Source organism: Pseudooceanicola atlanticus, from assembly GCF_000768315.1.
Classification (GTDB): Bacteria; Pseudomonadota; Alphaproteobacteria; order Rhodobacterales; family Rhodobacteraceae; genus Pseudooceanicola; species Pseudooceanicola atlanticus.
Map to the genome: position 1 here is coordinate 1 of NZ_AQQX01000013.1, position 101,422 is coordinate 101,422.

Below are 101,422 nucleotides of genomic sequence, written 5' to 3' on the forward strand. Positions count from 1 at the left end.
GCAGACTCTACATTAAGGTGAGGGATTTCGCGGGGGGCAGGTCAGCAGCCATCTACACCACTTAGCAGCAAGGTCGGCTCTGGGCTGCAACTGCCTGAACTGATCGGTTACTGGGGGCGTCTTGGCGCTGGAGCTCCGCACGTCACAGAAAGTTGCTCCGATATCCGGACGTATGGAAAGGAGTGGTGCTTTGTTTGAAGGCTGGGTGGTCGCACGGGCAGAAATCGGGCCGGATGTGCCTTGTAGGTGCTGTACCAAGGGCATCGCTCAGCGCTGAGCTCCCTTCGCCTCTTCGTTCGCCGCTCGGCCACTTTCGACCGCGGTTCGCGGAGATGGAGAGCTAAGGGATCGACTGCCAGCCCCTGATCGAACAGGCCAAAGGCCCTATCGAGAAACGCAACGGATACCCAGAAATGCGTTTCGCGCCAATGCGCGGACAACCATCCGGCGCTCGGCCGCTCTGGCCGGCTGTCACCGTCTGAAGCCCGGGGCATAAATCCCGTCGATCCAGAGCGCACCGTCCCGCTGGACGGTCGGAACAGGCGTTAACTGCTGGCCGATGCAGGGCCCGACCTCGCAAATCCCGTTTTCGATCCGGAACAGTGCGCCATGTGCGGCGCACATGATACGGCTGCGGTCACCGTTGAGGAATTCGTCCTTCTTCCAGGCCATGCGCGCCCGGTCGTAATGCGGGCAAAGATTGCGCCAGGCGTGAATGCTGTCGCCCTTTCGGATGACGAACATCGTGTCCCGGCCTTCGTTCAGGGGGTCGAAGCCGACAGACCGGCCTTCGGGCAGGTCGGCAATCCTGCACAAGGGCTCTGTCACCTCGCGCGCGTCGAACCGGCGCATGGATGCGGTCACTCCGGCTTGGCTCCCTTGCCTGGCGGCGGACCGCCGGGGGCCCATTTCTCGACATTCTCGAACAGGAACATCTGGGCCTGTTCCGGCCCCATCGGGCCTTCGCGATGGATCCAGTCACCGTCATGAAGATCCATGTCGGCATCGTATTCCACATGCGTGCCGAGCGGCGAATTGAAGTACCAGAACCAGTTCGATCCGAACTTGTGGCGCCCCGGTCCCCAGAAGCTTTCATAGCCCTTCTTGACCATCCGCGACCCGGCCAGCATTAGCTCGGTCGGGCCCTGCATATGGAAAGCCAGGTGTTCCAGCCCCTGCATGTAGGGAGGTGTCTGGATCATGAAGAGGACGTGGTGATCGTGGTTGGCCTGCGGGCGAAGGAACGGTCCGGTATTGGTGAACTTGTCGGTGATCACGAAGTTCAGCCGGTCGATGTAGAAATTGGCCATCTTGTCCATGTCCGGGACGAAATAGACGATATGGCTCAGCGTGCGGGGCCTGGCCTCGGCGTATTCGTTCGCGCCAATTTCGTTCATCTCGCGACCGGGTTCGGCACCGGGTGAATTGATCATCTCGGCCGGGAGGGACAATGCACGGCGGCGCGTCAGCTGGAAGGCAATCTCGAAATCGCAATCGTCCTTGGTCAGAAGAACGCCGTCCTCTGTCCTGGTCACGCTACGGTCTTTCGACAGTTCGGCCTCGATCGCATCGAGCGTCGCCTGATCCTTCACGCCCCAGACGGTCCGACGCAGCATGCTTGCCGTTGGCAGAGGCGGCGGGAGGCTTTCGTCATCGCGCGCCCGCAGGGTGATCGCGGTGCCGTCCAGCGCCTCGAACGTATCACCTCCGATGTCGGTCAGCCCGTAATCGGCCAGGAAATCCCGGCTTGCTTCCAGGTTGTCGACGCCGAAGATCAATTCGTCGGGTCCGATTATTTGCATGGGTGTGCCCTCCTCCTGGCCCCGCCCGAGCGGGGATCCGGATGGAGCATAGGCAGCGGCCACGTATTCCAAAAATGGGAAGTCTGGATGCTTTGCATTCACATGGTGAATGCGCCAGACTGCCATGCAGCCCCTGTTGGCATCCGGGGGCGCCATTGGGAGGGGAAAGGATGCGGTTCAAACAACTTGATCTGAATTTGCTGGTCGCGCTGGACAACCTGCTGGCCCTGCAATCGGTCAGCGCTGCCGCAGAGCGCATGAACATGAGCCAGTCGGCGATGAGCAACGCGCTGACCCGGCTGCGGACCTATTTCGACGATCAGCTTTTGGTACAGGTCGGCCGCCGGATGGAGCTGACGCCGCGCGCCGTGTCGATGCAGGCGCCGGTGCGGGACATCCTTGTCAGGATCGAGGCGACGATCGACACGGCGCCCGAGTTCGATCCGCTGGGCGCGGATCGCGAGTTCAGCATCCTGTTGTCGGATTATTCGCTGACTGTCCTGATGCCACGCGTCTTTGCGCTGGCGCATGAAATCGGAGCAAATGTCCGGTTCCGACTGGTGCCGCAAACGGCGCATCCCTACCAGCTGCTGGAAAAGGGGGAGGCGGACATCCTGATCGCGCCGGAATCTTACGTGTCTGAGGATCATCCCTACGAACGGCTGTATATCGACGAATATGTCTGCGTCGTCTGGTCGGAAAGCCCTCTGGCCGGACAGCCAATCACTCGCGACGCCTTTGCCAAGGCAGGCCACGCGATCATGGTGCCGCCGAATTCGGCCGGGTCGCTCGAGGCCGAGATGCTGGCGCGTCTGGGGTTCGAGAGGCGGGTCGAGGTGCGGTCCTTTTCCTTTTCGACGCTGCCGTTCCTTGTCGTCGGCACGAACCGGATCGCGACAGTGCACCGGCAGGTCGCGGACATGGCGGCACAGCATCTACCGCTGGATATTCAGCCCTTGCCCTTCCCGGCAGACCCGCTGGTTCAGACGATGCAATGGCACAGCTACCGGGATGCAGACCCGGGCATCAGTTGGCTGCGGGAGCTGATCCTCGAGGCGGCCAAAGGGCTGAAACCTATTGATCCAGAGAATATACCGGATCGGTAAGTTCCATTTCTCAAATACCATAGGGCCTCGTAGGTTTTCCGAACCATCGGGAGGGGAGGCCTGCAATGGATTTGAAGTCTGTACTCGTCATCGGCGGCGGAATCGGCGGGTTGACCGCCGCGATCGCACTGCGCCGCAAGGGCTATCCAGTCGAGATCGTCGAGAAGGACCCGGAATGGTCGGTCTACGGCGTCGGCATCATCCAGCAGTTCAACGTCATCCGTGCCATGGCCTCGCTGGAACTGATCGATGCCTACCTGGAAAAGGCATTCGGCTTTGACCGGACCGTCCTGCATGGAGGTCCGGGTGGCCAGCAAGTGGCCGACTTCAATACCCCGCGCCTCGCCGGCGACGCTTATCCCTCGAACGCCGGGATCCGGCGCACCGATCTGCAGCAGGTTCTGGCGGATCGCGCAAAACAGCTGGGCGTCACCCTGCGGCTTGGAACGACAGTGATCGGCCTTGAGGATGACGGGACAGGGGTCGACGTCACCCTGTCCGACGGCACCACGGCCCGGCATGACATCGTGATCGGGGCTGACGGTGTGTTTTCCCGCACCCGCGGCCAGATCCTGCCCGAAGCGCCGCAGCCGCGTTATACGGGGCAATGGGTCTGGCGGTACAACCTTGTCCAGCCACCCGAGATGGAGGGGATCCAGATCTTCGCAGGTCCGGTCAATGCCGGTTTCGTGCCGCTGGGCCAGGACCTGATGTACATGTTCCTGCTGAGCCAGGAAGACGAGGGATTCAAGCTGGCCCAGGATGGTGCGGCAAAGGCGATGCGGAACCGGATTGGTTCGCTCGCACCGCCGCAGGTCAAGGCCATCGCGGACCAGATCACCGACGATGCCGCCGTCATCGCCCGGCCACTTGAGGTGATCTTTCTCGACGGCGCCTGGCATCGCGGCCGTGTCGTCCTGATCGGCGATGCCATCCACGCGTCCACCCCACATCTTGCGCAGGGGGCCGGCATGGCAATCGAGGATGCGATCGTCCTGGCCGAAGAGCTATCCCGTCATACAACCCCCGAGGCCGCCTTTACCGCCTACCGCACCCGTCGGTTCGACCGTGCGAAGTTCATTGCCGACAACTCTGTCCTCATAGGGGACAGCCAGATGGGCAAGGCCGACCCCGTCGATGTCGGAGAGCTTAATCGCAAGACAATGGGGCTGATGGCGCAGCCCATCTGACCCGACCACAAAGCAGGAGACGCCCCGCCCATGGCGATGTTCGATTACTTCCCCAACTATGTCTGGAACCTGTCCGTGTCGATCGCCATGGCGAGCGGCGCCGAGCTGGGCGAGATCATGGACATGTGCCAGCCGCTGCTGGAAAAGGCTCAGAAGGGCGAGGATGCCGGCACGGGCGACTTCATGAAGGCCTGGCTGGCCGTCGCCGACAAGCTGGTGGACCTGGCCGCGGAGGATGCGGAACAGCAGCGGCTACTGTCCGCCGGACCCAAGCTGCAGCGCGCCGCTTTGTACTACCTGACCGCGGAACGGATGCAGGGCCATGGTCATCCGGGCCGCGATGCGACCTATCAGAAGGGCCTCGATGCCTTCGCGCGCGGCACCCGCTATTCAAAGGACAATGTCGCGCGGTTCGAAGTTCCCTACGGCGACAAGACGATTCCGGTTCTCTACACCCGCGCCGAAGGTGTAGACGGCCCCGCGCCCGCGGTGGTCTACCTGAACGGTCTCGATAGCTGCAAGGAGCTTCTTTATTGGTCGCGTCTGCCGCAGGAGCTGGCCAAGCGGGGGATCTCGACCCTTTGCGTGGATCAGCCGGGCACCGGGGAAAGCCTGCGTAAGCAAGGGATGCCGGCCACCTGGAAATCCGAGGACTGGGGCACGCCGGTTTTCGACTGGCTGGCCGCCCGCGACGATGTCGATGGCGAAAGGATCGGGATCACCGGGATTTCTCTGGGTGGGTTCTATGCGCCCCGCGTCTGTGCCTTTGAACCGCGCTTTGCCTCCGGTGCCGTCTGGGGCGCCAACCACAACTGGGCCGAGGTTCAGCAGCGCCGTCTCAAGCGCGAGGGGGAAAACCCCGTGCCGCATTACTGGAACCACGTCCAGTGGGTTTTTGGCGCGACGGACATGGACGATTTCTTCGAGAAATCCGCTGGCATGCACCTCAACGGGGTGATGGATAAGATCAAGGTGCCGTTCCTCGTCACCCACGGCGCGAATGACCGGCAGATCAGTGTCGATTACGCCCATCAGAGCTATGACCAGCTGACCAACGCGCCCCGGCGTGAACTGAAGATCTTTACCGAGCGCGAAGGCGGGGTCGAACATGTGGGCGCGGACAACATGTCCTTCGGTCGGTCCTACATCGCCGACTGGTTTGCTGAAACGCTTGGCGGGCGGCTGGCCTGATGCCCAAGGGGAGTACAGAGCCCGCGCGGCGCTGGTTCCTGGGACCGTACCAAGACTGAACCCGACGGAGGAGACGAATGAAACTTGCCACCCTGGCTGATGGATCACCTGACGGGCGCCTGCACGTCGTCTCGCGCGATCATGTACGTTGCGCGCCTGCGAAGGCCGCCGCGACCATGCAGGCCCTGTTGGATGACTGGGAGGCGCTGGCCCCCGCCCTCGCCGTCGAATACGAGGCCGTCAATGCCGGCGCTGGTGCGAGTTTCGATCCCGCACAAGCCCTGGCCCCGCTGCCGCGCGCGTGGCAGTGGCTGGACGGGTCGGCCTATGACAGCCATGGCGCGTTGATGGAAAAGGTCTTTGGCATCGACCCGCTGCCGACCTGGCCACCGCTGATCTACCAGGGACTCTCGGACCGGTTCCACGCGCCGATGGCGGATGTCCCGTTCCCCTCGGAAGAGGATTTCATCGACTTCGAAGGCGAGTTCGGGATCATCACCGACCGGGTGCCCATGGGAACGGGGGCCGAGGCCGCACGTGACCACATTCGCCTGCTGGTGCAGATCAACGACTGGTCGCTGCGCAAGCTTGCACCACGCGAGATGAAGACGGGCTTCGGCTGGTTGCAATGCAAGCCCGCCTGTTCCGCCGCGCCGGTCGCGGTGACGCCGGACGAGTTGGGCGAGGCATGGCGGGACGCGCGGATCGACCTTCCGCTGCAGGTCGATTGGAACGGCGACCGTTTCGGTGCGGCCAATGGCTACCAGATGTCGGCTGGTTTCGATCAGCTGATCGCCCATGCCGCCTATTCGCGAGACCTGGTTGCGGGCACGATCATCGGCTCCGGTACGGTGTCGAACGACACCTATCGCGCGGTCGGTTCGTCCTGCATTGCCGAGCGGCGCGGCATTGAGATCCTCGATCATGGCGAACCCCGTACCGGCTTCATGGCGTTCGGCGATACCGTCCGGATGGAAGCAAGGGCCGCCGACGGGACACCCCTTTTCGGTGCGATCGACCAGAAGGTGGTGAAGGGCTGAAAGTCTCCGCGGCAGACGGGAGTATTGACCCGATGAAGCCCAAACATTGCCCGCATTCATTCGACCCAAGACGCGGCGGCCGGTAGCCTGCCGCCCAACAAATGCCGAAGGGAGGAGACCCTCGTGAGCAGACGTATCATCGACCTGTCCGTCGTCCTGACAGACCGGGTGGCCAGCGATCCGCCGGGCCTCGGCCCCCGCCTGACCTATGTCGGTCATGACGTGGGCGCGCAGGATTTCGAGAAGATCTTTGGCATGCCCGTCGACAAGCAGCTGGAGCAGAAGGGCGCGGCCATCGAGAAGGCCGAGATCACGACCCATAACGGCACCCACATGGACGCGCCCTGGCAATACCACCCGACCATGAATGGCGGCGAACGCGCGATGACAATCGACGAAGTGCCGTTGGAATGGTGCATGGGGCCGGGGGTGAAACTGGATTTCCGCGATGTCCCGGACGGGCACGTCGTGACCCCCGGTGAGGTCGAGGCAGAGCTGGCCCGGATCGGCCATGACCTGGCCCCCGGCGATATCGTCCTTGTGAATACCCGGGCCGGGTCGCGCTATGGAGAGGACGATTACGTCGCCTCGGGCTGTGGTATGGGACGCGAGGCGACGCTGTGGCTGACAGACCGCGGCATGCGCGTCTGCGGCACCGATGCCTGGAGCTGGGATCCCCCGCTGGCCAGCCAGATGGAGAGAATCCGGGAAACCGGCAACTGGTCGCTCTTCTGGGAGGGCCACAAGGCCGGAGCCGAAACGATCTATTGTCACATGGAAAAGCTGGCGAACCTCGAGACGCTGCCTTCGACGGGGTTCGAAGTGATCTGCTTTCCGGTGAAGGTCGAAAAGGGGTCGGCCGGATGGTGCCGCCCGGTGGCCATCGTGAATGAACGATAGTCTGCACAAGGCACCTTCCGGTGCCGCTACGCCCCGCCGCCGCGACTCGGCAGAGGTGGCCAGCGCGTGGCTGTCCGCCCTGGCCGTTGCAGGAATGCTCTGCGGTGCCATGGTCATCGTTGTGGACGTTTTGCTGCGATGGCTTGCGGGCAGCGCGGTCGTCGCCCTGAACGAAGTGATGGCGCAGGTCTTTGCCATGGCCGTGGCGCTGACCCTGCCGGCCGGCGCGGTTCGGCGCGTGAACCTGAAGGTCGACTTGCTTGCCGGGCAATTCGGGCCGGGCCTGTCGCGTGTCCTGGCTGTGGCGGGATCGGGGCTGCTGGCGCTCTTCTTCGGGCTGCTTGCCTGGAAGACCTGGGGTCTGGCAATCAAGTACCATGCGCAGGGGCGGGAAACCCTGCTGCTGCAATGGCCGCTGGCCCCGACCTATTTCGTGATCGCCATCGCGGCGGCCGCGGCATCGTTGGCGCAGGTCCGGAACGTCGTGCAAGACATTGCCGCGGGACCACCAGAGAACGTCACGCCACGGACCACGTTCGCGGGATGGCTGATCGCCGGGGCCTTCACGGCCGTCCTGACCACGACCATGGTTTGGGCGACGATGGATTTCGCGGGCTTGGCGTCATTGGCGCAAACCCAACCCGGCGCGTTCGTCCTGATGGCGTTCGGCTTCCTGTGGCTCGGTGTGTTCCTGCAGATCCCGCTGGCGCCGGTTTCGGGGTTGATCGGGCTGGGTGGCACGGCGCTCTTCATCGGATGGAGGTCCTCGGGCAACGTGCTGGCCACCGACGCGGGCGAGTTCCTGACCAACGCCCAAGTCGCGACGCTGCCGCTGTTCCTGATGATGGGCAGCTTTGCGGTCGCGGCTGGCATTTCGGACGACATCTACCGGCTGGCGCATGCACTGCTGGGGCGGGTGCGCGGCGGGCTGGCCTATGCCACGGTTGCGGGTTGTGCGGGGTTCGGCTCGGTCAGCGGGTCGTCCATCGCCACCGCCGCGACCTTTGGCCGGATAGCCCTGCCGCAGATGAAGGCTCGCGGTTATGCGCCCTCCTTCGCCAGCGGGACCGTCGCGGCAGGGGGCACCTTGGGAGCGCTGGTTCCACCGTCCGGCGCAATCATCCTCTTCGCCCTGCTCACCGAACAATCCATTGCCACGCTCTTCGTTGCGGCCATGGTGCCCGCCCTTTTGGCGCTGCTGCTCTATTTCGTCGTGATCTGGGTGGTCGTCCGGCGCAGCGACGTCCAGGACGCAGAGGCTGCATCCACGCCCCTTGGCCCGGCCCTGATCGGCGCCTTGCCGGTGGCCCTGTTGTTCGGCGCGGTCATCGGTGACCTCTACGGAGGTGTCTTTACCGCAACCGAAAGCGCGGCGGTCGGCGCGGTCGGGGCCTTTGTGCTTGCCGCGATGCGAGGCCGGTTGAACCGCCGAAGCTTCCTGTCTGTGATGTCGGAAACGACGCAGACCACGGCCCTGATCTATGGGCTGATCTTCGGCGCGCTGATCTTTTCCTTCTTCGTGAACATGGGGCAGGCACCGGACATGGTGGCCCGCTGGATCGCTGGGTTCGACGCGCGACCGGTTGTCATCCTGGCGTCGCTGGTCGTGTTCTACCTGCTGCTTGGATCGGTGATGGACAGTTTCGCGGTCATGGTGATCACCGTGCCTGTCGTCACCCCGATCGTCACCGGGTTGGGCTATGACATCTATTATTGGGGGGTGCTGATGCTCGTGGTGGTCGAGATCGGCCTGATCACGCCGCCTTTCGGGATCAACCTGTTCGTCTTGAAAAGCCTTCAGCCCGATGTCGGGCTGGGGCAGGTCATGCGGGGCGTGCTGCCCTTCGTGGCTGCAGACATCGTCAAGATCATCCTGCTGATCGGGTTTCCCGCTATAGCGCTGTGGCTGCCATCCACAACGCAATAGAGTTCGCGGACCTCAGGGCACGTGCAATTCCCTGAGGCTGAGCGACATCACCTCGGCATCCTTCAGGTAATCCTTGGTGATCAGCTTTTCCAAAAGCCTGGTGTTGTCGAAGATCTTGTCTCGCAGCCAGGCGACCGGTTTGGGCGCATTGTGGAACTGGTCACCCAGCTTGCGGGCAAATTCCACATGGTGGGTCACGTAGGCAACGCGTTCATCCTCGTATCGGGCGAAGGCCTGCGCAATGGCAGCCCGGTCCGACAGATCACGCCCGCCAAGTGCGCGGGCCAGGAAATACCCGTCTTCGATCGCCATACCCATACCGTAGGCGGCATAGGGAGAAACCGGATGCACCGCGTCGCCCAGACCGGCCATGCGCCCCTTGGTCCAATGGTCAAGCGAGGGGCGGTTGTAGATCTCCCAACGGAAGACTTGCGTGTCGAAATTCGTATGACCCGGGAAACGCGGCAATGGATCCGCGAAATGACTCAGCCGTTCGCGAAGGTGCGCTTCGGCATCGGCGGGCGGCACCGCATCGGGGCCGGATTTCTCGACGATCCACCATTCCCAGCCGGGCTTGCCATTGTGAAGCATCGGAAAATAGCTGGCCTGAACGTCACGGGCGTGAGTGATCGCCCCGGTGCTGCGGTCAAGACCGCCGAAATCCCCGCACCAGGCCAGCCAGACGCGCAATCCGACATGAAACAGCTGGGGATCGCCAAAGGCCTGTTCGGTGACCCTGGAGCGGATACCGTCGGCGGCGACGAGGATGTCTGCCTCGACCGGCGCTGCACCATCGAAATTCACCCGGACACCATCATCGGTTTCATCGTATCCAGTGACAGAGTGGTTGGGGACGATCACGCCGTCAGGCAGCAGGTCAAGCATCTTGGCAAAGGCTGTCGAGCGCAGCACGCCGTAATGCCAGCCCGGAATGCCGAGCGCCTCTTCAACGGATGCATTGAAGGGAAGGCGCGCGCGCGTATGGCCGCGGTTGTTGCGGAATTCCACGATGGTCTTGCTGCCGAAACTGGGGCCGACGTCGATGCCGTAGGACCGCATTACCGCCAGGACGGGGGTCGACAACAGCACGGCGCCGCCAAGTGGTTTCGGCTCGGGCGCGCGTTCATAGATGCGCACGTCGTATCCCTGCCGGATCATGGCCAGAGCTGCCGAGACGCCCCCGGGACCCGCGCCGGAAATCGCGACGCGCCGTCCTTTTCTCCAGGTCGCTTCGCTCATCAGGATGCGTCCTCGGATGCCTTGTCGAGTTCGGCCTTGAACATCTCGATCAACTCCGCGCCGCCTGGCACGGCATGCGAGAACCCGGCCAGCAGACCCGGCCAATGCCGCGCGGTCAACGTGTCGATCTGTTCGGGGGTCGCTTCGGTCAGGGTGTGGCCCTCTTGTGAGGTGACCATGGCCTTGGCTCCGGCTTCCCATTCGTCAATGAACTGGCCGAAGGCGCGTGTCCCCTCGCAGCCCGATTCCGCCTGGATCGCGGCTTGAGCGTCGTCCGACAGGCTGTTCCAGCGGTCCTTCGACATGAAGACCATGCCCATGGCGCCCCCAAGCGGGGCAACGAAATGATCGGTCGTAACCTCGTTCAGGCGAAAGCCCGGAAACGCGGTGAAGTTGAGGATCGTGCCGTCGGCAGCGCCGCGCTGAAGCGCTTCGTATTGTTCGGTTATGTTGAAAGACAGCGGCGCGCCGCCATGTTCGCCGACAATCGCGGCGGCGGCGGGGCTGGAGGTGATGATCTTGCGGCCCGCAATGTCATTCATGTCTGTCAGGTCGCCGCCGTTGACGTGCAGAGATGCCTGCGGGAATTCCACCAGCAGCAACGGCACGACGTCCGAGAAATCCTTGTCGAAGGCGCCGGCCTTGTACATGGCGCAAAGCGCGACAGAACCCTGTTCGGCGCTGTCGACCATGAAGGGCAAGGTGGCCACGAGGGTCGAGGGGAAGCGCCCGGGGTTGAACACGGTCATGCCCCAGCCGATCTGGGTGACGTCGTCGGCCACGCGATCATAGAAATTGGCATGATTGGCCAGCATCGGCCCGTGGCGGATGTCGATTTCGACGGCTCCGTTCGCCGCGGCATTGATCCGTTCGGCCCAGGGGACAAGGAAGCCCTGGTTGATCGGATGCTGCTCCGGGTTGGTTGTTGCAAAGATCAGAGTTTCAGCTTGCGGCATGGTCGGCAGACCGGCAAGCGCCGCGACCACAGCCACGACGGACGAGCGTAATTTCATTGTATCCTCCCTGGGTCTGGCAGCGTGACCGATGCCAGGTGACCCAAAGGCTATGAAACGCATAGGGCTGCGAAAAATTGAATGTCACCATGCAATGTATTTACGGGATGGATGCACCAAAACCCGATCGCAGCGTGTCAGATCAGATCCGAATACCACTGCTGTCGTCGAATTCGCCGCAAAATCAACACGCCTTGAGGCCAAAAAGCCATTCAATTACGGACAATTCTCCGCCCCCTTATCGATTGGCTTCGGGGGCTGACAATTCTGCCCAGTTTCAGCCCCAGAACCCAAAGAATTGGACCGTTTCGGGCATTTTGACGTAAGCAAGGTTGTCCCTGCGTCAAAGGTACGGCGCCGTAGGGAGGATTAGACAGACATTTCAGGCAGCGCCGCCCAGCCTTCTATACGGCGCGCGAATAGAAATTTCCGGAGGGCCGCGAATGACTTTCTTAGCTTTCTGTTTCCCCACCTTCATTTTGATTTCTGGGGTCGCAACAACGAAGCGAACCTCCAAGGCTGGCGGAAACACCCGGTATTTACGCAGCGGGGCGACGACTCAGTCTTTGACAGCGGCGGCCGGCACGATTTTGTCCAGCTGGGGAAGGCGACGACCGCATGGTCCTCGACGGGCTAACGGACAGGGCGCGGGCTCAAACCATATGACGGGGGACGCGGCCAAGACACATTCGAAATCCGCTTGTCCCTGGATGAGTGGCTGGCAATCCAGACCTCGCTGCGCGCCGACCTGAAAGCACTGTCACAACAGATCGATGCGGGGCGCGACCGAAGATGGTTCGAGTTCGACTCCCTGAACGTAAAGGTTCGCGAGTTCGAAGCCCTCCGCCTGGTTGTCGATGGCAAGGAAATCTCGTGGGAGGACTCTCCTGTCTCCGCAGTCAATGACAGGATCCGAGTGAGCGAAGACCGTGTCGCAAGGGGATCAGTTCTCGACAATGACGATCTCGGCGATCCGCTGGATGCAGTCACACTGATCTCTGGCCCATCACGCGGCGATCTGAAACTGCGGGACGACGGAACCTTCCGCTTCAAGGCGGCCGGTTCCTTCGACGAATTGGCCCTCGGCGAGGTCGCCAAAGAGGTCTTCAAGTACCGCGTGACCGATATCGACGGCGATAGCGACACGGCCAGGGGCAAAATCCGTATCGTCGGCAAGAACGACGCTCCTGTGATGGCCGCCGGTGAAATGTCGGCGATCGTCGACGAAGGCGGTCAACCGCTGGACCTGACGGCCCTTGGCAGCGATGTGGACAGCGACGACGACGGCGCCACGTTGATCTACACGATCACAGGCGCACCGGTCGAAGGTCAGGCCTGGCTGGACGGATCGAACCTGTATTTCGAGACCGAAGGCGATATGCAGGACCTTGCCCCGGGCGAAACGCGCGACGTTTTCGTGGAGGTCACGGCGACCGACCAGCATGGCGCAAGCGCGACCAGTACGATCACCGTCACAATCGAAGGGTCCGACCAAGCTCCGGTCGCGTCCAACAACCGCTTCACAGTCGCAGAGGACGAGGTCGGTACCTTTGACGTTCTTTCCAACGATACGATCATTGATTTCGGCGACACCTTCGAACTCGTCCGTGCTTGCGGTGCCCAGAATGGTAAGGTCGCCGTGGATATCGGTACAGTCCGGCGGGCGTTCGCGCCGGACTGTCTTGGGGGCGACACCAACCAGCCTGCAGGCCCGGCGCTGCGGGATGTCATGATCCCGGAGCGCCGCTTCTCGCCGCTTGGTTCGCCAGTGGGCTCGAACCAGTGGCGCCTTCATGGCTCACTGTCGTCAGTTCTTTCCCAGCAGGTCTTTCAGCACCACGTTGTACAGCATCGTGCCTGCCAGCGGCCGTTTGAGCTTGGCATTCTCATCCTCAGGCGCCTTCAGCCTGGACCCCTCGGACACTTCAATACCTCCATACTTGGCCCTCAATTTGTAGAACGTGGCGGTGCTCAGCCCGCGCCTGCGGTACACCTCAGCCGTCGGAAGCCCGGCCTCCTGTTCCTTGATCATCCTGATTATCTGCGCCTCGGTGAAACGGCTCTTTCGCATGTGTCTGCTCCTTCAGAGTTGGCGCAAACTCAACATCACGGTGACGGATTTCGCGGGGGGAAGGTCAACAGGTCCGTACTGGCAAGTTGGCGGCCAAAGCGGAGGCCGCGCATTGCGGTATGGTGTTACTGTCCATCGGAGAGGTTACACCCATTCAATGTTGTCACTTCAACCTTCTGAAGGTGGTGGCGAAGGAGCCGGGTTTACCTGCGCATTATCAATTCTTTAAGGCGCAAATCTTTGGAAACTTGTGCAGATTGAGGCCTTCGAGCGAAGAGTGCGAGAATTGGGCTCAACGCTCTCGACATAACCCGGGCATTTCAGCTCCGGATGGCGGCAAGGATCCGGTTTACCGCGTCCTTGAGACCGCGTTGCGGTGACTTCCCGTTGAACACGATATCGTGGATTTCTTCGCCCAACGTTCGCTCGATCAGGTTGAACTGCGGCACGGGCGGGCGGGCCCAGGTGACCAATTCGTTCTTGCGCGCCATTCGGTCCACCATGCTGACGATCGGCGATGATGCCAGGGCTTCGGGGTCGGCGCAGACGGAAAAACGCGGGGCAACGGGGAAGCCGTTCTTCACGTGTTCTTTCATGGCTTCTGGCGACACCATCCACGCGATGGCGTTGATGATCTGCTTCTGGCGAACCGGGTCGACATAGGAGGGGATCGTCAGGAGGAAGCCGCCGATTGGCGCCGAGACGCGTCGCATCCGGCGTGATGGCGGCGGCAGATAGGCGACGCGACGGGCCACGCGCGAGCTAAGTTCGTGTTCGAACCGCGCGGCTCGCATCGTCCAGCAATAGGCCAGGGCTGTCTGGCCGGACATGAAATGATGGATCCGCCGTTCCCAGTCCATTGTGGCAATATCGGGCGGCGACACCTCGGCCAGCTGCTTCATGTATTCGATCACCTCCAGCGCGTCCTCGGTGTCGATCTGGAGCTTCAACTCTTCGAACGTGTCGAAGCTCCAGCTCTCCTGATTGCGCAGCGGCATGTCGATGACAGTGGTGCGGCAGGCGGCGAGGAAGAACATGAACGAATTGGCGATCGGCATGCCGCGCTGTCCGTTCCAGGCGATGCCGTAGAATTCGTTTGCCGGATCGTGGAATTCCCGGGCGGCAGCGATTGTTTCGTCGAAGGTCTTGGGGAACGCGATCTCCCGTTGCTCGAACAGGTCCTTGCGGGCGGCGAGGATCTCGATCGTGCAATAGAGCGGGATGCCGTATTGCTTGCCCTTCCAGTTTCCGGTGCCCCAGACGGAGGGGTGGAAATCCAGCGGGTTGATCGCCGCATCCGACAAAAGGTGGTCGAGCGGGGCCAGCTCTCCGCGCTCGGCGAATTCGCCGAGCCAGGGCATGTTCATCGCCACCACGTCATAGCGGGGTGACATTTCCGAGAACGTCCGGCGGGCGTTGGCGTAGAGATCGGGCAGACGCTGGAGGTCGAAGCTGCTCCGCTTGCCGAAGTCATTGCGGAAGTCCGACCACATGTTCCGCATCGCGATGAAATAGTTGTCATCGTTCAGCAGGAACTTGATGTCGCTGAGGTTCAGGCCCGAAATGTCCTCGCCCCGCACCGGAGAAATGATCTGCGAAGCAAAATAGCTGCCGCCGAAATAATACTCGCTGGTCTCGGACCCTTTGCGCAGGCCGAAGGTCTTGGCCATGTGGCCTTTGACGTGGCTGGCGTAGCTCATGAAGGAGTTCAGCAGCGTGTCCGACGGTTCAAGGAAGTGTGTCTTCAGGCCGTTGCCACGTGGGACCTGCCGGATCAGACCGTCCTCGATCATCTTCTGGATCATGCGGTTGCCGGTGCTGTAGGGCACGTCGGCCAGGCTGATAAGGCCCGACTTGTCGATCGGGCTGACACGTAGGTGGGCATCCACCAGTTCCAGCGTGATGTTCAGATAGACGTCCGGTTTCGCGCCCGGCATCTGCACGTCAAAGGGGGCACGGAGCCGACGAAGGAAGTCGACGATCCGGGATAATTCGTGGCTTGTCAGTTCCGCGTCCTGAGGCTGCATCGCATCATGATGCTGCCCGGCGTCACCTACCTTGTCGACAATTTTTCCTGCCATTTCACCAATGCGAAGAAATCTTCGTCCTGCATACCTGCATTCGATGCGCTTCTGTAGAGTTCGAGAATCAGCCCCGTGGTCATCAACGGCACATTGTTGCGCCTGGCCGCCTCACTGATCAGGGTGAAATCCTTGATCATCTGCGACACCGTGAAGGCCGGCGTGTAGTCGCCGGATACCACAGTGTCCTGCTTGTACTTCAATAGCGGCGATGCGACGGCGCTTTCGCAGATCACCTCCATCATGTCGGACCGGCTCAGACCGCCGCTCGCGCCGATCGACAGGGCTTCGGACAGGATTGCCGAGGAGGCGCCGACCAGTGTGTTGAGCACGAGCTTCATGTAGCGCGCTTCCTCACCTTCGCCCAGGTAAAACTGGCGCGCGGAAAGCTTCTCGATGTAGGGCAGGGCTTCGTCCCAACCGGAGCGGTCACCCGAGGCCAGAACCGTCAGCGCGGCTTTCTCTGCAAGGTCCGTACTGCCCGACAAGGGCGCACGCACATACCGGATGCCGGCCCGGTTCAGCCTTTGCGCGACCAGTTCGGAGCATTCCGGTGAAACGGTGCTCATTTCGACAAGAACGGATCCGGTGGGCATCGTGTCAGCCAGGCCGGGCGCCTGCGGGTCGGATTGCCTGAGGACGACGTCGACCAGTGCCTGGTCGTTCGGCAGTGTCGCAAAGACAACCGATGCCGCGGAAAAATCGAAAAGAGAGTCGGCGGCCTGCGCGCCGAGCGAGGTCAACCTGTCCCGGCTGGCGGAATCGGGCTCTGAAATCATGACGGGAATATCGGCCTGCAAAAGGTTCCGGGCCATCGGCCCCCCCATTTTTCCAGTGCCGATCCAGCCGACATTGGGCTCTTCGGGCGATACTTTGTGTGTCTGGCTCATCCGAGAAATCTCCGCCTGCGTTTAAAGGACAGCTTAGGGTGCCGATCTGGAGGAAGCTGGGCGAATTTTTCCGAAGTGGAGATTTTTGATCTGCGGCATCCGGATCGGTTTGTTACGAATCGTCCCAACCAGAGTGGTGATCCCGGGGCCGTGCCAAGGCCCGCCTGTCGAAGATCACCTGTTTTGGAAGGGAGGATATTGTTTTGAAAGCTGTTCGTTTTCACGGGGCCAAGGACATTCGCGTCGAGCAGGTCGAGGAGCCGTCGGACACCCTGGCGCCCGACGATGTGTTGATCGAGCCGATCATCACGGGGATATGCGGCACTGACCTGCACGAGTATATCGCTGGTCCGATCGTCACGCCCGCCGAGCCGCATGTCTATACCGGGGCGACCAACCCGCAGATCCTGGGCCACGAGTTTTCCGCGAAGGTGCTGAAGGTCGGCGATGCGGTATCGGATGTGGCGGCGGGCGATCGCATCTCGGTCCAGCCGCTGGTTGCGCCGCGCAACGACTATTACGGCAAGCGGGGCCTTTATCATCTGTCGCCGCAATTGGGCTGCATCGGGCTCAGCTGGGCCTGGGGCGGCATGGGCGAGAAGGCAGTCGTCAAGGACTACAATGCCCAGCCCGTGCCGGACGGGATCACGGATGAACAGGCCGCGATGATCGAGCCGGCCGCGGTGGCGCTTTATGGCGTGGATCGCGGTGGTGTCGAGGCCGGATCGACCGTACTGGTCTCCGGCGCAGGACCGATCGGAGCGCTGACGGTTCTATCGGCGCATGCCGCGGGGGCCAGCACCGTGATCGTGTCAGAGCCCAATCCGAACCGTCGTCGCATCATTCAGGACATTGAGCCCTATGCCACGGTGGTCGATCCCAAAGCCGACGACCTGGCGCAGGTGATCGGCGATCTGACGGAAGAGGGCGTCGGCGTCGACGTCGCGCTGGAATGCGTCGGGCTGGAGGCGTCCTTGAATGCCTGCGCCGAAGCCGTGCGCCGTCAAGGCAAGGTGGTACAGGTCGGCCTGCACATGAAGCCCGCCGCGATCGACGCAATGCTGTGGGCGCTCAAGGACATTACCGTCGAAGCGACCTGGTGCTACCCGACCCAGATCTGGCCGCGCATCGCCCGCATGGTCGCCGCCGGGAACTTCCCGATCGAAAAGGTTATCACCGCCCGCATCGCGGCCGAAGACGTCGTCGACAAGGGGTTCGAGGCGCTTCTCGACCCGGCCGGCGAGCATCTGAAAATCATGGTCACCACCTGACCGAACCAAGATACGAAAGCGAAAGCTTATGGCTGAAAAGAATATTGCGCTGATCGTCGGGGCCACGGGCCTGTCTGGCAGCTACACGGCGCGGGAACTCAAGTCGCATGGATGGACGGTGGTGACCGTCTCGCGGTCCGACGTGGACCTGGAATGGTCCGATCGTCACATCGCGGCCGACCTGACCGACGCGGAATCGAGCGCGGAGGCGCTGAAGGCCGCGCAGGATGTCACCCACGTCTTCTACTGCACCTGGTCCCGCCAGGCGAACGAGGAAGAGAACGTCCGGGTGAACGGCCTGATGGCCCGCAACCTGTTCGAGGGCATCGCAGGCGCGCCTGTCAAACATGCCGCGTTGGTGACGGGGCTGAAGCATTACCTCGGGTCCTTCGACGATTATGCAAAGGTCACGCCCTACACGCCCTTCCTTGAAAGCAGCCCGCGCCTGCCGGGGCCGAATTTCTACTACGCGCAGGAAGACGTCCTGTTCGAGATGGCCGAGAAATACGGGTTCAACTGGTCGGTGCACCGCCCGCACACGATGATCGGCTTCACTGTCGGCAATTACATGAACATGGCGGTGACGCTGGCCGTCTATGCCTCGATCTGCAAGCATACCGGGCAGAAGTTCCTCTACCCCGGCTCGCCCGAGCAGTACAACGCCGTCACTGACGTGACCGACGCACGGCTGCTGGCCAAGCAGTTCCACTGGGCCGCGACCACGCCCGAAGCCGCCAACATGCCGTTCAACACGGCAAACGGCGATGTCTTCCGCTGGACCTGGCTGTGGCAGCAGATCGCGGATTATTTCGGCGTCGAGGTCGCGGAGTATCCCGGCCACCCAACCCCGCTCGAAGAGCAGATGAAGGATGCCGATGGCGTCTGGAAGGAAATCGTCGTCCAGCACGGGTTGCAGGACATCCCGGTGACCAAGCTGGCGTCGTGGTGGCACAGCGACGCCGATCTGGGGCGCGAACTGGAATGCTTCACCGACATGACGAACAGCCGGAAGCTGGGCTTCACGGCCTACCAGTCGACTCGCGACAGCTTCACCGACGTGTTCGACGAATTGCGCGCACGCAAGATCATTCCGGCCTGAGGAGGACCAGATGCATTACGTGATCCATTGCCTCGACCACGACGGCGCCGTCGACAAGCGACTGGCGAATTACGACGACCACAAGGCGTACCTGGCGTCGGCCCCGGTCAAGACCGTCATTTCGGGCCCGCTTCTGGCGGATGACGAGGAAACGATGATCGGCAGCTGTTTCGTGCTGGAAGCCGATAGCATGGCCGAGGTCGAGGACTTCAACCGCAACGATCCCTTTGCCAAGGTCGGGCTGTGGAAGACCGTTTCGATCCGGCCGTTCTCCAAGCGCGTGGACAACCGCTGATGTCGGGGCCGGTCAAAATCGCCCTCGTGGGGCTGGGCTGGTGGGGGCAGAAGATGCTCTCTGTCCTGGAGGCGGCACCGGAGGACATCAAGGTTGTCCGCGCGGTGGAACCGAACGCGGATGGCGTGCGCGACCTGTGCGACGCCAAGGGGGTCACCCTGTCGACGGAGTATGCCGACGCGCTGAAGGATCCGGAGGTCGAGGCGGTCGTGCTGGCGACGCCGCATTCGATGCACACCGCCCAGATCGCCGCGGCGGTGAAAGCGGGAAAGCATATCTTCTGCGAAAAGCCGCTGGCGCTGACCGCCGAGGAGGCCGCACGTTCCGTCGCACTCTGCGCTGATGCCGGGCTGGTGCTGGGCATGGGTCATGAACGCCGGTTCGAACCGCCGGTCGCGGACATGCTGGCCAAGGCCGACAGCGGCGCACTGGGCCGCATCCACCAGATTGAGGCCAACTTCAGCCATGACAAGTTCGTCACCATCGACCGCGACAACTGGCGCGTGAAGGCGACGGAGGCCCCGGCTGGCGGCATGACCGCGACCGGCATTCACCTTCTCGACCTGTCGGTCCGTCTGCTGGGGCGCGCGGAAAGCGTGCTCTGCATCTGTGAACAATTGTCGTCCGACCTCCCGCAGGGCGACACGGTCGCTGCCTACGTGAAATTCGCGGGCGGCGGCACGTCTTACGTCTCGGCCTCGCTGGCCAACCCGTTCATGTCCCGCTTCACGGTCTACGGATCGAAGGGATGGATCGATATCCGCGACAAGGCGCATGTCGAGGCGCCGGACGGTTGGGTTGTCACCAGCGCGATGGCCGGCGGCCCGATCGAAACGCTCGAAATCGGCAAGGCCGAGCCGGTCAAGGACAACCTTGTCGCATTTGCCCGCGCCGTGCGCGGAGCAGAGGCCTATCCGATCACCGGCGATCACCTGGTGAACAATATCGCGCTGCTCGAAGCGGTCTTCAAATCGTCGCGCAGTGGCCAGATCGAAACGGTGGCCCAGCCCGCCCTGGAAAAAGTGGAAGCCTGACATGAAAGCCCTGATCTTCGATGAACCGAACAAGCCTGTCGTCACGCAGGTCCAGACGCCCGGGATCACCGACAACGAAGTCCTGATCCAATCGCGGCGCGTGGGCATCTGCCATTCGGATTACGAGCTGCTGGCGGGCCAGTACATCATACCGATCTCCTATCCGGTCACACCGGGCCATGAATGGGTGGGCGAGGTCGTCGAGGTCGGCAAGAACGTCAAGGGCCTCAAACGCGGCGACCGGGTGGTCGGCGAATGCGTCATCAACACGCCCGAACGGATCCATCACTTCGGGTTTTCGATGGATGGCGCGGATCGCGAGTTTTTTGCCGCCCGGCCTGAATGGCTGCACAAGCTGCCCGATGCCGTGGACGACACCAAGGGCGCACTGATCGAACCCTTTACCTGTGGCTATTACGCCGTGCTGCGGAACGGCGGCGTCTGCGCCGCTGACACGGTCGTCGTGTCAGGTGGCGGGACCATCGGTCTGGTGTCGGCGGCGGCTGCGATCGGCATGGGCGCGCGGGTCATCGTGGTCGATCCGGTGCCGCTGCGCCGCGATATCGCGATGCAGCTGGGTGCGGATGCGACGGTCGATCCCATGGACGGCGACCCGGTCGAGGCGATCAAGGAAATGACCAAGGGCGGTGCCGACCTGGTCGTGGAATGCGCGGGGCATGCCTCTTCGCTGGCCAATGTCTTCGAATACGCCCGGGAAGAGGGGGACGTTTCCATGGTCGGCATCAATATCGGCCAGAAGATAAACGTCGACCTGGGCAAGATCCAGATCAAGAACCTCAACGTGAAGGGCTGTATCGGATCGCCCGGCGTCTGGCCGGCGGCGATCCGGTTCCTGGAACGCACGGGGCTCGATCTGTCGCCGATCCAGACCCACAGCTACGGCATCGACGAGGCCCTGACCGCGCTCGACCTCGGCAAGTCGCCGGACAAGGCCGTCAAGGTCACCCTGGAAATCAGCTGAGTTCATTGGGCAAGGGGAGGAGACGACGATGGCCGATACAACACCGCAAAGCCTCGGGCGGCCAACTGGCATCGGCTCGATTCCCCTGGCCAAGGGGTTTGCGACCATCGTCGTTTCGACCCTGGCCCTGATCCTGCTTTGCGCCATCTTCGCGCCTTCCGCGGTCACCGCCGGGTCGTTGATGGGCAGCCTTCCCTTCGCAGCGGTTCTGGGGATCGTCGGGCTGGGCCAGATGCTGGTCGTTCAGCAGGGCGGCTTCGACCTGTCGGTGCCGGGTTCGGTGTCGCTGGCAGTCGTCATCGCGACCCACATGCCAAACGGAAACGACGCGATGCTGGTGCAGGCCATCTTGGTCGCGGTCGGCTTTGCCCTGGCGGCCGGTATCCTGAACGGCATCATGATCGCCTATTTCCGCCTGAACGCGATCGTGGCGACAATTGGCATGAATGCGTTGCTATATTCTGCCGTCTTCGCCATCTCGGGTGGCGTGCCGCGGATCACGACAAAGCTGCTGGCGTCGATTGCGGGCGGACAGACCATGGGCATTCCGCATTCGGTCTTCATCGCTGCCGGCATTCTTGCCATCGTATCCTTCGCGCTGAAGAAGACCGTCGCCGGGCGTCGCTTCGAGGCGATCGGCGCCAACCGTGTCGCCGCGCGTGCCGCCGGACTTGGCGTCAAGCGCTATCAGGCCATGGCCTACGTCATGGCGCAGCTTCTGTACTGCACCGCGGGGGTGTTGATTGCCGGCATCACGCGCGAGCCGACCGCATTCCAGGGCAATTCCCTGCTCCTGCCTTCGGTCGCTGTGGTGGTGCTTGCCGGTACGTCCTTGCTGGGAGGACGCGGCTTTCCGATCTCGGTCGTGATCGCGGCCTTCTTTCTAAACCAGCTCAGCCAGTTCGCCCTGTCGATCGGCGTGCCGTATTCGGCCCAGACCATCGTGCAGGCGCTCGCGCTCGTCTTCGGGATCGGGGTCTATTCGATCGACTGGACGAGCCGTTTCACAACCAAGACGAAAAGTCCAAAGGAGGAGGAAACCCATGAGACTTTCGATGCTTAAAGGGGGCGGTGCCATCGCGGCGCTTGGCCTGGGGATGGTTCTGTCGGCAGGCGCCGCAACCGCGCAGGACACACCGTCCTGGTGTGGCCCGAACGAAGCGACGCTTGCGCTGCTCGACGGGTTTGGTGGCAACAGCTGGCGACTTGTGACCACGGCCTCGGGCAAGCAGGAGGCCGAGAAGTGCCCCTCGATCACCGAGTATTTCTACGCCGACGGCCAGGGGGATACCCAGAAGGCGATTTCCGACATCAACTCCATGGCCGCGCGCGGCGTGGACGCGATGGTTGTCTTCGGTGACGCCGGCCCGGCCGTGCTTCCCGCGCTGACCAATGCCTTCCGTTCCGGCGCGGTGGTCGTGCCCTATCGGGTGAACGTCGGTGGGGAGGCAGGCCGGAACTACACCCGCTTCATCGGTGCGGATTTCGTCTATGATGGCGAAAGCTGGGGCACCTGGATCAAGGAGAACTTCCCCGACGGTGCCAACATCCTGTTCCTGTCCGGCCCTGCCGGCAACAGCCAGGGCCTGGACGAGCTGAAGGGGATGAAGAACATCCTCGACGACAGCTATACCTTCCTGAACCCCGACCCCTTTGCCGTCACCAACTGGGACCCGTCCCTGACGCAGCAAGTTCTGTCCGCGGCCATCGCGCAGCATGACGACATCGACGTGATCGTGTCGGACTTCGGTCCGTCCCTCGTGGGGGCCCTGCCGGTCTTCAAGAACTTCGACCGGTCGATCCCGGCGCTTGCCACTTCTGACGGCAACTCGCTCGGCTGCTTCTGGCACGAGAACCAGGCCGACAACCCGGACTTCAAGCTGTTCACCGTGGCGACGGGCAATGACAACGTGCGCCTCGCAGTGCAGTGGGCCATCGCCGAGGCGACGGGTGGCACCCCGCCCGAGGCCGAGATCTTCGAAGCACCGAACTTCGAGGACTCGACGGATGGCGACCCGAGCGAGGTGCAGTGCCGCGATGATCTGCCGGGGGCAATCTACCTGTCCTCGCAATTGTCCGGTGATGAACAGGCGAAAGCCGTCGGCCAGTAATGGCCCTGTCCCTGGGCGGATGTGCCGCCCGGGGTGCCGCACCCGAACCCCTGATCTGCGGAAAACGAACGGATGATACCTTTGGCTGACATTGTACCCGACCAGACTGCCCGGGATATGCGTGAACCTGACGCCGGGACGCCTTTGGTTCGCTTGTCCAACGTGTCCAAATCCTTTGGAGCTGTCCGGGCATTGATCGACGTCAGCGTCGACATTCATGCCGGCGAAGTCCACGCGATCCTTGGGGAAAACGGGGCGGGAAAATCCACCCTGATGAATATCCTGACCGGCGTGCTGCAACCCAGCACCGGCACGATCGAGGTCGGTGAGCGCAACGTCATGCCGCTCACCCCCGAAACGTCGTCTGCTCTTGGTATCGCGATATCGTATCAACACCCTGCCATCCTTCCGGACATGTCCGTGCTGGAAAACCTGCAGGTGGCCTTGCCGTCCAGGATTTTCGAAGCGGAGCGGGACGATCATGTGGGGCGCCGATTGCTGGATGATGTCGGCCTGCACGTGCCACTGAATGCGCGCGTCGATGCCCTGACCATCGCGCAGAAGCACCTGTTGGAACTGGCCAAGGCACTTGCGGTGAACCCCAAGGTGCTGATCCTGGATGAGCCGACGGCAGCTCTGGACCAGGACGCGACAGACATGCTGTTCGACCGCGTGCGCCAACTGAAGGCTGGAGGCACTGCGGTCATCTACATCACCCATCGTCTCGCCGAACTGCGTCAGATCGCAGATCGCGTTACCGTTCTGCGTGACGGTCGCCATCGGGGCAGCGCGCTTGCCAGCGAAATCAGCAACAGCGAGCTTCTCGACCTGATCGTGGGGCGCACGCTGGCATCGGCTTTTCCGCCGAAATGCCCCCAGAGCGATCCCCAGATAAATTTCGAAGTGCGTGGCCTGAGTGGCCGCAAGTTCACCGACGTGTCATTCAACGTCGGGCGCGGCCAGATCATCGGCGTCGCCGGGGTTGAAGGGAACGGTCAATCCGACCTGATGCGCGCCCTCGTGGGGCTGCAGAGCTATTCCGGCGACATCAAGCTTGCCGACCGCACGCTGAAACCGGGAGAGCTCAAGGATATGGCGGCATTCATGCCGTCCGACCGACACGAAGAAGGGCTGGCCGCGGATCTGACCATCCGCGAGAACGCGACTTTCGCGTCGCTCGACAAATACGCCTCCGGTGGGGTGCTGAGCCGTCGGCGGGAGCATGAAAAGGTGCAGGACGTCTTTTCTTCGCTTGCCGTGAAGGCGTCCGGGCTGGAGGCCAAGGTGTCGTCGCTTTCGGGCGGCAACCAGCAGAAAATCGTGATGTCGCGGGCGCTGTTGTCCGAACCGGGTTATATCATCGCGGACGAACCGACCCAGGGTGTCGATGTGGGCGCGCGTTTCGAAATCTACCGTATCCTGCGCGAGGTTTCGGATGCGGGAACGCCGGTGATCGTCAATTCCTCGGACGCGGCCGAACTGGAAGGGCTCTGCGATATCGTCATCGTCATGTCGCGGGGGCGCGTGGTCGAAACCCTGCGCGGCGACGAGATCACGGAGGCGCGTATCGTCGGCGCTGCGGTCGAGGCCGATACCCATGCGCATCACGCAGATGAGGCGCGGCGTTCGGAAGGTGGCTTCGCAGCAAAGTTCCGTCATTTCGCCCAGACAGACAATGCCACCATCATTCCGCTCGCCATCGTGGCCGTGGCATTGGCGCTCTTCGTCAGCGGTCAGAATGAAAACTACCTTTCGGCCTTCAACCTGTCGAACATCCTGATCCTCGCCACGGCGCTCGGTTTCATCGCGCTCGGTCAAACCATCGCGCTCTTGATGGGGGGGATCGACCTGTCCGTCGGACCACTGGCCGGGTTCTGCGTGGTCATCGGCTCCTTCTTCATCAATGACGGCAACGCGGCGGCGACGATGGGCCTGGGCTTTGCACTGATGTTCGGGGCTGCGATGGTCGTCGGGCTGATCAACGGGATACTCATACGCTTCGCCAACTTCACCCCGATCGCCGCGACGCTTGCCATGTTCATAGGTCTTCAGGGTATGAGCTTTGTCCTGCGGGACGGGCCGGGCGGCTATATCTCCTTCGACGTGATCGACACGCTGACCTGGCGCTTCGGCGCGGTCCCGGTCGCCTTCATCGTCATGGTGGCGCTGGCCATCGCCATGGAGATCGGCCTGCGCCGCGCGCGCCCTGGCTGGCAGCTGCGCGCCGTCGGATCGAACGAGGAATCCGCGCGTCGGATCGGGGTGCGGACGGACCTGACATTCGTACTGGGTTACGTCGGGGTGTCGGTCCTGACCGCCCTGGGGGCGGTCATGCTGATGGCACAGATCGGTGTCGGCGATCCGGCGCAGGGGGTGAACTACACGCTTGGCAGTATCACCGCGGTCGTACTGGGCGGGACCAGCCTGTTGGGCGGGCGCGGCACCTTCATCGGTTCGGTTCTGGGGGCAATCCTGCTGACCGAAGTGCTGAACGCGGTGTCGTTCCTGGGCCTGTCGCAAAGCTACCAATATGGGTTTCAGGGCCTGCTGATCCTGGCGGCCGCGCTCATCTACACCACGGCTCGACGGCGACGCGAAGAATAACGGCGGAGCCACCGACTGCAATGCGACGACCGCCTCCGGAACGGAGGCGCAGGGAGGGATCATGCCCGCACCATTCATCTACTCCGCCAGCCCGGGCCGCGTCGTGTTCGGCCCCGGAAAACTGGCCAGCGTCGGCACAGAGATCGAAGCGCTCGGATGCCGCCGGGCCCTGGTTCTGTCGACCGAGTTTCAAAGGCCTGACGCGGACGCGCTCGCGGCGTCACTTGGCGGCATGGCTGCCGGCACCTTCACCGAGGCGGCGATGCATACGCCGGTCAGCGTGACCGAAAAGGCGATGACGGTCTATAAGGAGAGCGGCGCCGACTGCGTCGTTGCGCTTGGCGGCGGATCCACCATCGGGCTGGGTAAGGCCATTTCCTGGCGCAACAATGCGCCCCAGATCGTCGTGGCCACCACCTATGCCGGGTCCGAGGTGACAGATATCCTCGGCCAGACGGAAAACGGTCGCAAGACCACGGTGCGGGACCCGAAGATCCGGCCCGAGACCGTGATTTACGATCCCGATCTGACCCTCGGCCTTCCGGTCGCGATGAGCGTATCGAGCGGGCTCAACGCCATGGCCCATGCCGTCGAGGGGCTCTATGCGCCAGACGCCAACCCGGTTACGTCGCTGATGGCGGTCGAAGGGCTGCGTGCGCTGAAATCGGCCCTGCCCAGGATCGTCGCCGCGCCGGAAGACCGCGATGCCCGGGCCGAGGCGCTCTATGGTTCCTGGCTCTGCGGTATTGTCCTTGGGTCGGTTGCCATGTCGCTTCACCACAAGCTTTGCCACACGCTCGGTGGCGGCTTTGACATGCCGCATGCCGAAACCCACGCGATCCTCATTCCGCACACGGCCGCCTACAATGCCACCGCTGCCGCGGACCGGCTGTCGCGTGCCGCAGAGCTGTTCGGTGGTGACCTCGGCGGTGGCCTCTGGGACTTCGCCAGTTCGATCGGTGCGCCTCTGGCGCTCGCCGATCTCGGCCTGAAGGACAGCGATCTCGCCAAGGCCGCCGACATGGCGGTCGAGAACCCGTACCAGAACCCGCGCGAGGTCACTCGCGACGGCATACTTGACCTGCTGACCCGCGCCCACACCGGGCAGCGGCCTGTGACGAGCTGAAGGGAAAGGCCGACATGAACACACATCCCGAGATCGCTTATTTCACCGAGGATGCCTCGGTCGAAACCGTAAACGCGCGGATTGCCGACAGCGCCGACCCGCGCCTCCGCCAGGTGATGGAAAGCCTGGTCCGCCATCTGCATGCCTTCGTTAAGGACGTGGAGTTGACCCAGGAGGAATGGGGCGTCGCCATCGATTTCCTGACCCGCACTGGCCAGATCTGCGACGAGAACCGGCAGGAGTTCATCCTGCTATCCGACGTGCTGGGCGTGTCGATGCTGGTGGACGCGATCAACAATCGCCGCCCCACCGGCGCCACGGAAAACACCGTGCTGGGCCCGTTCCACGTCGACGGCGTGCCGGAATACGAGATGGGCGCGAACATCACCAAGCAGGGCGGACGCGAGACCTGCCGCTTCGAGGGCAGGGTCACCGATCTGGATGGCAACCCGGTCGAGGGTGCCCGCATCGACGTATGGAGCGACAGCGAAGACGGCTATTACGACGTGCAACAGCCGGACATCCAGCCGCGCCATAACAACCGGGGTGTCTTTACCACCGGACCGGACGGGCGCTACTGGTTCGACGGGATCAAGCCGGTGTCCTACCCGATCCCCGATGACGGGCCGGTCGGCCAGATGCTGGGGCATCTTGGACGCCACCCCTACCGCCCCGCGCACATGCATTTCATCGTCGGCGCCGAGGGATACGACCCGATCACCACGCATACTTTCGTCGCCGGGGATGACTACCTGACCTCCGACGCGGTCTTCGGTGTGAAAGGATCGCTGATCGCCGAGTTCGAACCTGTCACGGGCGGCGACACCAAATGGCGGTCACCCTATGATTTCGTTCTCCACAGGGTCGGTCAGGGGCAGGCGCGATGACCAGATCCGACACGTCGCCCCGCATCGCCTTTATCGGGACCGGAGCGCAGGGCGCCTCCATCGCCGCCGATTTCACCCTCGCCGGCCTCGATGTGACGTTCATTGATCAGTGGCCCGCCCATGTGGACGCGATGCGGGAACAGGGCATCACCGTGAACCTGCCCACCCGGCAGCTACATACGCCGGTCAAAGCGCTGCACCTCTGCGAGATCGCCGAGATCAAGGAACCGTTCGACGTCGTCTTCATGGTCGTCAAAGCCTATGACACGAGGTGGGCCGCCGAGATGATCAAGCCGGTCCTCGCCGAAGACGGCTTTGTCGTCGGCCTTCAGAACGGCATGACACATGAAGATATTGCCGACATCGTCGGTCCGCATCGTACCATCGGGGCGGTCATCGAAATCGCCTCGAACATGTGGGAGCCGGGGATCACCACCCGCCAGAACGACACCGACGAAAGCTGGTTCGCCATGGGCGCGCTGGACCCCGCACAGCAGCCACGGGTGCACGCCGTTGCGGATCTTCTGCGGAACTCGGGTACGGTCGAGGTAGTGGATGACATCCGGTCAGCCAAGTGGATGAAGCTTGTCGTCAATGCCGCCGAGCTCATTCCCTCGGCCATCATCGACACGGCCTTGAACGACGCCGCCCGGGACCCGCAGTTCCTGGAGGTCATGCGCAAGGCCGGCTACGAGGCGATGGAGGCGGCACTTGCCGATGGCGCCACGATCATGCCGATCATCGGGATGCCCCCGGTGATGAGCAACCACCCGGAACGCTACGTGGACCAGATCTTCGACAAGGTCCTGTCCACCTTTTCGCGTGAAGACACGCTCACGACATCTTTGCAGGACTGGCGCAAGGGGCGGCGGGCCGAGATCGACGAGGTCAACGGGCTGGTCGTGGATATTCTGGCCGCGCATGGCAGAGACGCACCCGTGAACCGGCTGGTCGTCGACATGGCGAAACAGATCGAAAAGGGAACGCGTTCGGCCGCACCCGAAAATGGCGCGGAACTGATTGCATCCTGCCAGGCGCCGTGACCGGTAGAAGCGACGCATGCGCCACCGGCTTGCGGACTTGTGCACAAGCGGGGTCCTTCTGCGGCAAAGGCATCTTTTGCGCCGTTGCATCGACGGTGACTAACAGAACACACCGGGTGCACAGTATGTCATGTATCAGGGGGCGGCGCATGATTGCCGGACTTCCCGGCGGTATCACCGCCACGACCGCGCTGCGGTAAGGGACGACCGACAATCTGTGTGGTTGGACTGAAGGGAACGGTCCTTTTACCGTACATGCCTGACTCCATCAGTTTTGAAACGGTCGCTAACTTTCGGTCGTCAACCTGTTGCCAGCACGAACACCTGCGCGTAGCCGCTTGCGTCGGATGTGTAGACGACCTGCTTCCCGTCTGGCGAAAAGCGCGGATGGGGATGCGTATGTTGCGGCGCGTGCACTTTGACCGGCCCGTTATTGTACGGGAAGGGATGCGCCCAATGCGCCCCTTGCGACGTCGCTTTAGGCTCCGTCAGGAAGCGCGGGGCGTCCGCGCCGGACAGATCCAGCACATGCAGGCCCCGGTCCGGAAAGTTGGTGTCGCAGACCAATTTGCTGCCGGTCGCGTCGGGCGCGCCATGCCAGACCGGGAAATCGGTGATCGGGGTCACGGCCCCGGTATCGGGGTCGATCTCTCCCATGCCGTTCGGCCAGTCCACGAACAGTACCGTGCGGTGACCGGGACGCCAGACCTCGTGGGTGATCCACTGCAGGTCGTGCTCCCGCTCGAAGATGCGGCGGTTGTTGCCGGCGCGATCCGTGATCCAGACCCGGTCGGTCATCGGTCCGGCATAGAGGATCAGGTCCTCGTCATCTGGGCAGAACTGGGGATGGCCGATTGTCGGGGCCTCCAGGAAGACCTCCGCGCTTTGTGCTTCGGTGTCGATCATCCAGAACTGGCTGACCTTGCCCGCCTTGACCGGAACGGCCCAGTAGCGGCCACTGGCAGACAGGGCGGTGGTGCCCATGGCGGCCCCGACCATGCCGGCCTCGCGCATCTCGGTGCTGTCGAAATGGGCCAGCGTTTCGACCGTGCCATCGCGGGTGGATACGCGTTTGCCTTCCTGTCCGGCCACATAGTAGATCCAGCGCCCGTCCTTCGAGGGGATCACGGACCATTCGGCCAGCGCCGGTTCCTCGGTCAGCTGGACAAGCTCCGCGCCCGGTTCCCGCTCGACATAGATCTGCGGCTTGCCGGTCCGGTGCGAGATCAGCACGAGAAAGGACATCGCCGCATCCCAGGCATCCACGAAGAAGAACGGCTGGTGGTGGATCGACGGATGGTCGGTCACCTGCCGGATCTGGACGCCATTGGATTGGTGCACGATGCGGCTCTCGGATTTCAGGGCAAGGTCGGTCATGATTACTCCGCCGGGTTGGGAAGGCGTTCAGGGCTGCGTCGCGACAGGATCGCGACGCCGATGGTGATGGCCCAGCCTGCGATCAGCGCGACCAGCCAGAGGGTGGAGCCCGATGGCGCGATGACCGCGACAAGCCCCGTCGCGCCGATCACGCAGCGCATCGGCCAGCCAAGCGGGCGACCGGCCCAGCCGCCGAAGGCCACGGCCCAGAGCGCGGTGGATGCCAGCAGCGACAGGGCGCTGAAGCCGATTTGCGCGGCACTGCCCTGGGCCAGCACGCCGGGGTCGAAGACGAAGGCGAAAGGCACGAAGAAAGCCACCAGCGAAAGCCCGAAGGCCGACAGGCTGGTCTTCACGGTCGAGGCCTGCCCGACCGCCGCCGCCGCGAAGGAGGCCAGCGCCACGGGCGGGGTCACCATCGAGAGCACGCAGTAGTAGAAGATGAAGAAATGCGCCGCCAACGGTGCGATCCCGAGGTCCTGGATCGCCGGAACGAACAGGACGGCGCCGATGATGTAGGCGGCCACGGTCGGCAGGCCCATGCCCATCACGATGCACCCCACCATGGCCAGCATCAGCGACAGGTAGACCGACCCCTCGGACAGCGACAGCAGCGAGCTGGCGAACTTGAGCGCGAGGTTCGATTGCACGGCGACCGCGATGATCAGGCCGATGGCCGCGATCGGAACGGCAACTTCGGCGGCCTGTTTCGGCGCGTCGCGCAGCGCCTCGGCCACTTGTTTCGGTCCGATCCGGGTCGCGCGGCGCAGGAAGGGCACGACAAGGCAGGCGGCAGCGGCGATCACGGCCGAGTAGGAGGCAGAGAACCCGTTCACCAACAGCCCGATCAGAAGGATCGGCGGAATGATCAGGTGCAGCCGCGGGCCGATCGCGTCGGTTTCGGACACCTCCTCCGCAGTCAGGGCGCGCACGCCTTCCCGACGGGCCGATAGGTCGACCACCAGGATCAGGGCCAGGTAGAAGGCAACCGCCGGGATCAGGCCGGCAAGGGCGATCTGCGCGTAGGGCATGCCCAGCAGTTCTGCCATCACGAAGGCTGCGACCCCCATGATCGGCGGCATCAGCTGGCCCCCGGTCGAGGCGATGGCCTCGATCCCCGCGGCGCGGTGAGCGGACAGACCGGTGCGCTTCATCAACGGGATGGTGAACACCCCGGTCGAGACGACATTGGCCACCGCAGAACCCGAGATCGAGCCCATCAGCGACGACCCGATGATCGCCGCCTTGGCGGTGCCGCCGGTCGCGCGGCCCGCGGCACGGATCGCGAGGTCGATGAACAGCTGGCCACCGCCGACGGCCGAATAGAAGGCACCGAAGAGGATGAAGTAGAAGACGAAGCTGACCGAGGTCGAGGTCGTGATCCCCAGCACACCCGCGGTGGTCATGGTGGTGATCTCGGTCGCCGCTTCGACGTCGAAGCCCCGGAAGTTCAGCCAGCCGGGCAGGACGTTCCCCCAGAAAGCATAGGCGATGAAGGCCAGCAGAACCCAGACGAGGATCATGCCGACCGCGCGACGCGACCCTTCGAGCAGCAGGAAGACGAGAAGCGCGCCGAAGAAGATGTCGGTGGCGAAGATGGGCGAGACGTTTTCCATCCGCGTGGTCAGGCGCTCGAACCCGGTGATGTAGTAGCCCAGGACCGCGATGGCCCCGAGGATCAGCAATGTGTCGATCGCGACGCGAAGGGCGCGGGGCAGGGCCTCTGCCTCCAGCGGCTTGTAAAGAAACAGCAGCACCAGCATCGCCGAAAGATGGACGGGGCGTTCGAACAGGGGCTGCTGCGGTTCAAAGAGCAGCCAGACCTGGAACGCGATAAGGACGATACCGATCGCAAAGGCGATGGCCCGGACGGGGCTCTCGGTCAGCAAGGCGCGCATGTTCTCCTCCATTCAGCACATCGCGTGGATCGGGACTTTCGGGAAAGGCACGGCCGGTCGGCCCGGCCGTGCAGAAGGCCTTACATCAGGCCGGCTTCGCGGTAATAGCGCAGCGCACCGGGGTGCAGTTCGATCCCGACATTTTCAGGCAGCATGGCCGCCTTCGGGTCGAACCGGGCCCAGGCCCCATGCGAGGATTTGAGCTGCTCCGCGTTTTCGATGATCGCCTTGGTGATCTGGTAGGCGGTGTCTTCATCCAGCGAGGCATTCGCGATCAGCACGGTGCCGAGGTTCGCGCCAGTCGTCGCAGTGGACTGACCCTTGTACCAGTCCGGACCATAGCTGCCGGGCGTCAGGCCGTTCTTTTCAAGAACGTCCATGGCCGGCTGCGGCACGTCGAGGAACACGACATCGGCGGTCAGGGCGACCTCGGTGATCGTCGGGTGCCCCTTGATCATCGTGTCGATGTAGATGTCGGCATTGCCGTTGCGCATCTGGTCCGGGATCTGGCCGGTGCCGACCTGGATGATGTCGCCGCCATTCGCCTTGATCTCTTCAGCCGAGGTGCCGAGCCCCTCGAAGATCATGTTGGCGACCGGCACGGCAGAGGACCCGACAGGCTTCATCAGCACGCGGACCGGTTGGCCCGAGGACATGATCTCGGCCAGGTCGGTGGTGCCCATCTTGTCGGTAAAGGCCTTGCGGGCCATCGCGCCGACATAGACGCTGTTCAGGCCGCCGACGAGGGCGCGAATGTCGGGGGCGCTCATGCCCTCGTAGACACCTTCGTTGCCTTCGCTGGCCCAGACAGCAGAGGCCTTGTTGGACAGGGCGATCTCTGCCTTGCCACCCTGGACGACCATCGGGTTTGCGATGCCGCCCCCACGGGCGATCACCTCGACCGAATTCTCGCCGAGGATCGGCTCGATGATCTGCTCGAGCGTCGCGGCGAAGACGTACCAGGACGACCCTTCGCGCATCGCGCCGATGCGAACATCCTGCGCGGCGACCGATGTGGTCAGGACGGCGGTTGTGACGACAGCCGTCGCGACGTGGCGCAGGCCTTTGAAATTATAGTTGAACATGGTTTCCTCCCTTGTTGCAGAATGCCCCCGGAACGGGACCGGGGGCAAACGGGTCGTGCGTTATTCGGCGGCCATTGCCAGATCGACACGGCCGATACCGGCTGCGTCGAAGGACGCTTCGATTTCACGTTCGGCCGCTTCACCGAGGTCCTTGAGGGGTTCGCGGATCGTGGCGTGATCCAGCAGGCCGCGATGACGCAGGCCGATCTTCAGGGCAACGGTGCCCTCCATGTGAGACCCGCGATGGTACACCGTCTGGGTCACGGGCAGAAGCTGTTCGTGGATCTTGCGGGCCCGCGGATAGTCCTGCGCCTTGCCGGCGGCGATCAGGTCGATCAGCAGTTCCGGCGCGATGTTGCCATAGCCGACCAGAAGGCCATCCACGTCGAACATCGTCGGAAGCAGCCATTCGTCGTGGCAGGACAGGACCTGCAGGTCGGGCTGCGCTTTCTTCAATGCAGGGATCTCGGTATACCAGCGCTTCATGTTGCGCACGCCGTTCTTGGTGGCGACACAGCCGGGCTGCGCGGCGATCTCAAGCTGGGTGTCCAGGTCGTAGGTCGCCTTGGTCGCGTCGGGATACTGGAACAGGATGGTCTGCAGGCCGCCCTCTTCGTAGATCGCCTTGTAACGATCCTGCGGGGCACCTTTCTGGAACCCGAAGCGCAGCCAGCCATGGTTCGGGTAGACCAGCGCGCCGGTGGCCCCTGCATCGAGCGACCGCTTGGATTCTTCCGCGGCCACCTTGGTGCCTTCTCCGGTGATGCCCGCGATGATCGGGATATCGACCGCATCCTTGTAGGCGCGGATCAGTTCGAGCCGTTCATCGGTCGTCAGGAAGGTGCCTTCGCCCGCATGGCCGAGGATGACGAGCGATTTCACCTCGTCGAAGCTGGCCAGCCATTTGGCGATGCGCACGTTCGCTTCCATGTCGAGCGAACCGTCACGATTAAAGGCGGTGACGGGGGCCGGGTTCAGGCCACGTAGGTCCATGGGTTGCATGTCGGAATCTCCTCCAGATGCGGTTTTTGTCCGTTCGACCCGCCTTGATTACCACGAATGGGAACGTTTGCGGGAACGTTCCCAAAAATGCATTGCCAGTGGGAGGTGTCAAGTGGTAGTTTTCGATCAAGCAAGTGCAGGCACCGGAGCGCGCAATATGTCGGACGAGGAAATTCCAGCGAGATCAAGGGCTCGGGTCACGCTCCACGACGTGGCACGCGAAGCCGGGGTTTCGAAGTCGACCGTCTCGCGGATGCTGGACGAAAGGCTGCCGAACAGCGACTCGCCAAGGGCCAGGCATGTGCGGGACGTGGCACGACGACTCGGCTATGTGCGCGATGTCTCGGCCGCCAGCCTGCGCCGTGGCTCTACCGGAACGATCGGCGTGATCGTCCCGCGTCTGACCGACACGGTGATGGCGATGTTCTACGAAGCCGTCAGTGCCGCCGCCGCGCAACAAGGTCGTTTTGCCATTGTTGCCACCACCGACGACAACCCCGATGCCAGCCGCAAGGCGGCGGACGCCCTGATCCGGCGCGGGGTCGACGGGCTGATCCTGACCACGGCCCGCGAAGGCGACGATCTTGCCGATGAACTGCGCGAACGCGGCGTGCCGTTTGTCTTTGCCCTGCGTCACAACGGCAAGACCTCGGCGTCCGTAGGAGATGACCAGCTGGGTGGTTATCTCGCGACACGGCACCTGATCGACCTCGGTCACAAACGCATCGGTATCATCGCCGGACCCGACTATGCGACGAGCTCTCTCGGTCGTCTGGCCGGCTACAGGCAGGCGCTTGAAGAGGCCGGGATAGCGGGTGCGCCTGAGCTTATCGTGCCCTCGACCTTCAGTATCGAGTCGGGCGAAACCGCAGCGCGGTCGCTTCTTGCCCTTGCGGAGCCGCCGACCGCCATCTTCGCGATAAACGACAATACCGCGATCGGCAGCATGTCCGCGATAGCGCAGGCCGGGCTGTCCGTTCCCAGGGACATCTCTCTTGTCGGGTACAACGATATTCCGATTGTCAGTCGTCTGCCGGTTCCGATGACCTCGGTTCGCATGCCATTCGCACGCGTGGCAGAGGTTGCCCTGCAGCTCCTGTTCGATACCGAGAACGCTCCGGGCATCATCAAGATCACGCCCAGCCTAATCCCGCGCAAGTCGACCGCAGCACTTGGGTAGGCCGGGGCGCAAGGCAACCGGCGCAGGGTGAGAACAGCTCTATCTCGGGTGCGATACGCAATCGCTGATCCTGCGCTTGGATATTGCCCCGTCGCGCAATGCGGCGCAGTCTGGGGTCGATCGCCCATGAAGGAGCTTTCACACCATGCAGGATACGAACTCTGACGACAGGGTCTATGCCTTCGGATACAGCCCGGCTGCCGTCGGTTTGATGGAAAGTCGCAGCGCCGAGGTGAACGCGGCTTTCCTGTTGCCGAAGCTGGCCGACGACATGTCCGTCCTGGATATCGGCTGCGGGCCGGGTTCGATCACAACCGGTTTGGCTGACAAGGTTCGCTCGGGCAGGGCAGTCGGCCTGGACATCGAGGCCGGTCAGATCCAAATCGCCCGCGAACGTGCACGGAGCGCGGGCTTGCGGAACTGTGAATTCGATGTCGGCAGCGTATTGGACCTGCCATATCCCGATTCCTCGTTCGATGTGGTTTTCGGTCATACGATCCTGATGCAATTCGCCGACCCGGACCCGGTCTTCAACGAGGTGAAACGCGTCCTGCGGCCAGGCGGGATCATCGCCTTTCGTGAACTCGACTTCGCGGCCAGCTTGTTCGGCCCGGCCGGAAGCGCGATCGAAGCGGTCTGGTCGACCTTGCGACGGTCGATCCTGGACAATGACGGTTTTCCCGACATCGGACGTCACCTTCCTCGTCTGGTCTCGGAGGCGGGGTTCCAGGTCGAATGGGCAAGGCCGGAATACGTCAATGCGTCCACCCCGGAAGCGCGAAAGGCGATGTACGGGGCGATGGCGGCGTTGTGGCAGCAGGCTGGGTTTGTAGGCGATGCCGTTGAGGCGGGGTGGCTGACCCAGGATGAACGCGCGCAAGTGCTGAGCAGGCTCGACGTCGAGGCGGGCGACATGCGGGTTCTCTCTTCGACCACCTATGTTGAGGTTCTGGCCAGATATTCCGCAGATTGAGAACCGGTCGTGATCCGTGTGTCCGTTACATTGACAACCGTTCGGATGTCATTTGATCGGGTTGCGGAGGTTGGCTCGCGGATGTTGTTCGAAAACTCTATTTCACTAGAGGTCAGGAAGATTACACCAAGCCTGATCCCTCGGAAATCCACTGCAGTTCTGGTATGAAATGGTGCGCGCGCAAATTGGATTTTCGGTACAGGTTGTTTGTTCAGAATTGGCTGCTCAAACTATGGACATGCAGGTCATTTGGGCTGAGGTGCAATAACTTCTCAGATTGGGGCGGTTTCGAAAATCCTGCACTGAACAATAGGTCTCTTTGCCATTCCGGGCGTATCTGGCAACTGATCCGCTGATCACTGAACGGTACCACGTCTTCGGCGCTTCTCAGATCATCCAATGCACGCCACATTCTTGAATACTCGCGACCAATTGGATCCATTTTTGAGAGCGAGGCCGACAGTATGACTCTGTTTCGGAGCGAGCATTCGCCGGTTATCGCACAATAACGGCCGGCCACAGGGGCCGACCGTCGGATTTTTTCGGCGCCGGGGCGCGCAACGCATGGCTGCGGATCAGCCGCCGTGCTTCTCGATCAGGCCCTTGGCCTGTTCGATCAGGGCCTGGCCGTCGATCCCCTTGCTCTCCATGTCGGCGATCCAGCGCTCGGTGACCGGCTTGGCCTTGTCCTTGAACCGGCCAACTTCTTCTGCCGACAATTCGATGATGTTATTGCCGTTGCCGACCGCAATCTCGCGGGCGGGCGCATCGGCATCCCACATCACCTGAGACGCGAATTCGGCCAGTTTCATGCCTGATTCCGCGTCGATCACCGCCTTCAGGTCATCCGGCAGGCTCTCGTACTTGGCCTTGTTCATCACCATGATGATCGTCGCCGTGTAGATCGCCTCGTCACCCGAGAACTCGGTATGATTGCTGACCAGTTCCGACGCGCGAATGGCCGGGGTAACCTCCCACGGGATCACCGTGCCGTTGACCACGCCCTTGGACAGCGCTTCGGGGATGGCGGGCAGGGGCATGCCCACGGGCACCGCGCCCAGTTCCTTCAGCATGTCGTTGATGACGCGGGTCGGGCCGCGCATCTTGACGCCCGCCAGGTCATCGACCGAATTGACCGGCTTGTCGGTATGGATCACGCCCGGGCCGTGCACCCAGGCTCCCAGCACCTTGACGTCGCTGTATTCGCCGTCCTGCAGGTCGGTCTCCACCAGGTCCTGGAATGCCTTGGACGTGGCAACCGGGTTGGTCATCATGAAGGGCAGTTCGAACACTTCGGTCTTGGGATAGCGGCCCGGCGTATAGCCCACCACAGTCATGATGATGTCGGCGACACCGTCGATGGCCTGGTCGATCAGCTCAGGCGGCTTGCCACCCAGCGACATCGCGTCGAAATGGTCGATCTTGATGCGCCCATCCGAGGCCGCTTTGACCCGTTCGCCCCAGGGCTTCAGGATCTTGGCCGGAACGGTCGCCACCGGCGGCAGGAACTGGTGCAGCGTCAGCGTCACCTCCTGCGCGCTGGCCACGCCCGGCACACCGGCCATCAAGGCCGCAACGGCCACGCTCTTGAGAAATCCGCGACGGATCATGACATCTCCTCCCTTTGTCATTTGTCGGAATCAGTTGAGGGTCATCGGCAGGCTCAGCGGCCCGCGAAAACCAAAGCCCCGGAACACGACCTTTTCGGGGTCGGGTAGGGACATGTTGGGGAACCGGTCGAACAACATGGGCAGCAGGATCTGCGCCAGCATCCGGCGGGCGATATGCGTGCCCTGGCAGAAATGCGGGCCATTGCCGAAGGCCTGGTGCTGCGCCTTGGGCCGGAAGATGTCGTAATCCTCAGCCTCGCCATAGACCTCCTCGTCCCGGCAGGCTGACGCTTGCGACGTCATCACGACCTCGCCCTTTGCGATCGGATGGCCGCGGAGCTCGCAATCCTCCATCACGAGGCGCGAGCTGGCCTGGATCGGGGCGACCCATCGGACCCCTTCCTCGAATGCCTTGTCCCACATCGCGTCCGCAACGCAGGCCTCAAGTTGATCGGGATTGGTGAACAGACCGTAGAGGATCGTCAGGAAGGCATCGCGCGGTTCGTTGATACCGCCACCGATCGCGATCTTGATGTTGGAATAGATCTGGCTCTGTGGGATCGGGTCCTCCGCGTTCACCATGGCCGACAGGGCCGAGACGTCGGGCTCTGCCTTCACCCGTTCGACACAACGGTCGAACAGCGCATCCATTTCGACATTCGCGGCGTCCGACCGCTCGTAAAGCTCCGGCACGTTGCCGAAATTGCCCGCCCCGTCGATCAGGATCTGGGACCAGCGGGTCATCTCCTCGTCCGTCGCTTCGGGAATGCCCAGGAGATGCGTCAGGCACCGCGCGGCGTAGGGCGCGGCCAGATCCGTGAACAGGTCGACGGTCTCACCGCGGGGCAGGCGTCCGATGTAATCCTCGGCCACCTGGTTGTAGATGTCCTGCCAGCATCCCTTGATGTTGCGCGGCGAAAAGGCCGGCGCCATGGCATTGCGCTCCCTCAGGTGGGCCTCGCCATCCTTGCGCATCAGCGTATGGGCCTGGAAGGCCCGTGCCATCGGCGTGCGCGGATCGTCAGAGCTGAACAGCTCCCAGTTCTCCTTGACGTATTTGGTATCCGCCGCCTTGGTCAGAAGGATCCTGTTGATGCTTGGCACGCGCAGGACCGGCGCTTCGGCCCGCAGGCGCTTGAAGATCGGGTAGGGGTCATCCGTCAGCTGCGCGATGGTGATGGCGTCATCGACGGGCACGTCGGAACGTGTCAGCGTGGTCATCCTGCTCTCCTCCCAGAAGCAAAAGTCGGATGATCGTAGACAGAGGCTTGATATCGGGCAATTCAATCGCACTAATAGTCACTATCGAAATTCTCTATGAAGTTGCTGATGAAGACCGCGCGGACAAACCTGGATATCGCTGCCATGCGGACCCTGCGGGCGGTCTACGCAAATGCGAGCTTCTCCCGCGCGGCCGAGAAACTGGGCGTTGCGCAGCCGACGGTCAGTTACAACATCGCCCGATTGCGCGAGGTCTTTCAGGATCCGCTTTTCGTCCGGCAAGGCGGGCAGATGGTGCCCACCGATCGCTGCATCGAAATCGTCGAGGAAATCACCGACCTGACCGACAGGCTGGACGCCCTTGTCGCGCCGCGCCGTTTCGATCCGGCCGTCGCCGCCACCCGCGTCATCATCAGCTGCAATTATTACGAACGGATCGTGATCATGCCCAGGCTGATCAGGATGCTGCGGCGCGACGCGCCGGCCATGCGGCTCCACGTCATTCAATCCGCAGTGGAGGGCGGGCAACAGCTCAGCAGGGGGGAAAGCGATATCCTGATCGGCCCGATCGAGGTCGATACCGAAAGCCATTTTCGCAGAACCCTGCTACACGAAAGCTATACATGCGTGATGGACCCGGAAAACCCGCTGGCTGCCAGTCCGATGACTCTTGAGGCCTATGTCGAGGCTCCGCAGATCATCGTGAATTACGGCGGCACCTTCCGATCCCGCTTCCTTGTCGTGCTTGAAGCCATGGGGCTCAGCCCGAATACCGCGATGGAAATTCCCAGCCCCTCGGATATCCCGGACCTCTTGCGCGGCACCGACCTGATCGCGACCGTCCCCTCCCGCATCGCCCGACACTTCGGCGCGACGGTCGCCAGCTGCCCTTGTCCCGTAGATGCCTGGATCGACATCAACATGTACTGGACCACGCGCACGCATCGCTCTGCCGCGCATAGCTGGATAAGGGATCGTGTTGCCCAGGTTGCAGGTGAGGTTGGTTAATAAAGTCAGCCCTCGCTCGGCTTCGGTTTGCCGGTTTTGCACGCTCTGCGGCTGTTTGCCATCTCAGGCTTGTATGGCTGGATGGTCACTTGATGTCAGTCACTTATGGCCTGCCGATGCAAGCTTCGCCAGCGGCAAAAGTTCCTGCAGCCAGTAGCGCTGCTTTTCGGATATTCGCTTGGCGCTCTCGGTCTGCTGAATAGGCTGGACCAGATCAATTTCCGTGCTGTGCGCCCTATGCAATGGCAAGGCGATGTGCCTCGTGGTTGCGCCCGGTTGCCAGCAGCCCGATATAGCCGAGCGCCCGGATTCGCCGGGTGCCCGCATCGGATGTCGTGGTGACCCGACAGATAATCTGACCGTCAGACATTTCGGTTTCGGACGTCCAGCCCTTTTCCTGCTGCAGCACGGGGCATGCATATGGACCATGCTGGCTGCTGCCGCCCCGACCGGACCTGTGGTTGCAATCATCATTCCGAGACCGCCCGCGATTTCGTTCTGCTGCGGTGCCGGTCCCGTCGTCACAGCATTCATGCCGAGCAGATGACGGCGAAGCGCCTCTTTCTCGACCTGGGACCAACCAGTCTTGTCATTGGCCTCGAAGATCGCAACGATCTATGCGATTGCGCCGAAAGTGTCGTCTCCGGCCAAGGTGGGCGGGGCGGTCCTCATCTGACCCGCATGACCGGCATGATCGTGCGTCATCTGGGCCCGCACCTGCGGCGCGTGGGCGGTTGCGGCTACCGTCGGCGGAAAAGGTGAAAACACCCTATTGACCCTCCAGCGACTGGAGGCCCTAGATCGGCGATCCATACTCCTCGAGGAAGGAAGGATCCGTCATGCCAGATGATCACAAACACCATCACCAGACCCAGGACATCATCCGCGACCCTGTCTGCGGCATGATTGTTGACCCGAACGCGGGCAAGCCGACGACAGATTATCAGGGGCATACCTATCATTTCTGCTCGGACGGCTGCCGCAAGAAGTTCGACGGCGATCCCGAAGCCTATCGCACCTCCGAGGATCCGGTCTGCGGCATGACGGTCGAGCGCGCGACGGCGGCTTATAAGAGCAAGCATGCGGGCGAGAGGTTCTACTTCTGCTCCTCTGGCTGCCAGACCAAGTTCGAAGGTGACCCCGAGACATACCTCGGCGACCGCCCGGAGCCAGAGCCGATGCCCGAGGGCACGATGTATACCTGCCCGATGGATCCGGAGATCGTGCAGGATCACCCCGGTGATTGCCCGATCTGCGGCATGGCGCTGGAACCGATGACCCCGTCGCTAGATAGCGGCCCGCACCCGGAATATGTCGATTTCAAGCGGCGGCTCTGGATCACGGCACCGATGGCGGCGGGCGTCTTCCTGCTGGAGATGGGATCGCATGTCGGCATCCCATTCGCGGAATGGCTGGGCCATTCAGCCTTTGTCTGGCTCCAGTTCCTGCTGGCAACGGGGGTGGTCTGGTTCACCCGGATGTTCTTCAAACGTGCGTGGTCTTCGGTGAAGAACAAGAGCCCCAACATGTGGACGCTGATCGGGCTGGGCACGGCGGCCGCCTATCTGTTTTCCATCATCTCGATGCTGGCGCCGGGCGTGTTGCCCGCGCAGATGCAGGACGGCATGGGCATGACGCCGGTCTATTTCGAGGCGACGGCAGTGATCCTGGTGCTGGTGCTGATCGGGCAGGTGATGGAACTGGCCGCCCGTGAACGCACCGGCGATGCGATCCGCGCGCTGATGAACCTTGCCCCCAAGACCGCGCGGCGAGTGTCCGGTGATACCGAAGAGGACGTGCCGCTGGATGAGTTGAAGACCGGCGATATCCTTCGCGTCCGTCCGGGCGAGTCCGTGCCGGTGGACGGCGTGGTGACCGAGGGCCGGTCCTCCGTCGATGAAAGCATGATCACCGGGGAGCCTGTGCCCGTCGAGAAGGTCGAGGGCGAGCAGGTTACCGGCGGCACGCTGAACAAGTCGGGGTCCTTCCTGATGCAGGCGGAAAGCGTTGGCGACGACACGACGCTGAACCGGATCGTGCAGATGGTCGCCTCGGCCCAACGATCGCGGGCCCCGATCCAGGCGGTCGCGGACAAGGTGGCTGGGTACTTCGTGCCCGCCGTGGTGGCCTGTGCGCTGCTGGCCTTCGTGGCATGGTGGGCGCTTGGCCCGTCGCCCGCGCTGTCCTATGCCTTCGTCGCGGCCGTATCGGTGCTGATCATCGCCTGTCCCTGTGCGCTTGGCCTGGCGACGCCGATGTCGATCATGGTCGCCTCGGGGCGCGGGGCCAATGCGGGGGTGCTGATCCGCGATGCGGAGGCGCTGGAACGGTTTGCCAAGGTCGATGCGCTGATCGTCGACAAGACCGGCACGCTGACCGAGGGCAAGCCGACGCTGACGGATGTGGAGCCCAGGGACATCGAGGAGGCGGAGCTGATGACCCTCGTCGCGGCGCTGGAACGCGGGTCCGAACATCCGCTGGCCGAGGCGCTGGTCGCCGGTGCGGAAGACCGTGGCGCCACCCGCAAGGACAGCAGCGACTTCGACGCGGTGACCGGCAAGGGCGTCACCGGCATGGTGGACGGGCGCAAGGTGGCGCTTGGCAATGCGGCACTCATGGCCGATCTGTCGGTTGAGACCGGGGACTTGGCCAACCGTGCCAAGGCGCTTCAGGCCGAGGGCAAGACCGCGATGTTCGTCGCCGTCGAGGGCAAGGCCGCAGGGCTTGTCGCCGTCGCGGACCGGATCAAGGAAACCACACCGGAGGCGATCCGCGCCCTGCACGGGCTGGGCTTGCGCATCGTCATGGCCACCGGCGACGCCGAGGCCACGGCACAGGCCGTCGCGAAGGAGCTGGGCATCGACGAGGTCCATGCCGAGGTCAGCCCCGAGGACAAGAACGCGCTGGTGAAGAAGCTGAAGGGCGAGGGCCTGTCGGTCGCGATGGCGGGCGACGGTGTGAACGATGCCCCCGCGCTGGCCGAGGCCGATGTGGGGATCGCCATGGGCACGGGCGCGGATGTCGCGGTGGAAAGCGCCGGCATCACACTGGTCAAGGGCGACTTGACCGGCATCGTCCGCGCCCGCCGCCTGGCCGAAGCAACGATGCGGAACATTCGCCAGAACTTGTTCTTCGCCTTCGTCTACAACAGCGCAGGCGTGCCGATCGCGGCGGGGATACTCTATCCCTTCCTCGGTGTGCTGCTGTCACCGATCTTTGCCGCGGCCGCGATGAGCCTGTCTTCCGTGTCCGTCATCGGCAACGCGCTGCGGCTGCGGGCAAAGAAGCTTTAGGACCGGGAGGAGGCCGTTCAGTCGGCCTCCTTCGCCTCCAAATCTGCGATCAGGGTCTTCATCTCGTCGATCTCCCGCACCTGGGCCTCGATGATCCCGTCAGCGAGGTCACGCACCCTGGGATCGTCGATATTGGCGCGGCGCGACGTCATGATTGCGATGGAATGGTGCGGGATCATCGCCCGCATATAGCTGACATCGTCTACGGTCGTCTGCGACCGGACCAGCCAGAGCGACGTCGCGAAGACCGCGGCGGCGCCAACGAAAATGCCGATATTGACGGCGCGATTGCGATACATAGACAGCATGAACGCCAGCATGACGATGGCCATGACCGCGCCCATCAGAAGCGCCATGTAGACGCGCGTTTCAGAAAAAGTCGCGTGGTCGATGGCGTAGGTATTGAGATACATGAGCCCGAACATCACCACAGTTGAGGTGGCGATCATGGCGGCAAATCGTCCATAAGACATTTCGAATCCCCCTTTGTGTGACAGCAGGTCAACGGCGCCGCCCGGCTTTGGGTTTCATGGGCGCTTGATGTGCAGGCTCTTGACCCTCCAGTCGGTGGAACCTTTATGTAAGGCGGCAAAGGAGTCGCCTCATGAACATTGGACGCGCCGCAGAGAAGACCGGGTTGTCGGTCAAGACGATCCGCTATTACGAGGAAATCGGCCTGGTCGACGCAGATCGGGCAGAGAACGGCTACCGTGATTTCGGCGACCGGCAGATTACGCAACTCAGGATGCTGGCCCAGGCCCGGCACCTTGGGTTCGGGCTGGAGGAATGCCGCGAATTGCTGGACCTGAACGCCGACCCGGATCGGGCCAGCCGGGACGTGCAGGCGCTGGCCGTTCGCAACCTGAACGCGGTGCGGTCGAAGATCCGGCAATTGCAGGACCTGGAGGACGAGCTTGAGAGGCTGATCCAGGAGTGCCACGGCGACGATGCGCCGGATTGCGCGATCCTCGACGGGCTCAGCGGGTCGATTGACCATCTGGCGGGCCGCAAGGCATAATCGTTTCCAAGGTCGAAGGTCTCGTGCGGCATATTCTTGTCATCATAGCGCTCACCCTTGCTGCCTGGGTCATTCTGCCCGGCACAGCGCAGGCGCACGACATGCCACACGGTGCAAATGCTGTGGCCCAGGATGCCTGCCCGGATTGCCCGATGATGGACCATGCGAATGACTCGGTGTCGGCGCATGATTGCCATGAGGGGACCAGTTGCGCGCCGGCCGTTCATGCAATTGCCACTGGCCACTGCATCGCGCTGCGAGCCGAGATTGCGGTCCGGTCCATGCGCCCCGATGTGGGCGCCCGACTGCGATCGACCCTTATCGCCGAAGATTTGCCACCACCCAGAGCCTGATTGCTTCTCGAACCAAGCGCTGTGGTCACAGCCGCAGCGGGGATGCATGCACGGTGACACCCGTGCCTTTCAGGACGATCAAGATGAACAAGACCCTAATTGTCGGCGCTGCAGCCATCGCCATGGCCGGTGCGGCATTCTATTTCACGCGAGATGACACTCCGGCCGAAATCGCGCCGCCAGCCGAAGGCGAACCGCTCGTCTCGATCACGGTGCCCGAGACACTGTCCGCCGATGCCATGATGGGGCAGCGGGCGTTCGAGGCGACCTGCGCCGCCTGCCACGGGGCCAATGCGACCGGCAAGATGGGTTTCGGTCCGCCGCTGGTGCACAAGATTTACGAACCCGGCCATCACGCCGACATGTCTTTCGTGATGGCGGTGCAGAACGGTGTCCGGGCCCATCACTGGCCGTTCGGGGACATGCCCGCGCAAACGGGCCTGACACAGGCGGATGTCGGCAACGTCATCGCCTATGTTCGTGAACTGCAACGCGCCAACGGGATCGAGTGACATGACCAATCGCATGACACGACGTGCCTTCTGCGGGTCAATGGCGGGGACGGTCGGGCTGGCCACCCTGCCGGTGCGGGCCGCCGGACCGCAGACGTTGACCGCCCGCGTCGCCACCGCCCAGATCGCGCCCCCGCAATATGCTGCGACCGAGGTCTGGACCTATGACGGCGCGGTGCCGGGCCCTGTCCTGCGCGTGCCGCAGGGCGGACGGGTGAGCCGCCGCCTGGTGAACGAGTTGCCGGTCCCGACCTCGATCCACTGGCACGGCATCCGCATCGACAACGCGATGGACGGCGTGGCCGGGCTGACGCAGGAGGCCGTGCCACCGGGCGGAACCTTCGACTATGACTTCGCCGTGCCAGACGCCGGGACATACTGGTATCATGCGCATTCAAACTCGTTCGAGCAGGTGGCGCGCGGGCTTTCCGGCGCGCTGATCGTCGAAGAGGCCGATGCGCCGGAGGTCGACCGGGACGAGGTTCTGGTCCTCGACGACTGGCTGCTGAACCCCGAGGACGCGCAGTTCATGACCCCCTTCGGTCATCCGATGAGCCTCAGCCATGGCGGCCGCACGGGCAACCTGCTGGGGACCAACGGGACCTACGACCTCGCCAGCGGGGTGAAAGCCAATGAACGCCTCCGCCTGCGCCTGATAAACGCGTCCAACGCGCGGATCTTCGTGCTTCGACTGGCGGGCCTCGAAGGCTGGACTGTCGCGCTGGATGGTATGCCATTACCCGAGCCACAGCCGGTTGAGGCCGAGCTGATCCTCGCCCCTGCACAGCGTATCGACCTGATCGTAGATGTAACGGCGGAGGAGGGGGAGACCGCGGCTCTCCTCAGATTCGACGACGACGACCAGTGGCAGCCGCAGGCGCGGTTCCCGGTCGCGGGTCAGGCATCCGCGACCCGGCGCGACACGCCTGCCGCCCTTCCGCCGAACCCGCGTATGGAAGTGCCGGGGATCGACAGCGCCCGGCGGCTCGACATGGTCATGGAGGGCGGGGCCATGGGCAGGATGTCCGGCGCCATGATGAACGGCCGCAACATGGGTTTTCGCGAGATGGCGGGGCAGGGCCAGTTCTGGGCTCTGTCCGGGCAGGTCGGCATGACCGACACGCCTTTCGCCAGCCTCGACCGGGGCGAGACCGTCCGCTTGAGACTGACCAACGATACCGCGTTTCCCCATGCCATGCACCTCCACGGGATGCATTTCCGGCAGGTGGCCGGGGACGGAACCCTTGGCCCGATGCGCGACACGATCCTCAGCTATCCCGACGAGCTGCTTGAAATCGCCTTCGTCGCAGACAATCCCGGCAAATGGCTGTTCCATTGCCATATGCTGGGCCATGCCGCGTCGGGCATGACCACCTGGATCAATGTAAGCTAATCCCCTCAACAGGAAGGAACTAAAATGAAGAAATACATCGCCATCGCGCTAATCGCCACCGGCACCGCGGCCTTCGCCCACAGCGGCGTCAAGGATCCGGATGTCATGAACCGCATGATGGGCATGTCGGAACTGGCCAAGCAGATGAAGGTCATCGGCAGCATGCACATGGGGCAGGCGTCTTTCGATGCGGCGGCGGTCAATGCCGCGCTCGAGAAGATCGCAGAGGAAGCGTCCTATATTCCCTCGCTTTTCGAAACAAAGGCCCTCGATCCCAAATCCGAAGCCTTGCCGGTGATCTGGGACGACTTCGAGGCCTTCACGGCCCGCGCCGAAGCGCTCCAGTCAACTGCCGCAGGCTTGGCCGGTAGTGTCGAAAGCTCTGGCGACCTGATGCAGGTCATGCACGAGATCGGACAGTCGTGCAGTGCCTGCCATTCCGATTTCCGGTCCAAATGAGACTGCTGGCTGTTCTTCTGGTCTGCGCGGGGACGACCGCGCAGGCCGACCACCGTTTCGAAGGCCGGGACCTCGAGGCCGGCGCCGCACTTTACGCCGAAACCTGCGCCTCCTGTCACGGCGCGCAGCTGGAAGGACAGCCGGACTGGAGAACGCCCGGTCCCGACGGGGTTCTGCCTGCGCCACCCCATGACGTGACCGGACACACCTGGCACCACGACACGCCTCTGTTGCTGGAGTACACGCTGAAAGGCGGCCAGGCCGCGCTGGAGGCCCGGGGCGTGACCGGGTTCAAGAGCGGTATGCCCGGATTCGAGGAGATACTGACGGAGGATCAGGTACTCGACATCCTTGCCTTCATCCGGTCGACCTGGCCGGAACAGGCGCAGGAGGTTCAGAACCAGCGGACGCATGCCGCCGATTGAGAGCGTGCCGACCCCGGGGGCGCTGTGATCCCGGCTCAACTGGTCAGCAGCTTCTTCCGGGCGGCGTAATCCTCCGCGTCGATCTCGCCGCGAGCCAGACGCATGTCGAGTTCTGCCAGCGCCCCGGACGCCTTGCCGTTCGGGGCCTGTCCGTCCATGCGGCGGACGAACCAGACGATCCCGGCCACGATTAGGCCAAGAACGATGAGCCAGAGAACCGGTCCGAACATCATGCCGGGACCGTAGCCATAGCCCCAGTTCATCATGTGATCATAGCCCTCCGGATCGGCGAATGCCGGTTGCGCGAGCAGGACAAGTGGAAGTGCGAGACGTTTCATGTCACCCTCCGAGCTTGAGATTTTACGCCTTCATCGTCGGACAGATCGCCGCGAATTTCCTTGATCCACCGCAACCACACGAAGTCGTGACATAGGAAGGGGCGCCCCAGTTTCCCGGAACGCCCCGCCGCATGTCTGGCCGGAGGAGTTACTCGGCCATGATTTCGGTCACGGTCAGCTTGCCCTTCACACGGTCGGCTGTGAAAGCGACTTCCTGACCTTCTTCAAGGCCTTCCAGCATTGCGGGATCGACGACCTCGAAGACCATCGTCATCGCCTCCATCTCGAGGTTGGCCAGCGGGCCGTGGTCGATGGTCAGGCGGTTCCATTGGGTGTCGATCTTGGTGATCTTGCCCATGCTCATCTCCATGTCGCCGTGATCGCCGGAATGGGTGCCTTCGGCGATGGCGGTGGTGGCGAAGAGAGCGAAGGCAAGGGTCATCAGGGTTTTCATTGCGCGTGTCCTTTCAAGACTTGAGGGGATGCGCCCGGACAGGCCGGACGCCGGGGGAATTCACCCGCGACGCACATGATCGCGGGGAGAGATGATGGTTTCGGGGCTGGTATTGCGGGCCTCTTCGGGAAGCTCGCCGGTCCATTCCCAGGCTTCGGTGCCCGGCGGGTTTTCATACCAGCCGGGGTCTGAATAATCGCCCGGCGCGATGCCCTCGCGCACCTTCACGACGCTGAACATCCCGCCCATCTCCAGCGGGCCGTAGGGACCCCAGCCGGTCATCATCGGGATCGTGTTGTCGGGCAGCTCCATATACATCTCGCCCATGTCAGCCATGCCGGCAGTGCCCATGGGCATGTAGCCCTGCGTCTCACGACGGATCATGCCGGTTAGCTTGCGCTTGTCGGCCCCGATGAAGGTAGGCAGGTCATGGCCCATGGCGTTCATCGTGTGGTGCGACTTGTGGCAGTGGATCGCCCAGTCGCCTTCGTGGACGGCATCGAACTCATAGGCGCGCATGGCCCCGACGGGAATGTCGATGCTGACCTCGGGCCAGCGGGCGCTCTCGGGCACCCAGCCGCCGTCGGTGCAGGTGACCTCGAAATCATAGCCGTGCATGTGGATCGGGTGGTTGGTCATCGTCAGGTTGCCGCAACGCACCCGGACACGATCCCCCTTGTTCACGACAAGCGGGTCGATGTCCGGGAAGATCCGGCTGTTCCAGGTCCACATGTTGAAATCGGTCATCTCGGCAACGCGCGGGATGTAGGTGCCCGGGTCGATATCGTAGGCCGCCAGCAGGAAGGCGAAGTCCCGGTCCACCGGCATGAAGGCCGGATCGCGCGGATGCACGATGAAGAGGCCCATCATCCCCATGGCCATCTGCACCATCTCGTCCGCATGGGGGTGATACATGAACGTCCCAGACTTGGTCAGGTCGAACTCGTAGACGAAGGTCTTGCCCGGCGGGATCGCGGGGTGCGACAGGCCCCCGACACCGTCCATGCCCGAGGGCAGGATCAGCCCGTGCCAGTGGACCGAAGTGTGCTCGGGCAGGCGATTGGTAACGTAGATCCGCACCCGCTCGCCCTCGACCGCCTCGATGGTCGGGCCGGTGGACTGGCCGTTATAGCCCCAAAGTCGCGCCATCATGCCGTTGGCCATGATCCGCTCGACCGGCTCGGCAACGAGGTGGAACTCCTTCACATTGCCGTTCATGCGCCAAGGCAGCGACCAGCCGTTCAGCGTGACGACCGGGTTGTAGTCCGGGCCGTTGGACGGGCGCGGCGGGACCTGCGTGTTCGGGCTGTCATAGCTCGCCGCTTCGGGAAGGTCCCGGAACCGGGTCTGCGCCTGTGCGGCCGAGGCCATGGCGAGGCCGGCCCCTGCGGTCAGAAGTTGTCTGCGGTTCATTCTGCACCTCCTGTCGCGCCACCCCAGATGGCGGCAGTCATGGCTGCTTCGGCGTGCCAGTAGTCGGCCTTTGCCTCGGCGTAGCTGAGTTCGGCTTCAAGGCCCTCGCGGGCGTCGGTGATCAGTTCGAAGGTCGAAGTGAGCATGCCGTTGTAGGACTTCAGCGCCTCCTCATCGATCGTGCGGCGCAGCGGCAGCACCTCGTCGCGCCAGTGCCGGGCGATATTGTATTTCCCGGTGACGGCGGCATGGGCCGACCGCGCCTCGGACCGGGCATTGACCGCCGCCTGCGCCAGTTCGTTCGCCGCGCGAATGTAGGCCAGTTCCCCCCGGCGGCTGGTCAGCTTTCCGGTGTCGTAAAGCGGGATCTCGAAGCTCGCTTCCAGCACGCGCGAGGTTTCCGTCTCCCGCCCCGTAGGCGTGTCAGACCGCTCGACCTCGGCCCCTGCGGTGATCTCGATATCCGAGAGCATCCGCGTCTGGCCTTCCAACCGGTATTCCTGGGCAATGGCCTCCAGCTCCAGCCGCCCGATGGCGAGGTCGGTGCGGTGCTCGAGCGCCAGCTTTTCGACATCCGACCGGCCCGGCCGACGACCGGGCAGTCCCGGCAGACGATCCGGAACATAGAAGTCGATATCCGCGCCCCAGAGCCCCATGAGCCGGGTCAGCTTCTCCTTCGCCAGTTGCGCTTCCAGCCGGGCATCGGCCCGTTCGGCGGCGAGATCGGCGGTGAACACATGCTCCCGCGCCTGATCGGCCCGGTTCATCGCCCCGGTGCGACCGAGTTCGGCGGCCAGTTCCGATGCCGCATCCGCCGTGCCCTGCGCCCGCCCGATCAGCGCGGCGGCCTCGAAGGCTGAAACCGCGTCGATCCAAGCCTGACGCGTCTCTGTCGCCAGCGCGATCGTCGCCCCAAGGGCGGCAAACTGCGCCTGCTGGAACTTTGTCTGCGCGATGGCACGGCGGGGTTTCACGGTTGCTGCGTCGAGGATCGCGCCCGTCACCACCGCTTCCAGCGAGCGGGCCAGCCCGACCTCGCCGATACCCGAGATCGTCACGCCGAAGGACGGAACCGGACCCATGGCCACTTCCCACAGGTCCGCTGCCGAGAGCCCCAGATCGGCATAGGCCGCTTGAAGGCCACGATTATTCATCAGCGCCACCTGCACAGCCGTGTCGGGGCCGATGGATTTGCGGTGGACCAGAGCGCGGGTCCGCGCCCCGTTCGCGGCCACCTCGGCGGCCGACTGCGCCCAGACGCCCGACGCGCCGGTGGCCTGTTTCGTCCCGCTCGACACCAGCGAAAAGCCCGCGCCAGGGGCCGAGGCCTGACCGACCAGCCCTGCATCCGCACAGGCCGCCAGGGAGAGAGGAAGAAGCGCGACACCCATCTTGAAGGTCCTCCTCATGACGACCCTCCCGGCGCCTGCGCGTCGTTCAATTGGCGCCAGTCGCCGGGCGCCTGAATTGGGCGTGAAGTATGGGAAACGGATGGCCCGGACCGGGCTGTGCGCGCGGTTGACGGATCGGCGGCCCGGGTGAGCGGGGCGGTCAAGGGGGGCTCGAACGGCTGTGAACAGCCCGCGAGCGCCAGCGGCACGGCGGCCGCCAAGAAAATCTTCATGATTGGTCTCCGGAAGGGATCGGCAGAACAGGCGCCGGATGGCACCCTACGACAGCTCGATCACGCTTTCGGAGGTCGTCGCAGCCCACTTGGCCGCGCCAGGTCGGTCAAGTCCTCGGATGACCCATTGTTCAAAGTGCCGGACGCAGCCAGCGCGATGCCGATCGAGACCGGCACGCCTGGCATTTCGAAAACGCAGGCGTGGTCGCAGCAGGCCGCAGCGACTTGCGCCTCTGCCTCTCCTCCCGACTGGGTCATCTTATGGTCCGAATGATGATGCATCAGGCTCATGTGATCCGCCCCATGATCCTGCGCCACATCTGAATGGTGATTTGTTCTGTGCTGTCCGGAAACCTGCAGACGTTGCGGGCAGGACATCGCATCGGACATGGCTATGGCCGTGACCGGGGCAGTCACGATCATAAGCCCGGTAATCACCAGAAAGAATGCGAACAAGTATCTCATCATCGTGAATGCATGATTGTGCGAAGCAGATGATCTGGCAAGTGACAAACGCGTCAGTCCCGCCCATGCCCGTGCGCGACACCCGCCGCTGGCTTTTAGCCGAGGTCAAAGTGCCCCAGAGCTGCAGCGACCATTCCGATCAAGTGGGGGCCCCACGCCTGCCCCGTGATCCACGGATCAGGCGTCGGTAGCAGCGCGCCGACCGACGAGGGCAAGAACCATCTTTTCAAGAGCATCCACCGACGCGGCGGCGGTGATTTCGCCACGGCGGAGGTTCTGCCGCAGGGCGATCCCGTCGAAGGCCAGCATCAGCGAATGCGTCATCGCCTCACGTTCGGCCGCCGCCAGATCGGGCAGGGCGCGGCCGATCATGTGGTGGATGCGCGACATGGTCCAGATCAGCAGTTCCGGATTGTAGTCGTCGCCGGGTTTGGCGGTGGCCAGGGCCTGCACGAGCGTGAGGGTCTGACCGGACCGGTCCGCCGCGATCCCGTGCAGCAGGCCATGGATCAGCGCGTGAAGGCTGTCTTCCGGAGTTTTCTGGGCGGATACGGTGGCCTCGAGTTCCGCGATCCTGGTCCGCAGCCACGGGTCGAAGACCGCAAATGCGATCTCGAATTTCGAATCGAAATAGACATAGACGTTGGATTGCGAGGTGCCTGCCGCCCGCGCGATGCTGCTGATCGTCGTCGCGATATAGCCCTTCTCCATGAAGAGCCGTTCGGCGGCTCCCATGATAGCGACCCGGACTTGCTCACTTTTTTGGCGTGCCATCGACGATCCTCCCGAAAGGTTTTTTACCGAATGACATTCGCTATTGACAGAAGCAAGCCCTTTGTCCCTGATTAAAGAACGTCATTCGTTAATACGCCGTTAGAGCGCGCCACCAACCGGGAGATGACCGTGCCAGGACCAAGACTTTCGAACCGCCTTTGCCGGCCCGCCATGCGTCACGTCGCAGGAGGTAAGGCATGAAAATCGAAGGAGATTTCGAGGTCGAAGCGCCGCGTGGCGAGGTCTGGGAAAAAATTCGCGACCCGCAGGTCATGGGCGCCAGCATCCCGGGCTGCGACACGGTGGAGCAGGTCGACGAGACCTCTTACCGGGCGCAGGTGGCGGTGAAGGTCGGACCTATCAAGGCCCGCTTCAACCTGCTGGTCGAGGTTCTCGAGGAACAGCCCGAACACACGATTCTGTCCCGCACCTCGGGCGAGGAGGGGACGCGGGCCAGCGTCGTGAACTCCGACAATGTCGTGCGACTGTCCGATACCGATAGTGGCGGCACCCGCGTGGATTACGTGGCCAACGTGTCGGTCACGGGGCGGCTGGGCAAGTTCGGCCTGGGGATCTTCCGCAAGAAGGCCGACCAGCTGGCCGGGCAATTCGTCGTCAATTTCCGCGAAAAGCTGGGGGTGACGGCATGACCGAGGTGCTGAGCCCCGAAACCGTCGAAGACGCCGTCGCCCTGCTGGCCGAGCATGAAGAGGCGATGCCGCTTTCGGGCGGTGCGACGCTGATCGCGATGCGCAACGCGTCGCTGGTCGAACCCACCCATCTGGTCAGCCTGGACCGCATTGCGGCGCTGCGCGGGATCACACGAACCGAAGAGGGGGGCTTTCGCATCGGAGCCATGACGCGGCATTGCGAAACGGCCGCCTGCGCCGATCTGACCGGCAGCTTCTACGTGTTGCGCCGTGCGGCGGGCATGATCGCCAACCGCGTGGTACGCAACATGGGCACCATGGGGGGATCGGTCGCCAATGCCGATCCCGCCGCCGATTACCTGCCGGCGCTGGCGTGCTGCGACGCAGTGCTGGACATCGCCGGACCGGAAGGGCGGCGCCAACTGTCGATCCTCGATTACGTCGAGGATTGGTACGAAACCGCGCTCGAAGAGGGCGAGATCATCACCGCGATCACATTGCCGGCCCCGGTCGAGGCGTCGTCGACCTACCGCAAGATCGCGCGTGTGTCGGGCGATTATGCCACCGCCTCCTGTGCGATGTCGCTGGATGCGGACGGGCAGGGGCTGCGGGTGGCGATCGGAGCCTGCGGGCCCGGCCCCCTGCGGGACCGTGACGGCGAAGCGGCGCTGCGCGGCAAGCTTGATGACCCGGCGGCCGTTGCCGAATTCGCGGGCCGCCTGGTGGCCCTGGCGGACCCGGTCGACGACGTGAGGGGCAGCGCCGAATACCGCCTGCGCCTGATCCCGCGGCTCGTCACTTCGGTCCTGTCCGAACTCACCCAGCAGAAGGAGATGGCATGATGGCGAAGAAGGTGCTGCACAGCCTCACCCTGAACGGCGAACAGGTCGACGTGGCCACGCCCTCGGGTGCGACGCTTCTGGAAACCCTGCGCGAGGACCTGCGCGTGCTCAGCTCGAAACGGGGATGCAACCAGGGGGTCTGCGGGGCCTGCACGTTGCTTGTCGACGGCAAGCCGGTCCGTGCCTGCCTGACCCTGACCGCGCGTTGCGAAGGTCACGAAATCCAGACGGTCGACGGCATGGGCGAAGATCACGTGATGGCCACGCTGCAACGCCACATGGTCGAAAGCGGGGGCGTTCAATGCGGCTTCTGCACCGGGGGTGTCCTGATATCGGCACGTGAACTGCTGGCCGAAGACCCGATGCCTAGCCGCGAGGCCGTCAAGACGGCGCTGTCGGGCAATGTCTGCCGCTGCACCGGCTATCGCACCATCGTAGACGCCGTCGTTGGCGCGGCCGAGGAGTTGGCGCAATGAGCCTCGATCAAGCAGACCCGATCTTCGTCGGCGGCACCGTCGGCAAATCCGTGGCCAAACCCGACAACCTGGAAAAGGTCCAGGGGCGCGCGGAATATATCGCGGATCTCTACCGTCCCGGCATGCTGCATGGCGCGATCCTGGCCAGCCCGCACGCTCATGCCCGGATCAACGGCTATGACCTGACCGATGCGCTCGACGCGCCCGGCGTCGTGGCGATCATCACCGGTGACGACGTGGGCGATGGCCGCATGGGCGCCTTCATCAAGGACGAACACGCGATCGCCAAGGGCAAGGTCCTGTATGTCGGCGAACCCGTCGCCGCTGTCGCCGCCCGCACCGAGGAAGAGGCCCGCCAGGCCTGCCGACTGATCCGCGTGGAATACGAAGAGCTTCCCGCCGTGCTGTCGCCCGAGGCCGGGCTGGAGCCGGACGCGCCGATCCTCCACGAGAAGCTGTCCGAGTATATCAAGGTCTTCGACGCCGGATCCGAAGGCAACCTATGCAGCCGCACCGAGCTGAGCGAAGGTGATGTCGACGCCGCCTGGGCCGACTGCGATGTCATCGTCGAGGATGAATTCACCACGCAACCGCAAGCGCATGTGTCGATGGAGCCCTGCGGTGCGCTGGCCGAGGTGGACGCCACCGGTCGGGTCACCTTGTGGTCCGCCAACCAGTCGGTGTTCCGCGTGCAGGCAAATGTCTGCGAAAGCCTCGGCCTGCCGATGTCCAAGCTGCGCAGTCTGACCCCCCGCGTCGGCGCAGGGTTCGGCAACAAGATGGAACCGCATATCCAGCCGATCACCGTCGCGCTGGCGATGAAGGCCAAGCGGCCGGTCAAGCTGATCCTGTCGCGCGAGGAAGATTTCGAGATGGTGCGCGCACGCCATCCCTACCGCGTCCGAATGAAGACCGGCGCAAAGGCCGATGGCACGCTGGTGGCCCGCGATTGCGAAGTGCTGGTGGATTGCGGCGCCTTTGCCGACGACAGCCCCGGCGTGCTGGGCTACAGCCTGCTGATGTGCGGCGGCCCCTACCGTATTCCCAACCTCCGGGCCTCGGGGCGGCTGGTCTATACCAACAAGCTGCGGTTCGGTGCCTTCCGGGGCTTCGGCAACCCGCAGGTCCTGTTCGCCGGCGAACAGCAGATCGACCAGATCGGCGACAAGCTGGGCCTCGACCCGTTCGAGATCCGGCGCAGGAACATGCTGCAGGAAGGCGACCAGTGGTTCGTCGGCCCGCGCATCGGCTCCAACGGTCTGGCCCGCTGCATGGACGCCGTGGAAGAGGCCGCCAAAGGGCCGCGCGCCGATGGCTCGCCGCGCAATTTCGGCCTGTCGGTGACCGCGCATATCTCGGGCCTGCTGGGCACCGGAGCCATCGTGCGGATGCTTGAGGACGGGACGATCTCGCTCAATACCGGGGCGACGGATATCGGGCAGGGGTCTGACACCGTGCTGGCGCAGATCTGCGCCGAAGAACTCAAGCTGCCCTTTGATCAGGTCGTCGTGGCCAGCCCCGATACCGATGGGTCGCCCTATAACTGGGGCACCACCGCATCCCGCGTCACCTACACCACCGGCCGCGCCGTCAAGGCGGCCGCGGGCAAGGTTGTCGAACAGGCGATGGACCATGCGGCCGAGATGCTGGATTGCGATGTCGAGGACCTCGAACTGCGCGAAGGCGGTCGGATCGGACAACGCGGGTCAAACACGGACGTGACCTTTGCCGAGATTTCGGGCCGCGCCCATTGGGCCGTCGGTGGCCCCCTGGTCGGCAGTGAGACGCTCGTCTTCGACGAACCGACCCACGATCCCAAGCGGGCGATTGCCCTGGGCCTGCCGTTCCCGCGGATCGGCGTGTTCAGCTTTGCCGCGCTCGGCGTGGATATCGATATCGACGACACCAGCGGTCAGGTCACGGTGCACGAGGCCTGGTCGGCGGCCGATGTCGGCCGCGCGATCAACCCGCGCCTTGTCGACGTGCAGCTGCATGGCGGTTTCGTCCAGGGCCTGGGCTATGCGCTTTACGAGGAAATGGTCTGGGACGGCGCGCGCCTCGCGAACCCGTCACTGATGGATTACAAGGTGCCGACCGCGCGCGACGTTCCCGACGCAATCCACACCTTCATCATCGAAGACCCGGACCCGACCGGGCCGTTCGGCGCCAAGGGCGCCGGCGAAATCGGCCTGAACACCGTTCCGGGCGCGATTGCCAACGCCGTGGCCAAGGCCACAAGCGCCCGGCACACAGACCTGCCCCTCACCGGGGAACGCGTGCTTGACGGCATGCTCGGCCCCGACCCCTCGCAGGACTGATCCCCAACCAAGAAGAGATCGCAAAGATCGATAAAGCCCCCAACAGGAGAGAAGAAGATGAAAGGACCAACAAGGCTGGTGAACGCCGCGCTCGGCGCGGTCATGGCCACGATGACAGCGGGTGCCGCTTTTGCGCAGGACCCGATCACGATCGGGTATTCCATCGCGCGGACCGGCATCTATGCCGCCGCCGCGCCGTCGCAGGAAAACCCTTACAAGCTGTGGCAGAAGCAGGTGAACGCAGAAGGCGGACTTGAGCTGCCCGACGGCGAACGGCGCCCGGTGGAATTCGTCAGCTACGACGACCAGTCCAACCCAGCCAACACCGTGCGGATCTACGAAAAGCTGATCACGCAGGACGACGTCGATCTGCTTGCCGCCCCCTGGGGCACGCCGATGCACCTCGCGCTTGCCCCGGTGCTGCAGCGCTACAAGATGCCGATGGTGGGCAACACCGCGGCCTCCGTCCAGCTGCGCAACGTGGCACCCGGCTACATCTGGTTCCCCACCTCGGCCATCCCCGATGCCATGGGGGCCGAACTGGCCAAGATGATGCAGGCCGAAGGTGTCGAAACCGCCGCCCTGCTGGCCAACGAACTGCCCTATTCGCAGGAATTCCGCAGCTTCCTGATCCCCGCGCTCGAAGAGGTCGGGATCGAGGTGACGGTCGACGAAAGCTATCCGCCGGACGTCAAGGACATGACCTCGATGCTGGTCGAGGTGCGAGAGGCCGCGCCTGATGCCGTCGTCGCGATGACCTATCCCGCCGATTCCTTCCTGTTCGCCGGTCAGGCGCGGGAACTGGGGATCGAGGCGCCCTTCGTGATGTCGCTGATCGGGCCGACCATCGACGCCTACCGCAAGGCCAACGGGGCCGGGGCCAATGGCATCGTGTCGTCGGCGCACTGGTCGTCCGAGGCAGACGCCTGGCCCAAGGGGCAGGCCTTCTTCGACGCCTATGTCGCTGAATTCGGGGAAGAACCCGACGCGCTCGACTCCGCCCTCGCCTACATGTCGATGGAAATCCTTCAGCAGGCCGTCGCCGAAGCCGGGCTCGACCCCGAGGTGCTGCGTGGGGCCATCGCGGAGGGAACCTTCGACACGATCAACGGCGAGGTGCGCTTTGACGGCGTGCAGAACGTGGTGACGCCCACGGGCTTCGTCCAGATTCAGGACGGCAAGATCGAACTGGTCTGGCCCGAGGCGGTGAAGACCGCCGATTTCGCCCCCAAGCAGGGCTGGTGAAACCCGCGGGACCCCGCCCTCAAGGGACGGGGTCCCCGACCGCCCAGTCAGACCCGCGCGGGCCCGGTCCCGCGCCATACCCCCCAAGGGTTCAGCCAGGGGAAAAGGACCGTCGTGGATACGTTACTGTCAGGACAAATGCTGTTCGCCGCGCTCGTTTCGGGATCGCTCTACGCGCTTGTCGCGCTCGGGCTGAACCTGGTCTACGGGACGCTTCGACTGCTCAATATCGCTCATGGCGATCTGGTGATGATCGGGGCCTACACGGCCTTCTGGATGATCTCCCTTTTCGCCGTCCCGCCCATCATTTCGCTGGTCGTCGCGGCCGCGCTCTGCGCTCTTCTGGGCTGGGCGGTCTATGTGGGCCTCTTCCGCCGCATGCTGGCCAAGCCCGAGCTGGCCAAGCGGGTCGAGGCGAATTCGCTGATCCTCTTCTACGGCATCTCGGTCATCTTGCAGAACCTCGCCGCGCTGGCCTTCACGTCGACCTCCAGGGGGTATCAGTACCTTGATACCGTCATCACCTGGCAGGGCGTCAGCATGACCGGCAATCGCCTGCTGACCCTCGGCATCGCCGCCGCGATCTGCTTCGGCACGATCCTGTTCCTTCGGTTCCACCTGTTCGGCTGGGGCCTGCGCGCGGTGATCCAGCGGCGCGAGGCGGCGCAGGTCGTCGGCGTGAATCTCAACCGGGTGCAGCTGCTGACAATCTGCGGTGGCTTCGCGGTGGCGGGCGTCGCCGGCGTACTGGTCAGCATGACCGAGCAGATCACGCCCTTCATGGGCTTTCCCTTCACCATCGTGGCCTTCGTCGTGATCATCATCGGCGGGCTCGGCAATATCGGGGCCGGTGTGCTGGCCGGCTTCTGCCTGGGTCTCGTCGAAACCTACGGCATTGCGCTGACCTCGCCCGGCTACCGGTCGATCCTGATCTACGGGCTCTTTGTCGGCGTCCTTCTGATACGGCCCGAGGGCATCTTCACCAAGGCGGTGCGGTCATGAAGAACATCGGTCTGATCCTCGGGGTCGCGCTGGCCGTCGTCGCGGCCGCGGTCCCCGCCTTCGGCACCCCCTACATGATGGGTGTGGTCTTCCAGGTCGCAATGTGGATCGCCCTGGCACAAAGCTGGTCGATGCTGTCGGCAACCACCGGCTACCTGTCGCTGGGTCATGCGGTCTTCTACGGTGTCGGCGCCTATGTCTGCGTCCTGCTGACCGGCACGATCCCGTTCGAATGGGCGTTGCTGGCCGGGGCCGTGGCGGCCGCCGTCTTTGCGGCGATCGTCGGGCTGCCGGTCTTGCGGGTGCGCGGGCCCTATTTCGTCATCCTGACCTATGGGTTGTCCGAACTGGTCCGCCACGTGGTGATGCGCATAGAATCCGCGCTTGGCAGCTTCGGGCGGATGATCTTCGACGTACCCCGGACCGAGGTCCTGATGTGGTGGATGGTCGGGCTGGCCGTTCTGGCGACGCTGGGCGCCTATGCGATCCGGCATTCGCGGTTCGGCGCCGGGCTGGCCGCGATCCGTGAGGACGAGGTCGCCGCCGAAACCGTCGGTGTGCCCGTGACGCGGCTGAAGCTCTTCGCCTTCATCGCCTCTGCCATCATTCCCGGCGCGGTCGGTGGCCTGGCCCTGCTGCGCACCAGCTATTTCGAACCGGCGCAGGCCTTCGACCCGGTGATATCCTTCACCATCGTGACCATGGCCCTGGTCGGCGGTACCGAAACGGTGCGCGGCCCGATCCTTGGCGCGCTAGGCTTCGCGCTGCTGTCGGAACTGCTGTGGTCCAGCCTGCCGCAGCTTTACATGATCGTTCTGGGCCTGACGCTCATCATATTCATCCTGTTCGTGCCGCGGGGCCTGTCCGGCCTGTTCGGACGCCTGGGGAGGGCCGGCTGATGGCGTTTCTCGATATCAAGGGCGTCAGCAAGCGCTTTGGTGGCCTGATGGCCCTGTCCGACGTCGACATGCAGGTCGAAAAGGGCGAGATCTTCGGCCTCATGGGCGCCAACGGTGCCGGCAAGACGACGCTTTTCAGCGTGATCGCCGGGCATGTGGCGCCAACCACGGGCGAGGTCGTCTTTGACGGACAACGCCTGACGGGGCTGTCGCCAAGCCGGGTCTGTCGTCTTGGCCTATGCCGGACCTTCCAGATCGTGCGTCCCTTCGCGGGGCTCAGCGTTGCAGAAAACCTGCGTGTCGCGGCGCTTTACGGCAGCGGCCGCAAACTGACCTCGACCGAGGTGGCGGCCGTCGTGGACGATGCGCTCGAAGCCGTCGACCTGACCGACCGGCGGGATCTGGATGGCGGGCAGTTGACCCTGTCGGGCCAGAAGCGGCTGGAGATCGCTCGGGCGCTCGCCACCGGGGCACGGCTTGTGATGCTGGACGAGGTGATGGCGGGCCTCAACCCGACCGAAATCAGCGCAATGCTCACCACGCTGGAACGCCTTCGGACAGAACGCGGCCTGACCTTCGTGATCGTGGAACATGTGATCGGCGCGCTCATGACGCTGTCGGATCGCATCCTCGTTCTCGATCACGGAGAGCGGATCGCGTTCGGCACGCCCGAGGAAATCGGCAATCACGACCGCGTTGCAGAGGTGTATTTCGGATGACCACCCCATTGCTTTCCGTCTCCGGCCTGCGCGCCTCCTACGGTCCGGTCCAGGTGCTGTTCGACGTGGATTTCCAGGTTGCCAAGGGCAGCGTCACGACCCTGATCGGCGCGAATGGTGCAGGCAAGACGACGATCATGAAATCCCTTGCCGGGCTGGTCGCGCCCACGGATGGCGAGATCCGGTTCGAAGGGCGCGATATCACCCAGGTGCCCAGCCATGACCGGGTGAATTCCGGGCTGTGCCTGATCCCCGAAGGCCGCCTTGTCTTTCCCGGCATGAGCGTGGAACAGAACCTGCGCCTTGGTGCCATCGCCCCCGCTGCGCGCGCGGGCCACAACCAGATGCTGGCCGAAGTCTTCGATCGGTTTCCCCGCCTCAGGGAACGGCGCAGCCAACTGGCCGGGCTGATGTCCGGCGGGGAACAGCAGATGCTGGCGCTCGGGCGGGGCCTGATGGCGCGGCCACACCTGATCCTGATGGACGAACCCACGCTCGGCCTGGCACCCGTCATGGTCAAGCAGGTCTTCGAAACCATCGTGGAACTGCGCGACGCGGGCTTCACGATCCTGCTGGCCGAACAGAATGCCAAGGTCGCGCTGGAACTCGCCGACCGCGCCTATCTGCTGGAAAACGGTCGCGTCGCGCTCTCCGGTCCGGGGGCAGAGCTTCTGGCCTCGCCCGACGTACGCCGCGCCTATCTCGGGATGTGATCGCCATGCCGACCAATGCCCCCCACAAGGAGCCACCCATGCGTTTCATCGCCCTCTTCTTCGACGACGTGCAGCCCTCGCAGATCGATGCCGATCTGACCCGCGCGCATTTCGACTATCTCGCCACCTGCGGCGACAGGATCACCGATGCCGGTGGGCTGCGCGAAGGGCCCGATGCCCCGTTCTGTGGATCGGTCTGGGTGATCGAGGCCGACACCCTGGCCGAGGCGCAGGCGCTCGCCGATGGCGACCCTTACTGCAAGGCGGGCCTCAGGCCCGATTACCGCGTGTTGCAATGGAACCGGGCGCCGCTGCCCAAGACCGACTGACCCGACGAGGAAAGGACCAAGCCATGACCACACCCGACGGCACCGAGGTGAAGATCTTCACCCCCGAAACCACCCAGGAAGCCAAGCAGGGGATGCCGCAATTCTTCGGCGTCTCGGAACGCAGCACGGGGGCCAAGCACCTGTCGCTGAACGTCACCGCCTTTGGCCCCGGCGGCCAGGCCAAGCCGCATCGCCACAAGGACTACGAAACCGCGATCTACACCATGGATGGCAATATCATCCTCTACTATGGCGCCGAACTGGAAACCGAAGCCCTGATGGACCCGGGCAGTTTCTGCTTCATCCCGGCCGAGGTGCCGCATGTGGCGTTCAACCTGTCCGAAACGGAACCGGCAACCGCCCTGACCGCACGCAACGACCCGCGCGAACAGGAAAACGTCGTGCTCATGCCCGAGCTCGACACCGACGCGCTGGCGGACCGGATCGCCAAGCGCCGGGCGGAGGGCTGAACGATGAAGGTCATCATTGCCGGCGGCGGCATCGGCGGCCTGACGGCCGCACTCTACCTGCACAAACACGGCGTGCCCTGCCAGGTGTTCGAGAAAGTGCCGAAGATCCAGCACCTGGGCGTCGGCATCACCATGCTGCCCCACGCGATCAGCGCGATGAACGAACTGGGCCTGATGGAGCCGCTGGACGCTCTGGGCGTGCGGACTGACCGGATGATCTTCCGCACAAGGGGCGGGCAGGAGGTCTGGAACGCGCCGCGCGGCCTTGCGGCGGGCTATGACGTGCCCCAGATCACGGCGCATCGTGCCGATATCCACCAGGTCCTCCTTGATGCTGTGGCCGAGCGGTTGCCCGATGGGACGCTGACCCTCGATGCCGCCTTCGATGCGGTCGAGGAGACCGGCGACGGCGTCCGCGTCACCCTGCGCCGGGCCGATGGCAGCACCTTCACCGCCGAGGGCGACGTGCTGATCGGCGCAGATGGCATCCACTCGGCCGTCCGCCGGCACCTCAACCCCGACGAAGGGGCCCCGCGCTGGTCCGGCCTGATGCTGTGGCGCGGGTCGCTCGACTGGCCAAAGGTCCTGGACGGGCACACGATCATCAATTCGGGTGGCATCGACCGCAAGTTCATCTTCTACCCGATCGGTCCGGGCAAGACGCCCGAGACGCAGTTGATGAACTGGGCCTGTGTCGTGCGCCAGGCCGAACCCGGCGCACCGACGCCCGGCCGCGAAAGCTGGAACAGCGAAGCCAAGGCCGAAGCGCTGCACCCGATCCTGAAGGATTTCACCGTCCCGGAAACCGATATCCGGGCCATGGTCGATGCGACGCCGGTCTTCTGGGATTTCCCGATGTGCGACCGTGATCCGCTGGACAGCTGGACCAGGGGGCGGATCACCCTTCTGGGCGACGCGGCGCACCCGATGTACCCGTTCGGGGCCAACGGCTCCGCGCAGGCCATCCTGGACGCCCGCGCGCTTGGCCGGCTCTGTGGCGCCGGGGGTGATCCTGCGGAGGTCCTCAAAGCCTACGAGGCTGAACGCCTCGGCCCGGTGAACGAAGTCGTTGCGGGCAATCGCACCGGCGGGCCCGAGCGCGTGATCGACGAGGTGGAAACCCGCATCGCCGATCTGCCCGGCCAGCGCTTCGACGATCTGGAACAGATCCTGCCGTTTGAGGCGCGCGACGCGATCGTCAACGGCTACACGAAGATGGCTGGCTTCGCGACCGAGCAGGTCAGCTGACGGGCGCGATCGATTGGGGAGGGGTGCAAACCCTTCCCTGACAGCCTCAAACAACCTTGAAAAACGCACCCCGCGCGAGCGCCGGTTTTTTGACGCAGAGGGGTGCTCGAACAGGCCGTTGTTGGGGCTGTAAACGACGCTTTGCCTCGCATGGACGGTATTTGCGTCCAAGACCGTGCACAATGAGGCCGGGATATCAATTGGCTTGGTATCGAGTTCCGTCTAATCTGCCGGCAAACGGCGCCGGGGCGCCGCTTGCCGCGCCTTCAGATCGACGGCAACTGGTCGATGAACTTGTCCATTGTCAGGGGATAGTCCCGCACGCGGATCCCGGTGGCGTTGTACATCGCGTTGGCCACGGCGGGGGCTGCGCCGCAAAGCCCCAATTCCCCCACGCCCTTGGCCTTGAGCGGTGTCGCAACCCCGTCGAGCGTGTCCAGGAAGATCACTTGCTGGTCCGGGATATCGGCATGGACGGCCACTTCGTAGCTGGCCATGTCGTGATTGGCAAAGAACCCGCGACCGCGGTCAAGCGCCATATCTTCAGACAGCGCCGCGCCGACACCCATGACCATGCCACCGATCACCTGGCTGCGCGCAGTGACCGGGTTCAGGATCCGGCCCGCGTCACAGACCGCCAGCATGCGGCGGACCCGCGTTTCGCCGGTATAGGCATGCACGCCGACCTCCACGAAATGGGCGCCAAAGGTTCCCATGGCATAGCCATCCTGGAAATCGCCCCATTCGATTGCGTCCTCGGCCGAAACCTCCTCGTTGATGTCCGACAGCGACATGCGGGTCTCACCGCTCACGACATTGCCATCGGCGAAGGTCGGATCCTGCAGGCCGAGATTGCCGGCGATCTTCTCGCGCAGGGCCATGCAGGCGGCATAGACCCCCGAGGTGGAGCTGGGTGCACCGAACTGACCGCCGGACCCCGAGGAAACGGGATAGGCGCTGTGGGCCATCCGCATTTCCACATCGTCCAGCGACATCCCCATCGTCTCGGCCGCCGTCTGCGCAATGATCGTGTAGGAACCGGTGCCGATATCGGTCATGTCCGTTTCGATGATCAGCTTTCCGCCATCAAGGATGGCACGGGCGCCGGATGGCAACACGAGCGCACCGCGATAGGCCCCGGCAACACCATGACCGATCAGCCAGTCGCCATCGCGGCGGCCCCCGGCGGAGGTGTTGCGTTCGGCCCACCCGAAAGCTTCGGCGCCGCGTTCAAGGCATTCGACGAAATGCCGGTCGCTGAAGGGGATGTCCGGGTCGGACGGGTTCACCTGCGTATCGTTGATAATCCGGAACCGGACCGGATCCATCTCGAGCGCTTCGGCCATCTCGTCCATTGCAATCTCCAGCGCCATCAGGCCGGAGGCTTCACCGGGCGCGCGCATGTCCGCGGTTTCCGGCAGCGGCATGTCGAGCACATGGTTCTTCACCCGGCGGGTTTCCCCGGCGTAGAAAATGGGCGTCTGGGCGGTCGCGTTCTCTCCGCGCCCCCCGGGCAGGCAATAGGCGGCAGCTTCGTGCCAGATGCCTTTCAATGTCCCGTCGGGATTGGCCGCCAGCCGGATACGCTGGACCGTGGCCGATCTGTGCGTGGTGTTGTTCATCACCATCGGCCGCGGCAGGGCCAGCTTGACCGGAACACCGGCCGCGCGGGACCCGAGCGCGGCCAGCACCGCATCGGCCCGCAGCCACAGCTTGGCCCCGAACCCGCCGCCGACATAGGGGCTTTCGACCCGGATACGCTCGGGCTCGATCCCGAAGGTCGTGGCGATGGACTGGTGGTTCCAGTTGATCATCTGGTTCGAGGTCCACACCGTCATGTCGCCCCCGTCCGACCAGTCGACGGTCGAGGCATGGGGCTCCATCATCGTGTGGCTCTCGCCCGGGGTGTGATACATCTGGTCCGTCACCACCGCGGCGTCGCGAAAGGCCGCGTCGACATCGCCGAACAACGTGTCGGGCTCGCCTGATCCCTCGACCCGGCGGAACGCCGCATCCAGGTCCAGGTCGGCGGCCTCGCCCTCTTCGTAGGTGACGTCGATCCGGGCCGCCGCGGCGCGGGCCTGTTCAAAGGTTTCGGCCACGACGACGGCGATGGCCTGGTGGTAGTGCTGCACCTCGTTGCCGCCGAACAGGCGGGCCACGTTGTTCATCCCCTTCTCAAGGGGGTCGATGTCCAGCGTGGTCACGACCGCGCGGACGCCCGGGGCGTTGCGGGCCGCCTCTGCGTCCATAGCGGTGATCCGCCCATGCCCGATCGCCGCCCCGAGAGGGTAGCCGTAAAGCGCATCGGGCGCCGCGTCATTGCGTTCATAGGCGTAGGGCGCGGTCCCTGTGACCTTCAGCGGGCCGTCGACCCGCTGGGTGGGCTTGCCGATGATTTTCGCGTCGTCGAAGAGGTTGGTCTCGACCGGTGAATTGAATTTCATCTCAGGCCTCCTTCAGCATGGCGGCGAGGGTCCGCTCGGCGAGGGTCAGTTTGAAGGCGTTCTCCTCCGTCGGCGTGGCACCGTCCAACAGGACGGACATCACGGCGGCGGCGCCGTTGGGCAATTGCGCGTCGGCGTCAGCCCGGCGCCAGGGCTTCGGGGCGACGCCCCCCAGGGCGACACGTCCGGTGCCGTCGGCCTGGCGGACCAACGCGACGGAGACGAGTGCGAAGGCATAGGACGCGCGGTCGCGCACCTTGTGATAGGCCTGCGTGCCCCCAACGGGTGCAGGCAGGCGAACATGGGTTATCAGCTCTCCGGGCATCAATGCGGTTTCCCGCTCGGGCGTGTCACCCGGCAGGAGGTGCAGATCCTCCACGGCGATCTCCCGGGTCATGCCGGAAGGCGTGACGGTTTCCACGATGGCGTCCAGCACCCGCATGGCAACGGCCATGTCCGAGGGATGGGTCGCGATACAGGACGAAGACGTGCCGATCACACCCAATTGGCGCGAAAATGCCCCTTCGGTCAGGGCGCCGCACCCCGATCCGGGGCTGCGTTTGTTGCAGGGCATGTTGGTATCGAAGAAATACGGGCAACGGGTACGCTGCAGCAGGTTGCCGCCCGTCGTTGCCTTGTTGCGCAACTGACCCGTGGCCCCCGCGGCGATGGCCCGGGTCAGGACCGGGTAGTCGCGGCGGATGCGGGGATGGGCCGACAGCGCGGTGTTGGTCACCAGGGTGCCGATCCGCAATCCACCGTCTTCCGTCTCCGTGACCTCGTCCAGCCCCAGGCCGTTCACGTCGATCACGTGGGCCGGTGCCTCGATCTCGTGTTTCATCAGGTCCAGCAGGTTCGTGCCGCCTGCCAGGAATTTCGCGCCCTCGACCTCTGCGGCCCGTGCCACGGCCTCGGACGGATTAGCGGGTTTTTCGTAGGAAAAGGCTCTCATGCGTTTTCCTCCGCGACTTGGGTGATGGCTGACAGGATGTTGGCGTAGGCGCCGCAGCGACAGATATTGCCAGACATGCGTTCGCGAATTTCAGCGTCGGTCATGGCAATCTCTGCGGTCAGATCGCCGGTGACGTGGCTGGGAATGCCCGCGCGGATTTCTTCGATCACTTTGCGGGCCGATTGGATCTGACCCGGGGTGCAATAGCCGCACTGAAACCCGTCCTGTTCGACAAAGGCCGCCTGCATCGGGTCCATGTTGTCGGGCTGGCCGATCCCTTCGATCGTTTCGATCTCGTCACCATCATGCATGACGGCGAGGCTGAGACAGGCGTTGATGCGCTCCCCGTTGACGGTACAGGTGCACGCGCCGCACTGCCCGTGATCGCAGCCCTTCTTCGTCCCGGTCAGCTTCAGGTGTTCGCGCAGCGCGTCAAGAAGGCTCACCCGGTTGTCGACGGTGATCTCCCGCGGCGTGCCATTCACGACAAGAGTGACAGTGCTGGTCTGCGGGCCGACGGGTTGCGGGGCTTCGGCGGTCTGGGCCGAAGCGTCTCTGGTCATGCTGTGGGTCAAGGCTGCCGCGGCGGTGCCCGCCAGCAGGGTACGGCGGCGTAGGGTGAATCCGATGGGTGGGCTCATGGCTGATCCTTCCTGTTTACGGACGTCCTGTCCGGCACGCGTCGGAACCCCGAGCGCTCAAAAAGGAAACGCGACCGTTTCGAAAAAGGTCCTCAGTTCATGTTCTGAATGGCCGAACACAGTGATGAGTGATTTTCATGGGCAGTGAAAAACCTGAGGACAATTGGGGCCTTGAGGGGCAAGACCCGCACTTGGTTTAACCCGGAGCGAAAACTCATATCGATCAGGCCTTACCTTTTTGACGGCGAACAGCGTCGTGAGATCCTGCAGGCATGCCATTCGCAAAAGGAATTCAACCAGCTCTGCAAAACAGCGCTTCGCGAGAACTTTGCGCGACGTTGCGATGGAACTCCTCAATTGACTGGGGCAGTGTGCACCCGACTTGAAACCGCGAGGGGTCAAAGGGCAAAGGCATCAGTCAATGTCACAGGCTGGGGCTTAGCATCGCGACATAGATTTTGGAGGAGTCAAAATGGCCACCACTGGCAAGCAATTGTTCACGACACTGGATGCAGACGGAACGCTGACCGTTGCGATCGAAGACGTGAGCTTTCCCGATCCGACCGGCAACCAGGTCCTGGTGAAAATGGAGGCGGCGCCGATCAACCCGTCGGACCTCGCCATCCTGGCCGGTGCGGCGGATCTTGAAAACGCAACGTACACGCAGGGCAAATTCGTCGCGACCATGCCCGAGCCGTTCAATACCGGTTCCAAGGCGCGTCACGGTCTGAAACTCCCGGCCGGGAATGAAGGCGCAGGCACGGTCGTTGCCGCGGGTGACGGCGACGCTGCCAAGGCCCTCGTGGGGCAGCGCGTGGCCTGTGTGCCGGGCAATGCCTATAGCCAGTACTGCGTCGTCGATGCCAGGTCCTGCCTGCCCTTGGGCGATCACACCGCCGAAGAGGGCGCGAGCGCCTTCGTCAACCCGATGACCGCGCTTGGTTTCGTCGAGAATGCCAAGATGGATGGGCAGAACGCGATCCTGCATACGGTCGGGGCCTCGAACCTGGGCCAGATGCTGACGCGTATCTGCCAGGAGGACGGCCTCGCTCTGGTCAATATCGTGCGCAAGGCGGATCAGGCGGACCTGCTGAAGAAGATGGGCTCCACCCATGTGGTGAACTCTTCGGACGACGATTTCATGGGTCAGCTCCGCACTGCGATCGAGGATACCGGAGCGTTTTACGGGTTCGATCCGATCGGCGGCGGCAAGACCGTCGACACGGTCTTCAAGGCGATGGAGCAGGTGGCGGTCAAGCAGATGACCGAGTATTCGCGCTATGGCTCCAACCAGCAGAAACGGATGTTCATCTACGGGCGCCTGGACACGGGCGCGACCATGCTGTCGCCCAGCTATGGCTTTGGCTGGACGCTGTCGGGTTGGCTGCTCTTCCCGTTCCTGCAGGCGGCGGGGCAGGAAACCGTTGGGCGCATGCGCAAGCGCGTGCTTGAAAACCTCACGACGACCTTCGCCAGCCATTACAAGCAGCGCGTCAACCTCGAAGAGATGCTCACCAAGGAAGCCGTGACCGATTACCGGGCGATGAAGACGGGCGAGAAATACCTCGTCACGCCCTGGTCGTAAGCCATCGATTGGCCGGCCCGGGAGCAATTCCGGGCCTGTCGCTCCGATCGTCAGCGCAGCTGTTACTGCGCCGCGCCGTGTCTGGCCGATACCATTTGCTCGGGGGGGCGCGATTTCGGCTTTGCCCCGCCTTGTTGAAGTGGGTCGGGCGTTCGACAAACCATTTTTGCCCCTATGCGCATGACGGTTTGCGGTACTGAGGCGAAGGTGCCAATGGGCCAAACTGCGTCTCTTCACACTGCAAATTTTGTTCAGACAGAGGGCTTCTCGCACCTTCCGCCGGACGCCTTGTGGTCCCCGATGTGGTCCGCCTTCAACTGCGGCACGTAGAGAAGGCAGGCGTGGGTATCGCGCCGGTTGCAAGGACCTGACGATGAGTTCCCACCCCAAGGAGCGGACCAATCTGTCTGCCTACGCGCTCTTCGCCGGTGTGCTGTCGGCGGCGGGGCTGCCGATCTACATGCATGCGCCCAAGTTCTTCTTCGACCAGTACGGGGTCGGGCTCGGCGCGCTTGGGTCGGTGCTGTTTGGCCTGCGTTTACTTGACGTGGTGCAGGACCCGGCTCTTGGTTGGTTCTCCGGTAGGGTCAAAAGGCGCGCGACGCTGGTAGCGGTCGTCGGGTCGACGATGGCTGCGGCCATGCTGGGTGTCTTTGCGCTGGCTCCGCCAGTGCCGCCTCTCGTTTGGTTCGCGTTTTCACTGGGGGTGCTCTCCACCGCGTTCAGTTTCCTGTCGATTACGTTCTACGCACAAGGCATTGCAAAGGTCGAACGCTCGCCTGATGTCAGTCATGTTCGGCTGGCAACCTGGAGAGAAGCGGGCGCTCTGATTGGAATCTGCGTAGCAGCGGTCGCACCTACATTGCTGGCTTTGCTGACGCCGAAGCCCTTTGCTCTTTTCTCGGTGCTGTTCGTGGTGGCTTTGGGTTTCGCCATCCTATCGATGCGCAGAGAATGGCAGGTGGTGAGCACGGATGCCCGACCCGCAATCGCCGTCCTATTGCGGGATAGCGGTACGCGACGTCTATTGCTGATCGCCTTCGTGAATTCCGCGCCGGTGGCCGTCACGTCAACGCTCTTTCTGTTCTTCGTGCAGTATAGGCTCGATGCACCCGGACTGGAAGGTCCGCTGCTGCTGCTCTTTTTCGTTGCTGCGGCAATCAGTGCACCGCTCTGGGGAAAAGCAGGGCGGTTCTACGGTCTGCGCCGGACATTGCTGTCAGGTATGATCCTGGCTGTCGTGACCTTCGGCTTTGCAATATCGCTTGGGTCTGGCGACGTGTTGGCATTTGCGGTGATCTGTGTCGCTTCTGGTGCCGCGCTCGGGGCAGATATGACGTTGTTACCTGCCGCCTTTTCAGTGCATGTGGCGTCGGGCAAAAATAATGCTGGACAGGCGTTTGGTCTATGGAATTTCGTGTCCAAAGCCAACTTGGCCTTGGCAGCCGTTATCGTACTGCCTGTGCTCGACTATGCTGGCCTATCCGCGGATCAACCGGTCGGTCCCGGCGGGCTCAGGACATTGACGCTTCTTTATGCGGTCCTGCCATGCGTCATGAAACTCATCGCCATCAAGTTGCTGATGACGTCGTCTGTGCTCGAGAAGATAGATGCCTCTGCGAGGGAAGCACTCCCAACCTGACCCATATTTTTTGGTCAGAAAAACAGGAGTAATGGTGGCAAAGAGGTCGTTACACCGCAGGGGCAGCATTGCTGTTTGCAGCCACAGCCAGCAAACATTGGTATCAGAGCCTTACGTTGTTCCCGGTAGCTGCCAGTAATACCGCAGTGTGCAACTGGGATTGGCCGATACGTTAAGGTCAGGCCGGTGTCGCCGGAAGGACGGTCTTCAGCCTGGCCGGGTCGATCGGCTTCATGCAGGTTTCCGCGTCTGGGTAACGGCGGTTTATCTCCGGGCCATCGACATGGCCGGAATGGAAGATCAGCCGGACACCCTTGTCCATCAGCATGTCGGCCAGCGGAAAAACGTGTCCGTCGCGAAGATTGACGTCCAGAACCGCGATATCGGGCATCGTGTCATTCAACGCGGCCTTGGCGGATTTCATGTCGGCGAAAGGCCCGATGACGTCATAGCCCAGATCCTCCAGCATGAATTGCAGATCCATCGCGACAATCGCCTCGTCTTCACATAGCAGGACCGTCCGATTAGGTGCTTTTGCCTCCGGCGCTCGGGACATATTCCAAGGTCATCCTTCGATTGTTGGCGCCGGTCGATACATCCAGACGCCCGTTAAGCTGCATCGCCGAAAGCTGAACCAGAGTTGACCCAAAGCCGGCTTTTTCTTCTTTTTGAACAACGTCTTCAGACAGAATTTCGTTCCAGCTTAAAATAACGCGGCCGGTGTCGTCTTCTTCCCAGCTCACGATGAGTTGACCTTCGCGGGCGCCGAGAACCCCGTATTTCGCCGCGTTCGTCGCCCATTCGTGCAGAAGCAGCGACAGCGCGGTCAACTCGCCCACTTCGATCCGGATCTCGGGGCCCGTGATGCTGATTTCGGCCTGGTCGTCGTAGGGCTCCAAGGATGCGGCCACCACGTCGGCCAGCTTGAGGCCCTCGCGGGACGGGGCGCGCTGCGTCATGTCATGCGACCGCGCCAGCGCACTAATCCTCAGCTGCATCGCATCGACCACGTCGTCGACAGTTTCGGCCGACCGGCCGACGATCCGCAACATGCCCGAGATGATGGCGAACATGTTCTTCACGCGATGGTTCATCTCGCGCAGCATCATTTCGCGGACGTCGCGGTCTTCCTGTTCGCGGGTCACGTCGAAGGCGACGCCGAGGATGCGGGTGGCCTTGCGACTGTGCATGCGTTGGCCGACGATCTGCATGACGCGCGACCTGGCATGGTCCGATGCCGTGCGGAAGGTCACGTCGATATGGTCGCCATCGTCCTTGGCGGCATCAAAGGCGTCCTTCACGTGGTCCCGGTCTTCCTCGTGTACGCCAGCGTAGAATGCGTCCGCGTCCAGATGCTCGTCGTCGAGGCCCAGGAAGGACACGCCCGTCGCGTCGATGCGCAGGGTGTCCGCGTAGGGGTCGAAATCCCAGACCGACAGGTTGGACACGTCGAGGGCCAGGCGCAGCCGTTCGCTTTCCTGCTCTAGCGCGTCTTCCAGCCGGACGGCATCGGTAAGTTCCGAAAAGACCAGCGTCGCCCCGTCCAGCTGTCCGTCGCGGGACCGGTAGGGCGTCACCACCAGCGACCAGGTCCGTTCCTCGGTGCGGTCCCAGACCCGCAGGTGCCGGACCTCGCCGTCGCGCATCACCTCGCGGGTGGCGTCCAGCATCTCTGTATCCTGGCGCAGGGCGCTGGTGACCTCGGTCAGGGGGCGGCCACGGTCGGAGTTGCGGAAGGGATAGATGCTCTGGATCGCGTCGGTGTAGTTGCGGATCGCCATGTTGGCATCGACGACCACAAGGGGCAGGGCGGTCGAGGCAAAGAAGTTGGACAGGTCGGAATTGGCCACCGAAAGCTCGTCGACCTTGCTCTTGAGTTCGTCGTTGACGGTCGAAAGCTCCTCGTTCGTCGACTGGAGCTCTTCGTTCATCGACATCATTTCTTCGTTGGAGCTTTTCAGCTCCTCGTTCGCGGTCTCCAGTTCCTCCACCGTGGTGTGCAGGCGGACACGCGTGGAGCGCAACTCGTCCTCAAGGCTCTGCACATGGCTGTCCATCGGCAGGACGCTGTCGAAATCCTCGTCATCGCTGGGTTGGAACCGGTCGCGTTCGCGGAAGACCAGAAGGAAGGTCCCGTCCGTCAGCGGTTCGCCGATCAGGTCGAAGGCCTGGCTGCCGAATTCGGACTGGGCCGTCAGGTCACGCGAAATGGTACGCTTCTTGTTCTTGCTGACCTGCCGCACGATCGCCGAGATCGCCTCGCGCACACCGGGCCGTGCGATGGAGGGGGCAAAACGGTTCGTGTCGCCACCCGCACTGTAATCCAGGTACTTGCCCAGCCGTCCGGTGGATTTCAGGATTTCGCCCGCCGCCGTCACCCGAAGGGTCGCGGGCGCATAGGCGGCCAGGATCCGGTCCGTCGCGCCACCATCGTCCCATTCCAGACGCTTCGAGGGTTCCTCGTCATATTTCGGGCGCCGCTTGTTGTTGCTGGCCGAAGGCTCCTGATGGCGGAGGTGCACGGGGTATTCGGGGCGGCCGTTATTGCGCCGGAACACGCGGGCGGACTGGTCGATGGCCTGGAAGGCATGGTCGTAGCGGCCAACCGTTTCGGACGGTCCCAGGAACAGCACCCCGCCCGGCTTGATCGCGTAGTGAAAGATCGGCATCGCCGCCTTCTGCAACTGGTCGCCGAAATAGATCAGCAGGTTGCGGCATGACAGCAGGTCGATATTCGAGAACGGCGGGTCGCGGACGATGCTGTGCACCGAGAACCGGATCATGTCGCGGATCTTGGCCGAGACCTGGAAATGGCCGTCGCGCGCGATCGTGTAGGCCTCGCGCATGTCTTCGGGAATGTCGGCCAGCGCGGCCTGGGCATAGGTCCCTTCGCGCGCGATCCGCAGCATCTGTTCGTCGATGTCGGTGGCGAAGATCTGGATGTTCACCGACCGTTTCTGCCGACGACATTCATCGGCAAACAGCATCGCGATGGAATAGGCTTCCTCGCCGCTGGAACAGCCGGGCACCCAGATGCGGATGTCGTCTTCGTTGCCGGAATTCTGGACCATCGGGCGGATCGCGGTGTCGCGCAGCACCTCGAAATGCTCGGCATCGCGGAAGAACCGGGTGACGTTGATCAGCAGGTCCCGGAACAGCAATTCGCATTCCCGCGGGTCCGACCGGATGTGCGTGAGGTATTGCTCGGCATTTTCCAGGTCGAGGACCTGAACCCGCCGCTGCACCCGCCGGATCAGCGTGGATTGCTTGTAGCCCGCGAAATCATGACCGACGAAATTCCGCACCACGGCGCAGATATCGTTGAGGTTCTTCTCGATCGTGTTAGCCAGCTGGGTGTCGGTCTGGTCGAGAACGGAATGCGCGTAATAGGCCCGGATCGCCTCCACGATCTCGGACGGGCGGCGCACGAAATCCACCAGGCCGGTATTCTGCGCCGAGGTCGGCATGCCGTCATATTTCGCGGATTTCGGCTCCTGCACGATGCAAAGCCCGCCATGTTCCTTGATGGCGCGCAGCCCCACGCTGCCATCGGCGCCGGTGCCCGACAGGATCACGCAGGCCGCGAACCGTCCCTGGTCGATGGCAAGGCTTTCGAAGAAATCGTCGATGGGGCGCCGCAGGCCACGGGGCTGGGCGAACTCCGTCAGGTCCAGCACGCCCTCGCTGACCGACAGGCCGACGCCGGGCGGGATGATATAGACGTTGCCCGCGCGGATCTTCTCGCCCCCCGAGGCCTGTCGGACGGACAGGTCGGTGTGACGGGACAGAAGCTCGGCCAGCAGGCTTTCGTGGTTCGGGTCGAGGTGCTGGATCACCACGTAGGCCAGGTTGGCATCGGGCGGGGCCCCCGCCAGCATCTCCCGGATCGCCTCCAGCCCGCCGGCCGACGCGCCGATCCCAACGATGCAGAGCCGTTCCGACTCCTCGCCAATCTGCTCGCTCTCGTCCCTCTCTTCGTCGCGCATGTCCCTGTCCGGTGGCTCCCTAACCGATTAGCTGTCCGAAAAGGACAACCGGGCCATCATGGCCACGGAATCCGCCAGCAGCTTGGCCGAGCCCATCATGGCCAGACCATATTCGCGGCCGATCTGTTCCACGTCACTCAGCGCATGCCGCAGTTGTTCGTCGTTCGATGTGATCTTCGCCCGTTGCAGGGCAGAGGTCATGTCGAATTGCGAGGCAAGGATGTATTTCACCTCGTCCTCGCTATTGCGAAGCCGCGACATGAAAACGTAGTTGTGAAAGACCGTCCCGTCCTTGCGGTAGTTGAGGATCGGAAAACGCCCGTTATCCTGTCCGACGCCGTGCACGAACTGGTGCAGGGGCCGGCGCATGTCCTCGGTCGTGCGCTCGCCTTGCAGGAAACGGCAATTGTGGTGAAGGACATCCTCTTCGGAATAGCCTGTAAGATCGCAAAAGGCGTCGTTGACCAGAACGAGCGGCGCATCTTCCGAGGTGTCCGATAGAGCGAGGGCGATCCCGGACCCGCGCAAGTAGGTTGTCAGCCGCTCAGGCAACTTCAAGTTCGTGTCCCTTTGCTCAGCCGCAGGTCCCTGAAAAGTCTAAGTATGGACTTGTCGGGCGCCTTGGCAAGCCAGAGCGGTATTACCAGAATACCTTTTCCGCCGAGAATTGATCAAAGGTGGCGGACGTTTTTATGTGGTGACATCAGGGTGGAGTCAAAGATCGCACCATGTCGCCACGCCAATCCGTCCTAAGTGGTCGGCGCAACACCGAATGTCGAGATCATGGTCAGGATTTCCGCGATCTGGTCTTCGAATTCCGCAGGCGCGGTGCGGTCGCCCGAAAGATACTTCTGAAGGTGATAGCGGAAGGGCGCATCCAGCATCATGTACGCTGTTCGGGGCGCTATATCCGTCTGCCCGGTCCGGTTCAGGAACTCCGCCACGAGGTCGACGAGAGCCGCTTCGATCTCTGCCACGACCGCGTGGAATGCTGGATCGAACATGGCCTGCGCACGGATGTCGTACCACAAACGGTGGGTTTCCGCGTCGCGGCGGATCGACAGTGACAGCCCTTTCACGAACCGATCGGCAAGCTGGTCCGTCGCCACATCTGCAGACAGGATCGACTGCATTTCAGCCATGAACCCCGATTTGTAGCGCAGCACGCAATAGGTGATCAGGTCGGCCTTATCCTCGAAGTAGTAATGCAACGTGCCGACGGCAACGCCCGACAGCTCGGCGATGTCGCGCAGGCTGGTGCGGGCGTAGCCAAGCTGCTTGAGCGCCGCGATGGCATTGTCGGCCAACTCGTCCTTCTTGCGGGCGCGCTTCGCGGACTTGGCGTCGGCCTTCTCTGCAAGCCGCGTGATCTTGTCGAGTTTGGTCACCTTCTGGCCTTCCCCCCGCTGCACTGGCGGACATACCCGGCGGACCCATACCTTAGGGGCAAAAGGGCCATTCCCCCGCCCGCAAGCGGGCAGGGGGACCGGGTCAGCTTGTGCCGAATGGCTGTTTCCGACCTCCCCTTGGCACCCTGGAGCCGCCGACCCGTGGCCTGCCGAACTACCACGATGGGATCAGTGTCGGACGTCCGGGCCCGTGCGCCCTTGCCAACGGCAAGGGCAGACAGGTCCCGATCCAGCGGGGGACGGTCCGTAACCTGGTCCTTAGCGACCCGGGTCATATCACGCATCTTCCAGCAACACGTCGCCATAGGTGTCGCGCAGCTTGTTCTTCAGAACCTTGCCGGTCGCGCCCAGTGGCAGGTCATCGACAAAGATCACGCGATCCGGGACCTGCCAGCTGGCGACCTTGCCGTCGTAGGAGGCCTTCACTTCGTCCTCTGTCGGCGATGCCCCTTCGGCGGCAACGGCCAGGATCACCGGCCGTTCATCCCATTTCGGATGCCGCGCGGCGATCGCAGCGGCATTGGCGATCTTGGGATGGGCGATGGCGATATTCTCAAGCTCCACGGTCGAGATCCATTCGCCGCCCGATTTGATGATGTCCTTGGACCGGTCGCGGATGACCATGTAGCCGTCGGCATCCAGCGTCGCGACGTCGCCAGTGTCGAACCAGCCATCGTCGGTCAGGGCGCTTCCGTCCTGGCCGAAATAGCTGTCGACGATCCAGTGGCCACGGATCTGCAATTCGCCCTGCGTCTCGCCGTCCCGCGGCAATTCCTGGCCCGCATCGTCCACGATCCGCAGGTCCACGCCCCAGGGTGGACGGCCCTGGCTTTCGCGCAGCTTTGCCTGTTCGGCCGCGTCCAGCCCGGAATGTTTTTCCAGAAGCTGGTTCAGCGTACCAAGCGGCGAGGTCTCCGTCATGCCCCAGGCGTGGATCAGTTCAACGCCGTATTCATCGCGGAATTCGCGGATCATCGAGGGCGGCAAGGCAGAGCCGCCGACAACCGTGCGCTTCATCGAGGTCGGCTTGATGCCCGTGGCCTTCAGCCCGGCCAGCAGCCCCATCCAGATGGTGGGCACGCCCAGCGACAGGGTCACCTGTTCGGCGTCGATCAGGCGGGCCAGGCTTTCCCCGTCCAGTTTCGGCCCCGGCATCACCAGCTTGGCCCCGACCGCCGCCGCGATATAGGGCACGCCCCAGGCATTGACGTGGAACATCGGCACGACGGGCATCACCGCGTCGCGCGCAGCCACGTTCAGCCCGTCGGGCTGGTTGCCACCGATAGAATGCAGGACCAGTGAACGGTGCGAATACTGCACGCCTTTCGGGTTCCCGGTGGTCCCTGAGGTGTAGCACAGCGCTGCCGGCGCATTTTCGTCCAGGTCCGGCCAATCTGCGTCGGGGGCAGCCTGACCCAGCAATTCGTCATAGAAAAGCAGGCCCTCGACCATGGCGGCGGCCTCTTCGTCGCGCGGGCCCATCAGCACGTAATGCTTCACGGTCTTCAGGTGCTCGCCCAGTTTCGCAGCTACCGGCAGGAATGTCCGGTCGAGGAACAGCACCTCGTCCGCGGCATGGTTGAGGATGTAGACCATCTGTTCGGGCGTCAGGCGCGGGTTGATCGTGTGGGTCACACGGCCGCCGCTGCCGATCCCGAAATAGAGTTCCAGGTGACGGCGATTGTTCCAGGCGATGGTGGCACAGCGCGCCCCCGCAGAGACGCCCAGACCGTCCAGCGCCGACTTGATGCGCCGGGCATTGGCGCCGACCTCGCCCCAGGTCGACCGGCCGACCGATCCGTCGGTCTCGACCGAGACGATCTCGGTCCCGGCATGGTATTTCTCTGCATGGGCAATCAGCGACCCTGTCGTCAGGGCTTGCCACATCATCGTTCCGGACATCCTGTCCTCCTTCATTCTGCTGCGATTGCAGCGGGTTTGACGCCGCGGATCATGTCCGCCGCACGTTCCGCAATCATGATTGTCGGGGCGTTGGTGTTGCCGCCGATCAGGGTCGGCATGACCGAGGCATCGACGACGCGCAGCCCCTCCATCCCGTGGACCCTGAGTTGGGGATCGACCACGGCCATGTCATCGACGCCCATCTTGCAGGAGCCGACCGGGTGATAGATCGTGTCGGCCCGGGCGCGGATATGGCGTTCCCAGTCCTGATCGCTCATCCCGTCGGTCACGCCGAACAATTCCTTATGGCGATAGGGCGCCATGGCCGGAGCCTTGATGATCTCGCGGGTCATCTTGGCCCCCTTGATCGTCGTGTCCAGGTCGCGCGGGTCCGACAGGAATTGCGGGTCGATGCCCGGCGCCGCCAGCGGGTCGCCGCTTTGCAGGAAAACCTTGCCCCGGCTGTAGGGGCGCAAGGCGCAGACATGACAGGAAAAGCCATAGCCCAGATGTAGCTTGCGCGCGTGATCGTCCACGACGGAGATCACGAAATGCAGCTGGATATCCGGCCGGTCCAGCGACGGATCGGTTTTCAGGAACCCGGCGCCTTCGGCAAATGGCGTCGCGATCATCGACTTGCCGTCGTTGCGCCATTTCAGGATGTGCTTTGTCAAACCGATCGTACCCGCCAGCCCGATCCCGAAATTGTCGGTGTCCTTCGACTTGTAGCCGAGGATGAAATCCAGGTGATCCTGAAGGTTCTTGCCGACGCCGGGTAGGTCATGCACGACGTCGATCCCGTGGCGCTGGACCTCTTCGGCGGCCCCGATCCCCGACAATTGCAGCAGCTGCGGGGAATTGAACGCGCCGCCGCACAGGATGACCTCGCGTGTGGCAGTCACGCGGGCGTCCTTGCGACCCTTTCGATACGTCACGCCGGTCGCGCGCTTGCCTTCGGTCAGGATCTTCGTGGCATGGGCGCGGGTGATGATCGTCAGGTTTTTCCGGCTCTCCCGGATCGGATGAAGGTAGGCCGCCGCGGCAGAGCATCTTTCGCCGTTTCGCGCCGTGTCGTGAAATTGCGTGACCTGGAAGAGTCCGACGCCTTCGTTGTCGCCGGTGTTGAAATCTGCCGTCTCGCGGTGCTGGCATTCCGTCGCGGCCTGAACGAAGGCGCGGCTCATCGGGCGCGGGGCCTTCTGATCCGAGACGTGAAGCGGCCCGCTGTCGCCGTGGAAATCGCCTGCACCGGTTTCGTTATTCTCGGCTTTCAGGAAATAGGGCAGGCATTCGTCCCAGGACCAGCCGTCGCAGCCCATATCGGCCCAGCCGTCGTAATCCGACTTGTGCCCGCGGATATAAAGCATCGCGTTGATCGCGCTCGATCCACCCAGCCCCTTGCCGCGCGGCTGATAGCCCTGACGTCCGTTCAGGCCGGGTTGCGGCACCGTGTTGTAAGCCCAGTTCGAGATCTTGCCATGCCCCGGCAGCATGGCCACGACGGCAGCGGGGGCGCGGATCAGGATATGGTTCCCGTCGCCGCCCGCCTCGAGCAGGCAGACCGAAACAGATGGGTCTTCGGACAGGCGTGACGCGAGGGTCGACCCCGCCGACCCGCCGCCCACGATCACGTAATCGAATGACGTCCTGGAATTCATTTTGCCCTCCCAATGCGGGGTCTCCCGTCCCCGCAACAAATTTGAACAAAATTTTTGAACACTTGTCCAGAAAATCCATCCGAATGGTCGGGGCGCGCATCTGGGCGATTGCTCGGGAGCCGGGCGCGACACCGATGGATTATCTATTTAGGAAGCGGATGGAAAAGGCCTGCCAGATGCTTCAGGCGCGGTCTCGGCAGAGCAGCCCGGCCCTGGTCTCGTCGATCGCCTATAATTGCGGGTTCAACGACGTGTCCTATTTCAACCGGCAATTCCGCAGGATGTTCGGCTGTGCCCCCGGTCAGTTCACCGCCGACCCGGTCACTTCTGATCCGAAAGCCTGACGATCAGCGCATCGATCTCGTCCAGCAGGGTCTCGAGCCGGTCCTTGCCGACAAGCGCCTCGATCTCTTCGTAGATCTTGGCGCTTTCCGGTGCGGCCTCGGCCAGGAAGGCGCCGCCGGCGGGGGAGAGGTTGATCAGCGTCCGGCGCCCGTCGCTCTGGTCCTTGCGCACCTCGATCAGCCCGCGTGCCTCCAGCGTCTTGAGGATGCGCGACAGTGACGGGGCAAGGATCGCCGCGCCCTTTGCCAGGTCCGACGCGTCCATCGCCTCAGCCTCGTCCAGCACCCGCAGGACCCGCCATTGCTGCTCTGTTATGTCCAGCCGGTGAAGCAGGGGCCGAAACCTGTCCATCACGGTTTCCCGCGCCCGCAATAGAGCAATCGGCAAGGTCCGGCGCGTCTGGGCAAGGGCTGCGGCCGACGCCGCTCGGGGCTTTGTCATGGATCGAATACCTCTCGGCTGGGGCCGGTTTATTTCACAGGTTAAGCATTGACAACCGATTAGATCATTAACATGTTAAGCGAAGGGAGTGAGAATCATGCCGCATCTGTCTATTGAGTATTCTCAAGGGGTTGGTGGCGATGTCCGCGTGGAACAGCTGTGCCGCGCCGTGCATGCCGCAATGATCGAGGCCGGGATCTTTCCTGTCGCCGGCATCCGGGTCCGGGCGCATCGGGCGGATGTCAGCATCGTCGCCGACGGCCTTCCGCAGAACGATTTCGTCGCCATGACCCTTGCGGTCGGCACCGGGCGCTCGACCAAGGCGTTGCAGGATGCGGGCGGGCTGATTTTCAGAGCCGCGCAGGGGGTGCTGTCGGACCGCCTTGCCGAACCGCATTTCGCCCTGTCGCTGGAGATCCGGCAGATCGACCCCGACCTCAGCTGGAAGGACACACCCATCCACGCCCGGCTAGCAAAGAAGGATTGAGACATGAGTGTTCTCGAAGACAATATCGCGAAGGCCCGCGACTACATGGCGGGGTTCCGTGACGGCGGAGTGATGAACCATATCGACGGCCAGTCCGTCCCCGCCGCCTCAGGCGCGACATTCGAAACTGTGTCGCCGGTTGATCTGTCGGTGCTGGCCAGCGTAGCCCGTGGCGGGGAAGCGGATATCGACCGCGCCGTCGCATCGGCCAAGGCGGCCTTTCCCGCCTGGTCCCGTACCCCCGGGGCAGAGCGCCGCAATATCCTCATCAAGGTGGCCGAAGCGATCGAGGCCCGGGCCGAGGAAATCGCCTTCACCGAATGCATGGATACCGGTCAGGCCCTGCGCTTCATGTCCAAGGCCGCGATCCGCGGCGCCGCCAACTTCCGTTTCTTCGCCGACCAGGCACCGCATGCGGAAAACGGCGAGGTCACCCGCACGCCCACGCAGATGAACACGACCTCGCGCCGCCCGATTGGGCCGGTCGGTGTCATCACCCCGTGGAATACGCCTTTCATGCTGTCCACGTGGAAAATCGCCCCGGCGCTCGCCTCGGGCTGCACCGTGGTGCACAAACCGGCCGAATTCAGCCCCATGACCGCCAAGCTGCTGGTGGAAATCGCCGAAAGCGCGGGCCTGCCGAAGGGGGTGCTGAACGTCGTCAACGGCTTTGGCGAGGATGCGGGCAAGCGTCTGACCGAACATCCCGACATCCGGGCCATCGCCTTTGTCGGCGAAAGCCGCACCGGGTCGATGATCATGGCGCAGGGCGCGGCCACGCTGAAACGCGTGCATTTCGAACTGGGGGGCAAGAACCCGGTCATCATCTTCGACGATGCCGATATCGACCGCGCCGTCGATGCCGCGACCTTCATGATCTATTCGCTGAATGGCGAACGCTGCACCTCGTCGTCCCGCCTGCTGGTGCAGGACACGATCTATGACGAGGTCACAAGCCGCGTGGCCGAGGTCGCAGGCCGGATCAAGGTCGGCCATCCGCTGGACCCCGACGCCGTCGTCGGGCCGCTGATCCACCCAGAACACGAAGCCAAGGTGCTGTCCTATTTCGACAAGGCGCGCGAGGAGGGCGCGACCATTGCCGCAGGCGGACAGAAGTTGGGCGAGGCGGGGTGCTATGTCGCGCCCACGCTCTTCACCGGCGCCAGCAACGACATGGCCATCGCGCAGGAGGAAATCTTCGGCCCGGTCCTGACCGCCATCCCGTTCAAGGACGAGGACGAGGCGCTCAAGCTCGCCAACGACGTGCAGTACGGGCTCGCGGCCTATCTGTGGACCAACGACCTGAACCGCGCCATGCGCATGACGGACGACCTTCAGGCCGGGATGATGTGGGTGAACTCGGAAAACATCCGCCACCTGCCCACGCCCTTCGGCGGCGTGAAGGCCAGCGGGATCGGCCGCGACGGCGGCGACTGGTCCTTCGATTTCTACATGGAGACGGTCAACGTCAGCTTCCCGCGCGCCTTGCACAAGATCCCGAAACTCGGCGGCTGACCCCGCCCCCGCACCGCCACGTCTCAGAGGGAGGAGAGACATCATGCCCATTCCAGCCCCGAACCTGTACCCACCATTCAACATCATCCGCCTCAGCCACGTGGATTTCGGCGTGACCGACCTGGCCGCGTCCAAGGCATTTTACGTCGACACGCTCGGCCTGCAGATCACCGACGAGGACGACACCACCGTGTATCTGCGCGCGATGGAGGAACGGGGCCATCACTGCATGGTGCTGCACAAATCCGACGCGGCCCATGTGAAGGCCCTGTCCTACAAGGTCTATGACGAGGGCGAGCTGGACAAGGCGCATGAGTGGTTCAGCGCCCGGGGCCACCCCGTGGCCTGGGTCGACCGCCCCTATCAGGGACGGACGCTGGCCACGCAGGATCACCTCGGCATGCCGATGGAGTTCTATTTCAAGATGGACCGGCTGGAGCCGATCCACCAGAAATATGCGCTCTACAAGGGGGTGAAACCTCTGCGGATCGACCATTTCAACTGTTTCGTCCCGGACGTGGACGAAGCGGTGGCGTTCTACAACGAGATCGGGTTCCGCGTCACCGAATATACCGAGGACAGCGAAAGCCAGCGGCTCTGGGCGGCGTGGACACATCGCAAGGGCGGGGTGCATGACATCGCCTTCACCAATGGCCTTGGGCCGCGCCTGCACCACACTGCGTTCTGGGTGCCGACGCCGCTCAACATCATCGACCTGCTCGACCTGATGGCGACCACCGGCTACGTGGCGAATATCGAACGCGGGCCGGGGCGGCACGGGATTTCGAACGCCTTCTTCCTCTACATCCTCGACCCCGACGGCCACCGGATCGAGATCTACTGTTCCGATTACCAGACCGTCGACCCGGATCTCGAAGCGATCCGCTGGGACCTGAAGGACCCGCAGCGCCAGACGCTCTGGGGCTCGCCCGCGCCGCGGTCTTGGTTCGAACACGGCTCGACCTTCGAGGGGCTGGCCCCCGTGGCCTCGACCCTCGGTGCATCACCGATCATAGCGCCCTGACCTGACAGAGAGTTTCCCATGACCCGTATTGCCGCTTTCCACGTCAACGGCGCCGACCGCTACGGCGTTGTCACCGATCAGGGGATCATCGACCTGACCCCGGAATTCGGGGACCGCTTCAAGGGCCTGAAAGAGGTGGTGGAGGCCGGTGCGCTGCCCGATCTCGCCGCCGCCGCCCAGGGCCGCGACCCGACCTGGCGCGAAGAGGACGTGACCTTCCTCATCCCGATCGCCAATCCGGAAAAGCTGATCTGCATCGGGGTGAATTTTCCCGACCGAAATGCCGAATACAAGGACGGCACCAAGGATGCGAAATCCTACCCGTCCATGTTCATCCGCTTTCCCCGGTCCTTCGTCGGCCACGGAGAGGCGCTGGTCCGCCCGCCGGAATCCGAACAGCTGGATTACGAGGGCGAAGTGACCATCGTCATCGGCAAGGGTGGGCGCCGGATCGCAAGGGAAGACGCCTATGACCACATCGCCGCGATCACGCTCTGCAACGAAGGCACGATCCGCGACTGGGTGCGCCACGCAAAGTTCAACGTGACCCAGGGCAAGAACTGGGACCGGTCCGGCGCAATCGGCCCCTGGATCGTGCCCTTCGACCGGCCGGAACAGCTGGACGATATCCGCATGGAAACCCGCGTGAACGGCGAGGTCCGGCAACAGGACCGGACAGGCCGGATGATGTACGATTTCCGATATATCGTGAACTACGTCTCGACCTTCACCACGCTCGTCCCCGGCGACGTGATCGTCTGCGGCACACCCACCGGTGCCGGGGCCCGGTTCGATCCGCCGATCTGGCTGAAACCCGGCGACGTGATCGAGGTGGAGGCCGAAGGCATCGGCATCCTGCGCAACACGGTGAGGGACGAATGATGACCCCGGACCAGATCAACCAGGCCGCCGCCGACCTTCTGCAGGCCGAGGCAACGCGGCATCAGATCGGCATCCTGTCGGGACGCCACCCGGATATGACCCTGGACGACGCCTATGCGATCCAGTCGGCCCAGATAGCGCAGAAGCTGTCTGCCGGGCGGCAGATCATCGGCTGGAAGATCGGCCTGACCTCCAAGGTCATGCAAGACGCGCTCGGCATCGACACGCCCGACAGCGGCGTTCTCTATGACGACATGATGTTCGAAACCGGGGGCAGGGTGCCTGCGGGACGGTTCATCCAGCCCCGGATCGAGGCCGAGATCGCCTTCGTCATGAAGGCCCCGATTGATGGCGACGTCACCCGTGACCAGGTGCTTGCCGCGACCGAGGCCGTCGTGCCCTCGCTCGAAATCCTCGATACGCGGGTGCAGCGGGTCGATCCGGCCACGGGGCAGCCACGCAAGATCTTCGACACCGTCGCCGACAATGCCGCCAATGCCGGCATCGTGCTGGGCCGCGAACGTCACGCGCCGGGCCAACATGACCTGCGCTGGACAGGTGCCATCCTGCGCAAGAACCATGAAGTCGTCGCGACCGGCCTGGGGGCCGCGGTCCTGGACGATCCGGTGATGGGCATCGTCTGGCTGGCCCGCCGTATGGGCCAGTACGGACAGCGGATCGAGGCGGGGCAGGTCATCCTCTCCGGCAGCTTCATCGCGCCGCTGGAATGTCCGTCGGGCACCGTGATCGACGCCGATTTCGGCCCCTTCGGCTCCGTTTCCATATCGTTTGACTGAGGGTCTCGCCATGCCCGCCGGATGCAGTAGCACTCGGCGGGTCATCGACGGAGACCACCGGCCCGACCGTCTGCGCGACGTGCTGGCGCAGTTGCATAAGGCTCACGGGCGACCAGAGCCACCTCGCGCCGCCAACAGCCCAGCCGGCCCCGTCCCGCGGCGCAACAGGAACACGATGACGGCCACCGCCAGGGATGCGAGCCCCATTGACGTCGGCATTGGCAGCATCGGAAGCGGGATCAGGGCCTGTGCGCCGGCCAGCAGGATCACGACGCGCCAGCCCGACCGCAACGACCCGCCCAGGTAACCGACGACGGCACTGCTCACCAGCCACAGCCCGGCCAGCGTCCGCAGGGCCACCAGCGCGATATCGCCCCAATCGCCCTGCATCGTCAGGGCCGGGTCGGCGACGAACAGGAACGGCATCACGAAGGCCGCCCAGCCATAGCGCATCGACCGCAGCGCGACGGCCATCGGTTTGGTCTGCCCGATGATCGCGGCGGTGAAGGCGGCCATCGCCACCGGCGGCGTCAGCATGGACAGCAACCCGAAATATTGCACGAAAAGGTGGGCCGAGATCTCGTTCGCCCCCATCTGCACCAAAGAGGGCGCAAGAAGCGCCGCCAGCAGGATATAGACGCTGACCGTCGGCATCCCCATGCCCAACACGATCGCCAGCACCGCCGCGATCACCAGCAGGATGAACGTCTGGCCCCCGGCCAGCCCGACCAGGTGCAGCGTCAGCGAAAAGCTCAGCGCGGTGACGTTCAACACGCCCACCACCAGGCCCGCGGCCGCTCCGATCAGGATGATCTCGACCGACGCGCGGCCCGTGGCTTGCAACAGCGCGGGGATGTCCCGAAGGGTGACGTGAAACTCTCCATAGCGATGCAGCAGCCCTACCAGCAGCACCGATGCGCAGGCATAAAGCGCGGCATCCTCGGGCCGCAGCGAAAACAGGAACAGCCCTCCCAGCAAGACTGCGAAGGGGATCAGGAATGGCCAGCCCCCGGCCAGGGTGCGGCGCATGTCGGGGGTGTCGTCTTCGCTGAGAGCGCGGATGCCGTCACGGGCGGCCTGCAGGTCGACCTGGATGAAGACCACGATGTAGTAGAACAGCGCCGGCAGCAGCGCGGCCATGACAACCGTCGCGTAGGATACCTGCAAAAGTTCGGCCATCAGGAAGGCCGCGGCCCCCATCACCGGTGGCATCAGCTGCCCGCCGGTCGAGACCACAGCCTCGACCGCGGAGGCGGATCGCGCATCATAGCCACTGCGCCGCATCAGCGGAATCGTCACGACGCCGGTCGAGGCGACATTGGCCACCGCACTTCCGGAGATCGATCCGAACAGCGCCGAGGCCACGATCGACATCTTGGCCGCGCCTCCGCGAAACCGGCCGAGCCCGGACATCGCCGCATCGGTGAAGAACTGCCCGCCTCCGGATCGGGTCAGCAAGGTGCCGAACATCACGAAGATCAAGACCGTCGTGGCCGACACCGCAAGCGGGATGCCGAACATGCCGTTGGAATCCATCGACAGGTAGATCGCCAGGCTATCGATCGGGTTCTTCCGCGCCTGGAGGACAGAAGGCAGCAGGTGACCGAACAGCGCATAGGCCAGCGCGATCAGCAGGATTGAGGTGATGCCCCATCCGATCATCCGACGCAGCGCCTCGAGCGTCAGCAGAACAAGGAGGATCCCTGCAATGACGGCGTCCGTCGGCTGAAGGTAGATCGTCTCGGAGATCCGGGGATAGGCCAGCGCCACGTATCCCGCCGTGGCCAGCGACAGCGCGACAGCCGCCCGGTCGGGCAGGGCGATGCTGGTCCCCTCGTCCCGTTTGCCACCGGCCGGGTTGCGCAGCAGAAAGGCCAGCGCAAGGCTCAGCCCGAAAACAAGCGCCAGCATCTGCTCCGTGTAGACAAGAAGGCCCAGGCGACCATGCAGGTCAAGCAGCCAGCCAAGCACGACAAGAGGAAGCGCGGTGCTGAGAATGTTCGTGGCGATCTTCATGGTCACGTTGCCTCCTGCGGGTCCCCGGTGCGGTCAGCCCGCCACCGGGGAGGCCGGTTTCATTCCATCAGGCCGATCTCGCGATAGAACCGAACCGCGCCGTCATGGTAGGCGACGCCAAGGTCCGGGGCCATCTGGGATCGGTCGAAGGACCGCATCGCGGCGCTTTCAGCAGCCAGCTGATCCGCATTTTCGTAGAGGATCCTGGTGATCTGGTAGATGCTTTCCTCGCTCGCATTGGCGCCTGCGATCAGGGTGAACGGATCGGAATAGATGCCGGTCGGTCCGGTGATGCCGGGGAAATTCGCAGCCGGTTCCAGCACTGACAGGCGGCTGCCCGGTGCCTTGTCCTCAAGTGCCGCGCGGCTTTCGTCGGTGTCGGCCAGGGGCAGCCAGCGGATGCCGTCGCCGCCCAGGCTATTGGCGGCTTCCAGCGTCTTGCCCGAGGTGACGGAGAAAACGGCAGCATCGACCCGGCCGTTGATCAGCTCGTCCACGCCGCGCGGCCCGTTGGGCACAGGCACAAGCGTCACGTCATCCTGGGTCAACCCGGCGGTGGCCAGGATCGCCGTGAACATGGCATCAAGGTTCTTCTGCTGCGGAAACTTGCCGGGCATCCGCGCGCCCTTCAGGTCCGCCAGTGTCTGGATCGGGCTATCCGCAGGGACGAAGATACCGACATTGAGGTTGAAGAAGGACCCGATCAGGCGGGCTCCGTCCAATTGCCGGCCCTCGAATTCGCCGAGGCCGCGATTGGCGGCCACAAGGCTGGTCGAGGCACCGACCGACAGATCGAACTGTCCGCCGCTGACCATCGGCAGGGTGATCCCTGGCCCGCCCTGGGGGATCACCTGGATATTGGGCCCGCCATTGTCGACGACGACTTTCGCGATAGTCGCCGCCGTCGCATAGGCCGCCGAACCCTGTGGTGTGGTGCCAAGCGCCAGCGGCTGTGCGGCGGCCATGGTGGCCAGACCGAGGCAGCCGAGCATGGCGCCGATGAGGGTATCTCGCATCTTCATGTCTATCTCCTTGTTCGTCGGTTGCTTGTCGTCTTCTTGTGTTCCGCCGTGGGGGACGTGCGGGTCAGACGTAGATCGTCGTGCTGTCCCGCGCGATCATCAGCGGGCCGCGATAGGCCCTGGCGATATCCGCGGCGACGTCGTCACGCAGCGCCGGCGACATGATGTCGATCGGCAGGTGCTTTGCGGCCAGCCGCCGGACGATCGGGTTGGTGCTGTCCCAATGCCCGATATGGGTGGCGACCAGCATGCGCACCTCGGCTTCGGCGGCGATCTCGCCCAGCTGCGTCGGGCTGGTATGGGAATAGGTGCCGATCCCGTTCTTGGCGCGGAAGGCGATTGCAGCCTCGGGAAACGTCGCCTCGTGGATCAGTAGGTCGGCGCCCCGGGCAAAGTCGGGCATCCTGGCCACGGGGGCCGTGTCACCACTGAAGACGACACAGCGATCCTCGCTCTCGATCTTCAGCGCATAGCATTCGCAGATCTCCTCGGGGATGTGATCCACCTTCAGCGCGGTGATCTTCACCCGCTCGTCCTCCAGCACCAGCCCTTCCGAGTAGACCTGGACCTGCGGACGCAGTACGCCGATGTTGCGCTGCCGCTGGGGATAGGCCGCCCGGGCGCGGATATCCGTGTCGAAGACGCCGCCCTCGAACATCGGCGCGATCATCTCGACGGTGCCTTTCGGCCCGTAGATCGCCGGGGCCTCGTCGCGGTCCGACATCCAAGACCCCAACAGGAAGACCGGCAGGTCCGCCGTGTGGTCAAAATGGAGGTGGGTCAGGATCAGCGCCTCGACCGACAGCGGGTCGATGAAATTGCCGATCATGGTCCGCGTCGCTCCGGTGCCGATATCGAACAGGTAGGCGCGACCGCCTTCTTCGATCAGGACAGAGCTGTGGCCGCGATCGGGATCGATAAGCGCCGCGCCTGTTCCCAAGAGTGTCACCTTCATGTCGGTCTCCATCGTCAAATCTGTGCATTTGCACATTGTTTGATTGTATTTTAGGATTGACGAACGCTCACCTGTCAAGGTTTAAGTTTGAAATAATATGGAGTTCGGCCAACGTGCAGATCAGTGAGGAAATTTCGGGCATCGACCCTGGTGAGCCAATCCGACTGTCGGATTACCCGATGTTCTACTTCGCCGCGATCCAGGCGCAGAACTTCCGCAACATGGCAGGGGCGCTGGACGTGATCGGGGTGTCACCGACCGAATGGCGTGTGCTTAACCTGCTCGAGGAACGCCCTGGCCGTACCGTGAACGACGTCGCCGACCTAGCTGTGATCGAACGCTCCAAGGCCAGCCGCGCTATCGCCAGCCTGACCGAAAAAGACTGCATCAAACGTCTGGAAACAAAGAAGGATCGTCGCAAGGCAGAGCTGCGCCTGACCGACAAGGGACAGGACCTTGCCCGCCGCGCCCGGGAGATCGCATTGCAGGTCTATGCCCGAAACCTCAAGGGCCTCAGTCAGGAAGATTTCGACACGCTGATGCGCTGCCTTCGCACCATTCGGGAAAACACGCTCGTGACCGAGCAATATGTCGACATAGAGCTCTGAAAGCCGCCCGACCCGGGCCGCTCAACCGTCGATATCGCAGCATTCAGCGTCTTGGCCGCCTGGCCAGGCGACCGTCACTTTTGCTTTGAATATAAAATAAATTCCGAATCATGAAATCCCGTCTCGTGATCCGGTTCTCGCGCGTGACCGCCCAAAAGCCTATCGGTGACCGACCCACCCGCGATCGTCGGTAAAGGCCCGCGCGTCTGAAATCCGAATGCTCCGATAGCCCTCCGGCAGGCGGTCCAGCGGTGCCAGCGGAGCATTGGACGCCGCAAACAGCACGTTCACCCGGCCGGTCTGGATTTCGGCGGCGTCCACGACCTCCACGTGCTCGAACACTTGGCGCAGGATCGCGTTCACCCCGCGTGCCAACGGGCCGTCGGGCCGGTCCAGCAAGTTGACGTAGACCGGGCCGTCGACGATGTCGCGCAGGCGTTCGAAGGTCTCCATCGTCACCAGATGCGCGGGGACGGAGCCGGACGAAAACGCATCCATCACCGCCGCGTCGAAGCGGCGCTGGGTCTCGTTCAGGTAGACCCGTCCATCCGCATGGGCGATGCCCAACCGCCGCCCCGATGCGCGACCCGTGACGTCATACCCCGTCCGGTCAATCATCGCACCCGCCTGCGGCAGATGCGCCTGCACGACCTCGGTGACCAGCGGATCGATCTCGACCGCCACGGCCTGCGCCCCGGGGCGGGAGGCCAGCAACTTGGTGGGCAGCGAATAGCCGCCCCCGCCCACGAACAGGACCGAGGCCTCAGGCCCCAGGTCGCGATCCATCCGCGACCACAGCCATTCGGTATAGCTCAGCGCCAGCTCCACATTGTTGTCATCGGCCTCTCCCACGCGCTTGCGTTCCGCGGCCTGCAACGTGCCATCCGACACCAGCCGCACCTGCGCGCCCCTGTCATCCACATGCAGGCAAGACAGGCCGGATTCGAATTGACAGGTCGGCGCGCCCGCAATGCCCGCGAAGGCGACGAACCCGGCGGCGGCCACCGTCACGCCGGGCTGCGCCGATGCCCCGCCCCGCAGGAAGGGCAGACACAGCAGGGCCAGCGCCCCGCAGGCGGCAAAGGTCGCCGTTGCCCCGATCAGCGGCAAGGCCACGAACCCCGCCAGGATCGCCCCGAAGATCGCCCCGACCGATCCCGCCGCCATGACGATGCCCAGCGACGACCCCTCGCGGCCCGGCCGTGCCTCGATCGCCAGCTTGGCCAGCAACGGCGAGGGCAGGGTGACACAGACCGAGGCCGGAAAGAACACGACCAGCACCGTCACGATCATGCCGCCTGTCCCCCGCGCGCCCGAGGCATGGAAGGCCCCCAGCAGGGTCGGCGACACAGCCATCAGCACGGCTGTCGCCACAAGCGCCGCCCGAACGTTCCTGACCGCAACCGGCCGGGGCCGTTCCGCGACGAAACCGCCGATTGCACTGCCCAGGGAAAACCCGCCAAGCACGGTCGCGATCACGCTGGTCCAGGTTAGCAGGGAGGTTCCGAAATAGGGCGCCAGAACGCGCCCCGCCGCGATCTCGTAGGTCAGCCCGACACCGGACAGCACGAGGATCAGCAGGATTGTGATTGAAAAGCGGATGAGAGGCTCCTGTTCTTTTGGTGGGGCCACCATGCAGGTGAATTTGTTCGGGTCTGTCCATGCCCGTCGTGACATAGCTGGTTCATAAAGGAAATCACCGCTCGTCGCCCTAAGTCTCGGAATGTTGTACGGCGATCCCGGATACGACTGGCCTGATACGTCGGTAATTTATCTCATCCGTTCGGCACGAACTCCCGCAGTCGCCGCAGTGCAAGGTCCGCGCAGCCTGACGGGAGGATACAAATTTGTGACTTAAGAATGTAGCAATCTCTTGCCCCTAATTTGCGGATTTCAAGCTATGGCGGAGATATCAATGTGGTCTAGGCGGCGTACGGTTTCGAAGGGGTCGAAATCAGTCAACAAAGCGGACGCAATCGTCCAGATCGTGGAGCGCACGCAGGCCGTGATCCATTTCACACCGGAAGGCATCATTCTGGATGCCAACGATGTGTTTTTGAACGCCCTCGGCTACACTGCGGACGAGGTGATCGGCCAGCATCACAGCATGTTTGTTCAGAAAACCTATCGCAAAACCAAAGCGTACCAGGACTTCTGGACAAGGCTTCGCGCAGGGGAGTTTTTCACGGATGAATTTCCCAGGATAACCCGCAACGACAAGGTCATCTGGATTTCAGCGACTTATGCGCCGGTCTTCGACGCTGAAGGCAATGTTTGTCAGGTTACCAAGATTGCCACGGACACTACCGAACAAAGATCCGCGATCAGCGCGATCTCCAAAGGGCTGGAGGCGCTCAGCAACGGCGATCTGACACACCGCGTCAAACTGCCCTCAGGCGACCGGATGTCAGAGATCGCAAACAGTTTCAATTCCGCAGTGGAGAACATGGCCGGGCTGATCTTGCAGGTCAAAAATGTGGCCAGCACGATTGATGGCATGTCTCCAAAAATCTCTGGGAATGCCAACGAGTTGTCCCGACGTACGGAAACGCAGGCGGCTACGCTTGAACAAACCGCCGCCGCGGTGGAAGAACTTAGTCAGAATGCGCGTTCGGCTGCGGATTACGCGGCACAGGTTGGTCGCGAGGCGCATGAGACGAAATCGGCAGCCGGCAACAGCAGCAAGGTCGTCGATGATGTCACTGCCGCCATGCAAAGGATCAAGGCTTCATCTGACGCGATTTCGCAGATCATCTCGGTAATTGATGATATTGCGTTTCAGACCAATCTTTTGGCTCTGAATGCTGGGGTCGAGGCCGCACGCGCAGGAGATGCCGGTAGAGGTTTTGCAGTGGTCGCGTCCGAGGTTCGGCAACTTGCCCAGCGGTCCGCAGATTCCGCTCAACAGATCAAGTCCCTGATCAGTCAGAGCAGCGAACACGTGCGTGATGGTGCGACGCTTGTCGGTAAGGCCAGCAGCGAACTCGGCGAAATTTTTGTGAGCGTCGACCGGATCAACGAACGTATCCGCGAGGTCGTGAATGGTCTTCAAGAACAGACCTCGACTTTGGGCGAAATCAATACCGCGATTTCGCAATTGGACACAGTCACTCAGAAAAACGCGGCTATGGTCAGCGAAACAGCCAGCTTTACCAGCGAGTTGTCGCACAACAGCAGGCTGCTGTCGGATGGTGTCGCGATCTTTACCGTCGCGCCGCGAACTGCTGCACCCATCATGAAGGTCGTTAACGGTTAGGCGACGCGCCTGGTTCAAAAGTGACGCAATTGTCTTGCGATGTCGGTCCGCCCTTGCGGGCCGACATTATGCTCTCCGCGGCGAACGCAAACACTCGCTGTGCCGTTGAAACCTCAGCCGCAGTCATCGCAATAAAAGCGCCCTCCTCTCTGGGGCCTCAGTTACCCGCCGCAGACATTTCTATCACGGTGCCGGCGACAAGCCGCATCAGATTGCTTTCATGGCAATGCGTAACTTGTTCATCTGGGCAAGGCTGGAATATCCCCCGCAATAACCTTAGATGCGGATGGATCTCCAAGGAGCCGACCCCCTTATGCGCCAAACCCTTTCCGATTTCCTCGACCGTCCGTCGACGCGCTACGCGATCATGGGGGTGATCCTGTTCAACGCGGTGATCCTCGGGCTCGAAACGTCGGAAACCGTGATGAACACCGCGGGCGGCCTGATCATCCTGCTGGACACGGCCTGCCTGGCGATCTTCGTGGCGGAACTGGCGGCCAAGCTTTATGCGCGGGGGCTGAGTTTCTTCCGCAACGCTTGGAATGTCTTCGACTTTCTCGTCGTGGGCATCGCGCTCGTCCCCGCAACAGGGGGCCTGTCGGTTCTGCGGGCGCTGCGGATCCTCAGGCTGCTGCGGGTGATCTCGGTCGCGCCGACGCTGCGCCGGGTGGTCGAAGGGTTCATCTCCGCGCTGCCGGGCATGGCCTCGGTCTTCCTGCTGATGGGGGTGATCTTCTACATCGCCGCCGTGATCTCGACCAAGCTTTTCGCGCCGACCTTCCCGGAATGGTTCGGCACGCTGGGACGGTCGCTCTACACGCTGTTCCAGGTGATGACGCTGGAAAGCTGGTCGATGGGCATCGTCCGCCCGGTGATGGAGGTCCATCCGGAGGCCTGGATGTTCTTCGTGCCCTTCATCCTGATCACCACCTTCGCCGTGGTGAACCTGGTCGTCGGCCTGATCGTCAACTCGATGCAGGATGCCCATGCCGAGGAAACCAACGCCGCCACCGACACCTATCGCGACGAGGTGATACAGCGCCTGGCCGCGATCGAGGAACGGTTGGCGGAACGGGACTAGAGCGGCTCAACGCCGTTCCATCCCAATAGTAATAACCGCAACGCTTGAGCTAACTAGGGCCGCGCTCACTTCGTTTCGTTCAGCAGCGCCTCAAGCCCCGCCTCGAGCTCGGCGAAGGCCTCACCCAGCCGGGCCTCCAGCCGGGCCTGGTGGGCCTTGGCCAGCGGCAGCAATTCGGCCATCATCTCGCGCCCCTTGGGCGTCAGGGACAGCACGACCAGCCGCCGATCCTCGGGGTTTTCCTTGCGTTCGATCAACCCGCTTTCCCGCAGCCGCTTGGCCGCGCGGCTGACCTCGTATTTCTCCATCGCCACGCGGGCCTCGATATCGCGGACCGACACCTTGCCGGAATGCGCCAGGTGCACCAGCACGCGCCATTCCGGGATCGTGATGCCGAACCGCGCCCGGTACAGCCGCGCCAGTTCCTCGCTCGTGCGCTTCGCGGCCACGGCCAGCCGGTAGGGGGTGAACCCGTAAAGGTCGAATTCGGGCAATTCGAACTCTGGCGGCACTTCGTCATCCATCACGGGTCCTTTCGATCCCGGCGAATATCGGCCAGCCCGGGGCCGCAGTGCAAGCGCTTTCATTGCAGATGCAACGAGATCCTTGACGTTGTTGCATCTGCAACGTTTAGTGTGCCCATCGATTCAATCCGTCGCCCGGATGCGGGCTACGGACCATTCGGGAGGATCCACGATGACCAAGCACGAGCTGCCCCAGGGCATGATCCGCGCGACCGATACAACCGGCACGCACGAGGGCTACATGCCCGGCTTCGGCAACGATTTCGAGACAGAGGCGCTGCCCGGCGCGCTGCCGCAGGGCATGAACTCGCCCCAGAAATGCAATTACGGCCTCTATGGCGAACAGCTGTCCGGCACCGCCTTCACCGCGCATCCGCCGGAACGCACCTGGACCTACCGCATCCGCCCGTCGGTCAGGCATTCCGCCCGCTACGAGCGGATCGAGCTGCCTTATTGGAAAACCGCACCCCATGTGCCCGACGGTGTCACCAGCCTCGGCCAGTACCGCTGGGACCCGGTTGAACCCACGGGCGAGGACCTGACCTGGCTGACCGGCATGCGCACCATGACCACCGCCGGCGACGTCAACACCCAGGTCGGCATGGCGGCGCATATCTACCTCGTCACCGCCTCCATGGTGGACAGCTATTTCTACTCCGCCGACAGCGAATTGCTGGTCGTCCCGCAACAGGGCAAGCTGCGCTTCGCGACCGAACTGGGCGTGATCGACGTGGAACCGCAGGAAATCGCGATCCTGCCACGCGGCCTCGTCTACCGGGTCGAGGTGCTGGAAGGGCCGTGCCGCGGCTTCGTCTGCGAAAATTACGGCCAGAAATTCGAGATGCCCGCCCGCGGACCGATCGGCGCCAATGCCATGGCGAACCCGCGTGACTTCAAGGCGCCCGTCGCCGCCTACGAGGATCGCGAGGTGCCCTCGACCCTCACCATCAAATGGTGCGGCCAGTTCCACGAGACGAAGATCGGCCAGTCACCTCTGGACGTCGTCGCCTGGCACGGCAACTACGCTCCTTACAAATACGACCTGAAGACCTATTGCCCGGTCGGGGCGATCCTCTTCGACCACCCGGACCCCTCGATCTTTACCGTGCTGACCGCGCCCTCGGGCGTGCCGGGCACCGCGAATATCGACTTCGTGCTGTTCCGCGACCGCTGGATGGTGGCCGAAAACACCTTCCGCCCGCCCTGGTACCACAAGAACATCATGTCCGAGCTGATGGGCAACATTCACGGCCAGTACGATGCCAAGCCGCAGGGCTTCGTCCCCGGTGGCATGTCGCTGCACAACATGATGCTGCCCCACGGCCCCGACAAGCAGGCCTTCGAGGGGGCGTCGAATTCCAACCTCGGTCCGGTCAAGCTGGAAGAGACGATGTCCTTCATGTTCGAAACCCGCTTCCCGCAGCACCTGACGGAGTTCGCCGGGACCGAAGCACCGCTTCAGGACGATTACATCGATTGCTGGGACAGCCTCGAGAAGAAGTTCGACGGCACGCCCGGCACGAAATGACCGTTGCGGCGCCGGGGCAGGGGTCTTCGGCGCCGGATCGCGGTCAGACGACGTGACCGACAAAGACACCGACGCAATACCGACGTGATACCGACGTTGTACCGACGCCCGAAAAACCACGTTTCCGTATGATCGAGGAGGAGCCATGCCGCTGCGCAAAAGCTGGGTCGAAAGCGCCAATACGCCCGACACCGACTTCCCGCTGAACAACCTGCCTTATGGCGTCTTCGATGCCGGTGACGGGTCGATGCCGCGTTGCGGCGTGGCCATCGGCGACATGATCTTCGATCTCTGCAAGGCCGAGGGCGACGGGCTGGTGGATGTCGGCGGGGCGGTCTTCGACCTATCTTCCTGGAATGAATTCATGGAGTTAGGGTCAGATGCCTGGGCCGATCTGCGGCGCCAGCTGACAGAGTTGCTGGCCGAAGGCGCCCCGCCGCGCCCCGATTACCTGGTCGCCCGGTCCGACGTCACCATGGTCATGCCGATCACGGTGGCCGAATACACCGATTTCTACGCCGGCAAACACCACGCCTTCAATGTCGGGTCGATCTTCCGCGGGCCGGAAAATGCTTTGCCGCCCAATTGGTTATCCATTCCCATCGGGTATAACGGCCGGGCGTCCTCGGTCGTTGTTTCGGGCACTGACGTGCGCCGCCCCTGGGGTCAGCTGAAGGGCCCGGACGAGGTGCTGCCGCGGTTCGAACCCTGCAAGCGCTTCGACCTTGAGCTTGAGATCGGCGCCATCGTCGGTCAGCCCTCCGACCGCCCGGTGACGGTGGCCGAAGCGGACGAGATGATCTTTGGCTACGTGCTGCTAAACGATTGGTCTGCAAGGGATATCCAGGCCTGGGAATACCAGCCTCTCGGCCCGTTCCAGGCCAAGGCGACGGCCACCACGATCTCTCCGTGGATCGTGACGAAGGCCGCGCTGGACCCGTTCCGCACCTCCACCCCGGACCGCGAGAGGGAACTACTGCCCTACCTCCAGGAGACTGGCCCTATGCTCTACGATGTGGATCTCGAGGTCGCCCTGACCCCGGAGGACGCCGAGGAGACCACCATTTCCCGAACCAATTTCAAAGAGTTGTACTATTCCGCCGCGCAACAGCTGGCGCATCACACGACCAGTGGCTGCGCCATGCGGGTCGGGGATCTGCTGGGCTCCGGCACGATCTCGGGCACCGAACAGGACAGCCGAGGCTCCCTGCTGGAACTCAGCTGGTCCGGCGAGGAGCCGATCACGCTGCAGGGCGGCGAAACCCGCAGCTTCCTCGAAGATGGCGATACGCTGACGCTGCGCGGCGCGGCCAAGGGCGACGGCTACCGCGTGGGGTTTGGTGAATGTTCGGGCAAGGTATTGGCCGCGCTCGATAATCCCTACGCGCGATAACAGGATAACCGGCGCTCCCTCGCGCCGAAACGACGACCACGGCGGGGCCGAACAGCCCGCCAAACGAACGGAAGGACAGACCATGGCAAAGGCATTTGCATCCGCGGGCGACATGGAAGACAAGACAATCAGCTTCACCGAGGTGGGTGACGGGCTCTATGCCTTCACCGCCGAGGGCGACCCCAATACCGGCGTTATCATCGGCGATGAAAGCGTGATGATCGTCGAAGCCCAGGCCACCCCGCGCCTTGCCCGGATGGTGATCGAAAAGGTCCGCGAAGTGACCGACAAGCCGATCTCCCACCTCGTCATGACCCATTACCACGCGGTGCGCGTCCTGGGGGCAAGTGCCTATGGCGCAAGGGAAATCATCATGTCCGACGTGGCCGCGGCCATGGTCGAGGAACGCGGCCCGGAAGATTGGGACAGCGAGTTCGACCGCTTCCCGCGCCTCTTCCAGGGGCACGAGGAAATCCCCGGCCTGACCCGCCCGACCACCACCTTCAGCGACAGCATGACCGTCTACCTTGGCAAGCGCCGCGTCGACATCATGAAGCTGGGCCGCGCCCACACGGCCGGCGATGCGGTGATCTGGGTGCCGGACCAGGAGGTCATGTTCACCGGCGACATCGTCGAATACCACTCCGCCTGCTATTGCGGCGACGGTCATTTCAATGACTGGGAAGAGACCCTGATGAACATCGCCGCCTTCGAGCCCAAATCCATCGCCCCGGGCCGTGGCGATGCGCTCGTCGGCGAAGAGATGGTGGCCAAGGCCATCGCCTCTACCGCTGATTTCGTGAATTCCACTTACAAACCAATCGCAAAGGTCGCCGCCCGTGGTGGCACCCTGAAAGAGGCCTGGGATGCCTGCCGCGCCGAATGTGATCCCAAGTTCAGCGATTACGCAATCTACGAACATTGCCTGCCCTTCAACGTCGCCCGTGCCTATGACGAGGCCCGCGGCATCGACACGCCCCGGGTCTGGACCGCCGAACGCGACAAGCAGATGTGGGCCGAATTGCAGGGCTGACCAATCGCTGCGCCGGGCGGACAGGAGACCGCCCGGCGTTCAAAGATGGAGGAGGACACCGACATGCCGCTGGACGACCGTTACCAACTGGCTTTCAAGCTTTATACCTATGAACGCTCGGCGGATCAGGATGCGGAGACGCCGGTGCGCCATCCGGTCGTGGTCGTGGGGGGCGGACCGATCGGCGTGGCCACGGCGCTCGATCTCGGTTTGCAGGGCATTCCGGTTGTCGTGCTGGACGATCACGAGGGGATCGGCCAGGGCAGCCGCGCGATCTGCTTTGCCAAGCGCAGCCTGGAGATCGCAAACCGGTACGGATGCGCCGAAAAGATGCTCGACAAGGGGGTCGTGTGGAACCTGGGCAAGGTGTTTCACGAGGACCGGAAGGTCTATGAATTCAACCTCTTGCCGGAAGAGGGGCATCGCTTTCCAGCTTTTATCAATCTCCAGCAGCCCTATTTCGAGAAGTTCCTCGTCGAACGCGTCCGCCAGGCCCAGGCCGAGGGCGCCCCGATCGATATCAGGGGCCGCAATCGCGTCGACAGTATCGAGGTGAAGGAGGATCACACGACCCTCACCATCGCCACGCCCGAGGGGCCCTACACGATTCAGGCCGATTGGTTGATCGCGGCGGACGGGGCCGGGTCGCCGATCCGGGGGATGATGGGGCTCGATTTCGACGGGCGCGTGTTCCAGGACAGTTTCCTGATCGCCGATATCAAGATGCTGGGCGAGGCCTTTCCGACCGAGCGTTGGTTCTGGTTCGAACCGTCGCACAAGGCGGGGGCCTCGACCCTGCTGCACAAGCAGCCGGACGATGTCTGGCGGGTCGACTTCCAGATCGGCTGGGACGTGGACCGCAAGGAAGAACTGAAAGAGGAAAACGTGCACCGCCGCCTGCGCGCGATGCTGGGGCCGGATGTGGAATACGAGCTTGTCTGGACCTCGATCTACACCTTCCAGTGCCGTCGCATGAAGCAGTTCCGCCATGGCCGGGTGATCTTTGCAGGCGACAGCGCCCACCAGGTCAGCCCCTTCGGTGCGCGGGGGGCCAATTCCGGGATGCAGGATGTCGACAACCTGGGCTGGAAGCTGGGTCTGGTGATCCGGGGCGAGGCACCCGACCGGCTGCTCGACACCTATCACGAGGAGCGGGCCTACGGGGCGGATGAGAACATCCTTAATTCGACCCGCGCGACCGATTTCATCACGCCGAAATCGAAGACCAGCCACATCTTCCGCAACGCGGTGCTGGGGCTGGCAGAGCAGTTCGAATTTGCCCGGCCGCTGGTCAATTCCGGCCGTCTGTCGGTGCCCTGCACCTATGACGGCCTGTCTCTGACCGGTGAGGACGCGCTGGAGGGCGGCCCCGCCCGGACGCGTCCCGGCAGCCCGTGCCCCGACGCGCCGCTGGGCAACGGTTTCCTGTTGAACGGCCTTGGCGGCGGATTCACCATCCTGACCGTGGATACCGAAGCTCCCAATGAGATCACCGAAGGGGGCGTCACCGCGAACCATATGGCGATATCGGCGGCGGACGATGCGACAGGCGCGCTGGCGGAGCGTTACCTTGGCGAGGCGACACGCGCCGTCTACCTGATCCGGCCGGACCAGCATGTCGTTGCGCGCTGGACCAGCTACGACGAGGGCGCGCTACGTGCGGCCCTCCGCCGCGCCTGCGGAAAGGATTGAGCGCCATGCCCCTGAACACCAAGCCAAACATTCCCGGCCCCGACGAATTCTATGCCGAGCTGATTCAGTCTCATGATGGTCTGTCGGACGATGAAAGCGCCGCGCTGAACGCGCGCCTGATCCTGCTTCTGGCCAACCATATCGGTGACAGGTCTGTGCTGTCAGAGGCCATCGTCGCCGCACGGCTTGACCGGCGGAGCCCAGAAGGAGCCGGCAGCTAGGGATGATACCTATGGCTGATCCAATTCAGATAGCTGTACTTTCGTAAGTCTGTGTCATTGCAGAAACATTACGTGCTCTCTGAAGGGGGCAGAGAGGCCACGCAAGTGGTCAAGCCAGAATGCGAATTGAAATAGAATGTCTTGGCGGTTCTGGAAACGCATCAGGGCATTTGCGTATCGTCGTAGCCTCAGTTTCTGACAGAGTGTGCCGACTTGTCGAGTGACGTAGTGGATAACGGTCCGGTGGTCAGTGCGATAGATCAAGATATTGAACCGCTCCGGTTTTTCCGGAAGCTCCAAATCAAGGAACGATTTTAGCCATGGGAAAAGACAACTGAGCGAACTGCTATTCACTTGAGGCATGTTGGCCTGCTGCCGGTTTGGTGGGCACCGATATCGAGTGTTTATGCAACTTGAGACCCCACATGACGAGTAGAGTTTTCAGCCGCGAGTTTAAGCAGGAAGCGGTGGGACCCGCGACGTAGTGCGGTTTCAGTGCGGCCCAAGCTTCGAGGGATCATGGAATACATGCGACCGTGCTTCTGCGTTATACATTCTGCCGCCGCGGATGGCCGACTTCACTTGTGTCTGGACGGCTGAAGGTTGGCTTTGCGTCGCCGCCGTCATCGACCTGTTCTCGCGCGTGACCTGCCCCCCGCGAAATCCCTCACCTTAATGTAGAGTCTGCGCCA

89 protein-coding genes and 4 pseudogenes are annotated in these 101,422 nt (G+C 63.4%); 57 read left to right on the forward strand and 36 right to left on the reverse strand.

The window, feature by feature from the left end; all coding sequences use genetic code 11:
* Nucleotides 1-471: 471 nt before the first annotated feature.
* Nucleotides 472-864: a Rieske (2Fe-2S) protein gene (locus ATO9_RS18990; RefSeq protein ID WP_238318812.1), complete on the reverse strand. Its 393-nt coding sequence runs from the start codon at nt 862-864 to the stop codon at nt 472-474.
* Nucleotides 861-1,802: a VOC family protein gene (locus tag ATO9_RS18995; protein WP_043753171.1), complete on the reverse strand. Its 942-nt coding sequence runs from the start codon at nt 1,800-1,802 to the stop codon at nt 861-863. The genes ATO9_RS18990 and ATO9_RS18995 overlap by 4 nt, the downstream gene beginning before the upstream one ends.
* Nucleotides 1,803-1,972: 170 nt before the next feature.
* Between ATO9_RS18995 and ATO9_RS19000 the strand changes: the two genes are divergently transcribed.
* From ATO9_RS19000 to ATO9_RS19025, 6 genes are all read left to right on the forward strand, one after another.
* Complete coding sequence (locus ATO9_RS19000; protein WP_043753173.1) at nt 1,973-2,908, forward strand: LysR family transcriptional regulator; 936 nt, start codon at nt 1,973-1,975, stop codon at nt 2,906-2,908.
* A 65-nt stretch (nt 2,909-2,973) separates the two neighbouring features.
* A complete protein-coding gene (locus tag ATO9_RS19005; protein ID WP_043753175.1) occupies nt 2,974-4,098 on the forward strand; it encodes an FAD-dependent oxidoreductase in 1,125 nt (374 codons plus the stop codon).
* 30 nt (nt 4,099-4,128) lie between these two features.
* Nucleotides 4,129-5,289, forward strand: a complete 1,161-nt coding sequence (locus tag ATO9_RS19010; RefSeq protein WP_043753177.1) for an alpha/beta hydrolase family protein — start codon at nt 4,129-4,131, stop codon at nt 5,287-5,289.
* 77 nt (nt 5,290-5,366) lie between these two features.
* Nucleotides 5,367-6,329, forward strand: coding sequence for a fumarylacetoacetate hydrolase family protein (locus tag ATO9_RS19015; protein ID WP_043753178.1), 963 nt, complete (start codon nt 5,367-5,369; stop codon nt 6,327-6,329).
* A gap of 123 nt (nt 6,330-6,452) precedes the next feature.
* Nucleotides 6,453-7,229 (forward strand): cyclase family protein, encoded by a 777-nt coding sequence (locus ATO9_RS19020; RefSeq protein ID WP_043753180.1) that lies wholly within the window; start codon nt 6,453-6,455, stop codon nt 7,227-7,229.
* A complete protein-coding gene (locus ATO9_RS19025; protein ID WP_081979671.1) occupies nt 7,219-9,156 on the forward strand; it encodes a TRAP transporter large permease in 1,938 nt (645 codons plus the stop codon). Before ATO9_RS19020 ends, ATO9_RS19025 begins: the two co-directional genes overlap by 11 nt.
* 12 nt (nt 9,157-9,168) lie before the next feature.
* On the opposite strand, the gene ATO9_RS19030 is transcribed toward ATO9_RS19025, so the two are convergent.
* Both ATO9_RS19030 and ATO9_RS19035 read right to left on the reverse strand, forming a co-directional pair.
* Nucleotides 9,169-10,395: an FAD-dependent oxidoreductase gene (locus ATO9_RS19030; protein ID WP_043753181.1), complete on the reverse strand. Its 1,227-nt coding sequence runs from the start codon at nt 10,393-10,395 to the stop codon at nt 9,169-9,171.
* On the reverse strand, nt 10,395-11,408 hold the full coding sequence (locus ATO9_RS19035; RefSeq protein WP_043753183.1) for a TRAP transporter substrate-binding protein: 1,014 nt from the start codon (nt 11,406-11,408) through the stop codon (nt 10,395-10,397). The genes ATO9_RS19030 and ATO9_RS19035 overlap by 1 nt, the downstream gene beginning before the upstream one ends.
* A 700-nt stretch (nt 11,409-12,108) precedes the next feature.
* Between ATO9_RS19035 and ATO9_RS24500 the strand changes: the two are divergent.
* Nucleotides 12,109-12,993: pseudogene (locus ATO9_RS24500) on the forward strand (Ig-like domain-containing protein); the annotation flags it as partial.
* Nucleotides 12,994-13,038: 45 nt separating this feature from the next.
* Here ATO9_RS24500 and ATO9_RS24395 read toward each other — a convergent pair.
* The 3 genes and pseudogenes from ATO9_RS24395 to ATO9_RS19050 form a co-directional block, all read right to left on the reverse strand.
* A pseudogene (locus tag ATO9_RS24395) lies at nt 13,039-13,479 on the reverse strand (transposase); the annotation flags it as partial.
* Nucleotides 13,480-13,799: 320 nt separating this feature from the next.
* On the reverse strand, nt 13,800-15,560 hold the full coding sequence (locus tag ATO9_RS19045; RefSeq protein ID WP_043753187.1) for an extracellular solute-binding protein: 1,761 nt from the start codon (nt 15,558-15,560) through the stop codon (nt 13,800-13,802).
* Nucleotides 15,533-16,450, reverse strand: coding sequence for an NAD(P)-dependent oxidoreductase (locus ATO9_RS19050; RefSeq protein WP_081979673.1), 918 nt, complete (start codon nt 16,448-16,450; stop codon nt 15,533-15,535). The genes ATO9_RS19045 and ATO9_RS19050 overlap by 28 nt, the downstream gene beginning before the upstream one ends.
* 203 nt (nt 16,451-16,653) lie before the next feature.
* On the opposite strand from ATO9_RS19050, the gene ATO9_RS19055 reads away from it, so the two are divergent.
* The 11 genes from ATO9_RS19055 to ATO9_RS19105 all read left to right on the forward strand — a co-directional run bounded on the left by ATO9_RS19055 (nt 16,654) and on the right by ATO9_RS19105 (nt 28,902).
* Nucleotides 16,654-17,721, forward strand: coding sequence for a 2,3-butanediol dehydrogenase (locus ATO9_RS19055; protein ID WP_043753189.1), 1,068 nt, complete (start codon nt 16,654-16,656; stop codon nt 17,719-17,721).
* A 28-nt stretch (nt 17,722-17,749) separates the two neighbouring features.
* On the forward strand, nt 17,750-18,820 hold the full coding sequence (locus tag ATO9_RS19060; RefSeq protein ID WP_043753191.1) for an SDR family oxidoreductase: 1,071 nt from the start codon (nt 17,750-17,752) through the stop codon (nt 18,818-18,820).
* Between the two features lie 10 nt (nt 18,821-18,830).
* The gene (locus tag ATO9_RS19065; RefSeq protein WP_043753194.1) at nt 18,831-19,115 is read left to right on the forward strand and encodes a YciI family protein; all 285 of its coding nucleotides are present in this window, start codon (nt 18,831-18,833) and stop codon (nt 19,113-19,115) included.
* Entirely contained in the window at nt 19,115-20,149 is a 1,035-nt protein-coding gene (locus tag ATO9_RS19070) for a Gfo/Idh/MocA family protein (protein WP_043753196.1), read from the forward strand. Before ATO9_RS19065 ends, ATO9_RS19070 begins: the two co-directional genes overlap by 1 nt.
* 1 nt (nt 20,150) lies before the next feature.
* Nucleotides 20,151-21,131, forward strand: a complete 981-nt coding sequence (locus ATO9_RS19075) for a zinc-dependent alcohol dehydrogenase (RefSeq protein ID WP_043753198.1) — start codon at nt 20,151-20,153, stop codon at nt 21,129-21,131.
* Nucleotides 21,132-21,159: 28 nt separating this feature from the next.
* Nucleotides 21,160-22,194, forward strand: coding sequence for an ABC transporter permease (locus ATO9_RS19080; RefSeq protein ID WP_052418463.1), 1,035 nt, complete (start codon nt 21,160-21,162; stop codon nt 22,192-22,194).
* Nucleotides 22,175-23,242, forward strand: a complete 1,068-nt coding sequence (locus ATO9_RS19085) for a substrate-binding domain-containing protein (protein ID WP_043753201.1) — start codon at nt 22,175-22,177, stop codon at nt 23,240-23,242. The genes ATO9_RS19080 and ATO9_RS19085 overlap by 20 nt, the downstream gene beginning before the upstream one ends.
* 192 nt (nt 23,243-23,434) lie before the next feature.
* A complete protein-coding gene (locus ATO9_RS19090) occupies nt 23,435-25,846 on the forward strand; it encodes an ATP-binding cassette domain-containing protein (RefSeq protein ID WP_202902164.1) in 2,412 nt (803 codons plus the stop codon).
* A gap of 61 nt (nt 25,847-25,907) precedes the next feature.
* A complete protein-coding gene (locus ATO9_RS19095) occupies nt 25,908-26,972 on the forward strand; it encodes a maleylacetate reductase (protein ID WP_043753204.1) in 1,065 nt (354 codons plus the stop codon).
* Nucleotides 26,973-26,986: 14 nt separating this feature from the next.
* Complete coding sequence (locus tag ATO9_RS19100) at nt 26,987-27,859, forward strand: intradiol ring-cleavage dioxygenase (protein ID WP_043753206.1); 873 nt, start codon at nt 26,987-26,989, stop codon at nt 27,857-27,859.
* Nucleotides 27,856-28,902 (forward strand): ketopantoate reductase family protein, encoded by a 1,047-nt coding sequence (locus ATO9_RS19105; RefSeq protein WP_043753208.1) that lies wholly within the window; start codon nt 27,856-27,858, stop codon nt 28,900-28,902. Before ATO9_RS19100 ends, ATO9_RS19105 begins: the two co-directional genes overlap by 4 nt.
* Before the next feature lie 300 nt (nt 28,903-29,202).
* Here the strand turns inward: ATO9_RS19105 and ATO9_RS19110 are convergent, their stop codons facing one another.
* From ATO9_RS19110 to ATO9_RS19125, 4 genes are all read right to left on the reverse strand, one after another.
* Complete coding sequence (locus tag ATO9_RS19110) at nt 29,203-30,279, reverse strand: TolB family protein (RefSeq protein ID WP_043753210.1); 1,077 nt, start codon at nt 30,277-30,279, stop codon at nt 29,203-29,205.
* Between the two features lie 2 nt (nt 30,280-30,281).
* On the reverse strand, nt 30,282-32,177 hold the full coding sequence (locus ATO9_RS19115; RefSeq protein WP_052418465.1) for a TRAP transporter permease: 1,896 nt from the start codon (nt 32,175-32,177) through the stop codon (nt 30,282-30,284).
* Between the two features lie 80 nt (nt 32,178-32,257).
* The gene (locus tag ATO9_RS19120; RefSeq protein WP_043753212.1) at nt 32,258-33,262 is read right to left on the reverse strand and encodes a TAXI family TRAP transporter solute-binding subunit; all 1,005 of its coding nucleotides are present in this window, start codon (nt 33,260-33,262) and stop codon (nt 32,258-32,260) included.
* Between the two features lie 60 nt (nt 33,263-33,322).
* On the reverse strand, nt 33,323-34,264 hold the full coding sequence (locus ATO9_RS19125; protein WP_043753213.1) for a dihydrodipicolinate synthase family protein: 942 nt from the start codon (nt 34,262-34,264) through the stop codon (nt 33,323-33,325).
* Nucleotides 34,265-34,421: 157 nt separating this feature from the next.
* Between ATO9_RS19125 and ATO9_RS19130 the strand changes: the two genes are divergently transcribed.
* Together ATO9_RS19130 and ATO9_RS23650 are read left to right on the forward strand one after the other, a co-directional pair.
* Complete coding sequence (locus tag ATO9_RS19130) at nt 34,422-35,444, forward strand: LacI family DNA-binding transcriptional regulator (protein ID WP_043753216.1); 1,023 nt, start codon at nt 34,422-34,424, stop codon at nt 35,442-35,444.
* A gap of 145 nt (nt 35,445-35,589) precedes the next feature.
* Entirely contained in the window at nt 35,590-36,417 is an 828-nt protein-coding gene (locus tag ATO9_RS23650) for a class I SAM-dependent methyltransferase (protein WP_052418466.1), read from the forward strand.
* A gap of 575 nt (nt 36,418-36,992) precedes the next feature.
* Here ATO9_RS23650 and ATO9_RS19140 read toward each other — a convergent pair.
* Nucleotides 36,993-38,027 carry a TRAP transporter substrate-binding protein gene (locus ATO9_RS19140; protein WP_052418467.1) on the reverse strand — a complete coding sequence of 345 codons (1,035 nt, stop codon included), beginning with the start codon at nt 38,025-38,027 and terminating at the stop codon, nt 36,993-36,995.
* A gap of 30 nt (nt 38,028-38,057) precedes the next feature.
* Complete coding sequence (locus ATO9_RS19145) at nt 38,058-39,248, reverse strand: cytochrome P450 (protein ID WP_043753218.1); 1,191 nt, start codon at nt 39,246-39,248, stop codon at nt 38,058-38,060.
* A 96-nt stretch (nt 39,249-39,344) separates the two neighbouring features.
* On the opposite strand from ATO9_RS19145, the gene ATO9_RS19150 reads away from it, so the two are divergent.
* Entirely contained in the window at nt 39,345-40,256 is a 912-nt protein-coding gene (locus tag ATO9_RS19150) for a LysR family transcriptional regulator (protein WP_052418468.1), read from the forward strand.
* 235 nt (nt 40,257-40,491) lie between these two features.
* On the opposite strand, the gene ATO9_RS24400 is transcribed toward ATO9_RS19150, so the two are convergent.
* A complete protein-coding gene (locus tag ATO9_RS24400; RefSeq protein ID WP_156127916.1) occupies nt 40,492-40,665 on the reverse strand; it encodes a hypothetical protein in 174 nt (57 codons plus the stop codon).
* An 11-nt stretch (nt 40,666-40,676) separates the two neighbouring features.
* On the opposite strand from ATO9_RS24400, the gene ATO9_RS23655 reads away from it, so the two are divergent.
* Both ATO9_RS23655 and ATO9_RS19160 read left to right on the forward strand, forming a co-directional pair.
* Nucleotides 40,677-41,018, forward strand: a complete 342-nt coding sequence (locus ATO9_RS23655; RefSeq protein WP_052418469.1) for a hypothetical protein — start codon at nt 40,677-40,679, stop codon at nt 41,016-41,018.
* 77 nt (nt 41,019-41,095) lie between these two features.
* Entirely contained in the window at nt 41,096-43,549 is a 2,454-nt protein-coding gene (locus ATO9_RS19160) for a heavy metal translocating P-type ATPase (protein ID WP_043753220.1), read from the forward strand.
* A 35-nt stretch (nt 43,550-43,584) separates the two neighbouring features.
* Here the strand turns inward: ATO9_RS19160 and ATO9_RS19165 are convergent.
* Nucleotides 43,585-44,022, reverse strand: a pseudogene (locus tag ATO9_RS19165) (DUF305 domain-containing protein); the annotation flags it as partial.
* A 131-nt stretch (nt 44,023-44,153) separates the two neighbouring features.
* On the opposite strand from ATO9_RS19165, the gene cueR reads away from it, so the two are divergent.
* From cueR to ATO9_RS19190, 5 genes are all read left to right on the forward strand, one after another.
* Nucleotides 44,154-44,567: a Cu(I)-responsive transcriptional regulator gene (gene cueR / locus ATO9_RS19170; RefSeq protein ID WP_043753223.1), complete on the forward strand. Its 414-nt coding sequence runs from the start codon at nt 44,154-44,156 to the stop codon at nt 44,565-44,567.
* Between the two features lie 436 nt (nt 44,568-45,003).
* Nucleotides 45,004-45,432, forward strand: coding sequence for a c-type cytochrome (locus ATO9_RS19175; protein WP_043753225.1), 429 nt, complete (start codon nt 45,004-45,006; stop codon nt 45,430-45,432).
* Nucleotides 45,433-45,445: 13 nt separating this feature from the next.
* Nucleotides 45,446-46,825 carry a multicopper oxidase family protein gene (locus ATO9_RS19180; RefSeq protein ID WP_420329721.1) on the forward strand — a complete coding sequence of 460 codons (1,380 nt, stop codon included), beginning with the start codon at nt 45,446-45,448 and terminating at the stop codon, nt 46,823-46,825.
* Nucleotides 46,826-46,849: 24 nt separating this feature from the next.
* Nucleotides 46,850-47,284, forward strand: coding sequence for a c-type cytochrome (locus ATO9_RS19185; protein WP_043753230.1), 435 nt, complete (start codon nt 46,850-46,852; stop codon nt 47,282-47,284).
* Nucleotides 47,281-47,709 (forward strand): c-type cytochrome, encoded by a 429-nt coding sequence (locus ATO9_RS19190; protein ID WP_043753232.1) that lies wholly within the window; start codon nt 47,281-47,283, stop codon nt 47,707-47,709. Before ATO9_RS19185 ends, ATO9_RS19190 begins: the two co-directional genes overlap by 4 nt.
* Before the next feature lie 35 nt (nt 47,710-47,744).
* On the opposite strand, the gene ATO9_RS19195 is transcribed toward ATO9_RS19190, so the two are convergent.
* The 6 genes from ATO9_RS19195 to ATO9_RS23660 form a co-directional block, all read right to left on the reverse strand.
* Nucleotides 47,745-48,047, reverse strand: coding sequence for an SHOCT domain-containing protein (locus tag ATO9_RS19195; RefSeq protein ID WP_052418470.1), 303 nt, complete (start codon nt 48,045-48,047; stop codon nt 47,745-47,747).
* Between the two features lie 148 nt (nt 48,048-48,195).
* Nucleotides 48,196-48,501 (reverse strand): copper-binding protein, encoded by a 306-nt coding sequence (locus ATO9_RS19200; protein WP_043753233.1) that lies wholly within the window; start codon nt 48,499-48,501, stop codon nt 48,196-48,198.
* A gap of 60 nt (nt 48,502-48,561) precedes the next feature.
* On the reverse strand, nt 48,562-49,914 hold the full coding sequence (locus ATO9_RS19205; RefSeq protein WP_043753234.1) for a multicopper oxidase family protein: 1,353 nt from the start codon (nt 49,912-49,914) through the stop codon (nt 48,562-48,564).
* Nucleotides 49,911-51,323: a TolC family protein gene (locus tag ATO9_RS19210; protein ID WP_052418471.1), complete on the reverse strand. Its 1,413-nt coding sequence runs from the start codon at nt 51,321-51,323 to the stop codon at nt 49,911-49,913. Before ATO9_RS19210 ends, ATO9_RS19205 begins: the two co-directional genes overlap by 4 nt.
* A gap of 275 nt (nt 51,324-51,598) precedes the next feature.
* Nucleotides 51,599-51,994, reverse strand: coding sequence for a hypothetical protein (locus tag ATO9_RS19215; protein ID WP_156127917.1), 396 nt, complete (start codon nt 51,992-51,994; stop codon nt 51,599-51,601).
* A 186-nt stretch (nt 51,995-52,180) separates the two neighbouring features.
* The gene (locus ATO9_RS23660) at nt 52,181-52,777 is read right to left on the reverse strand and encodes a TetR/AcrR family transcriptional regulator (protein ID WP_052418472.1); all 597 of its coding nucleotides are present in this window, start codon (nt 52,775-52,777) and stop codon (nt 52,181-52,183) included.
* Between the two features lie 197 nt (nt 52,778-52,974).
* Here ATO9_RS23660 and ATO9_RS19225 point away from each other — a divergent pair, with 197 nt between their 5' ends.
* The 12 genes from ATO9_RS19225 (at nt 52,975) to ATO9_RS19280 (ending at nt 63,688) form a co-directional block, all read left to right on the forward strand.
* A complete protein-coding gene (locus ATO9_RS19225) occupies nt 52,975-53,427 on the forward strand; it encodes an SRPBCC family protein (RefSeq protein WP_043753241.1) in 453 nt (150 codons plus the stop codon).
* Complete coding sequence (locus tag ATO9_RS19230) at nt 53,424-54,269, forward strand: FAD binding domain-containing protein (RefSeq protein ID WP_043753243.1); 846 nt, start codon at nt 53,424-53,426, stop codon at nt 54,267-54,269. The genes ATO9_RS19225 and ATO9_RS19230 overlap by 4 nt, the downstream gene beginning before the upstream one ends.
* On the forward strand, nt 54,266-54,745 hold the full coding sequence (locus ATO9_RS19235) for a (2Fe-2S)-binding protein (RefSeq protein ID WP_052418473.1): 480 nt from the start codon (nt 54,266-54,268) through the stop codon (nt 54,743-54,745). Before ATO9_RS19230 ends, ATO9_RS19235 begins: the two co-directional genes overlap by 4 nt.
* Nucleotides 54,742-57,063: a xanthine dehydrogenase family protein molybdopterin-binding subunit gene (locus ATO9_RS19240; RefSeq protein WP_043753245.1), complete on the forward strand. Its 2,322-nt coding sequence runs from the start codon at nt 54,742-54,744 to the stop codon at nt 57,061-57,063. The genes ATO9_RS19235 and ATO9_RS19240 overlap by 4 nt, the downstream gene beginning before the upstream one ends.
* Nucleotides 57,064-57,120: 57 nt before the next feature.
* Entirely contained in the window at nt 57,121-58,308 is a 1,188-nt protein-coding gene (locus ATO9_RS19245) for an amino acid ABC transporter substrate-binding protein (RefSeq protein ID WP_081979674.1), read from the forward strand.
* Nucleotides 58,309-58,422: 114 nt separating this feature from the next.
* Nucleotides 58,423-59,310, forward strand: coding sequence for a branched-chain amino acid ABC transporter permease (locus ATO9_RS19250; RefSeq protein WP_162183084.1), 888 nt, complete (start codon nt 58,423-58,425; stop codon nt 59,308-59,310).
* Nucleotides 59,307-60,209 (forward strand): branched-chain amino acid ABC transporter permease, encoded by a 903-nt coding sequence (locus ATO9_RS19255; RefSeq protein WP_043753252.1) that lies wholly within the window; start codon nt 59,307-59,309, stop codon nt 60,207-60,209. Before ATO9_RS19250 ends, ATO9_RS19255 begins: the two co-directional genes overlap by 4 nt.
* On the forward strand, nt 60,209-60,928 hold the full coding sequence (locus ATO9_RS19260) for an ABC transporter ATP-binding protein (RefSeq protein ID WP_043753254.1): 720 nt from the start codon (nt 60,209-60,211) through the stop codon (nt 60,926-60,928). Before ATO9_RS19255 ends, ATO9_RS19260 begins: the two co-directional genes overlap by 1 nt.
* Complete coding sequence (locus ATO9_RS19265) at nt 60,925-61,641, forward strand: ABC transporter ATP-binding protein (RefSeq protein ID WP_081979675.1); 717 nt, start codon at nt 60,925-60,927, stop codon at nt 61,639-61,641. Before ATO9_RS19260 ends, ATO9_RS19265 begins: the two co-directional genes overlap by 4 nt.
* 38 nt (nt 61,642-61,679) lie before the next feature.
* Nucleotides 61,680-61,970 (forward strand): YciI family protein, encoded by a 291-nt coding sequence (locus ATO9_RS19270; RefSeq protein WP_052418474.1) that lies wholly within the window; start codon nt 61,680-61,682, stop codon nt 61,968-61,970.
* Between the two features lie 23 nt (nt 61,971-61,993).
* Nucleotides 61,994-62,440, forward strand: coding sequence for a cupin domain-containing protein (locus tag ATO9_RS19275; protein ID WP_052418475.1), 447 nt, complete (start codon nt 61,994-61,996; stop codon nt 62,438-62,440).
* Nucleotides 62,441-62,443: 3 nt separating this feature from the next.
* Entirely contained in the window at nt 62,444-63,688 is a 1,245-nt protein-coding gene (locus tag ATO9_RS19280; RefSeq protein ID WP_043753258.1) for an FAD-dependent monooxygenase, read from the forward strand.
* A 266-nt stretch (nt 63,689-63,954) separates the two neighbouring features.
* On the opposite strand, the gene ATO9_RS19285 is transcribed toward ATO9_RS19280, so the two are convergent.
* The 3 genes from ATO9_RS19285 to paoA are packed head-to-tail and all read right to left on the reverse strand — an operon-like array spanning nt 63,955 to nt 67,728.
* Entirely contained in the window at nt 63,955-66,135 is a 2,181-nt protein-coding gene (locus ATO9_RS19285; protein ID WP_043753260.1) for a xanthine dehydrogenase family protein molybdopterin-binding subunit, read from the reverse strand.
* 1 nt (nt 66,136) lies between these two features.
* Complete coding sequence (locus tag ATO9_RS19290) at nt 66,137-67,087, reverse strand: FAD binding domain-containing protein (protein WP_043753262.1); 951 nt, start codon at nt 67,085-67,087, stop codon at nt 66,137-66,139.
* Complete coding sequence (gene paoA / locus ATO9_RS19295) at nt 67,084-67,728, reverse strand: aldehyde dehydrogenase iron-sulfur subunit PaoA (RefSeq protein WP_043753264.1); 645 nt, start codon at nt 67,726-67,728, stop codon at nt 67,084-67,086. Before paoA ends, ATO9_RS19290 begins: the two co-directional genes overlap by 4 nt.
* 472 nt (nt 67,729-68,200) lie before the next feature.
* On the opposite strand from paoA, the gene ATO9_RS19300 reads away from it, so the two are divergent.
* Nucleotides 68,201-69,313, forward strand: a complete 1,113-nt coding sequence (locus ATO9_RS19300; RefSeq protein WP_043753266.1) for a zinc-binding dehydrogenase — start codon at nt 68,201-68,203, stop codon at nt 69,311-69,313.
* Between the two features lie 373 nt (nt 69,314-69,686).
* Nucleotides 69,687-70,955, forward strand: coding sequence for an MFS transporter (locus ATO9_RS19305; RefSeq protein WP_043753268.1), 1,269 nt, complete (start codon nt 69,687-69,689; stop codon nt 70,953-70,955).
* 178 nt (nt 70,956-71,133) lie between these two features.
* Here ATO9_RS19305 and ATO9_RS19310 read toward each other — a convergent pair whose 3' ends face one another.
* The 6 genes from ATO9_RS19310 to ATO9_RS19340 form a co-directional block, all read right to left on the reverse strand.
* Nucleotides 71,134-71,511: a response regulator gene (locus tag ATO9_RS19310; RefSeq protein WP_052418476.1), complete on the reverse strand. Its 378-nt coding sequence runs from the start codon at nt 71,509-71,511 to the stop codon at nt 71,134-71,136.
* Nucleotides 71,480-74,941, reverse strand: coding sequence for a CheR family methyltransferase (locus ATO9_RS19315; protein ID WP_043753270.1), 3,462 nt, complete (start codon nt 74,939-74,941; stop codon nt 71,480-71,482). The genes ATO9_RS19310 and ATO9_RS19315 overlap by 32 nt, the downstream gene beginning before the upstream one ends.
* 27 nt (nt 74,942-74,968) lie before the next feature.
* Complete coding sequence (locus ATO9_RS19320) at nt 74,969-75,499, reverse strand: PAS domain-containing protein (RefSeq protein WP_043753271.1); 531 nt, start codon at nt 75,497-75,499, stop codon at nt 74,969-74,971.
* A 191-nt stretch (nt 75,500-75,690) separates the two neighbouring features.
* Nucleotides 75,691-76,329, reverse strand: a complete 639-nt coding sequence (locus ATO9_RS19325) for a TetR/AcrR family transcriptional regulator (RefSeq protein WP_043753273.1) — start codon at nt 76,327-76,329, stop codon at nt 75,691-75,693.
* 297 nt (nt 76,330-76,626) lie between these two features.
* The gene (locus ATO9_RS19335) at nt 76,627-78,252 is read right to left on the reverse strand and encodes a long-chain fatty acid--CoA ligase (protein ID WP_043753277.1); all 1,626 of its coding nucleotides are present in this window, start codon (nt 78,250-78,252) and stop codon (nt 76,627-76,629) included.
* An 11-nt stretch (nt 78,253-78,263) separates the two neighbouring features.
* Nucleotides 78,264-79,910, reverse strand: a complete 1,647-nt coding sequence (locus tag ATO9_RS19340; RefSeq protein ID WP_043753278.1) for a GMC family oxidoreductase — start codon at nt 79,908-79,910, stop codon at nt 78,264-78,266.
* Nucleotides 79,911-79,993: 83 nt separating this feature from the next.
* Between ATO9_RS19340 and ATO9_RS24795 the strand changes: the two genes are divergently transcribed.
* Complete coding sequence (locus ATO9_RS24795; protein WP_043753280.1) at nt 79,994-80,254, forward strand: helix-turn-helix domain-containing protein; 261 nt, start codon at nt 79,994-79,996, stop codon at nt 80,252-80,254.
* On the opposite strand, the gene hpaR is transcribed toward ATO9_RS24795, so the two are convergent.
* Nucleotides 80,232-80,696 (reverse strand): homoprotocatechuate degradation operon regulator HpaR, encoded by a 465-nt coding sequence (hpaR, locus tag ATO9_RS19350; protein ID WP_043753282.1) that lies wholly within the window; start codon nt 80,694-80,696, stop codon nt 80,232-80,234. The genes ATO9_RS24795 and hpaR overlap by 23 nt on opposite strands.
* A 97-nt stretch (nt 80,697-80,793) precedes the next feature.
* Between hpaR and ATO9_RS19355 the strand changes: the two genes are divergently transcribed.
* From ATO9_RS19355 to hpaH, 5 genes are read left to right on the forward strand one after another with little or no spacing between them, the layout of a single operon-like run.
* A complete protein-coding gene (locus ATO9_RS19355; RefSeq protein WP_043753284.1) occupies nt 80,794-81,183 on the forward strand; it encodes a 5-carboxymethyl-2-hydroxymuconate Delta-isomerase in 390 nt (129 codons plus the stop codon).
* Between the two features lie 3 nt (nt 81,184-81,186).
* On the forward strand, nt 81,187-82,698 hold the full coding sequence (hpaE, locus tag ATO9_RS19360; RefSeq protein WP_043753286.1) for a 5-carboxymethyl-2-hydroxymuconate semialdehyde dehydrogenase: 1,512 nt from the start codon (nt 81,187-81,189) through the stop codon (nt 82,696-82,698).
* A gap of 43 nt (nt 82,699-82,741) precedes the next feature.
* The gene (hpaD, locus tag ATO9_RS19365) at nt 82,742-83,722 is read left to right on the forward strand and encodes a 3,4-dihydroxyphenylacetate 2,3-dioxygenase (protein ID WP_043753289.1); all 981 of its coding nucleotides are present in this window, start codon (nt 82,742-82,744) and stop codon (nt 83,720-83,722) included.
* Nucleotides 83,723-83,740: 18 nt separating this feature from the next.
* Nucleotides 83,741-84,604, forward strand: coding sequence for a fumarylacetoacetate hydrolase family protein (locus ATO9_RS19370; protein WP_043753291.1), 864 nt, complete (start codon nt 83,741-83,743; stop codon nt 84,602-84,604).
* Complete coding sequence (gene hpaH, locus ATO9_RS19375; protein WP_043753293.1) at nt 84,604-85,401, forward strand: 2-oxo-hept-4-ene-1,7-dioate hydratase; 798 nt, start codon at nt 84,604-84,606, stop codon at nt 85,399-85,401. The genes ATO9_RS19370 and hpaH overlap by 1 nt, the downstream gene beginning before the upstream one ends.
* A gap of 102 nt (nt 85,402-85,503) precedes the next feature.
* Here hpaH and ATO9_RS19380 read toward each other — a convergent pair whose 3' ends face one another.
* From ATO9_RS19380 to ATO9_RS19390, 3 genes are all read right to left on the reverse strand, one after another.
* On the reverse strand, nt 85,504-87,417 hold the full coding sequence (locus tag ATO9_RS19380; RefSeq protein WP_052418478.1) for a TRAP transporter permease: 1,914 nt from the start codon (nt 87,415-87,417) through the stop codon (nt 85,504-85,506).
* A gap of 59 nt (nt 87,418-87,476) precedes the next feature.
* On the reverse strand, nt 87,477-88,439 hold the full coding sequence (locus tag ATO9_RS19385; RefSeq protein WP_043753294.1) for a TAXI family TRAP transporter solute-binding subunit: 963 nt from the start codon (nt 88,437-88,439) through the stop codon (nt 87,477-87,479).
* Between the two features lie 64 nt (nt 88,440-88,503).
* Nucleotides 88,504-89,394 carry an MBL fold metallo-hydrolase gene (locus tag ATO9_RS19390; protein WP_043753338.1) on the reverse strand — a complete coding sequence of 297 codons (891 nt, stop codon included), beginning with the start codon at nt 89,392-89,394 and terminating at the stop codon, nt 88,504-88,506.
* Nucleotides 89,395-89,507: 113 nt separating this feature from the next.
* On the opposite strand from ATO9_RS19390, the gene ATO9_RS23665 reads away from it, so the two are divergent.
* Complete coding sequence (locus ATO9_RS23665) at nt 89,508-90,002, forward strand: MarR family winged helix-turn-helix transcriptional regulator (RefSeq protein ID WP_156127921.1); 495 nt, start codon at nt 89,508-89,510, stop codon at nt 90,000-90,002.
* Nucleotides 90,003-90,161: 159 nt separating this feature from the next.
* Here ATO9_RS23665 and ATO9_RS19400 read toward each other — a convergent pair whose 3' ends face one another.
* Entirely contained in the window at nt 90,162-91,679 is a 1,518-nt protein-coding gene (locus tag ATO9_RS19400; protein WP_238318816.1) for a fused MFS/spermidine synthase, read from the reverse strand.
* A gap of 223 nt (nt 91,680-91,902) precedes the next feature.
* Between ATO9_RS19400 and ATO9_RS19405 the strand changes: the two genes are divergently transcribed.
* Together ATO9_RS19405 and ATO9_RS19410 are read left to right on the forward strand one after the other, a co-directional pair.
* Complete coding sequence (locus ATO9_RS19405) at nt 91,903-93,258, forward strand: methyl-accepting chemotaxis protein (RefSeq protein ID WP_238318817.1); 1,356 nt, start codon at nt 91,903-91,905, stop codon at nt 93,256-93,258.
* 313 nt (nt 93,259-93,571) lie between these two features.
* On the forward strand, nt 93,572-94,339 hold the full coding sequence (locus ATO9_RS19410) for an ion transporter (protein WP_043753296.1): 768 nt from the start codon (nt 93,572-93,574) through the stop codon (nt 94,337-94,339).
* A gap of 65 nt (nt 94,340-94,404) precedes the next feature.
* Here ATO9_RS19410 and ATO9_RS19415 read toward each other — a convergent pair whose 3' ends face one another.
* Nucleotides 94,405-94,863 carry a MarR family winged helix-turn-helix transcriptional regulator gene (locus tag ATO9_RS19415; RefSeq protein WP_043753298.1) on the reverse strand — a complete coding sequence of 153 codons (459 nt, stop codon included), beginning with the start codon at nt 94,861-94,863 and terminating at the stop codon, nt 94,405-94,407.
* Nucleotides 94,864-95,035: 172 nt separating this feature from the next.
* Between ATO9_RS19415 and hmgA the strand changes: the two genes are divergently transcribed.
* The 6 genes and pseudogenes from hmgA to ATO9_RS24405 all read left to right on the forward strand — a co-directional run.
* Complete coding sequence (hmgA, locus tag ATO9_RS19420; protein WP_043753299.1) at nt 95,036-96,391, forward strand: homogentisate 1,2-dioxygenase; 1,356 nt, start codon at nt 95,036-95,038, stop codon at nt 96,389-96,391.
* 145 nt (nt 96,392-96,536) lie between these two features.
* Nucleotides 96,537-97,784 carry a fumarylacetoacetase gene (gene fahA / locus ATO9_RS19425; RefSeq protein WP_043753302.1) on the forward strand — a complete coding sequence of 416 codons (1,248 nt, stop codon included), beginning with the start codon at nt 96,537-96,539 and terminating at the stop codon, nt 97,782-97,784.
* Nucleotides 97,785-97,866: 82 nt separating this feature from the next.
* Entirely contained in the window at nt 97,867-98,817 is a 951-nt protein-coding gene (locus ATO9_RS19430) for an MBL fold metallo-hydrolase (protein ID WP_043753304.1), read from the forward strand.
* A 45-nt stretch (nt 98,818-98,862) separates the two neighbouring features.
* Nucleotides 98,863-100,509 carry an FAD-dependent oxidoreductase gene (locus tag ATO9_RS19435; protein ID WP_238318818.1) on the forward strand — a complete coding sequence of 549 codons (1,647 nt, stop codon included), beginning with the start codon at nt 98,863-98,865 and terminating at the stop codon, nt 100,507-100,509.
* Nucleotides 100,510-100,514: 5 nt separating this feature from the next.
* Nucleotides 100,515-100,730, forward strand: a complete 216-nt coding sequence (locus ATO9_RS19440) for a DUF2783 domain-containing protein (protein ID WP_043753306.1) — start codon at nt 100,515-100,517, stop codon at nt 100,728-100,730.
* Nucleotides 100,731-101,155: 425 nt separating this feature from the next.
* Nucleotides 101,156-101,281 (forward strand): annotated as a pseudogene (locus tag ATO9_RS24405) (transposase); the annotation flags it as partial.
* Between the last annotated feature and the right edge of the window lie 141 nt (nt 101,282-101,422).

Excerpts from the sequence above, each read along its gene's own strand:
- ATO9_RS19000 (WP_043753173.1), top strand. The coding sequence starts at position 1,973 with ATGCGGTTCAAACAACTTGATCTGAATTTGCTGGTCGCGCTGGACAAC.
- ATO9_RS19315 (WP_043753270.1), bottom strand. The coding sequence starts at position 74,941 with ATGCGCGACGAAGAGAGGGACGAGAGCGAGCAGATTGGCGAGGAGTCG.
- ATO9_RS19210 (WP_052418471.1), bottom strand. The coding sequence starts at position 51,323 with ATGAGGAGGACCTTCAAGATGGGTGTCGCGCTTCTTCCTCTCTCCCTG.
- ATO9_RS19030 (WP_043753181.1), bottom strand. The coding sequence starts at position 10,395 with ATGAGCGAAGCGACCTGGAGAAAAGGACGGCGCGTCGCGATTTCCGGC.
- ATO9_RS23655 (WP_052418469.1), top strand. The coding sequence starts at position 40,677 with ATGGACCATGCTGGCTGCTGCCGCCCCGACCGGACCTGTGGTTGCAAT.
- cueR (WP_043753223.1), top strand. The coding sequence starts at position 44,154 with ATGAACATTGGACGCGCCGCAGAGAAGACCGGGTTGTCGGTCAAGACG.
- ATO9_RS19100 (WP_043753206.1), top strand. The coding sequence starts at position 26,987 with ATGAACACACATCCCGAGATCGCTTATTTCACCGAGGATGCCTCGGTC.
- ATO9_RS19015 (WP_043753178.1), top strand. The coding sequence starts at position 5,367 with ATGAAACTTGCCACCCTGGCTGATGGATCACCTGACGGGCGCCTGCAC.
- ATO9_RS19390 (WP_043753338.1), bottom strand. The coding sequence starts at position 89,394 with ATGAAGGTGACACTCTTGGGAACAGGCGCGGCGCTTATCGATCCCGAT.
- ATO9_RS19205 (WP_043753234.1), bottom strand. The coding sequence starts at position 49,914 with ATGAACCGCAGACAACTTCTGACCGCAGGGGCCGGCCTCGCCATGGCC.
- ATO9_RS19285 (WP_043753260.1), bottom strand. The coding sequence starts at position 66,135 with ATGAAATTCAATTCACCGGTCGAGACCAACCTCTTCGACGACGCGAAA.
- hpaH (WP_043753293.1), top strand. The coding sequence starts at position 84,604 with ATGACCCCGGACCAGATCAACCAGGCCGCCGCCGACCTTCTGCAGGCC.
- ATO9_RS19035 (WP_043753183.1), bottom strand. The coding sequence starts at position 11,408 with ATGAAATTACGCTCGTCCGTCGTGGCTGTGGTCGCGGCGCTTGCCGGT.
- ATO9_RS19405 (WP_238318817.1), top strand. The coding sequence starts at position 91,903 with ATGGCGGAGATATCAATGTGGTCTAGGCGGCGTACGGTTTCGAAGGGG.
- ATO9_RS19115 (WP_052418465.1), bottom strand. The coding sequence starts at position 32,177 with ATGCGCGCCTTGCTGACCGAGAGCCCCGTCCGGGCCATCGCCTTTGCG.
- ATO9_RS19110 (WP_043753210.1), bottom strand. The coding sequence starts at position 30,279 with ATGACCGACCTTGCCCTGAAATCCGAGAGCCGCATCGTGCACCAATCC.
- ATO9_RS19415 (WP_043753298.1), bottom strand. The coding sequence starts at position 94,863 with ATGGATGACGAAGTGCCGCCAGAGTTCGAATTGCCCGAATTCGACCTT.
- ATO9_RS19240 (WP_043753245.1), top strand. The coding sequence starts at position 54,742 with ATGAGCCTCGATCAAGCAGACCCGATCTTCGTCGGCGGCACCGTCGGC.
- ATO9_RS19005 (WP_043753175.1), top strand. The coding sequence starts at position 2,974 with ATGGATTTGAAGTCTGTACTCGTCATCGGCGGCGGAATCGGCGGGTTG.
- ATO9_RS19095 (WP_043753204.1), top strand. The coding sequence starts at position 25,908 with ATGCCCGCACCATTCATCTACTCCGCCAGCCCGGGCCGCGTCGTGTTC.
- ATO9_RS19230 (WP_043753243.1), top strand. The coding sequence starts at position 53,424 with ATGACCGAGGTGCTGAGCCCCGAAACCGTCGAAGACGCCGTCGCCCTG.
- hmgA (WP_043753299.1), top strand. The coding sequence starts at position 95,036 with ATGACCAAGCACGAGCTGCCCCAGGGCATGATCCGCGCGACCGATACA.
- ATO9_RS19075 (WP_043753198.1), top strand. The coding sequence starts at position 20,151 with ATGAAAGCCCTGATCTTCGATGAACCGAACAAGCCTGTCGTCACGCAG.
- ATO9_RS19070 (WP_043753196.1), top strand. The coding sequence starts at position 19,115 with ATGTCGGGGCCGGTCAAAATCGCCCTCGTGGGGCTGGGCTGGTGGGGG.
- ATO9_RS24795 (WP_043753280.1), top strand. The coding sequence starts at position 79,994 with ATGGTCGGGGCGCGCATCTGGGCGATTGCTCGGGAGCCGGGCGCGACA.
- hpaE (WP_043753286.1), top strand. The coding sequence starts at position 81,187 with ATGAGTGTTCTCGAAGACAATATCGCGAAGGCCCGCGACTACATGGCG.
- ATO9_RS19385 (WP_043753294.1), bottom strand. The coding sequence starts at position 88,439 with ATGAAGATGCGAGATACCCTCATCGGCGCCATGCTCGGCTGCCTCGGT.
- ATO9_RS19160 (WP_043753220.1), top strand. The coding sequence starts at position 41,096 with ATGCCAGATGATCACAAACACCATCACCAGACCCAGGACATCATCCGC.
- ATO9_RS19065 (WP_043753194.1), top strand. The coding sequence starts at position 18,831 with ATGCATTACGTGATCCATTGCCTCGACCACGACGGCGCCGTCGACAAG.
- ATO9_RS19280 (WP_043753258.1), top strand. The coding sequence starts at position 62,444 with ATGAAGGTCATCATTGCCGGCGGCGGCATCGGCGGCCTGACGGCCGCA.
- ATO9_RS19195 (WP_052418470.1), bottom strand. The coding sequence starts at position 48,047 with ATGAAACGTCTCGCACTTCCACTTGTCCTGCTCGCGCAACCGGCATTC.
- ATO9_RS19440 (WP_043753306.1), top strand. The coding sequence starts at position 100,515 with ATGCCCCTGAACACCAAGCCAAACATTCCCGGCCCCGACGAATTCTAT.
- ATO9_RS19185 (WP_043753230.1), top strand. The coding sequence starts at position 46,850 with ATGAAGAAATACATCGCCATCGCGCTAATCGCCACCGGCACCGCGGCC.
- ATO9_RS19400 (WP_238318816.1), bottom strand. The coding sequence starts at position 91,679 with ATGTCACGACGGGCATGGACAGACCCGAACAAATTCACCTGCATGGTG.
- ATO9_RS19245 (WP_081979674.1), top strand. The coding sequence starts at position 57,121 with ATGAAAGGACCAACAAGGCTGGTGAACGCCGCGCTCGGCGCGGTCATG.
- ATO9_RS19105 (WP_043753208.1), top strand. The coding sequence starts at position 27,856 with ATGACCAGATCCGACACGTCGCCCCGCATCGCCTTTATCGGGACCGGA.
- ATO9_RS19175 (WP_043753225.1), top strand. The coding sequence starts at position 45,004 with ATGAACAAGACCCTAATTGTCGGCGCTGCAGCCATCGCCATGGCCGGT.
- ATO9_RS19050 (WP_081979673.1), bottom strand. The coding sequence starts at position 16,450 with ATGAGCCAGACACACAAAGTATCGCCCGAAGAGCCCAATGTCGGCTGG.
- fahA (WP_043753302.1), top strand. The coding sequence starts at position 96,537 with ATGCCGCTGCGCAAAAGCTGGGTCGAAAGCGCCAATACGCCCGACACC.
- ATO9_RS19260 (WP_043753254.1), top strand. The coding sequence starts at position 60,209 with ATGGCGTTTCTCGATATCAAGGGCGTCAGCAAGCGCTTTGGTGGCCTG.
- ATO9_RS19235 (WP_052418473.1), top strand. The coding sequence starts at position 54,266 with ATGATGGCGAAGAAGGTGCTGCACAGCCTCACCCTGAACGGCGAACAG.
- ATO9_RS19265 (WP_081979675.1), top strand. The coding sequence starts at position 60,925 with ATGACCACCCCATTGCTTTCCGTCTCCGGCCTGCGCGCCTCCTACGGT.
- ATO9_RS19010 (WP_043753177.1), top strand. The coding sequence starts at position 4,129 with ATGGCGATGTTCGATTACTTCCCCAACTATGTCTGGAACCTGTCCGTG.
- ATO9_RS19200 (WP_043753233.1), bottom strand. The coding sequence starts at position 48,501 with ATGAAAACCCTGATGACCCTTGCCTTCGCTCTCTTCGCCACCACCGCC.
- ATO9_RS19255 (WP_043753252.1), top strand. The coding sequence starts at position 59,307 with ATGAAGAACATCGGTCTGATCCTCGGGGTCGCGCTGGCCGTCGTCGCG.
- ATO9_RS19150 (WP_052418468.1), top strand. The coding sequence starts at position 39,345 with ATGAAGTTGCTGATGAAGACCGCGCGGACAAACCTGGATATCGCTGCC.
- ATO9_RS19225 (WP_043753241.1), top strand. The coding sequence starts at position 52,975 with ATGAAAATCGAAGGAGATTTCGAGGTCGAAGCGCCGCGTGGCGAGGTC.
- ATO9_RS19045 (WP_043753187.1), bottom strand. The coding sequence starts at position 15,560 with ATGGCAGGAAAAATTGTCGACAAGGTAGGTGACGCCGGGCAGCATCAT.
- ATO9_RS19370 (WP_043753291.1), top strand. The coding sequence starts at position 83,741 with ATGACCCGTATTGCCGCTTTCCACGTCAACGGCGCCGACCGCTACGGC.
- ATO9_RS19120 (WP_043753212.1), bottom strand. The coding sequence starts at position 33,262 with ATGTTCAACTATAATTTCAAAGGCCTGCGCCACGTCGCGACGGCTGTC.
- ATO9_RS19355 (WP_043753284.1), top strand. The coding sequence starts at position 80,794 with ATGCCGCATCTGTCTATTGAGTATTCTCAAGGGGTTGGTGGCGATGTC.
- ATO9_RS19380 (WP_052418478.1), bottom strand. The coding sequence starts at position 87,417 with ATGAAGATCGCCACGAACATTCTCAGCACCGCGCTTCCTCTTGTCGTG.
- ATO9_RS19435 (WP_238318818.1), top strand. The coding sequence starts at position 98,863 with ATGGAGGAGGACACCGACATGCCGCTGGACGACCGTTACCAACTGGCT.
- ATO9_RS19130 (WP_043753216.1), top strand. The coding sequence starts at position 34,422 with ATGTCGGACGAGGAAATTCCAGCGAGATCAAGGGCTCGGGTCACGCTC.
- paoA (WP_043753264.1), bottom strand. The coding sequence starts at position 67,728 with ATGAGCCCACCCATCGGATTCACCCTACGCCGCCGTACCCTGCTGGCG.
- ATO9_RS19410 (WP_043753296.1), top strand. The coding sequence starts at position 93,572 with ATGCGCCAAACCCTTTCCGATTTCCTCGACCGTCCGTCGACGCGCTAC.
- ATO9_RS19080 (WP_052418463.1), top strand. The coding sequence starts at position 21,160 with ATGGCCGATACAACACCGCAAAGCCTCGGGCGGCCAACTGGCATCGGC.
- ATO9_RS23650 (WP_052418466.1), top strand. The coding sequence starts at position 35,590 with ATGCAGGATACGAACTCTGACGACAGGGTCTATGCCTTCGGATACAGC.
- ATO9_RS19430 (WP_043753304.1), top strand. The coding sequence starts at position 97,867 with ATGGCAAAGGCATTTGCATCCGCGGGCGACATGGAAGACAAGACAATC.
- ATO9_RS19140 (WP_052418467.1), bottom strand. The coding sequence starts at position 38,027 with ATGATCCGTCGCGGATTTCTCAAGAGCGTGGCCGTTGCGGCCTTGATG.
- ATO9_RS19290 (WP_043753262.1), bottom strand. The coding sequence starts at position 67,087 with ATGAGAGCCTTTTCCTACGAAAAACCCGCTAATCCGTCCGAGGCCGTG.
- ATO9_RS19125 (WP_043753213.1), bottom strand. The coding sequence starts at position 34,264 with ATGCAACCCATGGACCTACGTGGCCTGAACCCGGCCCCCGTCACCGCC.
- ATO9_RS19340 (WP_043753278.1), bottom strand. The coding sequence starts at position 79,910 with ATGAATTCCAGGACGTCATTCGATTACGTGATCGTGGGCGGCGGGTCG.
- ATO9_RS19180 (WP_420329721.1), top strand. The coding sequence starts at position 45,446 with ATGACACGACGTGCCTTCTGCGGGTCAATGGCGGGGACGGTCGGGCTG.
- ATO9_RS18995 (WP_043753171.1), bottom strand. The coding sequence starts at position 1,802 with ATGCAAATAATCGGACCCGACGAATTGATCTTCGGCGTCGACAACCTG.
- ATO9_RS19145 (WP_043753218.1), bottom strand. The coding sequence starts at position 39,248 with ATGACCACGCTGACACGTTCCGACGTGCCCGTCGATGACGCCATCACC.
- hpaR (WP_043753282.1), bottom strand. The coding sequence starts at position 80,696 with ATGACAAAGCCCCGAGCGGCGTCGGCCGCAGCCCTTGCCCAGACGCGC.
- ATO9_RS19270 (WP_052418474.1), top strand. The coding sequence starts at position 61,680 with ATGCGTTTCATCGCCCTCTTCTTCGACGACGTGCAGCCCTCGCAGATC.
- ATO9_RS19335 (WP_043753277.1), bottom strand. The coding sequence starts at position 78,252 with ATGTCCGGAACGATGATGTGGCAAGCCCTGACGACAGGGTCGCTGATT.
- ATO9_RS19060 (WP_043753191.1), top strand. The coding sequence starts at position 17,750 with ATGGCTGAAAAGAATATTGCGCTGATCGTCGGGGCCACGGGCCTGTCT.
- ATO9_RS19085 (WP_043753201.1), top strand. The coding sequence starts at position 22,175 with ATGAGACTTTCGATGCTTAAAGGGGGCGGTGCCATCGCGGCGCTTGGC.
- ATO9_RS19300 (WP_043753266.1), top strand. The coding sequence starts at position 68,201 with ATGGCCACCACTGGCAAGCAATTGTTCACGACACTGGATGCAGACGGA.
- ATO9_RS19310 (WP_052418476.1), bottom strand. The coding sequence starts at position 71,511 with ATGTCCCGAGCGCCGGAGGCAAAAGCACCTAATCGGACGGTCCTGCTA.
- ATO9_RS23660 (WP_052418472.1), bottom strand. The coding sequence starts at position 52,777 with ATGGCACGCCAAAAAAGTGAGCAAGTCCGGGTCGCTATCATGGGAGCC.
- ATO9_RS19275 (WP_052418475.1), top strand. The coding sequence starts at position 61,994 with ATGACCACACCCGACGGCACCGAGGTGAAGATCTTCACCCCCGAAACC.
- ATO9_RS19190 (WP_043753232.1), top strand. The coding sequence starts at position 47,281 with ATGAGACTGCTGGCTGTTCTTCTGGTCTGCGCGGGGACGACCGCGCAG.
- ATO9_RS19305 (WP_043753268.1), top strand. The coding sequence starts at position 69,687 with ATGAGTTCCCACCCCAAGGAGCGGACCAATCTGTCTGCCTACGCGCTC.
- hpaD (WP_043753289.1), top strand. The coding sequence starts at position 82,742 with ATGCCCATTCCAGCCCCGAACCTGTACCCACCATTCAACATCATCCGC.
- ATO9_RS19025 (WP_081979671.1), top strand. The coding sequence starts at position 7,219 with ATGAACGATAGTCTGCACAAGGCACCTTCCGGTGCCGCTACGCCCCGC.